Genomic DNA, 113,537 nt, shown 5'->3' with positions numbered 1-113,537 from the left:
GGCGCAGTCCGCTCTGTGATATAAACGCGGCCCCACCCTAATTCGAGAAACACGATGCCGCGTGCATCGATGCTTCCATCCAATCGCACAGGAGCAGCCACCGTGACCGACACCCGACAGACCCATATTCCCATCTATTCGGCTGACAAGCCGCAGTTTCGCTCTTATAACCTGAACAACTTCCGCGACATCCCGCAGATCGCCAGGCTGACCGAACAGCAACAACTGGATATCGAGATCGTCGGCAATGTGCTGCCGTTCAAGGTGAACAACTATGTGGCCGACCAGTTGATCGACTGGGAGCAAGTGCCCAACGATCCCATCTACGCGCTAACCTTCCCGCAGCGCGACATGCTGAGCGCGGAGCATTACGATGAGATGGCCACGCTGCTCGCGCGCGGCGCGGACAAGGCGGAGATCAGGGAAGTCGCCAACCGCATCCGCATGCAGCTCAATCCGCACCCGGCCGGACAGGCCGACCACAACGTGCCCGAGATGGACGGCGAGCGCCTGCACGGCATGCAGCACAAATACCGTCAGACCATCCTGTTCTTCCCCAGCCAGGGGCAGACCTGCCACGCCTATTGCACCTTCTGTTTCCGCTGGCCGCAGTTCGTCGGCATGACCGACATCAAGTTCGCCAGCCGAGAGGTGGAGAAACTGGTGGAGTACGTAAAGCGCAACCCACAGATCACCGACATCCTGTTCACCGGCGGCGATCCGATGATCATGTCGGCGAAGAACCTCGCCGCCTATATCGAACCGCTGCTGTCTGCCGATCTGCCTAATCTGGTCAACATCCGCATCGGCACCAAGGTGCTGGGCTACTGGCCGCACAAGTTCGTAGACGACGAGGACACACCGGAGATGCTGGCGCTGTTCCGCAAGGTAACCGACAGCGGCAAGCAACTGGCCTTGATGGCGCATTTCAACCACCCGCGCGAACTGGAGAACGACACCGTGCGCCATGCCATCCGCAACCTGCGCGAGGCCAACGTGATGATCCGCACCCAGTCGCCAGTGATGCGCCACATCAACGACGATCCGGCGCTGTGGGCACGCATGTGGGAGACGCAAGTCAAGCTTGGCTGCGTACCGTATTACATGTTCCTCGCACGCGACACCGGCGCACAGCATTACTTCTCGGTGCCGCTGGTGCGCGCCTGGCAGATCTTCCGCGAGGCGTATCAGCAGGTGTCGGGGCTGGCGCGCACGGTGCGCGGCCCCAGCATGTCGGCCAACCCGGGCAAGATCCAGATGCTGGGCGTAGCCGAGGCGGGCGGACAAAAAGTGATGGTGATGCGCTTCCTACAAGGGCGCGACCCGGACTGGGTGCAGCGCCCTTTCTTCGCGGAATACAACGAGACTGCCACCTGGATCGACGAACTCAAGCCCGCCTTCGGGGAAGGGAAGTTCTTCTTCGAGGAAGAGCTGGAACAGCTGTTCCACGAGCATAACGACACCAGCACGGCAGACGATTTCGAGTAAGGTTTTCGCCTGTCATCGCGGTAATGCAGCTTATTCCGGCTCGCACTCCTGCTTGAATATCTCCAGATTCGAAGTACGGGGCGCGACCAGCGGCACAGGCACCCAAAAGCGCGCGCCGCAACGAATCGTCTCGATGCAGCGCGTCTTCGGGATCGGATCGTCTTTGACGAAGGGGCGAGTCAGACAGGCTTGATATTGCGCATGGCAAGCCTGCCCTTCCGCCAAACCATACTGCATCAGCACGACATGTTCGATGAATCTGCAACGATCCGTTCTTGCTTGCGACGTATCGGCCAACAACAACCCCAGCATGATGAACACGATCCGCATGCCGCGCGACCAGTTATTCGTCCGGTTGCTGCAGGATGCGCAGCGCGGGCGCCTTGCCCTGCTTGTCCTGACCGGCGTAGAGGGTGAGATGCGGATAGGGAATCTCGATACCGTGCTTGTCGAAGGATTTTTTCAGCCAAACCAGAAAATTGCGCCGCACAGCCCATTGCTCCAGCGCCTCAGTCTTGAATCTGCAGCGCACGACCACGGCGGAATCCGCCCAGTTCTGCACCCCCTGGATCTCAAGATCCTCCAGTATCTTGGGGCCGAACTCGGGATCCTGCCGGAACGCGGCGGCCGTCTCGCGCGTGACCTGATAGACCTCATCCAGATCCTCGCGGTAGGCGACACCGAACTCGATCAGCGCATAGGCATAGCCGCGCGATTTGTTGGTCAGGACGGTGATCTGACCGTTGGGGATGTAATGCACGTTGCCTTCGATGTCGCGCAGCGCCACGAAGCGCAGCGTGATGTCTTCCACGATACCGGTCTTGCCGGAGATCTCGACCGCATCGCCCTGACGGATCTGGTTCTCTAGCAACAGGAATATCCCGTTGAAATAGTCCTGGATCAGGCTCTTCGCCGCAAAACCGACCGCGATACCGACCACACCAGCCGCGCCCAGGATGGGCGCGATGGAGACGCCCAGCTCGCTCAACACCAGCATGCCAGCCACCAGCCAGATGAGCACCGTGAAGCCATAACGGAATACGCGTGCCAGCGTCTCGTACCGGCGGCCATCCTCGGCCGATACGATGTGGGTATGCATATAACCGCGGAACACGCGGATCAACTTGCGACTCAGTATGATCAGGAACCATGCGATGACCAGGATGAGCAACACCCGCAGGATGTCCTTGGGGATGTGCAGGCTGTCGATGATCGATGAGATTTCCATGCCAGGCTCCGGCTCTGTGATGAGTGCTTGATTCTAGCGCATGCCGCACGATTAGCTGTCATGATGGCTCGGGTATAATCACCCCCCATTCAATGCAGGAGCATTCATGTCCACCACCGTACTCGTCATCGGCCTGATGGTGTTCTTTGCGCACTTTTTGTCGCTGCAATTCTCGCGCACCAACATCCCCGACGTGCTGGTGCTGATGCTGATCGGCATATTGCTCGGGCCTGTGCTGGGTATCGTGTCGCCCGACGACTTCGGCAAGATCGGCTCTTTGCTGGCCACCATCGCGCTTGTGGTGATCCTGTTCGAGAGCGGCACCTCGCTCAACCTCGATGTGCTGGGACAGTCCATCGGCACCACCGGCTTCCTGTCCATCGCCTGCTTTGTGCTGACCACGGCAGTGGTCTCGGTGGTCGGTATGTCCATGCTTGACTTGAATCTCATGTCCTCGCTGTTGCTGGGTCTCACCCTGGGCGGCACTTCGTCCGCCGTGGTGATCCCGATGGTGAGCGCGTTGAAACTGTCCGAGAAGCCTTCCACCGTGCTGGTGCTGGAATCCGCGCTGACCGACGTGCTGTGTATCGTGGGCGTGTTCGCCATGCTGCAGATCATGACGCAGGGTGATGTGGCGGCCGGCAAGGTGGTGGGTGGCGTGATGGCGGCGCTGGTGTTCGCCGCCGTGTTCGGCGTGGTGGGCGGCATAGGCTGGCTGCTGGTGCTGGGCAAGGTGCGCGACTTCCCCAACACCATCTCGTCCACCCTGGCCTATGTGTTCATCGTGTACGGCGCGACCGAGGCACTGGGCTTCTCCGGCGCCATCGCCGCGCTGGCACTGGGCATCACACTGACCAACTTCCAGAAGTTCGGCCTGCACCGCATCCCCAATCTGGACAAGAACATCGAGCCTCTGAACGAGGTCGACCTCATCTTTTATCGCGAGGCGGTGTTCCTGTTGAAGACCTACTTCTTCGTGTATCTGGGTATCTCCATCCACTTCGGCGCGATCGGCCCAGCCACGGTCGCCATCGTGATGGTGTTGCTGGTGTATGTGCTGCGCCTGCTGCTCACGCGCGTGGTGTTCCGCGACCCGACCTATACCCTGCGCGACACCGCTGTCACTTCCATGATGGCACCCAAAGGTCTGGCAGCGGCGGTACTGGCCTCACTGCCTTTGCAATACGGCATCGCAGGCGGGGAAACGATACGCGACACCACTTACATGGTGGTGCTGTTCAGCATCTCGCTCACGGCGGTGCTGGTAATGGCCTACCCCGCTCCCGCCGTACGCAATCTTTATTCCCGCCTGTTGGGCAAGCCGCCGGGTGACACCATGAAAGTACCCGCCTTCGTCCCGCCGCCCGAATCCTGAGCAGGCATCGACACCGACCGGCATGCGCCGCACGGCGCTGCCATGAACTTATTTCTGGAAATCACGCATGATCATCACACTCCTGACGATAGCCACGATCCTGTTCCTCGCCCTGCAACTGGAAGAAAAAATGCGCGTGCCGTCGCCGCTGGGTTTGATCCTGCTTTCCTTCGTCGCCCACTATGCGTTCAGCCAGGTGCCGGTTCTGACCGGTGACACCGAACACTTCGCCCTGCTGGTCATCTTCCTGCTGCCGGTGCTGCTGATCTCCGACTCGCTGGAACTCAAGGTCGCCGACTTGAAAGAGCATGCCTGGAGCCTGCTGCATCTGGCGGTGGTCTCCATCATCCTGTCGGTACTGACCGCGCTGGCCATCTCGGACTGGCTGTTTGGCGAATATCAACTGTCAACTGCCGCCGTGATCGTGCTGTTCGCCATGGTGCTGGCGACCGATCCGGTGTCTGTGGTGAGCATCTTCTCCAAGTTCGAACTGCCACATCGCCTGAAGATCCTGGCCGAAGGCGAGAGCCTGCTGAATGACGCGACGGCGCTGATCGCTTTCGTGTTCGTCGGTCTTTATGCACTGGGCGGCAATGAGATCACGGCCGGTTATGTACTGGGCATCAGCGCGGAAGTGATCCTGGGCTCGGTTGCGGTCGGCATGCTGGTCGGTTTCCTCGGCCTGATGCTGATGAAATCCACACACAACCGCTTCGCCGAGATGATGGTGCTGATCCTCGCCGGTTACGGCGCTTTCGAGATCGCCGAACATTTCTATGTGTTCCTCAACCTGCTGGGTGGCCATTCGCATCTGCATCTTTCCGGCATCCTGGCTGTGATCTTCGCCGTGATCACTGTCAACCACGTGATGATGCAGGCGGTCGACGAGGAAGCACGCAGCATCGAGGCTGACGAAGCCACCTTGCAACGCGAAGCCATGAGCCACAACGCCTCCGCCGGTCTGATCGGCAACACGCTGGGCCGCCTGCGCGCCACGCTCGCCGAACGCGACCGCCATCTGCGCACCAAGGAAGACATCCAGCTGCTGGCGCTGGTCGCCAACACCATCCTGTTCATCGCCATGGCGGAGATGATCGACCTGAAGCTGCTATGGCAATACAGGACCGAGATTCTGGTGATGTTCATCGCCACCACGGTGATACGCGGCGCGATGATGGGCCTGTTCGCCGCCATCGCCAACCGCACCGCAAAGATGGTCGACATCAGCCTGCGCTGGTGGAGCGTGCTCACCTTCGCGGGCATCAAGGGTGGCTTGTCCATCGTGATGATCACCATGATCCCAGCCGACTTCCCGCACCTTGAGATGTTCAAGGCGGTGGTCATCGGCGTTATCATGCTGTCCACTTTCCTCTATTCCGGCGCGCTGCTGCTCATCATCGGACGCAACAAGGAAGTCTTCCGTAGCGAGAAGCTAGCCGAGGAAGCCCACCACTAAATCAGAGAGCGACAAGTCCATGATCGAGACCTTCCATGATCTGACCGCGCACCCGATGGCCGGCAAACTGCTGGGGCTGTTGCTGAGTCTGCTGTTCATCCTGCTGCTGGTGCGCTTCGCGCAGATGCTCGCCACCAACAACATCCTCAACAAAGACTTGCGTTACAAGACGCGCAAAGCGCTCAGCCTGTCCGGCTATGTGCTGGGGCTGCTGGCCGCCATCGCCATCTTCAGCAACCAGCTGTCCAACCTGCCGGTGCTGATAGGTCTGCTTGGCGTCGGTATCGGCTTCGCCTTACGCGAACTGATCCAGAGCCTCTTCGGCTGGCTGGTGGTCACCTTCGGCAACCTGTACAAGCCGGGCGACCGCATCAAGCTGGGCGGCATCATGGGCGATGTGATGGACATCGGCCCGCTCACCACCACCGTGATGGAATGCGGCGACTGGGTGAAGTCCGACCTGTACAACGGCCGCGTGGTGTATCTGCCCAACAACATCGTGCTGCGCGAACAGGTGCAGAACTACAGCGTGGATTTCCCTTTCCTTTGGGACGAGATCGTGGTGCCGGTGCGCACCGATTGCGACCACCGGCTCGCGCGCAGCATCCTGCTCAACGTGGGCAAACGCGAGCAGGCCGACACCATGGCGGCCGCCCAGGAATACTGGTCCAACTTCATGCTGCACCATCGCGCCGAGGACGCGCGACTGGACGTGGTCGTGACCATGAGTTTCGATGCCAACTGGATAGAGTTCACGCTGCGCTATCTGGTGGATTACAGCCGCCGCCGCACCACCAAGGACCGCCTGTTCACCGCCATCCTCGACGAGATCGAGAAGAGCGCAGGCCGCGTGAAGATCGCCGCGCCGGTGATGCAACTGACCGAACTGCCCGAAGTCCGTCTGCGCCCCGCGCAGGCGGAATGAAACCCTTCAACACACTGTACCGCCCATGAGATCGTATCTGTTTGTTTGTCTGCCACTGCTACTCACCGTCACCGCCCTGCACGCCGAACCCCTCATCGCCGACCGCCCCGGTTTCAGCACCGGCACCTACACGGTCAGCCCCGGCCACTACAACATCGAACTCGGCTTGCAGGCCGAGTCGGGCAGCCGCAGCTTCCCCCTGAGCAATGTGCGCATCGGCCTGACGCCGGTCGCCGAACTCGACCTGCAATGGGGCGGCTGGAACTTCGCCAACGGCGCCACGACTGTGGGCGACCTGACACTGGGCGGCAAATATCGCCTGCTCGATTCCGATACGCTGGACCTGTCGCTGCTGGGTCTGCTCGCGCTGCCCAGCAGCAACGGAAATCCCGAAGGTAGCCGCGCGGCACCGCTGGCAGCGTTGTTGTGGAGCCATGCAACGACCGGGCTGTTCGGCATGTTCCAGCTCGCCAGTAACAACCCCGGCAGCTTGCAGACCGATTTGCAAACCGCAATCGGCGCGTCGTTCTCACACAGCGAACAACTCGGCAGTTACCTCGAACTGTACGCCGACCATCCGCTGAACCACGCCGGCGAAGACAGCTACATGCTGGATGGCGGCTTCGCCTGGCTGCTCGACGAGCGCACCCAACTCGACCTGCATCTCGGCCTGGATGTGAACAACAATGCCGCCGACTTCATCGGCTTTGGATTCGCGCGCAGCTATTGACCCGATATCTCACCATCACGACGTCGCATGTCGTCTGCGACGTTTTTTTATTTTGAAACTGGAACACACGCATGGACATCAAGGATCTCACCGAAGCCAAGACCAACATACTGAGCGGCCTCACCGTCGCGCTCGCGCTGGTACCCGAAGCCATCGCCTTCGCGTTGGTGGCACAGGTGCATCCGCTGGTCGGCCTGTATGCCGCCTTCATGGTCGGCCTCATCACCTCGCTCATCGGCGGCCGCCCTGGCATGATCTCTGGTGCGACCGGTGCGCTGGCAGTGGTGATGGTGGCGCTGGTGGTCACGCACGGCGTGGAATACCTGTTCGCCACCGTGGTGCTGATGGGCGTGTTACAGATCGGCTTCGGGCTGGGCAAGCTCGGCAAGTTCATCCGCATGGTGCCGCATCCGGTGATGCTGGGCTTCGTCAATGGCTTGGCCATCGTCATCTTCCTGGCGCAGATGAGCCACTTCAAAACGCCCGACGGCGACTGGATGCAAGGCGCGCCGCTGTACACCATGCTGGGTCTGATCGCGCTGACCATGGCCATCATCTATATCCTGCCGCGCTTCACCAAAGTGTTGCCCTCCACACTGGCCGCCATCGTCGCTACCTCGGCGCTGGTGATCTTCGCCGGCATCGACACCAAGACCGTGGGCGACATGGCTTCCATCGCCGGTGGCCTGCCGACATTCCACCTGCCCGAAGTGCCGCTGAACTGGGAGACGCTGCAGATCATCTTCCCCTACAGCGTGATCCTCGCCGCCATCGGCCTGATCGAATCGCTGCTGACGCTGAACCTGATCGACACCATGACCGACACGCGCGGCAAGCCCAACCGCGCCAGCATCGGGCAAGGCGTGGCCAACGTGGTCACCGGCTTCTTCGGCGGCATGGGCGGCTGCGCCATGATCGGCCAAAGCATGATCAACGTCACCAACGGCGCGGTGAAGAACCTGTCCGGCATCACCGCCGCACTGTTCCTGCTGAGCTTCATTTTGTTCGCATCGGAGTGGATCGAGATGATCCCGCTGGCCGCCTTGATCGGCCTGATGTTCGTGGTGTCGGAAAAGACCTTCGAGTGGGGCAGCTTCAACCTGTTCGGCAAAGTGCCGCGCACCGACATCGTGGTCGGCATCACCGTTGCCGTGGTGACCGTGCTGACCGACCTCGCCATCGCGGTCATCGTCGGTATCATCATCTCGGCGCTGGCCTTCGCCTGGGAGCACGCCAAGAGTATGGAGGTGCGCGTCACCACCGAGGAACACGGCTGGAAGGTGTACGACCTGCACGGCTCACTGTTCTTCGCCTCATCGCAGAGCTTCCTCAACCTGTTCACGCCGAAGGACGACCCGGAGGAAGTGGTGATCGATTTCAGGAACGCGCGCGTCAAGGATCATTCCGGTCTGGAAGCCATCGACCAACTAGCCGATCGCTACACCCAGCTCGGCAAGAAGTTGCACCTGCGCCATCTGAGTCCGGACTGTCTGGAGTTGCTCGACAAAGCCAAGGGCATGATCGAAGTGAACGTGCTGGAAGACCCGCACTACCACCCGGCCGACAACCGCCTGGGATGAGCGTCCTGCACAACGCGGCGGCAGGCCAACACAAGGCCGCTGGCGTTGCACGCACTGCCCGATTCCGGCTGTTCCACCCCCGAAGTCCGGTAACATAAACCCATGCATACCGCCTTGCCCGCCCTCGTCGCCCTGGCCTTCTGCGCCGCCCCGCTACCGTTGCTCCTGCAACGCTACGGGCGCGGTTATGCCGCGCTGGCAAGTGCGCTGGTGATGGCGTCCTGTCTGGCCCTGCTGGCCCCGCTGGTGATGCCGGTGATGGGCGGTGCCACCCTGCTGACCAGCTTCGCCTGGCTGCCTGAGTGGGGCCTGACACTATCCTTGCGTCTCGACGGCCTCGGCCTGATGTTCAGCCTGCTGATCCTCGGCATCGGTCTGCTGGTCACGCTGTACGCCTACTACTATCTGGACGGGCACGACAAACTGGGGCGTTTCTACACGCTGCTGCTGCTGTTCATGGCGTCGATGCTGGGCGTGGTGCTGTCGGAGAACCTGCTGTTGCTGGTGGTGTTCTGGGAACTGACCAGCCTCGCTTCCTTCTTGCTCATCTCCTACAAACAAGAGAGCTACGAATCGCGACTGTCCGGGCGCATCGCGCTAGCGGTCACCGGCGGCGGCGGACTGGCGCTGTTCGCTGGCGTGCTGCTGCTGGGACACATCACAGGAAGTTACGAACTGTCGGTGGTGCTGGCGGCGGGCGAACAGATACGCGCGCATGCACTGTACGCACCCATGCTGATCCTCGTGCTGCTCGGCGTGTTCACCAAGTCGGCGCAATTCCCTTTCCATTTCTGGCTGCCGATGGCGATGGCCGCGCCCACACCGGTGTCGGCTTATCTGCATTCGGCCACCATGGTGAAGGCTGGCGTGTTCCTGCTGGCGCGTCTTTATCCGGCACTGGCCGGCAGTGAGCTGTGGTTCTGGCTGGTCAGCGGCACCGGCGCGATCACGCTGCTGTATGCCGCCTACCTCGCTTTCTACCGCTACGACTTCAAGGGCCTGCTGGCCTATTCCACCATCAGCCATCTCGGGCTGATCACGCTGCTGTTCGGCTTGGACACGCCGCTGTCGGTGGTGGCGGCCGTGTTCCACATCATCAACCACGCCATCTTCAAAGCCTCCCTGTTCATGGCGGCCGGCATCGTCGACCACGAGTGCGGCACACGCGACATGCGCCGCGTCAACGGCCTGTTCAAGTTCATGCCCATCACCGCCACGCTGGCCATCGTCGCCGCCGGTTCGATGGCAGGCGTACCGCTGCTCAACGGCTTCCTCAGCAAGGAGATGTTCTTCGCCGAGACCGTCGGCCACCCGGTGTTCGACGAGATGAGCTGGCTGCTGCCCGCCTTCGCTACGCTCGCCGGCATCCTCGCGGTGGCCTATTCGTCGCGCTTCATCCACGACGTGTTCTTCAACGGCGACCCGGTCAACTTGCCGCGCAAGCCGCACGAACCGCCGCGATGGATGCGTGCGCCGGTGGAGGTGCTGGTGGCGATGTGTCTGCTGGTCGGCATCTTCCCGCAGTGGAGCATCGCCCCGATACTCCATGCGTCCGCCGGTGCGGTGCTGCAACAGCCGCTGCCTGAATTCCATCTGGCGGTGTGGCACGGCTTCAACGCGCCGTTCATGATGAGTCTGCTCGCGCTGGCTGGCGGCATCGCGCTGTATGCCATGCGCCATCGGCTGTACGCACTGTATGAACGCCTGCCTTCCATCCACGCCAGCATCATGTTCGAGCGCGGTTACGAGAAGATGGTGGCGGCTGCGCGGTCACTGGTCGCCTGGATGGACAACGGCTCGTTGCAACGTTACCTCGCGCTGTTCATCTCCTTTGTGCTGGCGCTGGGCGGCTGGGCCTGGTGGACCGCGTCCGCCGCCGCGCTGCCTGTCGTCACCCAAGCCCCCGATGCCGCCAGCCTCGTCGCGCTGGGCATGCTGGCCGTGGCAGCGACCGGCGTGGTGCGACTGCACCATCACCGCCTCACGGCCGTAGTATTCACCAGCGTGATCGGCCTGATCGTGGCGCTGACCTTCGTGCGCTTCTCCGCGCCCGATCTGGCCCTCACCCAGCTTTCGGTCGAAGTGGTCACCATCGTGCTGATGCTGCTGGCGCTGTATTACCTGCCGCCCACCACACCCGCCGAGGACAGCATGCCGCGCATCATGCGCGATGCGCTGCTGGCGCTCGGCGCCGGTGTCGGACTGGGCGCGGCGACTTGGGCAATGCTGACTGCACCGTTCGACACCATCTCCGCTTTCTATCTGGCGCAGTCGGTGCCGGGCGGGGGCGGCAGCAATGTCGTGAACGTGATTCTGGTGGACTTCCGCGGCTTCGACACGCTGGGCGAGATCACCGTGCTAGCGATGGTTGGATTGGCCGCGCATGCGCTGCTCGACCAGCTGGTGCTCAAGCAGCCCATTCTCGACGGCGACGGTCGCGCATGGGCGAGCGAACGCCACCCGCTGTTCCTGCAGATGCTGATGCGTCCGCTGTTGCCGCTGGCGCTGATGGTGTCGGTGTACATCTTCCTGCGCGGCCACAACCTGCCGGGCGGCGGCTTCGTGGCGGGACTGGTGACCGGCGTCGCGCTGATCCTGCAATACCTCGCCAGCGGTATCGGTTTCGCCAGCGCGCGCCTGCCGCAGCGGCTGCCCTTGTTCCTCGCGGCCGGCCTTGCGTGCGCTGGCGGCATCGGTGCGGCAGCGTGGGCTTTCGGCTACCCCTTCCTCACCACCACGCACGGCCACATCGCCCTGCCGCTGATCGGCGACATCGAACTGGCCTCGGCCATGGTGTTCGACCTCGGCGTGTATCTGGTGGTGGTCAGCGTGGTGCTGATGGTGCTGGCGGAACTGGGCAAACTGTCCGTGAACCATGAGGTGGCGCGCTGATGGAAGCGATCCTCGCCATCGCCATCGGCCTGCTCACCGCCTGCGGCGTGTTCCTGCTGCTGCGTGCGCGCACCTTCCCGCTCATCCTCGGGCTGACACTGCTGTCCTACGCGGTGAACCTGTTCCTGTTCGCCAGCGGCAGGCTGCGCATGGACGCGCCGCCGCTGATCCGCGACGGTGCGAGTTACACCGACCCATTACCGCAGGCGCTGGTATTGACCGCCATCGTGATCGGCTTCGGCATGACCGCGTATCTGGTGATGCTGGCGCTGCGCGCCTTGAGTGTGTCGGGCGACGACCATGTGGATGCGAAGGAAAAGCGATGACCCAGCATGCCGCCATCCTGCCCATCCTGATACCGTTCCTTGCGGCCTTGCTGCAACTGGCAGTGAAGGGCTACGGCATCGCCGTGCAGCGCACCATCGGCCTCGTCGGCGCAGTGCTCGGTGTAGCGGCCGCGCTGTGGCTGGTATTGCTGGCCGATGATGGCATGGTGCGGGTGTATGCGCTGGGCGACTGGGTCGCGCCGTTCGGCATCGTGCTGGCGGTGGATCGGCTGGCCGCCATCATGGTACTGCTCACCGCCTCGCTGGCAGCCAGCGCGCTGTTGTATGCCAGCGCCGGATTCGACGAACGCGGCCGACATTTCCATCCGCTGTTCCAGTTGCAGGTGTTCGGTCTGCAGGGCGCCTTCCTGACCGGCGACCTGTTCAACCTGTTCGTGTTCTTCGAGGTGATGCTGCTCGCGTCCTATGTGTTGCTGGCGCATGGCGGCGGGCTGGCGCGCACCCGCGCGGGCCTAGCTTACGTGGTGCTGAATCTGGCCGGGTCGGCGCTGTTCCTGATCGCACTGGGCATGTTGTACGGCACGCTGGGCACGCTGAATCTGGCCGATGTTGCTTTGCGTCTACAAGCACCGGGGCTAGACGTCGCGCCGGCGCGACTCGCCTGCATGCTGCTGATCGCTGTGTTCGCACTGAAGGCCGCACTTTTGCCGCTGTCGTTCTGGCTACCGCATGCCTATGCCGCCGCCGGTGCGCCGGTCGCCGCCCTGTTCGTCATCATGACCAAGGTCGGCATCGTGAGCATCCTGCGCGTGCAGGCCATCGCCTTCGCGCCTGCCGCCGCCACGGCCGACCTGCTGGACGGCTGGCTGTTGCCGCTGGCGCTGGCGACGGTGCTGTTCGCAGCCATCGGCGCACTGGCAGCGATGCGCCTGCGCGACCTCACCGCATGGCTGGTGCTGGCTTCCGCCGGCACGCTGCTGGTCGTACCCGTCTTCCCGCAGGCAGATGTCAGCGCCGCCGCGCTGTATTACCTGGTGCAATCCACCTTCGTCGCGGCCGCGCTGTTCCTCATTGCAGAGTTGGTCACCGTGCGGCGCGGAGATGTCGCCGATGCCTTCCAGCCCGGCCCGCGCCTGCACACCCCATGGCTGGGATTGGCCTTCCTGCTGGCTGCTGCCTCGGCGGTCGGTCTGCCGCCGTTCGCGGGTTTCCTTGGCAAGCTGATGTTGCTGAGCGCGCTGCGCGACAGCGGCAGCGCCATAGCGATTTGGTCGGTGTTCTTGTTTGCCGGTCTGCTGCTGATGCTGGCGCTGGCAAAGGGTGGCGGCCGACTGTTCTGGGAACGCAGCCCCAAACATCCGCACGGCAACACACACCCCTTCTGCTGGCGCCGCAGCCTGGCTGTCGCGCTGCTGGTGTCACCCGCACTGCTGCTCGCCTTGTTCGCGCGTCCGGTTTCGGACTATGCCGCACGCGCCGCCGCGCAGTTGCACGACCCGCAGACTTATGTCGCCGGCGTGCTGGGCGGACACGCCATTGAACGGGAGACACGACCATGATGCGCCGCCTGCTCCCGCGCCCGGCGTTGTCACTCACCTTGTTCCTGCTGTGGGCAGCGCTGAGCAATGCCGCCTCGGCCGGTACGCTGTTGCTTGGTGCGCTGCTGGCCCTGCTGCTGCCGCACATCGTGTCGCCTTTCTGGCCGGATGCACCGCGCATCAAACATCCGGGCGTGGCGCTGAGCTTCGCCGCACGTATCGCTTGGGACATGCTGCTCGCCAACTGGGCAGTGGCGCGGCGCGTGGTCGGGCCGGTGACGGCATTGCATCCCGCCTTCGTCGAAGTGCCGCTGGACCTGCGCGACCCGTTCGCCGCCACGGTGCTGGGCAGCATCGTGTCGCTGACGCCGGGCACGGTGTCCATCGACGTGGACCGCGAACGCTGGGTGTTGCAGGTGCATGCGCTGGATGCGCCCGATCCGGCTGCATTGATCCGGCAGATCAAGCAGCACTATGAGAAACCGATCAGGGAGATCTTCGCATGCTGAACTTCGCCATCGAGGCCGGCTTCGTGCTCATCGGTCTGGCCATGCTGCTCAACCTGTGGCGGCTGCTGAAAGGCCCCGACATCACCGACCGCATCCTCGCGCTCGACACGCTCAACATCAACGCCATCGCGCTGCTGGTGCTCTACGGCATTCGCGAGGCGAGCAGTGCCTATTTTGAGGGCGCGCTGCTCTTGGCGGCGATGGGATTCGTCGCCACCGTGGCACTGTGCAAATATCTATTGCGCGGAGACATCATAGAATGAACCCTTACATCGAATTCGTTGTCGCAGCACTGATCCTGCTCGGCGCGCTGTTCGCGCTACTGGGCTCGATAGGCTTGGCGCGGCTGCCGGATTTCTTCACCCGCTTGCACGGACCGACCAAGGCGACCACGCTGGGCGTGGGCGCGATGGTGCTGGCATCCGCCGTGTATTTCACCGCCACCCGTGACGGCGTCAGCCTGCACGAGATCGCGGTGATGGTTTTCCTGTTCATCACCGCGCCGGTGTCGGCGCACCTGCTGGCCAAAGCGGCCCTGCACCGGCAAGCGGCCAAGGACGGCATGGATGTCGATGGAACAGAATAATGAGGAGCTCGGTATGACGCAGCAATCTTGGCATCAACTTCAGGCGGATGAGACGCTGGCTGCCCAGCATTCCACGACTACCGGCCTGAGTGCGGACGAGGCCGCGCGCCGCCTCGCCGAGCATGGCCCCAACCGGCTCACGCCGCCGCAGCGACGCGGTCCGTTCATGCGCTTCCTGCTGCAATTCCACAATGTGCTGATCTATGTGCTGCTGGCTGCCGCGACGGTCACCGCGCTGCTCGCGCACTGGGTGGACACCGCCGTGATCGTCGGCGTGGTGGTGATCAACGCGTTCATCGGCTTCATCCAGGAGGGCAAGGCGGAACAGGCGATGGACGCGATCCGCCGCATGCTGTCACCCGAAGCCACGGTGTTGCGCGGCGGCAGACGCCAGGTCGTGGCCGCCGACACGCTGGTGCCGGGCGACATCGTGCTGCTGCAATCCGGCGACAAGGTACCGGCCGACCTGCGTCTGCTGAACGTGAAGAACCTGCGCATCGAGGAAGCCGCGCTGACCGGCGAGTCGACCGCAGTCGAGAAAGACAGCACAGCGGTGGATGCCCATGCCGCGCTGGGCGACCGCTTCTGCATGGCTTATTCCAGCACGCTGGTGGTGTACGGCCAGGGCACGGGCGTGGTGGTGGCGACCGCCGACGACACCGAGATCGGCCGCATCAGTGCCATGCTGCAGGAAGTGCAGACGCTGACCACGCCGCTGCTCCGGCAGATGGAGACCTTCGGCCGCTGGCTGACCGTCGCCATCATGGCGCTGGCCGCGCTGACCTTCCTGTTCGGCTGGCTGGTCCATCACTACGGCCTCGGCGACATGTTCCTCGCCGCGGTGAGCATGGCGGTGGCGGCGATCCCGGAAGGGCTGCCGGCTGTGTTGACCATCACGCTGGCGCTCGGCGTGCAGCGCATGGCTGGGCGCAATGCCATCGTGCGCCGTCTGCCGGCGGTTGAATCGCTGGGCGCCGTGACCACCATCTGCACCGACAAGACCGGCACGCTGACCCGGAACGAGATGACGGTGCAACGCGTGATCACTGCCACCGAGACGTTCGAGGTGAGCGGCAGCGGCTACGCACCGCACGGCGGTTTTGCGCGCGACGGCCGCGAGGTGGACATGGCCGAATACACACATGTGCAGGACCTGCTGCGTGCAGGCTTGCTGTGCAACGATGCCACGCTGCAAGAAGAAGAAGGACAGTGGCAGATCAGCGGCGACCCGACCGAGGGCGCGCTCATCCCGCTGCTGCTGAAGGCCGGCATGGATGAACATTTCGAGCGGGGTGCGCTGCCCCGCTCCGACCACATCCCGTTCGAATCCGAACATCGTTTCATGGCGACCTTGCACCATGACCACAGTGGTCACGCTTTCATCTTCGTCAAGGGCGCGGTGGAACAGTTACTTGCCATGTGTCACTCGCAACGAGGGTTGGGCGAAGACACGCCACTGGACCTGCCCTACTGGCATGCACAGATGGCGGCGACCGGCGCGCTCGGCCAGCGCGTGCTGGCACTGGCGATGAAGGCGGCGGACAGCGAACAACGCTCGCTGAACTTCTCCGACATGGAGGGCGGCTACACCCTGCTGGGTATGGTCGGCATCAGCGATCCGCCGCGCGAGGAAGCCATCGCCGCGGTGCGCAACTGCAGGGCGGCCGGCATACGCGTCAAGATGATCACCGGCGACCACGCCGACACCGCGCGCGCCATCGCCGCACAGCTGGGCATCGGCAACGGTCAGGCATTGACCGGCATCGAACTCGATGCGATGGACGACGAGGCGCTGCGCCAGGCAGTACGCGAGGTGGATGTATTCGCCCGTTCCAGTCCCGAACACAAGTTGCGTCTGGTGACTGCCATGCAGGCCAACGGCGAGATCGTCGCCATGACAGGCGACGGCGTGAACGACGCACCCGCGCTAAAGCGCGCCGACATCGGTGTGGCGATGGGCATGAAGGGTACCGAGGTCGCCAAGGAAGCGGCGGAGATGGTGCTGGCCGACGACAACTTCGCCACCATCGCGCATGCGGTGCGCGAGGGCCGCACCGTGTACGACAACATCAAGAAGGCCATCGTGTTCATCATGCCGACCAACGGCGGCGAGGCCGGCATCGTGCTGATCGCCATCGTATTCGGTATGGCGCTGCCGCTGACGCCGGTGCAGATCCTGTGGGTGAACATGGTGACCGCGGTCACGCTGGCGCTGGCGCTGTCGTTTGAAAAAGCCGAACCGGACGTGATGCAGCGCGTGCCGCGCGCGGCGGATGCGCCCCTGCTGTCCGGCTTCATGGTCTGGCGCATCAGCTTCGTCTCGATCCTGCTGGCGCTGGGTGTGGTAGCGCTGTTCCTGTGGGAACTCGCGCAAGGCGACAGTCTGGAGACGGCGCGCACCGTGGCGGTCAACGCGCTGGTGGTGGGCGAGATCGCCTACCTGTTCAACTGCCGCTATCTGCTGGGGCCGGTGCGTAGCTGGCAGGACTTCACCGGCAATCCCTATGTGCTGCTCAGCATCGCGGTGCTGGTGGTCATCCAGCTCGCCTTCACCTATGTGCCGTTCATGCAGCAGATGTTCGGCGTGGTCGCGCTGGACGCGGCAGCCTGGGCGCTGATCGCGGGTTTCGGCGCGCTGCTGTTCTTCGCAGTCGAGCTGGAGAAGCTGGCGATCCGCCAGCTGCGCGAGCGCAACAATAAGAAGCTGCCGTGAACGACTGGACCACCTATGGCGGCATGCTGGGCGGCATCGGCCTGTTCCTGCTGGGCATGAGCCTGATGACGGACGGGATGCGGCTGGCAGCCGGTCAGGCGCTGAAGGGCATACTCGCCAACTCCACCAGGACACCGCTGCGCGGGCTGGCATCCGGCGCGCTGATGACGGCGCTGGTGCAGTCGTCCAGCGCGGTGACGGTGGCAGCCATCGGCTTCGTCAATGCCGGCCTGCTCACGCTGGGCCAGTCACTGTGGGTGCTGTTCGGCTCCAACGTCGGCACCACCATGACCGGCTGGCTGGTGGCGCTGGTCGGGCTCAAGTTCAAGATCGACGTGCTGGCGCTGCCACTGATCGGGGTCGGCATGATGCTCAAGCTCGCCGGCGGTAACGGCAAGCGCGGCGCGCTGGGCATGGCACTGGCCGGTTTCGGCGTACTGTTCCTTGGCATCGACATGCTGCGCGTGTCGTTCTCTGGCGTGGGAACCGACTTCTCGCTTGCGGAGTTCGGCGGCATGACCGGCATCGCACTGATGGTGCTGACCGGCATCCTGATGACGGTGGTGATGCAGGCTTCCGCCGCCTCGCTGGTGATGGCCTTCACTGCCGCCGAGAGCGGCATGATCGGCATCGAGGCGGCGGCTGCCATCGTGATCGGCGCCAACGTCGGCACCACGGTGACCGCGCTGATCGCCGCCATCGGCGCTACGCCGAACGCGAAACGCGCCGCCGGGGCGCATGTGCTGTTCAACGTGATCACCGGCATCGTCGCCCTGCTGTTGCTGCCGGGCCTGTTGTGGCTGATAGCCCTGCTGCGCGACCTGCTGGAAATGGATGCCGCGCCCGCCGCCACGCTGGCCATGTTCCACACCGTGTTCAACCTGCTCGGCGTGGCACTGATGTGGCCGCTGGTGGGGCGACTGACGCATTTTCTGGAGCAGCGCTTCCGCACGGCGGAAGAGGACGAGGCACGGCCGCAATATCTGGACGCCAACGTGGCGGAAGTGCCCGCATTGGCGCTGGATGCGCTCCTGCAGGAAGTGCGGCGCATGGGCACCATCGCCCTGCGCGCGCTGCGTGTGGCGATCAACGGCAGCGCCGCTGAGCACTCCGCGCGCGACCAGCAGATCGTCGCCAGCCTCAACCTGGCTATCGCCGATTTCATCACGCGCCTGAACCGCAACGGCATGTCGCCGGAAGGTGCCCTGCGCTTGCCGGCCATCCTGCGCACCGCGCGCTATTACGAAACGCTGGCCGAACTCGCGCTGGAGGTCGCCTCTGCTTCGCTACAGCCGCTGCAGCACGCCTCCCTGGAATCCGGCCGGTTCATCGCACAGGCCGAAGCGCTGCTGGATGCCGTCGATCCGGCAACAGACATGCAGGATGGTGCCACCGTGAGCCTCGCCCTGCAGACGCTGGAAGAACATTACCAGTCGCTCAAATCGCGCCTGCTCGAAGCCGGCGCACAGGGCCAGTTGCCGGTAGCCGAGATGGATGCGCGCCTGCGCATCGCCGGTGCAACCCGCCGTGCCGCGCAACAGGCGGTCAAGGCGGCGCTCATGCTCAACGCGGAAACCACGGCCATCACGCCGGACGGGATGAGGGAAGCGCAGTCATGAGACAGCGTCTGAAACGCCTGCTGCCGAACGCCGAGAGCGTGCGTCACAACCGCTGGCTGCGCTGGATCGGCCCGGCGCTGCATCATCCGCAGTTGTGGCACATCACGCGGCGCGGCGTGGCGCTGGGTGTGGCGCTGGGCATCTTCTTCGGCCTGCTGGTGCCGATCGCGCAGATCCCGTTGTCCGCCGCTGCGGCGGTGGTTCTGCGTGCAAACATCCCCACCGCGATCGCCAGCACGCTGGTCACCAATCCCGTCACCTTCGCGCCTATCTATTATGCCGCCTATCATCTCGGCGCCATGCTGATCGGCGATGACGGCAGTCTGAAGGATCTGGAGAGCGTACAGACGGAGAGTGTGGACAGCAGCTGGATAGAACGCATCGCTGCACTGGGGAAACCGCTGTTGCTGGGACTGCTGATCCTGGCCAGCTCGATGGGCGCCCTAGCCTACCTGCTGGTCAGCGGATTGTGGCGGCTGAAGATAGCGCTCGCATGGCGGCGACGCCGTCAGCGGCAGTCGCGTTGAACCTTTATTTCTTCTCTTTGGCGGCCACTTCCATATCCGCCCAAGCGCATCACAAACCTGTCAGACATCTGCTATGGCAATAGCCGATCATTGATGGAATCGACAATGTGGACGGGAAGCTGGAAGCCGCATTTTCGAATGAAGCTATAAGCGGCATCCAGATCCGCCCACAGGCGTTGAGAGCCTTCGGCATTGAGTTCGACCACATTGACAACATCGGCTGACAACGCCGTCCCATACGCGGACACGGACCATGCGGCAGTAGGCAAGGGCCTTCTGATGATAATCTTCTCGATATCGCCATTCTCTATCAGGGCTACAAGGTCTTTGGGGAGCATTCTTCAGTCAACTTTGCTGTGGATTGGCATTCTTGGGAGGGGAGCAAGATCTGCCGCATGGATGCGCGCACTGGCTAGACCGCGCTGGCCTTCTTGAGCAATTCGTATATTTCATCTTTCAGGAGCAATTTCTTCTTTTTCAGGCTCTCGATATCTTCATGACTGGCCGGCTCGATATGAGCCTCCATGTTCTTGACCCGCTGATCCAGTTCGTTGTGCTTGCTGAACAGGTGGCGAAAGTTGGCATCATTCACCTTGAGTTGGGAAATTAGCTCGCGATATTCGGGAAACATGGCACTCCTCCTTGGGGTTCACTAAAACAGCTATGGCAAGCAACGATTACAGAAAAATCCGCCTCGGTTTCATCCTTCGAACGTCGCCAGAACGAACAAGGTGTGACGACCTCTGACGCCGCCGATGCGGCGGATCTTCCCATTTCGCTCCAGGTCTCCGACTACCATCCTGAGCATGGCATTCGCGGCATCGACACCCAGCTCCACGGCCAACTTGCGCAGGTCAATGCAGGCGAAACGGTGGAACACTCTCAATACCGACTCGCTGGAGATCGGGTTTGCGTCATTTCTCATATGGTCTCCTGACTGAAATGACATCAGCCGCTGCGTAAATGGAACCGCAGGTGCGCTCAGTGATTGAGCCTGCCCTCGGCCAGCAAACGGTCTATTTCGATTTCCGCCTGGGCCCAGTCATCATCGCAAGATCCTGTGTCGAAGCCCCGCCGTTCGGCGATGTAGTAGGCGGCAACCTCGACATAGTGATGGCGCTGTTCCGGCGTGACCGGATGGGGCAGGCCGGCGCCCCCTTCTGCGAGGCCGGGCGCTGCCTTGGCGGACGTTGCGGTTTTCTTGGACTTGGTCATCGGACTCTCCTTCTGCGGTTGCGTGCTACAGGGTTCTGGCTGTCTCCAGCGCCGTGTCGATGGACTGGGGCTGGAAGAGCACACGCTCGACCCTCAGGCGATGCACCTCGCCGTTCGGAAATTCCCAGTCTATCGATTGGCCGGCGCTGAGCCCCAGCAGGGCGGAGCCGACCGGGGCCAGCACCGAGACCTTGCCCGCCATGGGGTCCGCCTCGTCGGGGTAAACCAGTTCGACCTCGCGGGTTGCGCCGGTACGTTCATCCAGGTAGATGAGGCGGGAGTGCATGGTGACGATATTCTTCGGAATACGATCCGACGGAACGACAATAGCCCGATCCAGTTCTTCGGCCAGAGGATGATCGCCGACCAGCTTTTGCAGGCGGACGAAATCGTCCTGCGATACGAACAAATCCTCCTGTCCGGGCAAGAACGAACGATGGCCGAGATCGGCATGTGCATATTGGTGTTTCATGGTGGCATGGTAGCCACCTGCCCGGCGCTTGATTAGTCGTCATACCGGAACCAGAATGTATCCAATGAGGATACAATTGGCCGCGAAACCCTCTTGCCTATGAACCCCGCATGCTCGACTTGAACCTGTTGGCCGTATTCGCCCGCGTCGCCGAATCCGGCAGCTTTGCCGAAGCGGCACGCCGCTTGGGCAGTTCCCGCTCCGCCGTCAGCAAGGCGGTCGCGAAGCTGGAGGTCGCCCTGGGGGCTCGCCTGCTCAATCGCACGACGCGGCATCTGAGCTTGACCGAGATCGGCGCCGCCGTCGCCGAGCATGGCAGCCGGGTTCTCGAAGAGGCGGCGGATGCCGAGAACCTCGTCGCCAGCCTCACCTCCGAACCGCGCGGCACGCTGCGCATCAGCGCCTCGGTCGCCTTCGGCACACTGCATGTCGCCCCAGCGCTCGCCGAATTTCTCCCCCTTTATCCCAAAATCAAGGTGGATCTGACGATCACCGACCGATGGGTCGATCTTGCCGAAGAAGGCTACGATCTAATCATCCAGGTTACTGGCCAGCCGCAGGAACATCTGGTCGCCCGCAAGCTGGCCCCCGTCCGGCGCCAACTGTGCGCAACGCCGGAATATTTCCATCGGCGCGGCATACCCAGAACGCCCATGGATCTGGTAGCTCACAACTGCCTGGATTACACCCGCTCCGGAGAGCAGGGACGCTGGCGATTTACCGGGCCGGAGGGGGATATTTCGGTGCCGGTGAACGGGCCGCTGCATGTGGACGATGACGAGGCGCTATCGCAGGCCGTCCTTGGCGGCTTGGGGGTGGCGCTCCTGCCGACGTTCATCATCGGCAAGGATCTGCAGGCGGGAAACCTGCAAGCGGTGTTGTCGGAATACATCCCGGTCGAACGCCACGTCTATGCCATGTATCTGCCGACCCGGCACTTGCCCGCCAAGGCGCGTGTTTTCATCGATTTCCTGATCGAGCGCATCGGCACCGATCCCTATTGGGACCGCGACAATAGCCACTATGCACGCCAGCCATCGAACGGTTGATCCAAATCATGCGCGGCTACTTGCGCGGCTCTTCCACCACCGGCTTGTAGTCCCAGTCCCTGACGCCCTGCATGATCAGGTCGATGTCCGCGGTCGGCACGCGCAGAATCTGCAATGCGGTCGCACCCAGACGCAGGCTGGCCTCGATCGCTTCCGGATACGCATGGGTCGCACCCGCCGCTATCAGTTGTGAACTGGCTTCCAGATCGCGCGCTCTTGCAATGACCGGCACCTGCGGACAGGCTTTGCGCAAGTGGGAGACCATCCGCAACGCCTTGCTGGCGTGATCGATCGTGATCACCACCAGCGCGGCACGCTCTACCCGGATGGCTGTCAGCAGTTCCGGATCGGAGATATCGCCGTAGAGCACGGGGTGTCCATCCGATTGCCCTTGCGCCACGCGCTTTGCATCGGTATCGAATACCACAAAAGGCACACCGCTCGACCGTAACAGCACCGCGATGATATGCCCGACCCGCCCGTAGCCGCCGATGACGACCTGGGCTGCCGGCGTGTCGGGCAATTCGACAGGCACGCCGCGTTCTTCGTGGCGTCTATCACCTGCGAGCGTTCTTCCGATGGCATGGTTGAAGCGGATCAGTACGGCCCCTGCGATCATGGAGAGCAGCACCGAGGTCATCGCGACCTGTCCCAGCTCAACGCTGATCACTTCTGAGTCGAGCGCGATAGCGATCAGGGCAAGCCCGAACTCACCGCCTACGGCCAGCAACAATCCGGTACGCCAAGCCACCAGCGCTTCTATCCCGCTCCTGCGCATCAACAGGGCGACGATCAATGTCTTGCTCAGCAGTATCAGCAGGGCGCCCAGCAGCGCCCAGTGCCATATCGGTGGCAGCACGCCCGGATCGAAGCGCATGCCGATGCCGATAAAGAACAGGCCCAGCAACACGTCACGGAACGGCCGGATACTCAATTCCACCTGATGGCGAAACTCGGTTTCGCCCAGCATCATTCCGGCAAGGAAGGCACCAAAAGCCAGCGACAACCCGAAGTTGCTGGTCGTCCATGCTGCCAGCAAAGCGACCAGCAGAACGGCCAAGGTAAATATCTCGGAAGATTGCCTCTCGGCAATAAAGTGAAACAGTGGCCGCAACAGCCAGCGTCCCGCAAAGAAGACCAGCGCGAACGCGAACACCGCTTTGACCAGCGCCCATCCCAAGGCACCGGCCAGCGCACTCGCACCGATCGCCACCCCCAGCACCGGGATGACCACCAGAAACGGCACCGCTGTGACGTCCTGAAAAACCGACATGGCGAGACCGAGGCGACCGTGATGTGAGTTCTCCTCGCCCTGCTCGGCCAGTTGGCTACCGATGATGGACGTGGACGATTGCGCGAACACGGCACCGATCACGAACGCGGCGGCCGCAGAAAGTCCGGCCAGCCAAACGGTGACGCCCACCACCACGGTGGTCAGCACGACTTGTCCCGTGCCCAGCCCCAATACCTGATGCCGTAACGCATGCAATTGCGGTAGAGAAAAATTCAGCCCGATGGTGAACAGCAGGAACACGACACCGAACTCGGCAAGCGCGGCAAATTCCGGCACATAGACCGTAGGCCCGGCGGTATGCGGACCGAGGATCACACCGACCAGCAGATAACCCAGGCTGGTCGGTACATGCAGCCGCTGGCACAACACCACGATAGTCACGGCGACGCCCAACAGCAGGATGATTTGCGCAAGATTCTCCATGTTGTTGCGGGTCAGGCGCTCAACAACACATCACAGCCGGCGTGGTACAGGATGTTCTGCGTCACACTGCCGAGCAGGCGCTCGTCGAGCGGACTGCCGCCATGCTTGCCGATGACGATCAGGTCGCTGCCGCGCGCCTCGGCCTGGTCGAAGATGACGCTGGCCGGCGAGCCCTGCAGCGCCAGCATCTGCAGATGATCTTCCGTGGCCCCCAGCTTGTGCAGGAGCGATGCCAGTCCCGCTTCCGCCTGCGCGAACTCCCTTGCGCGGAAATGTTCGATGTCTTCCTCGCGCGCGCCGCCCAGCCGCATGCTGGCCTCCAGCGGCACCAGCCAGGCGTGGATCAGCACCTTTTGTGCTTCGGGGAACACTTCCAGCGCGAAGCGGGCGGCGCGTTCCGAGTTGTCGGAGAAGTCGGCCGCGATGAGGATGTCCCGGTACAGCGCGGGATCCTGGCGTCGCACCAGCAGCACCGGCACGCGCGCGGCCTCGATCACCTTGAGCGCGGTGCCGCCCAGCACGACATCGTTCACCCAGTTCTCGCCATGCTCGCCCACCACCAGCAGATCGGCATTGCGCGCCGCGACGATCTGGCCGATCTGTTGCGAGGCGCGTCCGGTGAGCACCTCGGTATCGACCGACAACGCAAACTCCTGCGCGATCTCTGCCGCCAGTTTGTTCAGCCGCGCACGCTGACTGACCAGCGGCTTCACATCGTTCCAGCCGGGCAGGTCATACACCGCCCTGAGACTGGCCCAAACGCTGTCGTTGAACGCATGCACCAGGATGAGTTTCGCATCCCATGCTTGCGCCAGAAGCGCGGCCTGACGCACCGCGCGCGTGGCGCTTGCGGAGAAATCGGTTGCGGCGATGAGGGTGCGCGGTGTGGCCATGGCGTGCTCCGGTAGGGGTCGTGGGTTCGATTGTAACGGCTTCTGCCATTCCGCGAACGCGGCGTGCCGCGCTGTTATAATCCGCGCATCGTTCAACCACCTACGCCCACGAAATGAAGACTCTGATTTGCGGTTCCATGGCTTTCGATACCATCATGGTGTTCAAGGACCACTTCAAGAAACACATCCTGCCCGAGCAGATCCACATCCTGAACGTCGCTTTCCTGGTGCCCGAGATGCGCCGCGAATACGGCGGCTGTGCCGGCAACATCGCCTACAACCTGCAGATGCTGGGCGGCGATCCGCTGATCATGTCGACTGTGGGCGACGACTTCGGCCCCTATGCGACCCGCCTGACGAACCTGGGCTTGCCGCAGACGCACATCAAACACGTGCCGGGTAACTTCACCGGTCAGGCTTTCATCACCACCGACCTCGACGACAACCAGATCACCGCCTTCCACCCCGGCGCGATGAGCATGTCGCACCTGAACCATGTGAAAGATGCCAAGGAAGTCACGCTGGCCATCGTGTCGCCGGACGGCCGCGACGGCATGCTGCAGCATTCGCGCGAACTGAACGAGGCGGGCATACCCTTCCTGTTCGATCCCGGTCAGGGCATGCCGATGTTCTCAGGCGAAGAACTGCTGGAGATGGTCGAGCTTGCCAACTACGTCACGCTCAACGATTACGAAGCCAAGATGCTGCAGGACAAGACCGGCAAATCGCTGGCCGACATCGCGCTGCGCGTCTCCGCGCTCATCGTCACGCTGGGTGGCGACGGTTCGCTGATCTATGCCGACGGCAAGCAGATCGCCATCCCCACACCGAAGCCAAAAGCCATCGTTGATCCGACCGGTTGCGGCGATGCCTATCGCGCCGGCCTGATGTACGGCATCCAGTCCGGCTGGGACTGGGAGACCACCGGCCGTCTGGCCTCGCTGATGGGTTCGCTCAAGATCGCCAGCCGTGGCGGACAGAACCACAAGCATTCTCGCACCGAGATCATGGAACTGTTCGAGAAGAGCTTCGGCTTCACAATCAAGCTGTAAAGCATGAAGATCCCGGGCGCTGTCGCATCGGCCATTGGCGATGCCACACAGCGCCCGTTTCTTTTGCAGCACGCCACACCGGTCGGTGGCGGCAACATCAATCAAGCTTTCCGACTGGAAGGCACTGACGGTTCCCGCTATTTCCTCAAGCTCAATGAAGCGCGATGCCACGCATCATTCATCGCGGAAGCGGCAGGACTGCAAGCCATCGCCGCAACGCAGACACTACGCGTGCCGCAAGTCATTGCGCATGGCGCGTCAGAGGGGATGAGCTTTCTGGTGCTGGAGCACCTGCAACTTGGCGGACGGAGCGATGCGCGGCGACCGGGCGAACAACTCGCAGCGCTGCATCGCAACACAGCGGATCGGTTCGGCTTCCCGCACGACAACTTCATCGGCAGCACACCACAGCCCAATGACTGGACCGATGACTGGCTGGACTTCTGGCGTGAACAACGCCTGGGACACCAGTTGCGCCTTGCCGCGCAGAACGGCTATGGCGGCGAGCTGCAAAGGCTGGGAGTGAAGTTGATGGACGCGCTGCCTGAGCTCATTGCCGGCTATTCACCGCAACCTTCCCTGCTGCACGGCGACCTGTGGGGCGGCAATCACGGTTTCCTTGCGGACGGCACGCCGACGGTGTTCGATCCGGCATGTTATTACGGCGACCGCGAATGCGACCTTGCGATGACTGAACTGTTCGGTGGTTATCCGGCGGATTTCTATGCAGCCTATCAGGCTGAATACCCGCTGGATGCCGGCTATGCAAGGCGGCGCGAACTATACAACTTGTATCACATCCTCAACCACGCCAACCTGTTCGGCGGCGGCTACGCCGGACAGGCGGGAAACATGATCTCCGCGTTATTGGCACCCTGAGCGTTAGCCATTGCATATTCTTATTGCCAATAACAACAATACCGTGCATAGTGCGCCCCGCGATTCAAGTCTGTCGTTGTTGTTTGGTTCTGTACCCGCTTTCCTGCGGTATTTCTCCTTCATCTGTGTGCCGTCTTGAAGTTCGCTCCCAACAGGGCGTATGCCCTAAATTTATCAGGAGATTCATCATGGCAACAGGTACAGTTAAGTGGTTCAACGATTCCAAAGGCTTCGGCTTCATCACGCCTTCTAACGGCGGCGATGATCTGTTCGCACACTTTTCCGCAATTCAAAGCTCGGGTTTCAAGACTCTGACCGAAGGTCAGACCGTTGAATTCGACATCGTCGCCGGCCCCAAAGGTCAGCAGGCGTCCAACATCCGCGCTGCTTAATTTATGGCAAAGGAAGAACTGCTCGAAATGAATGGGGTGGTGGACGAGGTCCTTCCGGACTCTCGCTATCGCGTCACACTGGAGAACGGTCACCAGCTCATCGCTTACAGCGCCGGCAAGATGAAGAAGAATCACATCCGAATCATCGCCGGTGACAAGGTGTCGCTGGAAATGTCGCCCTACGATCTGAGCAAGGGACGCATCACGTTCCGCCATATCGAAGGACGCAGTGCTTTCGTGCCACCAAAGCGCAGATACTGATCAGTATATTTGCTGAGAAAGCCGGTGGTGCCTCGCGCACCGCCGGCTTTTTTTTCACCAGTGTTTGGCCACCGGCTCGTTGCAGCCCACCTGGTACAGACGACGATCTTCCAGCCGGATAGCCGTCATCGGCCCGCCCCACAGACAGCCGGTATCCAGCGCGATGATGTTGGGCTCGACTTTCAATCCCAGTGCGGACCAGTGACCGAAGATGACCGTGGCATCGGCGCTGCGACGTCCCTTCACCTCGAACCACGGCAGATAGCCCTCGGGGATATTCTCCACCTCGCCCTTGAATTTGAAATCCATCTCGCCCTGCGGGGTGCAGATACGTAGCCGCGTGAACGCATTGACGATGACGCGCAGGCGCTTGTAACCCTGCAGATCGTCTTCCCATCCGAGCGGGTTGTTACCGTACATCTTCTCCAGGAACACCGCGTAGTCGTCGCTGCGCAACGCACTTTCAACTTCGTGCGCCAATGCCAGCGCCTGCTTCACCGACCATTGCGGCAACAAGCCCGCATGCACCAGCACATGCTCGCCGGCCACATGCATCAGACGCTGATGGCGCAGCCAATGCAAAAGCTCCTCGCGATCCGGCGCATTCAGGATGCCGTCCAGCGTATCGCTACTATGCAGCTTGCCTATGCCTTCGGCAACGGCCAGCAGATGCAGATCATGATTGCCCAGCACCGTGATCGCACTGTCGCCCAGTGACCTCACCAGACGCAGCACCTCCAGCGAGCCGGGACCGCGATTGACCAGATCACCGACGAACCAGAGCTGATCCTGTGCCGGGTCGAAGGCGATCTGCTCCAGCAGCCGCTGGAGCTCGTTGTAACAACCTTGTATGTCGCCTATAGCGTAGATGGACATCCGTAATCCCCTTGAATCTCTGTAAAATAGGGTAACAGAAAATAACGGCTACTCTATGCACGCGCCTCGACTCACCGCCGCCTGACCGATGCTCTTCAATTCCTACAGCTTCATCTTCCTGTATCTGCCGATCGTATTCCTTGGCTTTTTTCAGCTTGGGCGTATTCACCACACGTATGCAGCGGCATGGCTGGCGCTGGCCTCGCTCGTCTTCTACGGTTACTGGAATCCGGCCTACGTCGGCCTACTCCTTGGCTCCATCGTCTTCAACTACGCACTGGGCATGTGGATCGCCAAGGCCGGCATGAAGCAGGAAGCACGGCGCAAGACGCAGCTGCTGACATTCGCCATCACCGCCAACATCCTGCTGCTGGCTTACTACAAATACGCCAACTTCTTCCTGTCCAGCGTGAACGACCTTGCTGGAACGGGGCTGACCATGGGCGAGATCATCCTACCGCTCGGCATCTCGTTCTTCACATTCACGCAGATCGCCTTTCTGGTCGACACCTGGCAAGGCAAGGTGAAGGAATACAACTTCATCCACTACGTGCTGTTCGTCACCTACTTCCCCCATCTGATCGCCGGCCCCGTACTGCACCACAAAGACATGATGCCGCAGTTCGCGCATGCCTCGACCTACCGCATCGATTGGGACAACGTCGCAACGGGATTGCTGCTGTTCACGCTGGGACTGTGCAAGAAAGTATTGCTGGCCGACTCGCTCGCCCCCTACGCCACCGCCATCTTCGACGGCGCCCAGCACGGCTTGGTCACCGGCATATTGCCGACCATCTACGAGGCGTGGTCCGGCGCGCTGGCCTATACCCTGCAGATCTATTTCGATTTCTCCGGCTATACCGACATGGCGCTCGGCATCGCACTGATGTTCAACATACGCCTGCCGATCAACTTCAACTCTCCCTACAAGGCCACCAGCATCATCGACTTCTGGCGGCGCTGGCACATCACGCTGTCCACCTTCCTGCGCGATTATCTTTACATCCCGCTGGGCGGCAATCGAAAAAGCAAACTGCGCCGTTACGGCAACCTGCTGGCTACCATGCTGCTGGGCGGGCTGTGGCACGGCGCGGGCTGGACGTTCGTGGTCTGGGGTGCCCTGCACGGCATCTACCTCACGATCAACCATCTGTGGCGGGAGCTTGTTTCTGAACGATACCTGCGCTGGGTACCGGGGTGGCTGGGCACTCTGGCCGGTGGCAGCCTCACCTTTATCGCTGTAGTGGCGGCCTGGGTGGTATTTCGGGCTGATGACATGCCGCAGGCGATGGTCATGCTCAACTCGATGTTTGGAATAGCTTATCGCCCCATTTCATTCGATGCGGTGATACACGGAAACTTATTGTTGTTTACTGACATGTCGGGTAGCCACCTGATGCGTCTAATGACGCTAGGGCTACTCTGGATCTGGATGTTACCGAATTCGACCCGAATCCGCTTCATCACAGGCAGCAACGCACTGATGCTGGCACAAACCGCTTTCGTACTTTACATGCTGTATGTGGCGATAGACCAGTTCGGCAGTTACAGTCCTTTCCTCTACTTCCAGTTCTGACATGAAACAGGCCAAGATATTCTCTGTTGTGGTGATGCTGGCAGTGCTCTGTTACGGCGCGGTCGGTTTCTATTTCCTGCCCAGAGCGACTTTTGAAGGCGAGCTGACACGCATGGCGCTGCTGCCCGAAACACTGTTTGGCTGGACCAAGGTGCAGCCCTCAATAGATATGCGATTGATGCAACAAGCCTCCATGCAGCAGGCCGATGTTCTGGTTATCGGCGACAGTTTTTCCGATGGCCGTGTCTGGCAAACCAAACTCACCGATCAAGGATACAAGGTCCGAACTGAAATGTGGAACAGCATGCGGGGGATATGTGCCGACTTCATGCCCTGGCTGCGCGGCCAAGGCTTTCAAGGTCGATTCATCGTACTGGAATCCATCGAACGCAATCTGGTGAACGACCTCAGCAAATCCGTGGCTTGCGAAAAGATGCAATATCACCCGAATGCCCGCACCGATGCGCCGCGCCATCCGCCCGCAACCTCCTTCGATGTACATGGCGGCAACTATGCCGGGAAGTTATCCACCGGCTTCCGCACCCTGTTGCACACCGTCGATTACGAACACCGCAGCAGGTCGGAGGATTTCAGCACATGGACCTTGCCCAATGACGTGACCATGGCGCGCGTAAAGAACGGTTGCGAATTGTTCAGCCATGCCAGCTGCAACGATGCCTTGTTTTTGTCTTATGACTTGCCGGGTGAGATCGACCGTAGCGCGCTGGATAACATCGCACTACTCAATGCCCGAATGGAAGGCGTCACCCCGATATGGATGTTCGTACCGAACAAAAGCACTGTCTATCGATACACGGATAAGCAATTCTGGAACATAGCTGAACAACGCTATGGCGTGCCGAACCTGATGCGCATGATGCAGCACGCGCTGGAAGAAAAGACCGTCGACCTGTTTCCCGCCAATGGCACGCATGTATCAACGACTGGCTATCTGCTACTGGGGGATGAGATGCTCAAGGCGCTGCACAAGGCTGAGGCCAGACTAAAGCCCCATTAGTCACCCTCGGAGAAAGTGGTTTTTCCGGCCACCGGATCCCACGCCTCGATCCCGTCCAGCGGATAGTTGTAGCGCAGGGCATAGCGCACCCGGCGCAATTTCCCCAGCCAGGTCGGTCGCGCGAAATTGTGCGGGTTGTCGGGGGTATTGCCGCCATCCGGCCTGCGCAACGAGGGCAGGTAATAGCGGTAAAACTCCAATTGCGTGATACCCCATTTCATCACAAACATGCGCCCCCCCTGATTGTGCGAGATGCGCCCCGTACTCATGCTGCCGAAATGGTAGAAACGGCTGGCCCCGACCATACGAAAGTTGCGGCAGCCGGCCACCCAGAACTTCATGAGCAGATCGTCATCACTGCTCATACCGGGCGAAAACTCCAGACTGTAACCGCCGACCATGTGCCACCATTTCTTGTGAAATAACGTCGGTTGCGATGCGGCCCCCTCACGGTCACCGCGCGGATCTTCAAAACAGCCCTGGATGAAGGACGCCTCATCGAAGCTCTCCGGTGTGCGACCGTAGTCGTGCTTGATGATGATCTCGTTGCCACCGTCCTCGGGCTGGATCAGCGTGCCAAAGAACAATGCCAGATCCGTATCAACAGATTCTATCGCTTCCAGAAAAGCCTTGTCCCAACCCGGTGCCGCGACCATATCGTCGTTCATGTACAGCACCCAGTCGTGTTTCGCTTGTGCAGCAAGATGATTCACCGAAAGACAGACGCCGATGTTCTTGTCCGAGTGGGTATAGCGCAACCCCTTCGACTTCACCCACGCCAATGAGCCGTCGCTGCCGTCATTCAGATGCACGATGATCTCGTGGGGATGAGCCGAATATTTCAGCAGGCTTTCTACACACAGCTTGAGTTGGGCCAGATTATTCCAGCTTGGGATAATGATACTGATCACTTCACCGCCTCAAGTTCCCAAACCATATGGTGCAGCCCTTTGCCGGAAATACGGCGGCCAATATCCCGAACAAAGCTTTCTATTGGATTTGGCGGCATCTTTCGGAAGTTGGTAGGCTCGGAACGCTTGGCAATCAAGGGGCGAAATTTCCCGTGAAAACCATAGATGCTAGCTACCGGACTCTCGCCACAGAAATAATGGTGTGTTCCTTCTGCAATATAGTTTACGTGCGTAGGGTCTGCAAAAGCTAGTGGCGATGGAAATGCAGGCGTAACTGCCAATAAGCGACCACCAGGTTCCAGCACTCGCCAAATTTCATTCATAAGACTTATGAATGGATAAACAACCTCATTCGAATTTCCGAGACATATCTGCCTAGGAATGTGCTCCAAAAAATCCACAGCTGAAATACTGGAAAAGAAGTTATCCTCAAACGGAAGTCTTTCGAATATAAGATTGGCCTTGCGCATCACGATGCCTTTTTCAGCCAACATCTGCTGAACATCGTCTCTGACATCAATACCAAATAGATTGGGCCTATTGTATGGGTTTTGTGGCGTAGTACCACATCCCAAATCTAAGTGATTAGGCATGACGGCCTTTCATTGGCGCCCCAGAAAATTGGGCATTTTAGTTTCGTAGTGCACGTTATAGCAGACCGCCAACAGTACGGCGACAGTGAAACTGTAAAAAGCCGTAGCCATCGTTAAATTCAATACATTTGCAGTCAATCCAAATATAAAAAAGCCTACTACAAATGTCATCCCGATATACCCCGTTTGCTTAATCACACTGACGGAGCTTTTTGTAGCTCTATTAAATAACATTATTGGAACAAAATATATCGCCGAGGCAGCAATCAACCCCAATATCCCCATTTTTGCAGATGCTGCCAACAGTTCGTTATGTACTTCTCCTCGCCCGACATCCGCTGCCAACTGTGATATCTCACCTAATTCATGAAGCTCCCTTAGTCTATTGGAGTAACCGTCCAAACCCGCCCCAAATATTGGGTATTTCAGAAAAGTCTCTGCCGATGCCTTATACAGCTGCCAACGAACTCCAGCCGACGAATTAACACTTCCCTCTTCATAACTCACCACGTCTGTTAGCAGCGCATTTAGTCTCGGGCCCACATTTGAGGTCGAAAGAAGTATTGCCGCTCCAGCTATCACCACTCCGGCAATTATCATTGCTGATTTAGCTCTTGAATATGCACTTTTACTAAAGATCATCCACATTAAGACGAATACTGGCAAGGCCAACCACCCACCACGGGTGCCCGTACTTATTGAAGCAGTGATTCCTGCAATGAATCCCAAAATCTTGAAGACTTGCAAAGCAAGTCTGTCACGTTCGAACCAGTGCAACGACATTATCGACATCACGCCGAGGATTAGCTCGAAGTCACCAAAGTGGATCATGTCAATCGTATCGATCCCATATCTGAATATGGTTATTTCGTATGAAAGTAAGTACCCGATGATTGCGGCCGCTGGAAATGCAATTTGAATTATGGAAAGGGATTGTGGACGCAATCTTGCTAGAAGCAAAAAAACTGGAATGCCCAACCAGTATCTTGCAGGGGCATCATATTCGGGAGCAGAAAAATTTTGGTGATAGAGCTGATTTATTACGATAGCCAGCCAAAATGACGCCATGGCCCAAGCGTATATAGACCATTCACTTTTCCATTCCATGTGGCTTAAACCTACTGGAGGCTTTACCCATACCATAAAGCACAGAATCAGCATGAGTATAAAGCAGCCATTCATTCCCCCCATTATTGCTAGCATCAAGGTGGGGTACATAAGAAGAATTAATACCACAGCTCGTTCAACGAAGTTTAGATATGAGATGCGCGTCAATTATCGCCCCACTCTTCTTTGAATTTCCACATAACATGCCACCAATTCAAAGGCCACCTCTTTCCAATCACGCACAAATTCCGGCACATCTTGGATTCGCCTTAATTGTTCCTCTACTGCTTTTGCCCAAGCTTCTATTGAGCTATTCAGTGGAAGTACGGCACCAGCACAACACCCGACTTGGTCTGCAGCACCACAGACATCAGACACAACTACTGGCACACGCGCAGCCATTGCTTCACTGATGACCATGCCATACGGCTCTGCTTTTGCGGGATGCAACAAGACGTCCAACTGTTCGAAGTGCGCATTATCGGTCCGCCATCCGAGCAACCGATATCCCCCCCGCCAAGCCTTAAACAAATGCGAAATCTCTTTTTCGTCTGGGCCAACCACCCATAACTCCAACTCGGGACGAGTTTTACGAAGTTGCGCCGCTATCTCGACCGCAAGCGGCAGCCCCTTGCGTTGCCACTCGCGGCCGACGAAACCGATGACTCCGCCACCATGCAGCACAACACGCGGGAGCCGCACCACTCCCGGCACCACCCCGGGCACGATGGGGGCGGTGAGCTTGTGTGCATATTCAGGATAGTAATGCGTGAGCTGCCGCGCGATGATCTGCGAATTTGGCACGACGGCCTTGGCAACGCGAAGTTCGCGCCGCTCCATCCAGAGCTGCATGGCTACGCGGATGGATATCTTCTTCCACCAAGGCTTGTCGCGCACCGAGGCGAAAGGTGGCCCGTGAATGGTAGTAACATCGTGGACACCGACCCGTTCATTGCTGTGGATAAGCCAGCCAGGTTGCGGATTAGCCTTTAACCAAGCATCAATGCGTCGACTAAAACGCCAGTAGTAGAGCCAGCGGGGGCGATATAGCATCTTGCCTAGTTCGTGCATGACAATACCAGTCGCGGCTTCGCCCAAACATATCTCGCATATGACTTGGACTTCATGCCCCAATTTCGCTAGTTCATGGGTCGTCTCCCAGACATATCGCTCCATGCCCCCCACCGGGCCGTAGCGTCTGACAATATGGATAATTTTCATGCTTCCTCTGAAATGATGAGGTGTCGTTATAGAATGCGCACGTGACCCATTCAACCGACTCAATGTGAACAGTATAGCAAGCGAACCCCGCCTTACATGCGACCTGTGTGGCTCCGCAGGGGAGGTTGCGCAATCGGGCATCCGCGATCCGGATGGCAATCTCGAAGGCAGCTGGCACTTCCGGCGCTGTGCCGATGCGGCGTGCGGCACCTATTGGCTGGACCCCGCACCACCGCCGCACGAGTTGTGGAAGGCGTATGCGACCTATCACACGCACACCCGCAAATCTTCCGGGCGCTTGGGCAAGGCGATGCTCAGTCTGGCACACCGTTTCATCAAGCTGGGACTGCTTCCGCTTTGGCTCGCCAATGGCATGAAACGCGAGGCCGACTATCTGCGCTTCATGACGCTGCACGATGAACCGACCGGCAAGTTGCTGGATGTCGGTTGCGGCGGCGGGCGCTTGCTCAACCGCATGAAAAAACGCGGCTGGCAGGTAGAAGGCACAGATTTCGACGAGCAGGCCGCGCAACGCGTCGCTTCCCGCTACGGTATCAAGACACATGTCGGCGACTTGCCGCAATGCGGGCTGCCCGGCGACAGTTTTGATGCGATCGTCATGAGTCAGGCCATCGAGCATCTGTATGCCCCCAAGGACACCTTGCGCGAATGCCTGCGCATCCTCAAGCCGGGCGGCCTGCTGGTGATGACCACTCCCAATGCACACAGCATCGGCGCCACCGAGTTCGGTGCCAGTTGGCGCGGCTGGGAAGCGCCACGGCATCTGCATCTGTTCACCGTCGAGGCTTTGCGCAATCTGACTCAGCAGGCTGGTTTCGAGATCGCAGAAGCTACCACTTACTCTGCAGGCTCCGCCGTGGTGTATCGCGTCAGCCGCGAGATACAACTGGACCGCGTTGCATCCTGGTTGGATCAGCTTGCAACGCTGATCTGGAGCTATCGCAAGGAGCTGCATGAGTTCCGCGCACAAGCGCACGAACCTCAGACCGGACAGAATGTGCTGATCCGTGCCCGCAAACCGACCCACTGACAGGACCCACCATGTTCTCCATCCTCATCCCTACTTGGAACAATCTGGCCCTGCTGCAACTGTGCGTGCGCAGCATCCGCGACAATTCGGCCTTCCCGCACCAGATCATCGTGCACGTGAACGACGGCAGCGACGGCACGCTGGACTGGGTGCGCGAACAGGGTCTGACATATACCGCATCACCGGACAACATCGGTATCTGCCTGGCGGTGAACGAAGCGGCGATGCATGCCACGCAGGACTACATCCTGTATCTGAACGACGATATGTATTGCTGCCCCGGCTGGGATACGGCACTGGTGGACAAGCTCAAGCAGCTGGATACCGACCTGTTCATGCTGTCCGGCACGATGATCGAGCCGCGCGAGACGAACAACCCCTGTGTGGTGGTGGGCGACTACGGCACCGAGGCGCACACGTTCGACGAGGCGCGCCTGCTGGCCGACCTGCCGAACCTGCGCAAGGCGGACTGGCTGGGCGCGACCTGGCCGCCCACGCTGGTGTCGCGGCGCTGGTGGTTCAAGGTGGGCGGTTACAGCAGCGAGTTCTCGCCCGGCATGAGCAGCGACAACGACTTCTCCATGAAGCTGTGGCATGCGGGTTGCCGCGTGTTCTACGGCGTGGGCGATTCCTTCGTGTATCACTTCCAGTGCAAATCCACCGGCAAGGTAAAGAAGAACGACGGCGGGCGGCAGTTCCTGATGAAGTGGGGCATGCGCCAATCGGTGTTCGACCGTTATTACCTGCGGCGCGGCAGGGTGGCGCAGGGGTTGAAACTGGAAGCGCCGGAAGACACGCGTGAACTGCGCTGGCAATTGCTGCGCAGCAGGTTGAAACGGGCGCTGGGTTAATCCTTGGCTGCGTTCAGCGCGGCCAGCTTGCGGTATTTGAGCCAGGTGGTGCGCGCATTCATCATGGCGATGCCCCAACCCGCGCGCCCATCCAGCATCCCCAGCCGGACCACCCAGGTGCGCACGAACGCCCAGCCAGCACTGAGCGCGGCACGCAGCAAGCTGGTGCGTTTGCCTGCGGCATGCATCTGCTGCGCGGCGGCATCCGAGTAGTGCGCCACTTTGCGCTCCACATCCGCACGATCCAGATAGCTGTAGTGCAACAACGGTGAGCGCAGCTTCGCGCAGCGCCCCTGCAGTTGCACGCTCTCGTGCACCAGACTGTCGGAGAACCGGCCCTTGCCGCGCTTGAACAGACGCAGCACATAGTCCGGATACCAGCCGCTGTGATGGATGAAGCTGCCGCAGAATTGCGACAGGCGCGGGCAGTAGTAACCCTCCGCACCGCTCTCGCGCATGGCGTGTTCTAATTCCGCGCGCAGTTCCGGTGTGACGCGCTCATCTGCATCGATGGAGAACACCCAGTCACCAGTGGCATAGCCGAGCGCGCGATTCTTCTGCGGGCCGAAGCCGGGCCAGTCGTGTTCATACACCTGTGCGCCCATGCTGCGTGCGATGGTGACCGTGTCATCGCTGCTGCCGGAGTCGACCACGATGCGCTCGTCCGCCCAAGCCACGGATTCCAGACAGGCGCGAATGTTGGCGGCTTCGTTCTTGGTGATGAGGATGACGGAGAGTGCACCCACTCAATGCCCGTTGGCTGTGGCAGCATATTCAGGCACCCATTGCCGCAATTTCTGCCGCACTTCTTCGTCGGAGACCTGCACATCGGAAAATACCCAGGCTTTCAATTGCGCCAATGCCTCCGCGTCAGCCGAGCGTACTCGCGCGATACGCAACTTTGGGTGTGGTGTCGGCAAGGTCTGCTCATTGTCGGCCAGAACTTCTTCATAAAGTTTTTCACCAGGACGCAATCCGGTGAATTCAATGCGGATGTCGTCCTCATTCAAACCGGACAGTCGAATCAGCTCCTTGGCCAGATCGACGATCTTGACCGGCTCGCCCATATCCAGCACGAATATCTCCCCGCCCTGACCCATGCAACCCGCCTGCATCACCAACTGCGCAGCCTCGGGGATAGACATGAAGAAACGATTGATCTCAGGATGAGTGACCGTGATTGGACCGCCTTTGGCGATCTGCTCACGGAATTTCGGGATCACGCTGCCGTTACTGCCCAGCACATTGCCAAAACGAACGATGACAAAGCGCATGCCTTCCTGCTTGGCTAATCCCTGACACACAATCTCGGCCATGCGCTTGGTCGCGCCCATTACATTCGTCGGGTTCACCGCCTTATCTGTCGAGATCAGTACAAACTTGTCCGCGCCATGCTTTTGGGCACATGTCGCCACCTGCCAAGTCCCGAGCACGTTATTGCGCACGGCCTGCCATGCATTGTTTTTTTCCATCAACGGCACATGCTTATAGGCCGCCGCATGGAACACTACGCTCGGCTTGCATTGTGCAAATACATGATCAACCCGCAGCACATCGCGAACATCCCCGGCAAGATACTCAATATCCAAATACGGAAATTTGCATTGCAGTTCCTGTTCAATGTTGTAAAGCGCGAATTCGCTAGACTCGAACAGCACCAACTTACCAGGAGCAAAACGTGCTACTTGGCGGCACAACTCTGAACCAATGGAACCGCCCGCGCCAGTGATTAACACCACTTTTCCATTAAGCTGCTGATGCAAGCCAGCATCATCCAGTTGCACGGGATCGCGCCCAAGCAAATCATCCAGCTCGATTTCACGCAACTGGGAAACTGAAACACGACCGCTGAGCAGATCATCGAAAGCAGGCACGGTCAGTGCCTTGACACCAATTTGGTTGGCCAAGTCAATCACGTGTTTGCGCTGCTGGTGCGAAGCGGACGGCATTGCCACGATGATCTGGCAGACCTGCAGCTTCTTCGCCCAACGCTCCAGATCGTCCACCCCGCCCAAAACCTTGATGCCGTTCAATGTCTTGCCATGTTTGGATTTATCATCATCCAGAAAGCCCACCGGATGCCAGTCCCGGCTGCTCTCCAACTCTCTGACCAAGCCCACGCCTGCCCTGCCTGCACCCATGATCAATACCGGCTCACCGCGCAAATGGAAATTCCCGTAAAGCAGATTCTCTTTCCACAAGCGATACAGCAGACGGTCTCCACCCATGATCACCAGCAACAGGAGCGGATAGATGATCAGGATCGAGCGCGGGATCACCACGTCGATACGGAAAAGGCTATGCACCAGCGGAATCAATGCCGAGGCAACAAGTATCGCCAGCAGGATGCGGCGAAGATCCGCGATGCTGGCATAACGCCATATGCCGCGATACAAGCTGAAGCCCCAAAATACAGCCACCTGTAGTGGAATCACCCAAATCAAGGTACGCCATATCTCATCGCTGAGCGACTGCGGCATCTCGAAATTGAAGCGCAGCAGGTATGCAAACCACCAAGAAAACGTAGCCGCGGCCAAGTCATGGGATACAGCAATTACAGTATTGAAACGTGAGCGAATCATACCTGCTTCCGATTAATGAATTGCCACCAGCTACGATCCAGCGCAGCCATGATTCCGGCATATACACCCGCCCAAATCAACAGCAATAACTGTGAAAAATTCTGCTCAAGACACAGCAACGCCGACGCACCCGCTGCAGCCATCAGAGCATACTCGACCAATGCCAGCTTGCGGTGCCCCCACCCCATCTGGATTGCCCGCTGGTAATAATGCTCACGATGCGCCTCGGTTATCTTTGCACCGCGCAAGGCGCGCTTAAGCAGCGTAACGCTCGCATCCACGATAAACGGTGAAAACACCAGCAACGGAAACCACATGGGCCAGCATTCTTGCTGCCAGCCCCACAAACCCATAGTGGCAACTAAGAACCCAAGAGGAATAGAACCTGCATCGCCCATAAATACGCGGGCAGGAGGGAAATTGTAGTAAAGAAATCCTATCGTTGCAGCAGCAATTGTGAAATTTAGCATTGCCAATGTTTCGTTGTGGGCAAGAAAAGCGGCTACGCCATAAACAGAAAAGCCAAATAATGCCATGCCACCAGCAAGCCCATCTGACCCATCCATAAAGTTATATAAATTAGTCATCCATACTGTTAAGAACAGGACGATTATCGCAATGAGCCACCCTTGATTGTTCAACAGCCCAGAACCCACTACCAACAATGCTGCCGCGCCCAATTGCGACAGGAATCGACTCTTGACCGGTAAATTTTTTGCATCATCTAGCAGTGACACCGCGATTAAACCAACCATTGGCAATACCAACCACCATACCAATGAAGACAACATCAAACCCCAGCCGACAAGCAACCCCATCGTAAGCCCGATGCCTCCGATACGAGGAATGGGAATCGAATGAAGTGAACGTTCATTGGGAATATCTTGAAATTTATTACGCAGCTGCCCAGACAAGATGAGCTTAATCACCAGCATCGTGATCAAAGCGGAGGCAATTGGCGGGAAGTAGCTCATTAGAGTAGATGGAATTGCAGCATCAGGGCTTCGACTGCCCCAGTATTATTATAATTTGATGGTTGCCTCACTCAACTACTGTTTAGTGGTTGAGACAATCGCATTGTGTACTAGCGCAAACACAATTGCCCCAAACAACCCCAATAGTACCGCTATCGAAATTATCAGAATCTTGTTCGGTGAAACAGCACCTTCTGAAATATATACTTCACCGATCACCCGAGTGGTATATGTGCGAGAGGGTGCTAACTGCTCCTCTAAGTTTAGTTTTCTTTGAACCAAATTTCTCAAATCCACGGTTTTGTTATTCAACAAGGTTGCAGCTAAAGTTGCATCAAATGTGTTCCAGTTGTGCGCAGCAAGCAACTTCTTTTTTAGCAATTCGACCTCAAGGCTTGCACTGGCAATATTCTCAACTAGCTGTTGGAGTTCTTTTTTATTCTTTTCTACCGAACTCGTCATCATTTCAGCATGGGTTTGTTGCAAGCTGCCAATCACACTTAGGATTATATCCTCAGCCTTCTCGGCAGAAGGCCCCCTAAGTTTAATTTCAATTAACTCAGAACCTTTAATCTGAGTTGCTTTGATTGTCTTGTAAAATTCCTTCAGGGCATAAAGTTCGTCAGCCTTGGCTCCAGCACGCTTAATAACGCCCCGTACAAAAGACGGGCTTAGTATCCGCGTCACTACAGTCGAAGGAGGCTCGACCAACAAGGGAGGCGTTTGGGCAGCCTGCCCTATCTTGCCCACTTCCAAAACTGCAGATGCTTCCCAAGTGGGATGCAAAATAGCAAACGAGAATAATGATGCTACAACCGCTCCTAAAACAGGCAGTCCCACTATAAGTTTTTTATAGCGCACTAATATCTTATAAATATCTGCCAAACTTGTTTCACCATCGCGATTATTTTCGCTCATCACTACTCCAGTTTATTTTTGACTTAGTCGCAAAGGACTCCCTAGTTTTCCTCAACCCCTCTTGCAGGGTATAGGGGGAATGCCAATTTAGCTCGCTGCGAATTTTACCACTATCAATACGCAACGACCCTAACAGTCGCTCGACCTGCTCCCCCTTTCCAATCACCCCCCCCGCCATTTTTAGCAACGCTAAAGGGCAAGCAAACAGGTACTTTGCACCTAATTGGCGCAGCAGGTCTGGCGTTGAAATATCTGCGCCATCGCTTAAAAGGTAGGTTTGACCAACCGCATCCTGATGAGTCGCGCAAAGAATTAAAGCATCCGCTAGATTTTCCACATAAATTAGGCTGCGTAAATTTCTAACCGAAGCAAGTGGCAAGGGGATATTCTTTGCCACAACTTTTACCATGTGCGCAAAATTTCCGGGGGCATTCGGGCCATATACCAAGGGGGGACGCACAATAACCGCTTCCAAGCCAGACGTCGCAGAAAGACGCATTAAACTCTGCTCAGCCTCCCATTTGGAAATAGCATAAGCATTATGCGGGCAAGGTTTGTCAATTTCGGAAAAGACTTGATCGACTGCCGTACTCAAGCCATTCACGCCTATCGAACTAACATAGACAATGCGTTTCACCCCGCTTGCAGCTGCTGCAAGGGCCAATCTTTCGGTGCCCGCAACGTTAACGCGGTGAAATTCAGCCTGCGGATCGGCCACATCATCATGCATAACATGTACGCGAGCGGCGAGATGGATAACCGTAGTGACCCCGTCAAGCGCAGCACTCCAATCCGTATCAGCATCTATACTTTGAATGTGACAGGGCTCGCAATTAGGAATATCGAAGTTCGCCAAGTGTCGGACGGCTGCACGAACAGTATATCCAGCCTTAAGTAAACTGGCACAAACTGAACGACCAACAAATCCATTTGCACCAGTTACCAACACTGTCTGCGACTTCAAATCGGCTTGGACCATACCGTTCGATTCACATAATCGACATAGCTCATCACAACGCGCAACAATTGCTTGGAAACCGGACCGCCTTCATAGTCCTCCACCCGTCTCATCACCCGCTTTGACTTGTCGTGCTGGGCCACGATTACGCGCACAGCATCCAACACCCGGTCTTTTCTCAGGCCGCTCATGATGAGCGTACCGACATCCATGCCCTCCGGACGCTCATGCGCATTACGGATGGTGATGGCAGGCAGGTTGAGCAAAGAGCCTTCCTCCGTGATCGTGCCGCTGTCGGATACCACGCACAGCGCTTCCATCTGTAGCTTGATGTAATCGCAGAAACCAAACGGCTTGAGGAACTGGATGTGCGGATTGAGCTTGCCGAGCTCCATAGAATCCAAACGTTTCTTGGTCCGCGGATGGGTTGAAACGATGACTGGGCAGTCATAGGCTTCTGCCAGCGCATTGAGCGTGTCCACCATATTCGACATGTTCTCTGGACTGTCGATGTTCTCTTCTCGGTGGGCACTGACGATGAAGAACTTGTTCGCAGTCAGCCCCATGCGCTTCAACACATCCGACTGTTCGATCTTTGGCATGTAATAGTCGAGTACTTCGCGCATGTGCGAGCCAGTCTTGATAATGGTCTCGGGACGAATACCTTCGGCGATCAGATACCGGCGCGCATGTTCAGTCAGAACAAGATTGATGTCGCTCAAGTGATCGAGTACCTTGCGATTCAATTCTTCCGGCACGCGCTGATCGAAGCAACGGTTACCCGCTTCCATGTGAAACACCGGTATCTTGCGTCGCTTGGCAGAGATGACTGCCAGGCAAGAGTTGGTATCGCCATACAACATCACCGCATCCGGCATTTCATTTTCCATCACCGCATCGGATTTCTCGATCACGCGAGCAATGGTCTGCGCGGCGGTCTCGCCCACGGCTTCCAGGAAATGATCCGGCTTGCGGATGCCCAAGTCTTCAAAGAACAACTGGTTCAGTTCGTAATCGTAGTTCTGCCCGGTGTGGACCAGGATATGGTTGGTGTGCTGGTCGAATTCCGCGATCACCCGACTCATCTTGATCAGCTCGGGGCGCGTTCCAACAATGGTCATAACTTTAAGCATTTAGTTCGGCCTTGATGTAATCCAGCTGCATCAGCAGTTGCTTCACTTGCTCGACGCTCAGTCTATGGGTGTTGTGCGAAGTGTAATCGTCCAGACGGGATATCTTCTCCTCACCCTCGCTGAAGAACTTCGCGTAGTTCAGGTCGCGGTTGTCAGCGGGGATCCGGTAATAGCCGCCCATGTCCTGCGCGTGCGCCATTTCTTCGCGCGAGATCAGGGATTCATACAGTTTCTCGCCGTGGCGGGTGCCGATGATGCGCACTGCGCTGTCGCTATTAAAAAGCTCTTTCAATGCCTGCGCCAGATCTGCCACCGTCGAGGCGGGCGCTTTCTGCACGAAGATGTCACCCTGCTTACCGTGCTCGTAGGCATATAAAACCAGATCGACCGAATCTTCCAGCGACATCAGGAAACGCGTCATGTTCGGATCAGTCACGGTGAGCGGCTTGCCCTCCTTGAGCTGCGACACGAACAACGGGATGACAGATCCGCGCGATGCCATGACATTGCCATAACGCGTCGAGCAGAACACTGTATCGGTCTCACTCTGCAGCCGTGATTTAGCGACCACCAGCTTCTCCGCCATTGCCTTCGAGATCCCCATGGCATTGATCGGGTAGACCGCTTTGTCGGTACTCAGCACCACCACACGCTTCACGCCGTTGGCAGTGGCTGCATTCAACACGTTCTCGGTACCGATGACATTGGTACGCACCGCCTCCATCGGATAGAACTCGCACGAAGGAACCTGCTTCAGTGCGGCCGCATGGAACACATAGTCCACGCCGCGCATCGCCTGATAGATGCTGTCATAGTCGCGCACATCACCGATATAGAATTTCAACTTGCTATTATTTAATGCGATGCGCATATCTTCCTGTTTCTTCTCGTCGCGGCTGAAAATGCGTATTTCGCGCACATCGGTCGAAAGGAAGCGCTTAAGTACGGTGTTGCCGAAGGACCCCGTGCCGCCGGTGATCATTAGTACTTTCTCTTTGAACATATATATCCGAACTGGTTAATTGTAGGTATGCATGGTTTCGATCAAATTCGGCCACTCCGGTGCAACATAACCCGTTGCAACGCGAAATCGCTCCGCATTAAGTGATCGGTCGACAACCAGCTGCTCGCTGGGATCAATCACTATATTTTTGCCATAAACCTTTGCGATCAACTTGAGCAGATCGTACTTGGATATGGGCTTTGCAGCGACATGATACACGCCGGATAGCGCATTATGCGGGATGACAACGTCGCGTACGATCTGCGCCAACACGGCGGTGGGCAGACCAGAGAAAATTGCTTTGGTATAGCCCTTGCAGCTCTTCTGCTGCGCAAGAAACCAGCCGACTAGGCCGTGCGCGCTCTGCAACTCATGTCCAATGATTGAGGTGCGCAAGGTGATAGCATGCGGGTAGGCGACCTCACCGAGGTATTTGGATCGCCCATACAAGTCCTTCGCATCTGCCGGATCGGACTCAAGGTAATTGCCCTTATCGCCGGCAAAAACGCAATCGGTACTCATATGCACTAGGCGCGCACCTGCCAGTTCGCACAACCGCGCCAGTTGGTGCGGCAACAAGGCGTTAATAGGGATGGCCTGCAGCGGGTCACCTGCATCGGCCAATTGCTTGATCAGCCCCACGCAATTTATCACGACCACGGGGCGGACTTGAATGAAGGCTTTTAGCAAAGAATCGTGCTGTTCGACTTCTACGCCGGAGATCAGACGTGCCGCAATGCTGCGCTCGAATAGCTTCTTGGCACTTTCTGAACGGACTGTGCCATAAACCTGCCAGTCTGTCTTTTCGCTCAGCACCCGCATCATCGCATTGCCGAGCATACCACTTGCCCCGATAACTAGCACCTTCATCGCATACTCCCTTTCCTTTGCACAACCTCGCGCAACTCGTCGATCAACTGATCGACGAGGCGTTCATGATCATAATGTTCGAAAAAATAGGCGCGCCCGTTGCGCCCCATCTCATCCCGTTCGGACTCCGACATCCGATAGAGGCTCAAGACCGCTTCCGCCAATGCCTTGCCATCTTCAGCACGGACACCCACACCCGCCTTGGCATCCACCACAAGCCTAGCCCCCTCGCCCGGCAAGCAAGCGATGATCGGACGCCCCGCGGCAAGGTAGGCCTGCACCTTGTTCGGCACGGTCGCCGCAAAGATCTCCCGATCCGCCAGCGTCACCAGCAAAGCCGACGCCTTCTGCATAAATCCTGGCATAGTTGCCATTGGAAAACGTCCTGGCAAATGTACATTTGCCAAACCGCGCTGCCGCACTTCATTTTGCATCCACTCACGGGCACTCCCATCACCCAGCACGACAAAATGGATATCTACTTGATCCCGCAACAATGTAGCAGCCTCGACAATCACCTCAACGGCTTGGGCCGCGCCGATATTCCCCGCGAACATCACACTGAACCCGTCACCCAGCCCCTCCACAGCAGGCGGCTCATCGAGCGCCGGCTTTGCAAAAGCGTCATCCACGGAATTCGGGTAGTAAACAATTGGAGTCTTTCCGGCCAGTGCCGCCACCGGCGCGACAAACGCCTGTGATTGAACCAGCAGCAAGTCGGCGTGCTCGTATATGAAGCGCACTATCCGTCGCACCAACCGGATCACAAGCCCATTCCGGACATAACCTGTCGCCGACAAACTTTCCGGCCAAAGATCTTGCACCCAGATGATCACCGGAATACGCTTAATCCAACCCAAAAACAGTGCAGGAATGGCTTGAAGGATTGGCGACATTCCATGCACGAGAATTGCATCGTAGCGACGCCCCCGTAAGAGCCAAGGCCCGCAAAGCAAGCCGAAGAATATGAATGAGAGGTAATTTGCCGCCAGCTGGAAACTGCTTTTCTTACCCCTCGGAATCAGCGGAATACGATGCAGCGGGGCCGCATCGAACTGCTCCCGCTGACACCCCCACATATGATATCCCGAGTAAATCCGGCCTTCCGGATAGTTCGGTTTACCAGTAAGCACTTCAAGTTGAACGCCCTTTTCTTGAAGCGTCTTGGAAACTTCATTAATGCGAAAATTCTCAGGCCAGAAATATTGGGAAACGACAAGAATACGCACGGTATTACACTCTCTCAAGAATACATTTCATAAAACCTGCTGCATCTGCAATCGGCAGCGGTTGCTCATCTTTTCCGATAAACCGTTTGACGGCTCTCGCAATTGAAACTTCCGAATTGGCATCAAAAACCTGCTCAGGATCCAATATATCGCGCACATAATCCAACTCCGGTGCTAACACCTTCAAACCTGCTTGACGCGCCTCAATCAGCGGCAAACCAAAAGATTCGAAAGTCGACGGGTAGATCAACGCCCCTACGTTTCCATACAATTTCATAATCTGATCGTAAGTTTGCGTCCCTAGATTAATTACATTTAATTGATACTGTTTGGCCTTCTGCTCCACCCAGATGCACAGCTCAGGAAACTGCGCACGATCCAGTGTCAATTTCAAGGCGGGAAATTCTTTTTCTTCTGCCAACAAGCACCAGGCCTCGATTAACTTCCGATGATTTTTATGCGGCTCGCCAGACGCCACGTACAAGAAATCCGAAGTTGCTTCCATGTCGGTATGTGTTGGCTGTGAAGCTCGCATATAGCCACGCGGCTGAGCCATAAATGGAAACACGCGGACAGGAACCCTCCCCATGGTTTTGTTCTCAAGCAGCTTTTTCATTGATGGCGTCTGCACGATGTATTCGCGAGCGTTCAATAGCTTGGACTTTAGCCACAAGCGCTCAACCGCCAAGCGCAGCCGAGACCTTAAGGCAAATGCATTCAGAGGAACATCATCAATCAAATATCTGTTCTGCAAAAAAACAACCGTGCATCCCCGAACCTTAAATAAGGGAGGGAGATTCCCAAAGCAAAGAACAATATCTTCACTCGTAGCACTTCGAGCAAGCCATCTCTCAGCACTTAAGCGTTGAAATATTGACGGCTTTACCCGTTTAACGCGTACATCATTAAGCAAATCAGGAGGAAGCGGCATGCGCTCATCCAGCGTCAAAGAAAATTCGGTTTTTTTGTCCAATACATTCAACAAGGGTTCCAGCAAGGAACGCCCGCCACCTTGATGTATATTAGTCGCGTGAATATATAGTTTTTGGGCCATCACATTTGTCAAACGGTCATGCCAAATTGCGGAAAAGCTTAAGCCTGAACAAAGTCAATAAGCTCGACCATCGCCCCTTGGATATAAAGCAAATCACACCCGCCCAAATTTCTCCGGTCCTCACTTTCATCAGCGCATAGTACGAATAGTGAAATTCCACTCCTCTTGCCGCAGAAGGAGCTGGCAGGTATCGACTTACAATTTCCAGGTTTTCCTGAAATCCTTTTTCAAGCTTGAGAATTGAAGTGTTGGATTGATGTATCCGGTATAGCCCTATTACACTTTGTACGGCCCTGGCTTTTTTCAACGCGGCGATCTTTACGAAAAGGTCATAATCCTCAGCCATCTCAAAATGATCGGATACCCCGCCCACATCCCGATACAGTTCAGTTCTTACAATCGCGGTAACGAGCGGAATGAAATCCAGCAACAGGAGTTGGTCGAAAATACGCCCTTCCGGCAAAGTCTTCAATAGTGTCTTTCGTGCGTATTTACTCATTCGTCCCGACCATTGAGAGGCCAAATCGGAACGGTTGTCCAATACCAGCATCTGGCCATAAACCAGCCCAAGGTCTTCGCTCTCCTCAGCAATGATAGCGACCTGCTTTTCCAGCTTCTTCGGCAGCCAAATATCATCACAATCGAGGAAGCCAACCCATTCACCTCGCGCTTGCATTACAGCCTGATTTCGTGCCTCCCCGAGCCTCGCGTGAACAGGGGCATAATAATATTTCAGCCTTGGATCCGAATAGCTATTAAATATCTCCGCGCTCTCATCAGTGGACTGGTTATCCCAGAAAACAATCTCCCAATGCGGGTAGGTTTGCGCCAGTACGCTATCGATAGACTCGCGCAAATATTGGGCACTGTTATAGCAATTCATAATCACGCTGATCAGCGGATGATTTTCCATTGCGCCATGTTTGATTACAACATCCGTCATCAAAAATCCCCAGATACGCCTTTATTTATAGGCCGCTTGGTAAAGCAAATTAACTCGCCGTAGCTTTAGGCTGCATCGCACGAGCACCCAGAATGCGACGCACGAAAGGCAATTTCAGAATCATATAAATGATTCCGATCTCAATCGCTAAACGGAACAGCGTCGAGAAGGCCCCGCCAATCAGCACTTCATTGAAAAAAAACATTTTGAAAGCTATATCCAAGTAGTAATTTCCACCCTTAAACGCTATAAACGGGAGCAACAAGCACAGTAGAAACAGCAACAAGCCAAATCCATACTCGACCGAAATGAACCGAGACAAACCAAACATCGAGTCGGTATGTCTCAGCCCTTCCAGGTGTGCGGAGAAGTCATAGTCCCGAAAAATATATGCGGTGCGCATCTCTGACGGAATAAAGTCAGCAGGGATAGGTATCTTGATCCCGAAAATGAAATTATTAATCGCGGTAACAAGCTCGTATCCCATATCTTGAATACTATATGACGCCTCGCGCAAGCCATATACTAAACTGGTATCAAGACCTCCGAAGCGCCCCCCCACTCTATTTGCCAGCGCATTTAAGGAATCAAAAAAACTTTCTCGCCCGCTGAAGTTAAACGCCAGATCCAGGTTTATTTCGTTAGTAGAGCGATAGGCGAGCATGACATCGAACATCATGATCGATATCACAAGCAGGACTGAGAAGATCGCCATCACCAAGTAATTGAATCTTACATTCGCAATGACCGCGTAATACAAGTATAAAAGTGCCAACGTATAGATGAATGCCTTGGAACCAAAAATAATCAATGAAGCCGAGAGCAGTGCCAAATAGAACAAAATAACCAGGACGCTCGGAGAGAAAAAGATGAAAACCTGAAAGTACTGCAAGAACAAACTTGCGCGCACCACAAGTCGACCAACCACACTCTCAATTTCCCGTCCGATCGAATAGACTCCAGACATGACCGGGGCGGCGAATAGAATAATCGAGAGCCTTCCAAGATTTGCATACCCCCTAAGCCCTCTCAGCTCGGATTTTGCCAACGAATCCGTTCGGTAGCGTCCGGATGAGTAATGTACTGAAATGGCCAGCAGGCTGTAGAAAACAGACGAAATGAGCAGGAACATGCCCAAGTAGGACTTGGTCTCACCGGTCACATCATACAAATAGTCGTGCTCCAAACCCTGAAGAAAGAAGTAGCGAATCGTATAGTGGAGACTAAATACAAAAGACAAGTAATAGAGTGACGGGCAGCGCCTGAGAGGATGCACAACCATCAACAGCATGCACGCTAGCAAAGCCCAAATGTCGACCGCATAGATTGCAGTTAGCGTGCATAGAAGTATGGCGATAAGGCTAAACGCATCTAGTAGTCTACGCATGTGCAGCGCCCATGAGAGGCAGACACACTGAAGCGCCCGAAAGAATCAAATTTCGCCAAGCAGTATAGATAAAGATCATTCACTCAATTTCCGCATACTCCAGCCATCAGATTGCAACGCACACCTTCATCGACATTCCATTAGGCCGATGAGGGGTTTAGCGGGAGCCGTGATCAATCCCGAGCCGGGTTAATTTTCCAGGAACCCGTGGTTACTGTTTGGTGTTTTCCATATTCGCAATGTTTTTTTCATTGTAAGCGAAACACGATCCCCATGAAACAAACCCAGCCTCCGCATTTCGCCAATCGTTGCGGTCGTGCCATCGGCATGGCTCAGGAACGATTGAGTAACCGCCTCGGGAGAATAATGCTGCAGCCAATAGTTGTAGCAGGATTGCCGAATAGCGCTGTTATTGGTTCGAATTTCAAGCAACTTGCTCCAAAATGTTGAAATTTGCTCCATATGGCGCTCTTCTTGAATCAGCTCGGCCAATGAATAATCCGCCGCCTCAAAAATATATTTAAATCTGTACAAACCCTTGATCGGGTAATACGAGTAGTCCAATAGAATAGTCGGCACGGATCTGCTTGCTCCTTCCAGCGCGCTAGTGCCCATTCCGAATAGAACGTCGACATGCTTGCCAATAAAATCATCCAACTGATCAGGAGGAACATTGGGCACAAAAGTCAGTTTAATATTTTCATACACCACCGCCTCAGCCTTCAAATGCTCAAGGCTTTCTCCATCGCCAACCACGGTCATATGTATCGGACCAGCGATTGAAGTAGCCTCATCCAGCCGCCCAATCAGATGCAGCAGAATATGCAATTTAAAGTCAACGATGCGCCCGATCCAGCAGCACTGCAATTCTCGTCCAAGCTCTTTGTTCGACTGCTTGCCTGCTGGTGACAAAATCGGCAACAGCCGCTTATGGATAATGCTGCCGGGGAAAAAGGCTGAAGTCCTCTCGTAATTCTCCCCGTCCATGAACACGAGAGCATTCCGAGCGGATAAATATTGTACGATTCTCGCAAGCTTGCGACGTCGGAATATCGAAAGCGGCATTAGCAGTTTTGCTACCAGTGCTTTCCATCGATTGGCCGAGTGTAAAGAAAAAATATAAGGGTAGAAATTTAGTGGATGAAGATTCCAAAACAATACGCGAGTATCGTCGTCGAACTTGTCTGCATCACGAATATTCCACGGCGAAAGGGACTGAACAACAAGAACTGCATCAGAAGGATAATGTGTTACGGTATCAAAATTGACAAGCTCCACGCCTTTCGGCGTGGATTTCGCCATAAATCCATCATGAAAATCAACAAGAAATACTTTCCGCAATCCGACCAGATAACCTGACAAGCGCTGAAATAGCAGAGAAACCCCACCGACCCCCCGATAGGGAAAATACAGAATTATTCTACGCATTACACTCTGCAGCGATGCGGGAAAAATCGTTTTGGTAAGAGGCCAATTCCTCGCGTTTCCACAGATCCAGATTACTCCTGGATTTCTCCGGATCGAAATACAATTTTTTGTGGATCTGTTGCGTCGTCGCCAATCCAGTGAATTCGCAAATTTTACGCAGCGACTCATCGTAATTTAATACAAGATCCCGGAAATCCAATCTAAGCACGCGGCTCTCATCCGATTCAGTATTTTGGCGATAGGTTAAATATCGTTTTATGTACACGTCCAAATCATGCGCTCCCGCAATGCGGCGATACAACTGGAGATTGTCGTTAAAACCCACTTGGCTGGTTATTGCAGTCGCATAAATATCTCTTGGATCCCTATCAACAACGATGCATTTAGCATCGGCCCCCAGAAGATCAAGATTTCTTCCCGGCAAAAAAGGCTCCAGCGCATTGTGTGTAACTAATATGCCCCGAACGTCTTTGCCAACGCCATCCATTAGCAAACTTTGGATGAATTTTTGAGCGGCAGGCAGAAAACTATCCTTATCCACCAGAAAATATTTCCTTGATTTGCTTATGGACAGCTTGCTGTAAATTTTACGCACAAACGTATCAACTGGACCATCGTCAATATCCGCGTATGGCCATGGCGTATCCCACTGAACGGCCATAATTGAACGCAAAAATTCTTCTTTCAGACGCACGATATTCGGGTAGTGCTGGGTATACCCAAAGCCGGTCTTAAATAGCTTCGCCGGAAAGCGTGGTGAAAGTGCCAGCGTGTTCACCAACTGATCGAACCGGCATACTGCTGCATAAGTTCTAACCGGCGACCAATCCATCACGGCATTTTTCAGGTCAATCAATCCCCCCGGCATCCTCAGCAAATCAAATTCGACCCGATAATTTGGAACGTATACGCCATCAAACTCGCGCAAAAGATCGCTAACCGCTGCTTTTCCGGAAAACATAAAACCGCTTAGATCGATGATTTTCATTGAAACACCTACGTTAGGCCTAGCTCCGCCGTAATGAGCAAGCCGATTTATTGCAATCTTCCAAGAGATACAACGCGCTTTAGCTACTGCGCATCCTTATAGCTGACTGTCGGTCAAGAATCCTAAAACTTCTGCAATCACCCTATCCTGATCTGCCGTTGACAGTTCCGCATGCAGCGGCAGGCTCAACAGTTCCCCACCCAACTTCTCAGCTATTGGCAACGAATGATCTGTCGCAAAATAATCCAGCAAATGGTTTGGCATGTAGTGAATTCCACACTCTATTTTGTTGGCCCGCAACTTCTCCATCAATGCATCGCGCCGTCCATCAACAATGCGCACAACAAAGATGTGAGAGACAATATTCGCGTAGTCCAGCTCCAGGAACACCAGCCCCTTGGCCCCCTTCAATCCCTCGCGATAGCGAGCCACGCAAGCCTTGCGATGCTCGCCAAATCTTCCAATTTTTTTCAGTTGTTCGCGACCTATCGCAGCCATGAGATTGCTCATGTGGTAACGAAAACCCTGATGGTGGACGTCGAACGTCCAACTGCGCGAGCCCTTGTAGCGCATTTCTGTATCGTGTTCCACGCCCAATAGACGCGCATCCTTGATCCTTTTGGACAACTCGGCATCACCGGTCAGCACAGCCCCCCCTTCACCGGAGGTTATGTTTTTTATTCCATCGAAACTAAAGCAAATCACATCCCCCTCGATGCCGATACGCTTACCCCCGCGCATACAGCCGAATCCATGCGCCGCATCCTCTATCACTCGCAAACCAAATTCATGCGCAAAGACATATACCTCATCCATGCCCTGGCTGTCGCTGGCGTAATGCACAGGCATGATGGCCTTAGTGCGGGGTGTGATACGGCGTTTAGCATCAGCCAAATCGATAAACACCCTATCAGGAGTCACGTCGCAGGCTACCGCACGTGCCCCGGCAGCAGAGATCGCCTGGAATGAAGCAACGTAGGTGATCGAAGGTACAAGCACCTCATCCCCCGGCCCGATATCGAGTCCGCTCAATGCTAAATGAAGGGCTGCCGTGCCTGTGTTTACGCATATCACTTCAAGCGGCGTCTCCAGATATGCACGCAATTCATCTTCGAACGCCTGCACATCCTTGCCCATGCCGAGATAACCCGCTTCGATTACTTTTGCCAGTGCTGTTGACTCTTCCTGCCCGACGCAGGATTTGGATAGTCGGATAACGTTTTGCATATTATGTGCTTGCGCTGATCGTAGGAGGAAGTTAAAAAATGGCGGCGATTCTTGACTGCCAGGCGAGCGGGCGTGATCCGCCAAAGGAATTGGCTCTCATGAGTTCCAGTCGAAAGGAATGTCCGATAGAGGAACATTGTTCGCCTCGGCCGGATCATGCTCTTCATTGGAAAGATTGATCAGCATGTTGCCTTGCTCTCCAATTCCTCGAAATGCGACCCACAAACCGGGCGGTATGGTCAGGCGGGCATGATTCTCTCCACCCAGCAGAAAATCATTAAACCGACCAAAACTAATGCTCGACGGCCGGTCGTCATACACCACGAAACGTACCAGCCCCATTGGCACGACCAAATTCAATGTAGCCCGTTGATGGCGCTTCCAGCCTTTGGTCTCTCCCGTAGCCACTGTCGAAAAATAGGCTTCGCCGAAGCCCACAAATCCCGGACTTGAGCTTTTCATAGCATGCAGGACATCCCCCTTGGGATGGGCGATGCGTTTCTCCGGGGTAAGCAGCAAGCCCGATATCAGTTCTTGATCCATACCCTGTCCCGCTCTCCGGCGAATGCTTCATACGAAGCGATCTGCTCCAACGTAAGACTGTACATGTCGGCTTTCTCCCGGTAGTAGCCGGAATACCATTCGCCAATCAGACGGATAGTTTCACCATAGCTCAGTGTCGCTTCCCATTTAAGATGGAACAGTGCCTTATCACAACTCAGCTTGAGGAGGCCCGCCTCATGGAAGGGGATGTTGTCGGTGACACGGCAAGCTTCTTCCGGGCTTGCAAAACCCCAGTGCTTGCCCAACTCGGTAAGCAAATCCACCACGGTACGGTTCTGCTCTGCGCGCGGGCCAAAATTGAATGCTTCGCCGTGCAGTTGACGATCGGCCGCAAGCGCAGCGCCCAATGCAAGGTAGCCGCTCAAAGGCTCAAGCACATGCTGCCAAGGTCGCGTAGCTTGCGGGCTGCGGATCTCGACCGCACGCCCTTCGTTCCAGGCACGCATGCAATCCACCACAATGCGATCCTTTGCCCAATCCCCGCCGCCAATGACATTCCCGGCCCGGCCGATGCCGATGCGCACCGGATGGTCGCCTTTCATGAAGAACGAGTTCACGTATGACTTGATCACCAACTCGGCAGCGCCCTTTGAGCCGCTGTATACGTCTTTGCCTCCCATCGCGTCGGTCTCGCGATAACCCCACACCCACTCGACGTTGTCATAGCATTTATCACTGGTGATAAGCACCGCGACGCATGGATGTTCAACCTCACGCAAGGCTTCCAGCACATTCATTGTGCCGACCACATTGGAGGTCATGGTTTCAACCGGATCAGAGTATGAAACCGATACGATCGCCTGCGCGGCCAGATGAAACAAGAAATCCGGCTGCTCGTCGTGAATGATCTTTTTCATTTCAGCGAGATTGCGAATATCTGCCACATGATGGCTAATGCGTCCGGCCAAATGCAACTCTTCAAACATCGAAGGCTCGGTGGGAATATCTTTCGAGATTCCGACGACTTTAGCGCCAAGTTTAAGGAGCCAAGTGGAGAGCCAACTTCCCTTGAATCCTGTGTGGCCCGTGATGAGCACTTTCTTGCCTGAGTAAATATTGTTAAACATGTTTTGTCTTAAGGTTTGTGATGTTTCCAAGTTCGGGCTATGGATTACCAGTTAACGAATTTATCTCTGACAAGATAATCCTTCACATGCCAAGTGATGCCTTCATGGTCATCAAAAAAATGACAGTCGCCATCAGGGTTGGAGACTGTCTTGATGATTTTCAATTTTAGCTGATTCTCAATGAATTCTTTGGCATTTTCCATTCTCAGACAGGGGTTGCAGAATCCTGCCGCAGCTGGCCGGCCCGTCACTTTCTTCTGTTTGATTTCAAAATGGATACCGTCATTGCTGGCAAACATCGAGGTACCTGTTTCACTGATCACTTTATATCGTCCGCCTTGAAACAAGCTCACCAGAAACTCGCAGTATTGCGGGATGTTCTCCACATGCGCTTCGATGTGGTCAAAAAATACTGGTTTGCTCATGCATGCTCTCCTGTTCGGTTAGTTGTCTGCAATGCAAGTCGCATTACTTCTGCAACATGCAACGTTTGTCGTTGTGTACCCTGCTCAATCTGTTCTCGGCAACTGTAGCCGCTAGCAACAATCAATGTTTGTGCTTCCGCGCTGCGCACTGCAGGCAGTAATGCTCGCTCGCCAAGTTTCACCGAAAGATCGTAGTGATCGGGCTTAAATCCGAATGAGCCGGACATCCCGCAGCACCCTGTTTCTGGCGTTTCGACTGTCAGCCCTAGTTTTCTGAGCAGCTCTGCCTCTGAGCGCGCATCAAGTACTGATTTGTGATGGCAATGCACTTGCAAGATTGCTTTTCGGCGTTCAAGTTGGGGCAAGTTTAGTTCGCTGCGCGACATCATGAATTCACTAAATGCATATACTTGGCGACTCAGGATTTTGGCTCGCGAATCTTCAGGGAACAGATCTGGCAATTCGTCCCGGAATACCGAGACTGTCGACGGCTCAAGACCGATGATAGGAATGCCTGCCTCGATCTCGGCGTTCAGCTCATCCATGATAATGCGCAGGTTTTCTTTTGCCTGCTCCACCATTCCGAAGTCATACAGCGGCCTGCCGCATTCAAGTGCACGGCGTGGAATGGTCACTTGGAAGCCGAAATGCTCCAGTACTTCCACTGCCGCCATCGCAGTTTCAGGTCGAAAAAAGTCATTGAATGTGTCTGGCCACAGGATCACTTGCTGGCGCGAATCGGCAGTGGCCATCTGCCGCGCAGCAATTCTCTTCCTGAAGCTGCTCAGGGCGAAGCGCGGCATCACTCTGCTTTGCGCGATGCCAGTTAGGCTTTTTACTGCTGCGCGAACGAATGGCGTCTGAGTGAAGAAGTTGGCGATACGCGGCAGTTGCGCAACTGTCGGTGCCCAATGCTGGATCATACCCATGCTGTAGGCTTGGATCGGTCGGTGCCGTTTGGCATAGTAATGGGACAGGAACTCGGCCTTGAATGTGGCCATGTCGACATGCGTAGGGCAGTCGCTCTTGCAGCCCTTGCAGGCCAGGCAAAGCTCCAGAGCCTCCAGAATCTCCTTGCTATCCCACGCTTCCGTTATTACCTCGCCGCGCAACATCTCGAAGAACAACCGCGCGCGACCGCGTGTTGAATAACGCTCTTCCCCTGTGGCCCGGTAACTAGGACACATGGTTCCTGCATCCTTCGCCCGACACTTGCCCGTGCCGATGCAATGCTCCACGGCGCGAGTAAAATCACCGCCCGTTTGGGCATAAGAAAAAACGGTTTGTAGTCGTATCGGTTCGTAGTCCGGCCCCATCCGCAGGTTTTCGTCTGCGCGGTAGGCATTCACCAGCTTGTGAGGGTTCATGCGGTTTAGCGGATCCCAGATCGCTTTGAATTCGTTGAACGCCCGCATCAGTTCTTCGCCATACATAATGGGCAAGAATTCAGCCTTAGCCTGCCCGTCGCCGTGCTCACCGGATAGCGAGCCGCCGAATTTGACGACCAGATGCGCAGCTTCCTTCAGGAAGTTTCTCCATATTCGTACTCCTTCTGAGCTGCGCAGATCGAACGTGATTCGTGCATGGATACAGCCATCGCCGAAATGTCCGTATAGCGAGGTATCGTATCCATAGCGATCTACCAGGGCTTGGAATTCGCGCAGGTAGTCTCCTAAATGAAGCGGGTCTACTGCCGCGTCTTCCCAGCCAACTACCGGATCAGGTCGCGAAGGATCCAGGCTCATCGCTGTTGCCGAAGCACCTGTCTCTCGAATACCCCAAATGCGGTGCTGCAACGGCGATTCATCTACCAGAGAAAAACTTGGCGCTCCAGGCAGTCCTGAAAGATGTGCTCGCAACGCGTTCGCTTTGGCAACCGCTTTCTCATGAGTCTCCGCGCCGAACTCGACCATCAGCCAAGCCTGTCCCGGGGGCAACAATCCAATGTCTGCTTGCTTCAGGCCACGCTCTTGCAGGCCACCGATAATCCGATAATCCAAGCCTTCCATCGCAATAGGCTGGAAGGGCAATATCTCCGGAACGGCATCCCCTGCACAATAGATGTCGGGGTAGCCCAACACCAGCAGCACGCGCTTCTGCGGGCTGTGCACAAGCTTCGTTCTGGCTTGCAAAATCAGGGCACAGGTACCCTCACTGCCCACCAGCGCCCGTGCCACGTTGAAGCCATTCTCCGGCAGCAGTTGATCTAGGTTGTAGCCGGAAACGCGGCGCTTGATCTTGGGAAAACGTGCGCGGATCAATTCTGCATAACGGTCACGCAGATCGCGCAACTTGGCGTAGATCTCGCCACGCCGACCACCTGAAGCGATGATGGAGGCCAGCTCATCTTCCGAAGTCGGCCCTGCCCAGAAGCGCGCTCCATCATAGGTCAACAACTCAAGCGCTTCGATATTCTCCACGGTCTTGCCCGCCATCATCGAATGAGCACCGCATGAGTTGTTTCCTATCATCCCGCCCAGCGTACAGCGGCTGTGTGTCGCAGGATCCGGGCCGAAAGTGAGGTGATGCTTTTCTGCTTCGTCGCGCAGTGTGTCGCAAACCACACCCGGTTCTACCAAGGCGATTTCGGCGGCTTCATCGAGCGACAGAACGCGGTTCAGATACTTCGAGGTATCGATCACCACCGCGACATTGACGCACTGTCCGTTTTGCGAAGTACCGCCGCCGCGAGGCAGAATCGGCACATCGAATTCTCGGCAGATCTTCACCGTTCCTATGATGCCTTCCAAGCTGCGCGGCATGACAACGCCAATCGGGATCTGGCGATAATTCGATGCGTCCGATGCATAGACGGCACGGCTGCCTGCATCGAAGCATACTTCTCCATCTACGCACGCCTTCAGGGCGGCTTCAAGTGCGGCCAAATTGTGTTGCGGCATGGCGTCTTTGCGTTCAGTCTTTTCGCTCACCAAGTCTTCCACTTGGCCTGACCGCTTTGCCACATCTGGTTCAAATCACTCTTATCGCGCATCGTATCCATGCATTTCCAGAATCCTTCGTGGCGGTAGGTAAACAGCTCTCCCGCTTCCGCAAGCCCTTGGAGCGGTGCTTGCTCGAAAACCGTGGCATCACCCTGCTGGATGCTATCAAACACTTGCGGTTCACAAACGAAGAAGCCGCCATTGATCCACGATCCGTCGCCTTTCGGCTTTTCCAGGAACTGCGTCACTTTGCCGGATTCATCCGAAGCAAATGTACCGAACCTGCCGTCCGGCTGCACGGATGTCATGGTCAGTGCTTTGCCATGCTTACGGTGACTCGCCAGCAATTCATCCATGTTCACATCACTGACGCCATCTCCGTAAGTCAACATGAAGGTTTCGTTGCCCACGTAGGGCTGTGCGCGTTTTATACGCCCCCCGGTCATGGTTTCCGCCCCTGTATCAAGCAGGGTGATACGCCAAGGCTCGCTCTTGTTGTTATGAACTTCCAACTTATTGGTAGAGAGATCGATGGTCACGTCACTCTGATGCAAGAAGTAGTTCGCGAAATATTCCTTGATGTAATAACCCTTGTAGCCAAGCAGTACGATGAAATCGTTATGGCCATACTGCGAGTACATTTTCATGATGTGCCACAGGATCGGCCTACCGCCGATCTCCACCATCGGCTTGGGTCGGATGTCCGTCTCTTCGCTCAGGCGCGTTCCCAATCCGCCTGCCAATAGCAGTACTTTCATGATCTCTCAGTTCCTTTCCTTAACAATGCAATATTCTTGTAGCGCACACCACCCCACCACTCTTGCTTCAGCAAGCGCCCGGAAGGCACAGGCAGCTGCTTCGATAAATTGCATCCAAGCGCATTACGGCAGCCGAGGACTGCTTCATTTGAACATTCTCGCGCGCGCGTTGCCGGCGCACCGTTATCTTTCAACGCGGTTTGAATGCACTCTGCCAAAGAATCGTTGCCTGATTGAATATGCTCCATACCCAGCATAGCTGGCCAAAATGAGCCGCTATGTTCATGCAGCGGCCGAATGCAATAGCTTTGCGGTACGAGGCATAAGCGACACCTAGCAACAAAACTTTCCAAGCTTTTTGTTTGCGCAAGCCACATCGATGCAGCATCTTTCTCACTAATCACGTGCCTGCACCGACATGCTAGCTGCCGAGCCAGCAGATAATTTCTAATTCAAAGCTGTATCCGGAACGTAAATGCCTTCGATTTCGTACCGCAGATTCACCACCGCACTAATGCCGGGGCTTCCAACGTCGGAGGCGGCTATAAACTGGAGTTGTTCCAACTTCAGCCTTATTTCTAAGCGCCAGACGCAGACAAGGTACGCACGACTTTGGCTGGAACGCCGGCTACGAAAGTTTGCGGTGGCACATCCCTTGTAACGACTGCCCCCGCACCGATTACGGAATGATTGCCGATCATTACTGGCCCAACAATGATTGCGCCACTTCCGATGTAGCATCCTTCCTCAATTATGATATCTCTTCTTCCTTCTGGAACATGGTGGAGGCTTACTCCTGCCACATTTGCTTCCTCAATATTCATATGTTTTCCGGTAAGCACCTTTACATCTTCTCCAAAAATCACATTCTTCCCCACTGAAATTCTCCCGCTACGAGTATTGAAGTAGACAGACTTTGGAATATGATGCCGAGCCATTTCTGGCCCATCTGCAACGTCGAGGGGATATTGGCCGGATGGATGGCAATGCCGCTCTACTTTAATGTCATATGCTTCGGCTAAACGCCACACGTAAGGCTTGGTAACTCTAATAATCCATTTAACAATTGATTTCATAGCGTAAGCAATCCTAGGGAATCGCATTCTCTTCCAATCCACGTATCGCAGAGCGTCCCATCTCAATGATCGCCTCTTCTGCGCTGCCACCTATATGCGGCGTCACAATGAAATTTGGCAAATGAAGCAGTTCGGTATCCTGCGGTGGCTCAACCGCAAAGACGTCGAACGCCGCCGCTGCAAGCTCCTTTGCGGCAAGCATCTTTTTAAGTTCAATTTCATCTACCAAGCCTCCGCGCGCCGCATTGATCAGAAGTGCGCTAGGCTTCATCTTTCTTAACTTTTCGGCGGAAAGAAGGTTATGGGTCGTTGCGTCAAGTGGGACGTGTAACGTGACGATATCCGATTGCGCCAGAAGTTCGTCCAGGCTTACTGCGGTCACATTGTTCTTTGCATAGAATTCGGGGAAGTCCAGAATGTCATTCGACAATAACTTGCAGCCCCACGGCTGAAGCAGTTCCGCTAAATCTTTGCCGATGTGGCCGCAGCCTATGATTCCGACCGTACGTCCCGACAGCAATCCGCCGACATGTTGACGCCATGTACCACCCAGAACTTCGCGTTGCGCTTCAGGTACATGTCTTAGTAGCGATATGGCAAATGCAATAACCAATTCAGATACCGAGCGGCGATTCACGCCGCCTGACCAGCCCAGTCGCTTGCCGAACTTTCTCATCGCATCCATATCGATCATATCCAGTCCGACACCATACTTGCCGATTGCCTGCAGGTCCGGCAGCTGCGAAAGTACAGACTCATTGATCTTTTCCAGAGCCGTAATAGCTTTATCGTGCCCGTGCAGGAAAGCCACTAACTCTTCCCCTTCCATCTGACGTCCCGAGTCGTTGAATGTGACGTGTTCGTATTTTGACTGTAGCTCGGACCTAAGTACCGGATTTCGAGAGAATGACCTCGAACAAACCGCAATCTTGTCTGTTCGCTTCACGCTTGCATCTCCTCTATGAATTGTTCGCATTGGCGACGGAAAGTGTCGTCTGATGGGACATGTACGCGTTGTATCTCGGCGTTTTCACCAACCGGGAAAATCAGGACCAAGTTCGTGGCCGTGTTCTTTTTATCCTTCATCAACGCCCCAAGCATTTCGTCCATGGGGATGGTCACTCGCGCAAAAGCTTCGTAGTTCTGCCGCAAAACACCATGCATGCGCTGGTATTCGCTGTCCGGTAATATGCCGCGAAGTACAGCTATTCGATTTGCCATGTCCGCACCCATCGCAACCGCAACTCCGTGAGGGATCGCGAACTTGGTCGCCGATTCGATCGCGTGCCCGAAGCTGTGTCCGTAGTTGAAAATATTACGGATGCCGCGGTCAAATTCGTCTTGTTCGATGTAGCCTTTTTTGATCAACAGCGCAGCCTTGATGTAGGTCAGCAAGACTTGGGTATCACTAGTCAATTTGCTGAAATCTGCACGCAATCGGTCGAAAGCCTCTTTGCCTGCGATTGCATGGACTTTTAGCATCTCGCCGATGCCGGAATGGATATCCTTGGCTTCAAGAGTATCGAGAAAAGCCGGGCATATCCATATCTGCTTCGGGGGGTTGAAGGTGCCCAGAATGTTCTTAACTGGCCCAAGGTTGATCGAGCTTTTGGATCCGATACATGAATCAGCTTGGGCCAAAAGGGTGGTTGGCACAAAGCGCCATTCGATTCCGCGCAGCAGAGTGCTGGCGATAAAGCAAGTGATGTCCTGGATCACCCCTCCGCCTATAGCTACCAATACGTGATCTCGCCGGATTTTGTTGTTCACCATCCGTTCAATTACAGGGATGACTCGCTCAATTGATTTGTTATCTTCATTTGCTTCGATGATGATGGTATTGGGGTCAGCCAGTACTGGAGCCAGCTGAACTGCGTACAAGCGTGCGACGTTGGCATCCACCAGAAAATGTGGGGAGCCTTCCTGGATACAGTTGATATCTTTAAGAAGATCCGGGACGAAGTTGACGTTATATGGGCCGCTGTGCGACTGTATCTGCATTGGTTCAAACACGGGTGAATCCTCCATCAATTGCAATATTCTGACCAGTTATGTAGCTATTGCCCACTCCGCCGAGCCATACCACAAATCTCGCTATCTCTTCAGTTGAGGCCATGCGACGTGATGGCACCATGGCGGTCAAATGCTGTATCCCTTCGTCACCGAGCACGCGCCGGGTAAGTTCGGTATCAGTGAAGCCCGGGGCAACGCAGTTAGCCAAGATCCCATCCCGAGAATGTTCAGCCGCCAAGGCAAGTGTCATGCCGTCCAGAGCAAACTTCGATGTCGAGTATGGCGCACGATATTCCTTGCCGATCTTGCCCCATATCGAAGAGATGTTGACGATGCGCCCCCACTGCCTACGCTTCATCGCCGGAATAGCTGCCTGGCAAAGCAGGAAGGGAGCGAATACGTTTACTTGCTGTATGAGCAGAAAGTCATCTGGGTCGATCTCAGCGAAAGGTCCGATCTTGTTGATGCCTGCATTATTGATAAGGATATCCGGCTCGTGCTTCTGCACGGCTTCAGCGCAGGCGTGAATCTGCTCCTTATCGGAAAAGTCCGCCGCAATCCACTCCGAACATTCGCCAATTTCCTCTGTCGCACTTGTTCGGGTACCGATCACATGCGCGCCGAGTGCGCCAAATTCACGCGCAATGGCCAGCCCTATACCCCGGCTTGCACCAGTAACAACCACTTTTTTTCCCTGCAGTGGCAGTGACACTTAGCCGCCCCGTTTGACCAGCTGTATCAAATAGGCGCCAACAAGGTGATCAAGCACCATATGCGCATCTTCGGCGGGCCCGTACTCTTTCATGCCTGTCGGAACATGGATACATTCGTCAGCTATCAGCTTCATTTTTCCACCGTCGAATGCGGTAAGTGCCACCGACTTAATCTTGAGCTCTTTCGCGGCATCGAAAGCTTTTAGTAAATTCGCTGAATTGCCGGAGGCTGAAATTCCGACAACAACGTCACCGGCCTGCCCCAGCACACGGAGTTGGCGCTCGAATACATCTTCCATCCCATAGTCATTCGCAATTGCAGTTACAACTGCTTGATTGTCGGTAATGGACAGTACGCGAAATGGCTTATGGTATGAATTTGTTCCAATAGCAAGGTCATTGGCAAAGTGACTCGCTGTTGCGGCGCTGCCTCCGTTCCCCATGAAAAATACTGTCGCACCGCGCTCCCTCGCATCAAGCAAAGTCGCGATGAAGCGAGCGACTTCTTGCGGATTAATCTTTCCCAGAACTTCAGACAGATAGCTAATGTATGACTGCGCAAATATTGCCGGATCCTGATCGAATATTTTTTCTATGTTGTTCATGCCGTTCTTTCAAATGGTGATGTCATCTGGGTTGGAAATGTTATATGTCTTTCTCCATGCAGGATCAGCATGATAGATTTTGTACACCAGTTTCATGGTATTGAAGGCGTCTTCAGCCGAACCACTTCCTATCGGCGTATCGTCAATAATGGCTGTCGCGAAGGCAGTGATCTCCTCATCCCAGGAGGGATCGCGGTTATATCGCGTCAGTTGTTCTTTAGGATCACCGTTATCGTTGTCAGGATCAGCGGTCACGACGCTTAGGGTTTCCGCACCATAGCTCTTTGAGCCGGAGAGGATGCCTCCCAGGATGATGCTGCCGTAGTCCAGATTGATATCAAGATGGAAGCGATGGCGCCACTGTGTTGCAGATGAGTTCATCATGCCAACGACCCCGCTTTCAGTTCGCATGATGGCATAGGCATTATCTTCGACGTCATAGCCCCAATGGCTGTTTGAGATGAAGCTCTGAACCTCGACGAATTCCCCGGCAAACAGACGCATGAGGTCAACCATATGGATACCCTGATCTAGCAGAACGCCTCCACCGGCTATCTCGCGCTTGGTTCTCCATGCGGGCTGGTTGAATGTGACTAATTTGGATTTTCCATATACACCTCGCATGTTGATGATGCGCCCAAGCTGCCCTGAACGGATCAGCTTTAGCGCATCTTGCACAGATTCATGGTATCGGTGATTAAAGCCGTACATAAGCTTTAAGCTTGGATGCTTACGCGCAACTACAATGACACGTGCGATATCTTCGACATTGCGTCCGGGCGGCTTTTCACAAAATACATGCATGCCCTTTTCCAGACCGGCAATCGTCACGTCTGGAGCAATCTCATTTGTCAGACAGACTATCAATACGTCCAAGTCTTCCTTCAATAGGCTTTCGTAGTCAGGGTAGTAGCGGGTCCCGTCTTCTAATGTGCCGGAATCTGCAAAAAAGCGATCGCAGACCGCAACGACACGCATGTGCGGATTGCGATCGATACATGATTTGCGTCTCTTACCTACCACCCCGTAACCAGCAATACCAACTTTCAACTCAGACATTCGAGCTCCTTCTCACGATTTTCTTGCAAGCACCCAAGTGTGGGAGCTCAGGCAGTTATTGGCCAGGAATTCCTGGAATGCGGCAGCATTCTGTTCATCAGATAGCAAATGTTGAATAAACCTCTGCTTTTCAAGAAGGGCCGGGTTACGACGCCAAGCATTGCGCACGATATCCACATCAAGCACTCCCGGTGTAGTGATGCTAATGATCTCCAAGCCGGCGCGCTCAAACAAGCTGCGAAATCCCCGGACGGACAGGAAATTAATGTGGTGAGGCGGGAAGATACTGTTTGAATCTTGCCACAAGGTCTGGATATCAAAACCATCCACACCCAGCGTACTAACAAACACGCATCCGCCAGGACGCGTCAGCCCAGCTAGCGTTTTGATGAACGACAGTGGGTCAAATACATGCTCAAGCACTTCGAAGCAAACAGTCAGGTCGGCATGCGCGCGATGGCTAGTGACGTTCTCGGCGATATCTTCTACTACGTCAAAGCCCTTGGCGCGGCACTCGGCAGCCAATACTTCAGAAGGCTCAATGGCCAGCAATGCTGTTTCCGGCCGCAGCTTTCGCCATTCGTCGAGCAGGATGCCGTACCCTGCGCCCACATCTATCAATTTTTCTACGCTGACACCATTGGCATCGCACATCTTGGCCAGCCGCTCGGCACGCGGTTTTAATATTCGCTCTCTGCGCGCTTCAGCTACAGCCGGGAAGAACTGCTCAGCCCAGTAGCGGCTGGATTCAGAGTCACGGTAGAAAGCCTCAAATGCGGCTAACGGAGGCCGGGGAGCCTGGAAAAGGGTGCCACAGCCCTTACAAGTGGCATAACCGAATCCATTTTTCTCGAATTCCGGCTGAAGGTCTGATGAACCGCAAGCAACGCAATCCAATGCTTCTCGGCCCACTCCAGAAAAGCATCGCTCTGCATCCCCGGCACTCAATTCAAGATACCGGTTTAACAGCGCTTCAGGCCGTATATCTTTTTCTTTCATCATTTCGAATAACTAGCAAACAATGGATCGTTTTCCAGTATGCGCCCCACCTCATCCGCCTCTTGCGGCGTATCGACACCAATGGTCGTCGCCTCGGTCAGGACCATACGTATCTTTCCGCCGGCTTCAATCACGCGGTTCATATCAACCGACTCGATTATTTCGAGAGTTGATTCCGGCATGCTATTAAAGCGAATCAGTACATCGCGGCGGAAGGCAATCACGCCGACCTGCATGTACATGGGGTGCTGATCAATCCCCTTCCACGGCGAGGGGATGGGTTCACGAGAGAAGTACATCGCATCACCGTTCTGATTCACTACGACCTTGACATTGTTCTTGTCTTCAAACTGTTCGCGTGTTTTCAGTCGCGACATAATGTTGACGATTTCCACACTTGGGTCCGCAAAATGATTCAGCGTCTCGGCAATGGTCTCCGGCAAGATGAGTGGTTCGTCCCCCTGCACCATGATTACGACATCAACGTGTTCCCCGGTTTCTTGTTCGATTTTCAGCATCGCTTCAGCGGTACGGTCTGAAGCGCGATTGTGCTTAGTCGAAGTCATGACGGCCGTTCCGCCTATGCTTGTTACATAATCTGCAATCTCCTGATCACATGTCGCCACATAGGTCGCCGCAAGGCCGGGGACCAACTTGGTTCTGAAGTAACAATGCCCAATCAGCGGAATGCCGTTGATCGGATGTAATGGCTTGCCAGGGAATCGAGTCGCTCCCATGCGGGCCGGTAGGATTGCTATGGCTTTCATTTGATCAAGTCCTTGATGTGATTGATTCCCTGACGTGCACTGACATCCAGCAAGCGAATGTCTACGCTGTATGCGATGAACCGATAACCTTGGCGAATTGATTGTGCCAGCCGCTCACTATCGGGTTCGACGATGTGTAAGCCGGCCGGGATGCCAAGTCTGGCGCCAGTTGCCAATATTTGATCCATCGCAGCAACGAACTCTGGATGTTCAAACTGTCCCGGCAGCCCCATAGAGCATGACAAGTCGTATGGCCCAATGATGAATCCGTCGACACCATGCACGGTTAGTATCTCGTCAAGATGTGCCAGCGCATCCTTGTGTTCGATTTGAACTATGACCGTGACTCCGTCCTTTTGCCATTCAAGATATTCCTTGAACTCAACGCCATAACCTTGTGCACGCGCCAACCCCACACCTCTCGTTCCCTCAGGGGCATATCTGACCGCACTAACCGCTCGCTCGGCGTCTGCGACGGTATTCACCATCGGAACCACTATGCCGTGAGCACCGGCATCCATGACTCGTTTGATCTGGTCCGGATTATTCGATGTTAGACGGACCAGCGGTGCTACACCACACAGATCGATGACTCGAATCAAGTCAGCGGCAACATCGATCGTGATCACGCTGTGCTCAAGATCTACCACCAACCAATCATAACCAGCTCGCGCCAGAATTTCGGCGATGCCAGGATGACCAAGAGTGATCCAAGACCCGACAGTTGCCTCGCCTCGTTTAAGTTTGGATTTAAGTTGTTTGCTTTTCACCGACCACCTCTTCATAACTTCCTGATTCCACGACCTTACCTTCGCGCATTCTAAATATCACGTCGCATTCCTGCACTGTGGCCAACCTGTGTGCGATGACAATCAACGTCTTTTCGCCATGCAGCCTATTGATCACCTCTATCACTTGTCGCTCGGTTTCCATATCCAATGCAGAAGTTGCCTCATCCAGGATGAACACGTTGCGGTTATGGTAGAAAGCTCGCGCCAATGCAATACGTTGCCGCTCGCCACCCGAAAGCCTTATGCCACGATCACCCAGCATGGTGGATAGCCCCTCAGGAAGCCTGAGCAGCAACGCATCAAGTTGTGCCGCACGTAGCGCCTCTTCAAGACGGGGTCTTTCGATGAGCGCATCCGGAATTCCGAAGGCAACGTTCTTTTCCAACGTGTCATCGGCCAGGAACGGCGATTGTGGGATATAGGCGATTTGATCCAGCCATTGTGGCCACCCGAACTCTTGGACATCTTTCCCGTTTATTCGCAACGACCCCGCATCAAAAGGATGTAAGCCGAGCAGTATATCAACTAACGTGGTTTTTCCTGCCCCAGACTCACCAATCAAACCGATGGACTGTCCCTTGGTGACTCGCAATGATATGCCGTTGATGGCGCTTCGGCTTGCGCCTGGATATGAGTAAGACAGATCTTGTATCTCAAGTTTTTCGAATTCTGCGGCCACCGGCGACTCTTGCATGCCAGGCAAAATGGCATCGGTTGATTTTGCATCAGCTACGGAATGAAGGTCTTCGTAAAGGCTATTCAGCGCATGTGCCGAGTAGTTCATGCTCGCCATAGCGGAACTTGCGGAGATTGCGGAAGGCAACACCCGAATACTGGCTACGCCGAAAGTTGCAAGGACGGGTATCAAACTGGCTCCGGCCTGCCCCATGCTGATTGCAATGATGGAAAAGAACACTACGAACAGGATCAGCACAACTTCCATCAGACTGCGCGGAGCTTGAAGCATGGTGTAGAAATATGTTTGTGCAGCCGCAGTGCTATGCGCCGCTTCCGCTACTGCATCCGTCATCTTGCCTTCTACCCGCAAGACCTTAATTTCCTTGATGCCGCTAATACCTTCGTTAACACCGCGAATGACCCTCTCGTTCGCCTTAGCCACCATTTGCCCTGCCCGCTTGACCCTTGGTCGCACGAACCTCACATACACCAGCGCCGCCAGCCCCAGCATCAGCCCCAACGACGCAACAGCAGAAAGGCTGATCCAGCACAGGAAACCAAATAGCAACAGCAATGTGATCAGATCGGACATCAGCCGCAACGAAGGAAGGACAAGGTCGTCTACGGTAATCTTTGTGTGATCAATGATCGCCTGAATCACTGCGGCACTGTTTCGCTCAAGAAAGAACTGATAGGGCATGTTTAGATATGCACGCATCAATCTCTCGACCAACTCTGCTCGGAAATGAAATCCAAAACGATAAACTCTATGCTGCATGGTCACGGCAAGTATGCCCTTTGAAATGAACAGCAACACCAAAGCACCTCCGATGAGAGTGATGGCGTTGAGCGATCCCGCTTCCATATCCAAGGCTGAAAATAGCCATTTGATTGCACCAATCCGCTCGACAAGCTCCGGATTGGCCACAACTGCAACAAACGGTCCGACTAGGGCAATGCCCAATATATCCAGCGATGCCATCAAGAAATATAGCGCTACGATTGTAATGAGATGGCGCTCCTGGCCACGCATCACATACCTGTACTTTTCGAGAAATTCAGTTTTTTCCATCATTTTCTTCTTCCTCTAGCAGCCAGTGGGCTGTGGCTGCGAGCCGTACAGGCATGACGTCTATATCCAGAGGCGCAACCATGGCACGCTCCAGAACATTGCTCTTTCCTAATGCAAGGATGAATACCTGCCTAGCGGAAACGACCACGTCCGGGGTAATCGTCATGCGTGCGGCAGGCGGCTTTGGTGAGTTATTGATTGCCACAACCTTACGACGATGCTCTCCTAATACTCCATCATGAGGAAATAGTGACGCTATATGACCATCTTCACCAACCCCAAGAATTAGCACGTCCACATTGTTCGGGAGTTTTGTTTCATAGCGCGCTGTCGCAGCTTCAATATCGTCAGCGTCTGCCTCCATGCGAAATATTTGGCAGTCATGAGGGACTCCTCGAGCAAACAAGGAATTCATGGCCATGCCGTAGTTGCTTTCGCTATTCTCGGGCTCGACACATCTTTCATCACCGAAACAGAATGCCACATTCCGCAATCTTTGAAAGCTCGGAATCCCCGACCATTCAGCATACATTTTTGCTGCACTTCGCCCCCCTGTCAGCACAACGCAACATTCCGGCTTTTCATGAAGAACACTCAAGACTGCCAACTGGATAAGCTCAGCAGAAGATGCCGCCCAATCTTGGGCAGGAAATCGATGAATGTGGAGTGACATTGTTTGTTTTAGTGGCAGCCGACTTCGTTCATTCACCGGACTTGAGCTGTTCGCATGCACTACGCACAGCACTGATGACTTCGTCGGCAAGTTCGGAAGAGAGATGCGGTCCGATAGGAAGGCTCAACACCTCGTCTGCAATTCTGGAAGCCAGCGGAAAAGCCTCAGCCGCCATTCCAATATCTGCATAGGCACGCTGTTTATGCGGGGGGATCGGATAGTGGATCAGTGTCCCGATCCCAGCTTCTGTCAGGATTTTTTGCAGGGCATCACGCCGGGGATGACGTACAACGAACAAGTGCCATGCCGAATCCGACCATTCCGGAGAATGCTGTAAAGTAAGCCCCGTGCCCTCAAAGCCAGCCCTGTATCGGCCTGCGATTGCCTTTCGGCGATCATTCCATTCATCCAGATACCGCAACTTCACGCGCAAAGCGGCAGCCTGCAAAGGATCCAGCCGGCTATTGAAGCCTTTTACATCGTTTACATATTTCACTCTGGAGCCATAGTTACGCAACACGCGGATACGGTCAGCAAACTCTGCATTATTCGTGGTTATTGCACCACCATCACCAAATGCACCAAGATTCTTGCCGGGGTAAAAGCTCCATGCCACGACATCACCGTGAGCCCCGATTCGTTTGCCTTTATATCTTGCCCCATGAGCTTGCGCGCCATCTTCCAGCACTCTCAGTCCATGTTTTTTTGCAATATCTAGTATGGCGTCCATGTCTGCAGCTTGTCCGTACAGATGAACAGGCAAAATTACCTTCGTACGCGGGGTTATCGCGCGCTCAATATCCATGGGATTGATGTTGTATGTCCCAATATCCGGCTCCACTGGAACTGGTGTTGCCCCACACTGGCTGACCGCCAACCACGTTGCAATATATGTATTGCTTGGCACGATAACTTCATCCCCAGGGCCTACGCCCATCGCCAGCAATGCCAGATGCAGCGCATCCAGTCCATTTGCAACGCTGACACAGTGGCGCACTCCGCAGTAACTTGCGAATTCCGCTTCAAAGTCATCCACCTCGCCACCAAGAACATACCATCCCGATTCAAGAGTACGGCTCATCGCCAAGTCGATCTCCGCACGGAGCTCTAAATATGTTGATTTCAAATCTAGGAAAGGGACGTTCATTTTGTAGGCCGTCGTTTGATTTCATTTAGGAATTCTGAATAATTCCTGATGTAGTCTCCCGCATCGTAGTGATGCGAGGCAAATACCAGCAAAACAGCATCGGCTGAATATTTGTACTGCACACCCCATATCATCGGCGGCAGATACACCCCTTTATCCGGAGCATCCAGCAATATTTCTGCGCGGTTGCAACCATCATCCGCAAGGACTGCGCAACTTCCGCGCACGCAAATCAGGAACTGATGGCATTCATGGTGCGCATGTTCACCTCGCACCTCCTTGCTAGGCACATCAAAGACCATGAAATATCGCTTGGGCACAAACGGGATGTGTTGCTCGAACTCCCCAACTGTTAAATTGCCTCGCATATCAGCAATGAGCGGAAAGCGATGCACAGCAACACCATTTACCCGTGTTACATCACTATAAGGGGCAGAGCGATTTGGAATATCTTCCTCTTCAGGAAGCTCAGCTTTTGTTGCCGTGTCCGTGTCCGTGTAGCCGATTATGCGCGCCGGATTCCCAACAACAATGGCATTGGGTGGGACAGTTCTTGTCACTACTGCGCCAGCGCCGACCATCGCCCCTTCTCCTACAGTTACGCCCGGCATGATGGTGGCGTTAGCGCCGATGGAGGCACCTTTTTTTATTTCTGTTTGCAAGAATTTTTTGGGGTAAACCTTGGAGCGTGGAAAACGATCATTAGTAAAGGTGGCATTGGGGCCGATAAATACGTCGTCCTCCACCCTTATGCCATCCCACAACTGAACTCCGCTCTTTACCGTGACGTTATTGCCGACTATGACATCGTTCTCAATCAGGACATGAGCGCATATATTAGAACCACTCCCAATTTCTGCGCCGGCCAATACCACGCAAAATTGCCAGATTCTCGATCCCTGCCCAATTTTTTCTGTTTGCACATCCGCTAGGGGATGGATTTCACAGCTCAATTCGATCTCCGCTCTTTGAGTCTTTCTGTTCATTTTTCAAGCTCTATCTTCACCAGTCGTCTGCCCACTCACCTTCATTGATTCAAGTCGCAACTCTTCAATTTCAGCCTTCAATAGCTCATATTCAAGAATCTTTCGCCTAAGAAAGTGAGTCGTTGTTTTTGCCCGTGCTTCGAGCCCTTGAGGCGTAAGAATATAGGCATAAGCCAACTTGTTGTCACTCTTGCGAAAGTTGTTGATCTTCACACTGCCCTTTTCAACTAGCGCATTCAGACAATAGTTTACCTTGCCAAGACTGATGCCCAGCTTCTTCGCCAGATCGCGCTGGGACAGACCGGGGTTCTCTTCCAGTGCCTTAAGCAACGTGTAGTGTGTGTTTTCGTCGAGCATTCGCCTGTGTTCAATCGTTGAACGGGCGGCATTACAACAGGCCAGAACGAACCGTGTCAAGCCAAGGAACGGGGGATTTGGCTACAATGCTGCCTTGACTCCTCAGAATATGGCACGTGACCGCTCTGCTCCCTACTTCGCCGCACATTGCCATCGTCCGTTTTTCCGCATTGGGCGATGTGGTTTTAGCCGCAGCTGCAGTGCGTGCACTGCAACAGGCGCTGCCGGATGCCAGACTTACCTGCATCACCAGTCCGCTCGGCTTCGCCATGCTGGAAGGCATGAAGGGCGTGGACTTTTTAGTGACGGACAAGCCACACAGCCTGTCCGACTTTCGCGCCTTTTATCGCCTGCTCGGCGAACATCGTTTCGATGCGGTGCTGGCGATGCAGGCCAACCTGCGTATCAACCTGCTCTATCCGGCCTTGCACGCTCCGCTCAAGATCGGCTTTGACCGCACCCGTGCCCGCGAGCTGCAATGGCTGTTTTGCAACCGCAGCATCCCGTTCAAGAATGACCATCTCGTCGACAGCTTCCTCGCGTTCGTGACCGAGCTGACTGGCACGCAGGCTCAAGCAGAATGGGCGCTACCGCTCACTCAGGCCGAACAGGCATGGGCTCGGGAGAAGACCGCCACATTGCCGCGCCCGCTGCTCGCCCTGCACCCCGTCTCCAGCAAGGCCGAGCGCAACTGGCTGACGCCGCGTTATGCCAAAGTGATCGAACTGGCGGTCAAATACTTCGATTGCGGCATCGTCATCACCGGCGGGAACTCGGCCGACGAGCGCACGATATGTGAACGACTGGCCCAGGTCGCCCCCACGCACACGCTGAACCTGTGTGGCCAGACCACCCCGAAACAGCTGGCCGCCGTGCTCGCCGAGGCGGATGTCCTGATCGCCCCGGACACCGCCGCCGTGCATCTCGCGCGTGCCGTCGATACGCCGGTCGTCGGCCTCTATGCCGTCGCGCCCGCACGACTCACCGGCCCCTACCAGCGCACGACCTATTGCGTGGATCGTTATGACGAGGCTGTGCGCGAGTACCTCGGCAAGGACCCCGCACGATTGCCTTGGAACACACGCGTGCACCATTCCGGCGCGATGGCGCTGATCGAGGTCGAGGACGTGATGCAGCAATTGTCACGCGCACTGGGTGACTTGATATGAGGCTGCTCGACAACCGCCACGCCTACACCCTGCTGCTGTGGTTGCTGCTGCCCTATGCCCTGCTGCATCTGCTGTGGCGCGCGCGCAAGCAACCGGAGTATTTGCAGCACATCGGCGAACGCTTCGGTCGTTACCGCGTCCGCAGCGACAAACCCGTGATCTGGCTGCACACCGTCTCGGTCGGCGAGACGCGCGCCGCCGCCACACTGGTGCAAGAACTGCGCGCACGCTACCCGCAACATCAAATCCTGCTCACCCACACCACCCCCACCGGGCGAGCCACCAGCGAGCATCTGTATGGCGACGATGTGCTGCGCGTCTACCTGCCTTACGATTACTCCTTTGCCGTGCGCCGCTTCCTGCAGCATTTCCGGCCGCAGGTCGGTGTATTGCTGGAAACCGAAGTGTGGTTCAACCTGATCCACGCATGCCAGCGCACCAAGACACCGCTGTTGTTGCTCAACGCAAGATTGTCCGAACGCTCAGCGAGCAAATATGCACGCTACCCGCAGCTGACCCATGACGGCTTGCATGCACTCACACTCATCGCCGCACAGACCGAAGACGACGCGCTGCGTCTGTCTTCGCTGAGCGGCCATTCCGCGACAGTGATGGGAAACCTTAAGTTCGACATCGCCCCGCCGGCCGCACAACTCGAACTCGGCCGTCACCTGCGCGAGCGCTTCGGTGAGACGCGCCCGGTATTCCTCGCCGCGAGCACACGGGAGGGTGAAGAAATATTGCTGCTGGAAGCGCTGAAGGAAGCTACCGTAAATGATTTGCTGACGGTCATCGTACCGCGCCATCCGCAACGCTTCGACGAAGTAGCCGCCCTGATCGAGCAGCACGGATTCCGCCTGCAGCGCCGCAGCCGCAATGAGCCCATCGCTGCCGATACGCAGATGGTATTGGGTGACAGCATGGGCGAGATGTTCGCCTACTATGCCGCCTGTGATGTCGCCTTTATCGGTGGTAGCCTGCTACCTTTTGGAGGACAAAATCTGATAGAGGCCTGTGCTGTCGGCAAGCCTGTACTGATCGGCCCCCATACCTTCAACTTCGCACAAGCGACTGCTCTCGCCATAAGTGGCGGGGCAGCCATAAGGGTGCAGGATGCCCTTCAGCTCATGCATCAGGTGAAAATTCTGCTGCAGGATCCGCCGTACATGCGAGAGATGGGACGCTGCGGCGAGCATTTCGTCAACAGTAATCAGGGTGCAACTGAGCGTGCGGTAAACTTTGTCGGTGACGCACTGCTGCATATCTCTTAAGCGATCATTTTGTTTCCTGTAAAATCCAATTCATGAAAAAAATACTCATCACCGGCGGTGCCGGATTCATCGGCTCTGCTGTCGTGCGGCAGTTCATCAACGATGCCGATTGCCATGTCGTCATCATCGACAAGCTGACCTATGCCGGCAACCTGCAGTCGCTGGCCTCTGTGTCGGACAACCCTCGCTACGCTTTCGAAAAAGTGGACATCTGCGATGCCGCCGAAGTGGCGCGCGTGTTCCGCGATCACCAGCCGGACGCGGTGATGCATCTGGCCGCCGAATCGCATGTGGATCGTTCCATCTCCGGCCCGGCCGAGTTCATCCAGACCAACATCTTCGGCACCTATACCCTGCTGGAGGCGGCACGCAACCACTGGAACAACCTTGAAGGTGATAAAAAAGCCGGCTTCCGCTTCCACCATATCTCCACCGATGAAGTGTATGGCAGTTTGGGCGACGAAGGCTTTTTCACGGAAGTAACGGCTTATGAACCGAACTCACCTTATTCCGCGAGCAAGGCTTCCAGCGACCATCTGGTTCGAGCATGGCATCACACTTATGGCTTGCCTGTCGTGACGACCAACTGCTCCAACAACTACGGCCCCTATCACTTTCCCGAGAAACTCATCCCGCTGGTTATCCTGAATGCCGTCAACGGCAAGCCTTTGCCGATCTACGGTAAGGGCGACAACATCCGCGACTGGCTATATGTGGATGACCATGCGCGGGCATTACGGATCGTGCTAGAGAAGGGGAAGCTGGGCGAAACCTATAACATCGGCGGCTGGAACGAGAAGACTAATCTGGAGGTGGTACAGACTATCTGTAGCATTCTGGATGAACTGCATCCCCAAGGTGCGCCACATAACCAGCTCATTACCTATGTTGCTGACCGACCTGGGCACGATATGCGATACGCGATAGATGCCAGCAAGATTGCCAAGGACTTGGGCTGGAAACCTCTGGAGACTTTCGAGACCGGCCTGCGCAAGACCGTTCAGTGGTATCTCTCGAATACCGATTGGGTGCAGGGTGTCACCAGTGGTGATTACCAAAATTGGGTGCAGCAGAACTACACAAACAGGAGCGCGACATGAAAGGCATCATCCTCGCCGGCGGTTCCGGCACCCGCCTGTATCCGGTGACGCTGCCTGTCTCCAAGCAGCTGCTGCCGATTTACGACAAGCCGATGATCTACTACCCGCTGACCACGCTGATGCTGGCCGGGATCAAAGACATCCTCATCATCTCCACTCCGCAGGACACACCGCGCTTCGAGCAACTGTTGGGTGACGGTCACCAGTGGGGCATCAACCTTTCCTACGCCATTCAACCATCTCCGGATGGTTTAGCGCAGGCGTTTATCATTGGTGAAGATTTCATTGGCAGCGACAGTTGCGCGCTCGTACTTGGCGACAACATCTTCTACGGCCACGGCTTCGAACAATTGCTTTCTGCCGCCTCCAGCAAGCAGGAGGGGGGGACCGTTTTCGCTTATCGCGTAACCGATCCGGAGCGTTACGGCGTGGTTGATTTTGATATCAATGGTCAGGCTCTTAGCATCGAAGAGAAGCCGCTGGTTCCGAAGTCAAACTATGCGGTTACCGGACTTTATTTCTACGACAACGAAGTCGTTAACATCGCAAAGTCCATCATTCCTTCTGCCCGCGGTGAACTTGAGATCACAACTGTCAACCAGATCTATCTGCAGCGCGGCAGGTTGGATGTGAAGGTTTTCGGGCGGGGCAGCGCTTGGCTGGACACCGGTACGCATGACTCGTTGATGGATGCCTCGCTGTTCATTCAAACACTGCAAAAGAGACAAGGGCTGGTGATTGCCTGCCCCGAGGAGATCGCTTATCGACGCGGCTATATTTCTCGCGCAGACCTGGAGGCGCTGGCGCAACCGCTCGCCAAGAACGGCTATGGCCAATATCTGCTCTCCATCTTAAAGGAAAAGTTCTGACATGAAAGCGCTCGCCACCGCCATTCCCGAGGTGCTGATCATCGACCCAGATGTGTATGGTGACGCACGCGGTTTTTTCTACGAGAGTTATAACGAGCACAAGTTTGAGCAGCTTGTCGGGCATCCTATTCAGTTCGTACAGGACAATCACTCGCGCTCAGCAAAAGGCGTATTGCGCGGCTTGCACTACCAGTTGCTGCAGACACAGGGGAAACTTGTACGCGTAACCGCCGGAGAAGTATTCGATGTCTCTGTCGATATTCGCAAGAACTCCCCCACCTTCGGCCAAGCAGTCTGCGTCAACCTCAGTGCCGAGAACAAACGCATGCTGTGGATACCCGAGGGTTTTGCGCATGGCTTCCTAGTGCTCTCCGAGTATGCCGAGTTCCTGTACAAAACCACTGACTACTGGGCACCGGAACACGAGCGCTGCATCCTGTGGAACGATCCGGAATTGAATATCGAATGGCCGCTCACCGGAGATCCATTGCTGTCGACCAAGGACGCACTGGGCAAGCCCCTACGCGAAGCGGAAGTTTTCGCTTGAAGACCATCCTGCTCACCGGTGCCAACGGTCAGGTCGGCGGGGAGTTGCAGCGCGCACTGGCACCGCTGGGCAAGATCGTCGCCCTGACGCGCCAACAACTCGACTTGGGCAGCCCCGACGCGATCCGCACCGCACTGCGGCAACACCGCCCCGACATCATCGTCAATCCGGCCGCCTATACAGCGGTTGACAAGGCCGAGAGCGAGCCCGATCTGGCGCAGGCCGTGAACGGCACCGCACCCGGCATCCTGGCTGAACAGGCGAAGTTATCTGATACCTTGCTGGTCCACTATTCGACTGACTACGTATTCGACGGCACCAAGGCTGCACCGTACACCGAGCACGACACACCGAATCCGCAGAGCGTCTACGGCAAGACCAAGCTGGCCGGCGAAAAGGCGATACAGGCGGTCGGCGGTCGGCATCTCATACTGCGCACCAGCTGGGTGTATGGCGTGCACGGCGGGAATTTCGTGAAGACGGTGCTGCGGCTGGCGCGGGAGCGCGATGCACTGCGCATCGTGAACGATCAGTTCGGCGCGCCGACTTGGGCAAGGTTACTGGCGCAATGCACTTCTAGCATGCTGCAGCAGCTCATGGTGCGGCCGGATGACTCCAAGCTAGGGCTTTACCATCTCACTGCAGCTGGAAGTACCAACTGGTATGACTATGCGCAAGAGATCGTGCGGCTTGCTTGCTTGCATGACCGCGCGCTACGCGACAAACCCCTGGCCATCCAAGGCATCCCCACCCGTGAATATCCGCTACCGGCTGTACGGCCGGCGAATTCGGTGCTGGCGACCGAGAAGATACGTTCTGATTTCAGATTGTCTCTGCCTCAGTGGGAAGAGGATCTGGCAGAGTGCCTGCAGCTGTTACTCGCGACCCCGCCAGTTGACGCTGCTCAGCGCAGCGCCTGATTCACCCGCTCCAGATCCGCTTCCTGAAGATTCCCCGTTGCCGCTTTCAAACGCAGGTTGCTGACCAGATAGTTGTATTGCGCCTGATACAGGTCGCGCCGTGTCGAGTACATCTGCTGTTGCGCATTGAGCACATCCAGACTGGTACGCACGCCGACTTCCTGACCCAGCTTGCTGGCGGCCAGCAGACTCTCGCTTGATTTCAACGCCTGCTGCAGCGCCTGCACCTGTGCGATTCCGGTCGCCACGCCCAGATAGGCTTGACGCGTCTGCACTGCCACATTGCGACGGGCATTCTCCAGATCCTGTTTGGCCTTCTCGCGGTTGGCATCCGCCTCGCGCCACTTGGACTGGGTCGCACCGCCCTGGAACAGTGGCATGTTCAGCTGCAGACCGACCGATGTGCTACGCGTTTCGCCGCAAGTGGTGAAGGCGCAGCCGGTGTTCTTGGAATAGCTACCGACCAGATCCAACGTCGGCAGGTGGCCGCCGCGATTACGCGCGACCTCTTCATCCGCCAGTTCGTAGGCCGCCTCGGCGATCTTGACTTGCACGTTGTTGAGCTTGGCATCCTCAATCCACTTCTGTGCATCGGCGGGCTCCGGGGCAACTGGATTGAATCCTGCACCCAGTACATTCAACACCGGCACATCCGCATTGATGAGCTGCTGCAGATTATGACGCTTCACTTCCAGGTCGCTGGCAGCGGCCAATTCCTGAGCCAGGGTCAGATCGAAACGGGCTTGTGCTTCGTGGGTGTCGGTGATGGTGGCGGTGCCCACTTCGAAATTGCGCTTTGCCTGTTCCAGCTGTTGCGAGATGGCCGACTTCTGCGCCACGATCAGTTGCACTGTGTCCTGCGCGATCAGTACGTCGAAATAGGCTTGCGCGCTGCGCAGGATGACGTCCTGCTGGGCGGCCTTGAACTGTGCCTCGGAGATGACGACCTGCAACTCGGACTGGTTGTATGCGGCCCAGTTCTGCTCGCGGAACAGCGGCTGCGTGACCGTCACGCCATAGCCGTGGCTGTTGTATTTGTTGGCGCCGTAGGGTGCCTTCACGTCGTTGTACGCTGTGTTGGCGTTCAGGTTGACGCTGGGCATCAGCAGTGCACGGCCCTGGCTCAGCTTTTCCTGCCCGGCCTGCTGCGCCGCGCGCGCGGCGGCGTACACCGCGTCCTGCGTCTGGGCGGCGCGGTAGATATCGATCAAATCGGCCGCCGAAGCCGGCGCGACGAACATTGCCGCCAGTAGCGCGCTCAAGATGGTTCTGGACGGTTTCATAGTGTGCTCCATTAGAATATTAGAATTGGCTAATATTATATGCTTGCCCCGATCGAGGCAAGCTTAAGTGATCAGTCGAACTTCAGAATACGAAGCGTTGCGGCTGCGTTGCGTTGCGCAGCGGCGCGACTGCGGTCTCAAACAACGTCTTGGTCTCGAAGCTATCGGCACCGGTACGGGTGATCAGTTGCGCATGCATCGCGGGCGCGTCGCCGACGATGGCGAACAGACGGCCGCCGACCTTCAGTTGCTGCTTGTAGGCTTCCGGCACCATCGGCACCGAAGCCGTCAGCACGATGGCGTCGTATTCGGCTTCGCCCCAGCTCTGCGCGGCATCACCCACCTGCAGCGTGACATTGTCGATATTGTGCGTCGCCAGATTGCGCGTGGCGATGCTGCTCAGTTCCGGCTCGATCTCCACGCTGGTCACCTGTGCGGACAGACGCGCCAGCAAGGCGGTCAGATGTCCGCTGCCGGTGCCGATCTCCAGCACGCTATCGGTCGGCTGCAAGGCCAGCGCCTGCACCGCGCGCGCTTCGATCTTCGGCTGCCACATGCTCGCGCCATGACCCAGCGGGATCTCTCCATCGACGAAAGTCAGACCTTTGCTGTCTGCCGGCACGAACTGTTCGCGGCGCACCACCTTCAGAAGTTCCAGAACTTTGGGATCGAGCACGTCCCACGGGCGGATCTGTTGCTCGATCATGTTGAAGCGTGCTTGTTCCAGATTCATTACTCTCTCCTTGTTCGTATCGCCATCCGATGGGCTTTATCTCGCGGGAGTATAGCAACACCCCCTATCGCCCTCAACCTGCCTTGACCTCGCTCGCGGCCGGTGTATGCCTGCGCAGCCTGTTCACCATCCCGAGCATCCACTGGATAGCGTCATCCACATAGGTGAATACCACCGGAATGACCAGCAGGCTGAGGAAGGTGGAGGTGATCAGACCGCCGATCACCACGATCGCCATCGGTGCACGGAAGCTGGGGTCGACACCGATGCCCAGCGCCACCGGCAGCATGCCCGCGCCCATCGCCAGCGTGGTCATCACGATCGGCCGCGCGCGTTTCTTGCACGCGTCGAGCAGGGCCTCGGCACGGTTCATGCCGCGTTCGCGTCGCGACACGATGGCATATTCCACCAGCAGGATGGAGTTCTTGGTGGCGATGCCCATCAGCATGATGAGGCCGATCATGGACGGCATGGACAGCGCGGTCTGGGTGATGAACAGCGCCAGGAACGCACCCGGCACCGACAGCACCAGCGCCGCCAGGATGGTGGTCGGCTGCATGAAGTCCTTGAACAGCAACACCAGCACGATATAGATACACAGCACGCCGGTCAGCATGGCCAGACTGAAGCTCTGGAACAGTTCGCCCATCGCCTCCGCGTCGCCCACCGTCGCCACGCTCACGCCTTGCGGCAGTTCTGTCAGGCTGGGCAGGGCCAGCGCTCTGGCCTCCACTTCACCCAGCGGTTGCTGGTTCAGCTCGATCTCGAAATTGATGTTGCGCATACGGTCATAGCGATCGATCTCGGATGGCCCGCTCTCGATGCTGAGGTCAGCCACGTTGCCCAGCATCACCGAGCCTCGTGCGCCCGGCACCACCAGTCGGGACAGCAGTTCGAGGTCCTGCCGCGCGTCGGGGCGCAGCTTCACCACTACCGGGATCTGCCGGTCGGACAGGTTGAGCTTGGCCAGCGCTTGGTCGTAATCGCCCGCCGTGGCGATGCGCAAGGTGTCGGCGATGGCCGCCGATGTCACGCCCAGATCGGCCGCACGCGCAAAATCAGGCCGCACCACCAGCTCGGGACGCACCAGACTGGAAGTCGAGGTGACATTGCCTATACCCGGGATAGTGCGCAGGTCGCGCATCACTTTCTGCGCATGCGCACTCAGCAGCTGACCGTCCTCGCCCGCCAACACCAAAATGTATTTGTCGTTGGAACCGCCCAGACCGACTTTGACGCGCACGCCCGGCAGCGCCTGCAAAGCCTCGCGCAACTGCCCCTCGATGTCCTGCTTCTTAATGTCGCGCTGCTGGCGCGGCGTGAAGTTCAGCGTCAGCACGGCCTTGCGCACATTGGCCGCGCCCTGCGGCGCGAACGGATCGCCGCCCGCGCTACCGCCGCCGATGGCGGTATAGATCAGCTTCACATGCGGGTTCTGCGCCACGATGTCGCGCGTCCGCTCGGCCATGCGATAGGTCTGCTCGAAGGTGCTGCCGGGCGGCAGGGTGATGGTCACTTGCGATTGCGACAGGTCGTCCGGCGGAATGAATCCTGTCGGCAGCAAGGGCACCAGCGCGAACGATCCGAAGAAGAACACCGCCGCGCCGACCAAAGTCAGCACACGGTGCTTGAGGCAGAACGTGGCCCACTTCAGATACAGCGTGATCCAGCCGGGCAGCGCGTGCGACACGCGTGGGCGCAGGATGTAGGCCGACATCATCGGCGTCAGCATGCGCGCCACTACCAGTGAGAACAGCACCGCGATGGCCGCGGTCCAGCCGAACTGCACGAAGAACTTGCCCGGCACACCGCTCATGAACGCGGTCGGCAGGAACACGGCGATCAGCGTGAAGGTGGTGGCGATCACCGCCAGTCCGATCTCGTCGGCCGCCTCCATTGCCGCCTGATACGGCGTCTTGCCCATCTCCAGATGGCGCATGATGTTCTCTATCTCGACGATGGCATCGTCCACCAGCACGCCGACCACCAGCGACAGCGACAGCAGCGTCACCACGTTGATCGAGAAGCCCATGAAATACATGACGGCGAAAGTGGGGATCACCGCCAGCGGCAAGGCCGTCGCCGCCACGATGGTGGCGCGTATGTTGCGCAGGAAGGCCAGCACCACCAGCACCGCCAATATCGCGCCCTCGTACAGCAGGTTCATCGAGCCGATGTAGTTCTCTTCCACCGGGTCTACGAAGTTGAAGGCTTCCGTGATCTCGATGTCGGGATGTTCGCTGCGCAGCTTGTCCAGCACCCGCAACACACCTTCCGCAACCTCCACTTCGCCGTAGCCGCGCGAGCGGCTGATCTCGAAGCCCACCACATCGCGGCCGTCGAGCAGAGCCGCGCTGCGCCGCTCGGCGATGGTGTCGCTGACCGTCGCCACTTGGTCCAGCCGGATATGGCGTCCGTCCGCCAGCACGACTTCGATCTTCGCCATCTCCTGCGCGGTCTGCACCGTGGCGATGGTGCGCACCGATTGTTCCATGCCGCCGATATCGGCGCGGCCGCCGGATGCTTCCTGCTGGATCAAGCGCAGTTGCTGCGAGACATCGGAGGCCGTCGCGTTCAGCGCCAGCAGTTTTGCCGGATCGAGCTCCACACTGACCTGGCGCGTCACGCCGCCCACGCGCGCTACCGCGCCCACGCCGCGCACCGACAGCAGCGACTTGGTGATGTTGTTGTCCACGAACCAGGACAGTTCTTCTTCGCTCATGCTGGGCGAAGCGATGGTGTAAGTCAGGATAGGCAACCCGGCCAGTTCCACCTTGGCCACGGTCGGATCGCGCAAGTCGCGCGGCAGATCGGCACGCACTCGGGTCACCGCCGCGCGCACGTCGTCCACCGCTTCCTGCGTGCCCTTCTCCAGACGGAACTCGGCGGTGATGATCACCGTGCCGTCCTGCACCTTGGTGTACAGATGTTTCAAGCCCTGCGTGTTGGCGAGCGAGTTCTCCAGCTTGCGCGCCACCTCGGTCTCCATCTGCGCCGGCGATGCACCGGGCAAGGAGGCCGTCACAGTCACCGTCGGCAGGTCGATGTCGGGGAACTGCTGGATCTTCATGGCCTTGAAGCCCATGATCCCCATCAGGGTGAGCATGATGAAGGCGAGGATCGCCGGCGTGGGGTTGCGTATAGACCAGGATGAAACGTTCATGGATACCTCATTAAATTCGTTTTGCGGGCGAATCGCTGTGTTGCGTGCTCGCTCACTCCTCACCTACCATCTCGGTATGTCTCGTCATTCGCTGCGCGGCGCCTTGCGCTTCACTCCGCAAAAACGAATTTTCTGAGGCATCCATCGCTTATTCCTTCACCACACGCACCAGATCACCTTCGGTCAGGAACGCACCGCCGCTTTCCACCACCGGCACGTTAGCCTGCAAGCCTTTGCTTATCTCGATGCGTGCTTCCTTGCGCTGGCCGATCTCGACCGCGCGCTCGTGCACGCGACCTTCCACATCGACCTCGAGCACATGGCTCTGGCTGCCGCGTTGCAACACGGCACTGGCCGGCAGCCAGCGCACTTTGCGCGCGCCGCTTACATCGAATGTGCCGCGCGCGAAGGCGCCTGCAATCACGCCGTTGCTGTCGTCCAGCGACACCAGCGCATAGCCATAGCGCGTTTTCGGATCGACCGACGGCGAGATGGCGCGCACGTTGCCGTTCAGGGTGCGCCCGCCGACCAGCATCACGCGCGCCTTCATACCGCGACGTAAGCGCATCAGCTCATCCGCCGTCAGTTCCGCGCGCCATTCCAGGCGCCCCTTGCGGATCAGACGGAACAGTTCAGAACCGGCCTGCGGCATGGAGCCCACATTGGCACTGGCGGATGAGATCACACCGTCATCCGGGGCGAGGATCTTGCCCTGCGGCGAGCCGTCGTCACCTTGTCGTATTGCGTTATCCAGCGTCGCCAGCACTTCACCGCGACGCACCCGGTCGCCGATGCTGACCTTCACCTCGGCGATGCGCACGCCCTGCAGTTGCGAACCGATGATGGCTTCCTGCCAAGGCAAGATACTGCCGTTGGCCGACAAGGTCTCCGACCATTTGTCTTCCTGCAATACAGCAGTGCGCACCGTCAATGCAGGTCTACCGGTCGCGGCAGACGCCGTCGCCGCCTCTTCCGCCACGCTGCTGCCCGCCAGCCAGATCGCGCCGCCGCCCAGCACCAGTGCTGCCAGCATCAGTTTGACCACCAGCGGTTTGTTGTCGAGGATATATGTCTTCATCATGTGTTTTCCTTTTGCGATGCCATGCGTCTGTTCTTCTCGCTGGCGATCAATGCCAGCGCGTGTTCCACCAATCGTTCCACCATCGTTTCGCGTGCCGGCACGCCCTTCAGCAGTTGCGGTGCAAATGCTTCGACCGCGCTGCGGCCGCCATGCATATAGACCGTCGCCAAGCCGACCAGACTAAATGCCAGCCGCTGCACGTCATCATCCGCCGCGCTCAAGTGCAATTCGCGGCACAGCAAGGCAAGCAACTTCTCGTGATTGGGGCGGAAAGCTTGCACCATGGCATCGCCCAACACACCGCTCGGGTCGCCTTCCTCGCGCGCATGCAGGCGCATGAACTGCTGCAGCATGGGGTCTGCTTCTGCCTGCGGGGGGAACATCCAGATGTACAGCGCACGCAAGGCTTCAGCCAGCGGCACCGCCTTCACATCCAGCGAGGCGAAGGTATTACATTCGTTCAGGAAAGGCAGGCGGAACACTTCGCGGTAGAGCGCGGCCTTGTCGCCGAAGTGGTAATGGATGGAAGCCAGATTGACCTCGGCGCGGCGCGCGATCTCGCGCGTGGTCGCCGCCTTGAAACCGAGCTCGGCGAACACCTCTGTGCCCGCCTGCAGCAGTCGCCAGCGCGTCTCTTCCTGTGAACTGGGGGCATGGCCCAGCAGGCGCTGCGCCATATTCATCAGGGGACAACATGATTTGGGGGATGGACTCAACTTCGCTCCGACTGCGTGGACAGGGAGCGCAAGATATTTCAGTCAAGCGATTAAGTCAAGCGACTGAATCGTGTGCTCAGGTGCTGGGTGTAGTGCCGTACACCTCATGCAGCAGCTCGACGAAACGCCGCGCCTGCGGCGACAGGAACTTGCCCTTGCGCAACACCAGGCCGTAGCCCCTTTGCGGGAAATATTGCTTGAGCGAGATGCACTTGAGCTTTTCGTCGCCGGTCAGGCAGATCGCCGTGACGATGGAGATGCCCATACCGAGTTCGACGTATTTCTTGATCACTTCCCAGCCGCCCGCCTCCAGCGTCACCTTGAACGTCAGGTTGTGCTGCTGGAACACATATTTCACGATATTCCAGGTGGAGAGATGGCGCGGCGGCAGGATCATCCCGTACTGACTCACCGCCTCCAGCGAGACTTCGTCGAAGGCGGCCAGCGGATGATCCAGCGGCACGATGAGCACCGGATCGAACAAGGCCACCGGTTCATAGATGATGTCGTCCGGCACTTCCAGCATGGAGCCGACCGCGAAGTCGATCTCGTCGGCGCGCAGCATCTTCAGGCCGTCGCGGCCGGTGACGTTGTGCAGCTTGGTGTGGATGCCGGGATAGCTGGCCACGAAGCGACGCACTGCTTCAGGTAATACATACAGGATGGTGGATTCGCCCGCGCCGATGTTGAGCTCGCCTGATTCCAGCCGCCCGTGCAACGCGGCGAAGTTCTCCTGCAGGCCGTCCACGCCTTTAACCAACGGCTCGGCCAGCGCATAGAGTGACTCGCCGTCCGGTGTGAGCTTGAGCACCGGGCCACGCCGCTCGAACAAAGTGACGTTCAATTCGCGTTCCAGCGCCTGGATCTGCAAGGTGACGGAAGGCTGGCTGATGAACAGTTTCTGCGCTGCCTGGGTCACGCTACCGCTGCGCACCACTTCGCAGAATGCACGCATCTGCTTGATTCGGCTGTCTTTGTAGTACGCCTGACCATCCTTTGCCATAGCAATCCTCTCAACTAATACTTATTCGCCTAATAATTAAAATTGAAATTATTGATTCTGTAAATGATTGTAACTTTATTACCCTTACTCCCACTACGAAAAAGCGCAGACTGCACGACGAGGCAGGCGCATACGGGGGGTCATCATGCAAACACTGCAATCGATCTTATTTGCTTCTGCCTTCATGGCCGCTTTGGGCGGCGTGCTCGCGCTGTTCCTCGCGCTGGCCAGCAAGCGCCTGTATGTGTTCGAAGACCCGCGCATCGAACAGGTCGAAGAGATGCTGCCCCACTCCAACTGCGGCGCATGCGGCACCGCCGGTTGCCGCAACTTCGCCGAACAAGTGGTCGCCGGTTCCATCGAACCCGCCCGCTGCACCGTCAATCCCCCGCAACAAAATAAAAGCATCGCCTCCCTGCTCGGCATCGACCTCGGCAACGTGGAGAAACGCATCGCGCGTCTGGCCTGCTCCGGCGGTAACAACGTCGCCAAGAGCAGCGCCAACTATGTCGGCCATTCCACCTGCCGTTCTGCGGCGGTGATCAGCGGCGGCGGACGCTCCTGCGTATGGGGCTGCCTCGGTCTGGGTGATTGTTCCCATGTGTGCGATTTCGGCGCCATCTTCATGAACCGTCAGGGCCTGCCCGAAGTCGATCCGGCAAAGTGCACCGCCTGCGGCGACTGCGTGGACATCTGCCCCAAGCAGCTGTTTTCCCTTGAGCCGGTGTCGCGCCAACTGTGGGTAGCCTGCAAGAACCAGGCTGACCCGAGCGCTTCCGAAAATTCCTGCGAAGTTTCCTGCACCGCCTGCGGCCGCTGTGTGATGGACGCCGCGCCCGGCCTGATCAAACTCGAACGCAATCTGGCCGTCATCGATTACAGCAAGAACGCGATGGCCGACCGCCGTGCCATCGAACGTTGCCCCACCGGTGCCATCGTCTGGCTGGACGGCCAGCGTGCCGACAAGGGCCGCGCCGCCCGCAAGATCATCCGTATCCAACCCCTGCCCGCCACGGCAGAAGCTTGAGGAGTCCGACCATGTTGAACAAGATCAAACAATTCAAGTTGCTAGACGCCATCACCGGTGCCGAGCAGAAGGCCGAATTCAAATATCCCGGTGTGCGCGACGCCATCGACGGCAACACTGCCGTCATCATGGTGGAGCGCGAATCCACCGACGGTGCGGGCGCTTATCCGATCACCCCGTCCACACAGATGGGCGAATACTGGGCCGAAGCGGTCGCCGCCGGCCACCTCAACACGGCCGGTCGCCCGCTGATATTCATCGAGCCGGAATCCGAACACGCCGCCGCCGGTGTCACCGCCGGTCTGGCCATGACCGGCCAGCGCGCGGTCAATTTCACCTCCTCGCAGGGCATGGCCTTCATGCACGAATCGCTGTACGGCGCGGTCGGCAAACGCCTGCCCTATGTACTGAACGTGGGCTGCCGCGCCATCACCAAGAACTCGCTCAATGTGCATTGCGCGCATGACGACTACCATTGCGCCGACGACACCGGTTTCATCCAGGTGATGGCCAAGAACGCGCAGGAAGCCGCCGACCTCAACATGATCGCGCGCAAGACCGCCGAACTGTCGCTGACCCCGGCCATGGTGGCGATGGACGGCTTCCTCACCACCCACCTGATCGAGCCGGTGCTGGTGCCGGAGCGCGCGCTGGTGGACGAATACCTCGGCTACTCGGACGACATCATCGACACACCCACGCCCGGCCAGCGCCTGATCTACGGCGACACGCGTCGCCGCGTGCCCTTGCTGTGGGACGTGGACAATCCTGTCTCCTCCGGCGGCGTGACCAACCAGGACGCCTACATGCAGGCCGTGGCCGCGCAGCGCCCGTACTTCTTCGAGCACATCCCGCAACTGGCCGAGCAGTGCATGGACGAGTATTACAAGCTGACCGGCCGCCGCTATAAACGCGTGGACGAATACCGCTGCGAGGATGCCGACTACCTCATCCTCGGCCAAGGCAGCATGACGGTGCAGGCCGCCGCCGTGGCCGACTGGCTGCGTGAGAATCGCAAGATCAAAGTGGGCGTGGTTAACCTCACCATGTTCCGCCCCTTCCCCGGCGACCTACTGGGCAAGGTATTGAAAGGCAAGAAAGGCGTGGCCGTGCTGGAACGCACCGACCAGCCGCTGGCGGAAGACCTGCCACTGATGCGCGAAGTGCGCGCTACGGTTTCCAAGTGTCTGGAGAATGGACGCGAGAACAACCACGCCGGATACGCCGTATACGACAGCCTGAAAGACATGCCTTCCCTGTATTCCGGTTGCTACGGTCTGGGTTCGCGTGACCTGCAACCGGAAGGTCTGATTGCGGCCATCGAGAACATGCTGCCCGGCGCTGCCCACCGCAAGTTCTACTATCTGTCCGTAGATTTCGTGCGCGACGAATCCGCCACGCCGAAACAAGAAGTGCGCCAGCAGGCGCTGCTGGAAGCCTATCCCAACATCAAGGACATGGCGTTGCGCGGTTCCGAAAATCCCAACCTGCTGCCCAAGGGCGCCATCGCGGTGCGTATGCATTCCATCGGCGGCTGGGGCGCGGTGACCACCGGCAAGAATCTGGCGATGACCCTGTTCGAACTGCTGGGCTGGGACATCAAAGCCAATCCGAAATATGGTTCCGAGAAGAAGGGCCAGCCGACGACTTACTATCTGTCTGCCGCACCGGAGCCGATCCGCATCAACTGCGAATACACCGCCATCGATGTGGCATTGTCACCCGACCCACAAGTGTTCCTGCACACCAACGCAGTGGCCGGCCTGAAGAAAGGCGGCGCGTTCATCATCCAGAGCAACCTCGCCACGGCTGAAGAAGTGTGGGCCACCTTCCCCGCCCACACGCAGAAATACATCGTGGACAACGACATCCGCGTGTTCTATCTGGATGCGTTCAAGATCGCCCGCGAGGAATCTTCCAACGTCGACCTGCAACTGCGCATGCAGGGCAACGCCTTCCAGGGCGCGTTCTTCCACGCTTCCGATGTGAAGGAACGCGCGGGTCTGACTGAGGAGAACCTGTTCCAGGCCATCGAGAACCAACTGGAAGCCAAGTTCGGCAAGAAGGGCAAGCGCATCGTCGAAGACAACCTGCGCGTGGTACGCCGCGGTTACGAGGAGATCTATGAGATCCCCGCATCCGCCAAGCAGGTCGGCGCACGCCAGCAGGCCGTTGCCAAGCTCGCCCCCGCGCTGCCGATGATGCTCAAACACTTGCCGGAAGGCGACGGCGGCGCGACCGACATCCACCGTTTCTGGGAACAGACCGGCAGCTTCTATATGAAGGGCCAGGGTTCGGACAATCTGGTCGATCCGTTCATGGGTCTGGCGCTGATCCCCGCCGCCACCGGCGTGTACCGCGACATGACGCAAATCCGCTTCGAACATCCGGAATGGATCGCCGAGAACTGCACCGCCTGCGGCGAGTGCTACACACAGTGCCCGGACAACGCCATCCCCGGTCTGGTCTCGACCAGTAGCGACATCCTCAACACCGCCATTCAGATGATAGAGATCGGCGGTCGCCCGACGCGCTTCCTGCGCAAGTTCAGCCGCGCCATCGACAAGAAACTGCGCGGCATGCTGGAGCGCGACGGCCTCGACGTGCGCGCCCTGATCGGCAACGCCATCACGGAAGCATTCACTGAAGACCCCACACAGGGCGACGAGCGCGGCCGGCTGGAAGTGGAGCTGAATCTGCTGCGCGAGAAATTGGGCGACTTCAAGTTCGCCACCACCAAACCGTACTGGACACAAAAAGAGAAGAAGGAGAAAGGTGCGGGCGGCCTGTTCTCCATCACCGTCAATCCCTACACCTGCAAAGGCTGTGCGGTGTGCGTGGAAGTGTGCGATGACAACGCACTGAAGATGGTGACGCAGACCCCCGACAGCATCGAGACACTGCGCAAGGAATGGGACTTCTGGATGGAACTGCCAACCACACCGGCGCAGTTCAGCCGCATCGACGATCTGGACGAGAAGGTCGGCGCGCTGGAGACGTTGCTGCTGGACAAGCACAACTACAACTCCATGGTCAGCGGCGACGGCGCCTGTCTGGGTTGCGGCGAGAAGACCGCCATCCATCTGTTCACCAGCACTGTCACCGCGCTGATGCAGCCACGCGTGAAGAAGTTCGTCGCCAAGCTGGACACGCTGATCGGCCAGCTGGAAAACCACCTGCGTATGAAGCTGTCGTCCACGGTGAACCTGACCGACACCCATGCCCTGCTGCAGGCCGTGCAAGCCAATCAGGGCCGCGACCTGACCCTGTCCGCGCTGGCCCAAGGCGGCGAGCCTATCGACCAGGACTGGCTGCGCTGGGTGAGCCAGTTGCTGGAGAAACTGGTCGACCTGCGCGATGCCTACACCGGCGCGCGCAGCCGCGCCCACATGGGCGTGATCAACTCCACCGGCTGCACCTCGGTATGGGCATCGACCTTCCCGTTCAGTCCTTATCCCTTCCCGTTCACCTCGCACCTGTTCCAGGATTCACCGTCGGTGGCGATGGGCGTGTTCGAGGGCCACATGGCCAAGATGATCGACGGCTTCAAGGCTGTGCGCATGGCCGAGATCGAGCTGGAGCGCGGCTATGCCGCCGCGGACGATGCCGCGTTCTTCTCCCACTTCAACTGGCAGCAACTGTCGGATGAAGAATGGCATCTGTGCCCGCCGGTGGTCGCCATGGGCGGCGACGGGGCGATGTACGACATCGGCTTCCAGAACCTGTCGCGCATGCTGATGTCCGGCATGCCGGTGAAGGTGATGGTGGTGGATACGCAGGTGTATTCCAACACCGGCGGACAGGCGTGCACCTCGGGCTTCATCAGCCAGGTGGCCGACATGTCGCCGTACGGCAAGAAGGGCCACGGCAAGACCGAGATCCGCAAAGAGATCAGCCTGATCGGCATGACCCATCGCACCTCCTATGTGTTGCAGGGCAGCGTGTCTAACCCGACCCATCTGATCGAAAGTTACATCGACGGCCTCAACAGCCGCCGCCCGGCACTGTTCAACGTGTATGCCGTGTGTCCGCCCGAGCACGGCGTGGGCGACGACACGCTGACCCAGCAGAGCAAACTGGCGGTGGAGTCGCGCGCCTATCCGCTGTTCCGCTACGACCCGGATGCGGGCGTCACCTTCTCCGAGTGCGTGAGTCTGGAAGGCAACCCGTCCCTCGACAAGGACTGGATCGAATACAGCCTGGATTACCTCGACGAGAACGGCCAGCCGCAGAAGATGAACTTGCCGCTGACCTTCGCCGATTTCGCGCTGAGCGAAGGCCGCTTCGCCAAACAGTTCAAGAAGGCACCACCCGACACCTGGAACGACGACATGGTGTTGCTGGCCGACTTCCTCAAACTGGATACGGACGAACGCGACGGCAAGTTCCCCTTCATCTGGGCCGTGGACAAGAAGCAGCGTCTGATGCGCGCACTGGTGTCGCAGGAACTGGTCAATTCCTGCGAAGAGCGCCAGCAGTTCTGGCAGCAGTTGAAGGATGTGGCCAACGTCGGCCGCGCCGTTGGCGACGAGACAGTCATCGCGGACCGCGTGCGCCGCGAACTGATCCAGCAACTGTCTTCCGGCCTCAGCGGCGGCGCACCTGCCCCGCAAGTGTCGAGCACGGCGGCAGGTGGCGCATCCGCCCCGGCCGCCAACGCGGAGAACTATGAAGCCGTGTGGATCGACACGCCTGAATGCACGGCCTGCGACGAATGCATGAATATCAACCCCAAGGTGTTTGCCTACGATGAAGCAAAGAAAGCAGTCGTTATCGACCCGAAAGCGGGCACTTATCTGGAGATCGTCAAGGCGGCGGAAAAGTGCACCGCCGGCGTGATCCATCCGGGCACACCCTGGAACAGCAACGAGCCCAATCTGGACAAACTCGTTGCCCGGGCAGCCAAGTTCAACTGATCCATCACACAAAAAATGGATCGACCGGTTTACAGTGAAGCAGGTTCGGCAAAGGGGCTCTCTCTCCTCCCTGCGCCCCCCGCGCATCTCCCCTTGGTGGAAGGACAACATCCTTCCCACGGGCTTGCTTCACTTTTTTCTTCCTGGCGTCGCGGCACGTTTCAGCGCGGCGTCCATCCTGCGCCGCACAAGGGCACGCTCGATCAGCCGATCAAGCGCATGCCCTTCCCGCGCAAGCTGGTGCTGCCGCTGGCGCAGCACATCGGCAAACCCTCGCTGCCGCTGGTCGCGGTCGGCGAGGAAGTAGCGCGCGGCCAGCTCATCGCGCGTTGCGACGGGGCTGTGTCCGCGCCCATCCACGCCCCGGCCGACGGCGTGATCGAAGCCATCACGCCGCGCCCCAACACACGCGGCGCGTGGACCGATGCCATCGTGCTGCGCGTGTATGAAGCTTCCACGCAGGAAGTGCGCTGCAGTCTGCCGCAAGATGTGGACAGCATGGATCAGGCGCAATTGATCACCGCCATCCAGCAGATCGGCATGGTCGGTCTGGGCGGCGCGGCCTTCCCCAGCCATGCCAAGTTGAACGTGCCCGCCGACAAACAGGTGCATACGCTGATCGTGAACGGTTGCGAATGCGAGCCTTACCTCACCTGCGACTACAAGCTGATGCGCGAATGGCCGGTCGAGTTGCTGGCCGGTATCCGCATCGCACTGCGCGCCAGCGGTGCCACGCGCGCCATCATCGGCGTGGAAGACAACAAGCTGGATGCGATGGCTGCCATCCGCCCGCATCTGCCTGCGGACGGCAGCATCACGCTGCAGGCGGTCGCCACCAAATACCCGCAGGGCGCGGAGAAGATGCTGATCAAATCGCTGCTCGGCCTCGATGTGCCGAACGGCGACCTGCCCAGCCAGCTCGGACTGGTGGTGCACAACGTCGGCACGCTGGCGCTGCTCGGCCGTCTGCTGCCGCTAGGTCAGGGCCTGATCGAACGCGTAGTGACACTGGCCGGCCCCGGCATCAAAAAACCCGGCGATTACTGGATCCCATTCGGAACCACACTGCGCAGCATCCTCGACTGGGCGGGCGACCCGGAGTGCAAGGAACGCGAGGTCATCCTCGGCGGGCCGATGATGGGACAGGCCGCCAGCACGCTGGACATCCCGGTGAGCAAGGGCACCTCCGGCATCCTGGTGTTCGACAAGCGCATGCTGGAACCCATCACCAAACAGAGCTGGGCGTGCATCCACTGTTCCGAATGCGTGAACGCCTGCCCGATGGGTTTGAATCCGTCACAACTGGGCATGCTGTCGGCTAAACTGGAGTTCGACGAGATGGCCGAGCACTATCATCTCGGCGACTGTTTCGAATGCGGCTGTTGCAGCTATGTGTGCCCGTCGCACATCCCGCTGGTGCAACAGTTCCGCGCGGCCAAGGCTTTCTTGCGCGAAAGGAAACCGACTTGAGCATGCAACTGCGCGCCTCGCCGCACCTGCACAGCGGGCGCGACGTCCCCACCATCATGCGCCATGTGGTGTATGCGCTACTGCCGGTATGCGCCTTCTCCATCTGGCAATACGGCCTGTCCTCGCTGGCACTGATCGTCACCGTCACGCTGTCCTGCCTGGCCGCCGAGCGCATCTCCAACAAGATGTCCGGCACGGTCAACACCCTGTCCGACTGGAGCGCCACCATCACCGGCGTGCTGCTGGCGCTGACGCTGCCGCCCGCCTTTCCGCTGTGGATGGGCGCGGTGGCAGGTTTCGCGGCAGTCTGGCTGGGCAAGTCGCTGTTCGGCGGTCTGGGCCACAACCCGTTCAACCCGGCACTGGTCGGCCGTGCCTTCGTGCAAGCCGCCTTCCCCACCGCCATCACCACCTGGGCACCCGCCTTCACGCCGCAACGCTTCGTTGAGTTCATCCCTTCCTCGCTGACGCTGCCGCTGATGCAGCCGAACGACATCACCACTTGGGTGAGCGCCAACATGGTGGACGGTTTCACCGGTGCCACGCCGCTGGCGCGCTGGAAGTTCGAACACTTCGTCTATCCGGTGCAGGACATGATCACCGGCGCGGCCTCCGCCTCCACCGGCGAGACCTCGGCCCTGCTATTGCTGGTGTGCGGCCTGTACTTGATCGCGCGCAAATTCATGGACTGGCGCATCCCGGTGGCGGTGGTCGGCAGCGCGCTGCTGCTGGCACTGGCCTTCCGCCTGTTCGGCGGCGACGAATATCCGCCCGCGCATCTGGTGCTGCTGTCCGGCGGCCTGATGCTGGGCGCGCTGTTCATGGCCACCGACATGGCGACCTCGCCGGTCAGCCCCCGCGCGATCTGGGCCTACGGCGCAATCATCGGCACAGTGACGATATTGATCCGCTATTTCGGCGGTCTCACCGAGGGCGTGATGTACGCCATCCTGTTCGGCAACGCGCTCGCGCCGCTGCTGGATAAATATCTGCAACCCAAGGTGTTCGGAGCGCGCACAAAATGAGCGGCCAGCAACCCATCCACGTCGTGCCGCCGGTGAACAGCCTGCGCATGGTGCGCACGCTGATGCTGGTGACCTCGCTGTGCGGCGGCCTCATCGTGGCGGTGTGGCAATGGACGCAACCCGCCATCGCCGCCAACAAGAAGGTGGTGTTGGAGCGCAGCGTGCGCGCGCTGATCCCGGATGCGGTGCGCATCGTGGAATATGATGCCCACGACAAGGGCGTGACGCCCGCCAAAGGCGATCCGGCTGCGGGCGCGGTGCGTTTCTATGCCGCCTACGACAAAGACGGCAAGCTGGATGCCATCGCGGCCGAAGGCGCCGCGCGCGGATATTCCGACACGGTGCGCGTGCTGTACGGCTATCGTCAGGCATGCGAATGCATCTTCGGCATCCGCGTCACACATATGCGCGAGACGCCCGGCATCGGCGACAAGATCATCACCGACCCGGTGTTCCTGCAGAGCTTCGAACATCTGGACGTGAGCCTGACGCCCGATCTGAAATCGCTGTTCAATACTGTTAAGACGGTGAAACACGGCAGCAAGCAGTTCGGCTGGGAGATCGATGCCATCGCGGGTGCGACCATCACTTCCAAGGCGGTGGGGCGCGGCATCAACGACAGCGCGCAACGCCTGTTGCCTTTGCTGGTGCCGCATCTGGAAGCCGTGAAACAGAAAGGAGGCGTGCAGTGAGCAGCCAACCCTTGCAGGCGAGCAACATGGAGCAATTGCTGGAAGGCATCTGGAAACAGAACCCGGTGTTCGTGATGGCGCTCGGCATGTGCCCCGCGCTGGCAGTGACGGTGTCGGCGTTCAACGCGCTGGGCATGGGACTGGCCACCACCTTCGTGCTGATCTGTTCCTGCACGCTGATCTCCATGCTGCGCCGCTTCATCCCCAGGGAAGTGCGCATCGCCACCTACATCGTGATCATCGCCACCTTCGTCACGCTGGTCGATTACATCATCCAGGCGGTGAGCCTCGCACTGTATGAAGCGCTGGGTGCCTTCATCCAGCTCATCGTGGTGAACTGCATCATCCTCGGCCGCGCTGAGGCGCACGCCGCCAAGAACCCGCCGTTCTCCGCGATGGTGAACGCGCTGGGTATGGGCATCGGTTTCACCATCGGCCTGTTCGCGCTGGGCAGCGTGCGCGAGATACTCGGCGCGGGCAAGCTGTTCGGCATCTCGCTGTTCGGCGACCAGTTCCAGCCCTGGGTGGTGATGGTGTTGCCGCCGGGCGGCTTCTTCGTGCTCGGTCTGTGGCTGCTGTTCTTCGCCTGGCTGGCCAAACGCAAGGAGGCTCAACATGGAGCATGAGACACTCGGCCAGATCTTCATCATCACCGTACTCTCCAGCAACTTCGTGCTGGCGATGTTCCTCGGTCTGTGTCCTTTCCTCGGTGTGTCCGGCAAGCTGGAGACCGCCGTGCCGATGGGCATCGCCACCAGTTTCGTGATGCTGGTCGCCTCGCTGTGCAGCTATGCGCTGAACCAACTGCTGACCCATTTCGATCTGGAGTTCCTGCGCCTGATCGCCTATATCGCGGTGATCGCCTCCGCCGTGCAACTGGTGGAGATGGTGATGAAGAAGTTCTCGCCCGCGCTGTTCCGCGCGCTGGGCATCTTCCTGCCGCTGATCACCACCAACTGCGCGGTGCTGGGCGTGGCGCTGTTCCAGACCGCGCGCGACTATGACTTGGCCCAGTCAGTGGCTTTCAGTCTGGGCGGCGGCGTAGGTTTCTCTCTGGCGCTGATCTTGATGGCCGGTGTGCGCGAGCGACTGAACCTGTCCAACCTGCCCAGCGTGATGCACGGCACGGCGCTGTCGCTGATGCTGGCCGGACTGTTGTCACTGGCGTTCATGGGCTTCGGCGGCATCGGGGTGGCGCGATGAAATATCTCGTCGCCATCGCCGTCATGCTCGGTCTGGTATTCATCTGGCTTGCGGTGCAAACTGCGGCCAGACGGTTCGCGGCACGCCATCCGGAATTCGGCCCGGCGCGTGAAGAGGGAGAAGAAAGTTGTGGCGGTTGCAGCAGCAGTTGCGCCGGCCATTGTGTGAGCAGCACTCATCACCACTAAAAGATCTTTAACGAGGGAGAACAATATGCAACCGTATGTCATTCCATTCGAATCGCTGGGCATCGCTGACATCCCCGAGGTAGGCGGCAAGAACGCTTCCCTTGGCGAGATGATCTCCAGTCTCAGCTCTTCAGGTGTTCAGGTTCCGGGAGGCTTCGCCACCACGGCGGATGCATATCGTGACTTCCTCGCCAACGATGGTCTGGACAAGCGCATCGAGGAAAGACTTTCCAAGCTGGACATCGAGGATGTCTCTGCGCTGGCCGAGGCGGGCCGCACCATCCGCAACTGGATCGTCGAAGCGCCGCTGCCCAAGCGCCTGGAAGATGACATCCGCAGCCATTACGACAAGCTGGTGGCGGGCGGCGAAGGCAGCTTCGCCGTGCGCTCTTCGGCCACGGCGGAAGACCTGCCGGACGCTTCCTTCGCCGGACAGCAGGAGAGCTTCCTCAACATCCACGGCATCGAGAACATCCTGCATGCGATCCGCGAAGTATTCGCCTCGCTGTACAACGACCGCGCCATCTCCTACCGCGTGCACAAGGGTTTCACCCACGCCGAAGTGGCACTGTCCGCCGGGGTGCAGCGCATGGTGCGCTCCGACGTGGGCGCATCGGGCGTGATGTTCACACTGGATACCGAATCCGGTTTCAAGGATGCGGTGTTCATCACCTCCTCCTACGGTCTGGGCGAGATGGTGGTGCAGGGCGCGGTGAACCCGGACGAGTTCTATGTGCACAAGCAGCAACTGGCTGCCGGCTTCCCCGCCGTGATCCGCCGCACACTGGGTTCCAAACTGCAGCGCATGGTGTTCGACGAGCAACGCTCCGCCGGACGTTCCTGCCGCGTCGAGGCGGTGGAGCCCGCCGCGCAGAACAGCTTCTCGATCAACGACGAGGACGTGCTGCAACTGGCGCGCTACGCCGTCGCCATCGAACAGCATTACGGCCGCCCGATGGACATCGAGTGGGGCAAGGACGGTAACGACGGCAAGCTGTACATCCTGCAGGCGCGCCCGGAGACGGTGAAGTCGAACGTGAACCACGGTGGCGGCAGCGAGAAATACCGCCTGAAGCAGCGCGGCGACGTACTGACCGAAGGCCGCGCCATCGGCCAGAAGATCGGCCAGGGCAAAGTACGCATCGTGTCCGGCCCGGAAGAGATGGACAAGGTGCAGGCCGGCGACATCCTGGTCACCGACATGACCGACCCGAACTGGGAACCGGTGATGAAGAAGGCCGCCGCCATCGTCACCAACCGCGGCGGCCGCACTTGCCACGCGGCCATCATCGCGCGTGAACTGGGCATCCCCGCCATCGTCGGTTGCGGCCACGCCACCACGGCATTACAGGATGGTGAGATGGTCACCGTGTCCTGCGCGGAAGGCGATACCGGCTTCGTCTATCACGGCATGCTGCCGTTCGAGGTGATCGTGCACAGCGAACAGGCGCTGCCGCCCATCCCGGTGAAGCTGATGCTGAACGTGGGCAATCCCACGCTGGCGTTCGAGTTCTCGCAACTGCCCTCCGCCGGTATCGGTCTGGCGCGTCTGGAGTTCGTCATCAACAACATGATCGGCGTGCACCCCAAAGCCGTGCTGGAATATGCCCGCCTGCCGGGCAAGCTGCGCGAGGCGGTGTTGAAACGTTCTGCCGGTTATGCCGATCCGGTCGAGTTCTACGTGGAGAAGATCACTGAGGGGGTGGCGACTTTGGCCGCCGCGTTCTGGCCGAAGAAAGTCATCGTGCGCATGTCCGACTTCAAGTCGAACGAATACCGCAAGCTGTTGGGCGGCGAGATCTACGAGCCGATGGAAGAGAACCCGATGATCGGCTTCCGCGGTGCGGGCCGTTATGTGGCGGCCAACTTCAGCGATTGCTTCGAACTGGAATGCCGCGCCATGAAGCGTGTGCGCGAGAAGCTGGGCTACACCAACGTGGAGATCATGATCCCCTTCGTGCGCACGGTCGGCGAAGCGAAAGAAGTGGTGGAGACGCTGGCCAAGAACGGCCTCAAGCGCGGCGAGAACGGCCTGCGTCTGATCATGATGTGCGAGATTCCGTCCAACGCGCTGCTGGCCGAAGAGTTCCTGCAATACTTCGACGGCTTCTCCATCGGATCCAACGACCTGACGCAACTCACGCTGGGTCTGGACCGCGATTCCAGTCTGGTGGCCGACCGCTTCGACGAACGCGACGGCGCGGTGAAAGCACTGCTCTCCATGGCGATCAGCACCTGCAACCGTCTGGATAAATATGTCGGCATCTGCGGCCAGGGCCCGTCGGACCATTTCGACTTCGCCCAGTGGCTGATGGAGCAAGGCATCCAGACCATGTCGCTCAACCCGGACACCCTGCTGGAGACCTGGCGCAAGCTGGGCCAAGCCAAGTAGGTCGTCCAACCCGTTTGCCCGCCCTCCCGCTTCTCTCTCCCTCTCTCCTCGGCGGGGGGCGCCGGGCCCTTATTCCACAGGGTCGCCAGCGCTGGCGACCCTTTTTCATGCGCTTTGACGCGCGTATGATCATGCACACCCCAAACGAATCGGCGTAGACATCATGCAAGCCCGCTCCCCCACAGCAGTCAAAAAAGGCCGGCTTTCTTTATCCATAGACCAAGGGCTATTGGATCGTCTTGAGCCGTACAAGCAACAAGTCGATTTTTCTGCCCATGCAGAACAACTGCTCGTTCGACTGCTGGATCAACTTGAGAATCGCACTTGGGCGGAACGTAATGCCGATGCTCTGGAAGCACACGGGAAGAACATCGCAGAAACAGGTTTGGCTGGCGCTGAATTCGATCGAATCTGAGACCGTGGCTCAATTCGATATCTGGTTTCTGTGCAGAGCGCATCTTTGGCGGCCTAATCCATTAGGTCGTCATACCGGCGAAGGCCGGTATCCAGCAATAGTAATAGGCCGCAAAGCGGACAAAACCATGATGTTGTCCCACTTGCGTGGGAAATTTGTTGATTAGCTGGATTCCGGCCTTCGCCGGAATGACGTAGTTGTGCTATTGGCTGCTCCGGGTTTAGGCCATAGCACCTCTTCCAATGGGGTCAAAGCTTGTATTTCGCCCCTGTTTCCAGTACCTTGCGCCCCTCGCTAGGGGTCTGCCGGATGGCAGTGAGACACACCCTTTGAACCTGTACGGGTCATGCCGTCGTAGGGAAGCATCCTTCCGGTGCTTCTTGCAATTTCAGGAGTACCACAATGAACGCACCCGAATTCCTTTCCTCCACCGCCCACGTTGACGCAGCCGCCATCAAGCCGCTGCCGAACTCGCGCAAGATCTACGTGCAAGGTTCGCGCCCCGACATCCGCGTGCCGATGCGCGAGATCACGCTGAGCGACACGCACCTGAACAACGGCGTGGAGAAGAACCCGCCGATCTACGTCTACGACTGCTCCGGCCCCTATACCGACCCGGAAGTGAAGATCGACATCCGCTCCGGTCTGGAAGAACTGCGCGCACCATGGATTGCCGAGCGCGGCGACACTGAAGAATTGCCGCGCCTGAGTTCCGACTACGGCCAGCAACGTCTGGGCGACCCGGCATTGGCCGACATGCGCTTCAACCTCAAGCACACACCGCGCCGCGCCAAGCCGGGCAAGAACGTGACGCAGATGCACTACGCGCGTCAGGGCATCATCACGCCGGAGATGGAATACATCGCCATCCGCGAGAATCAGAAACGCGACGGCCTTTCCGAGATGATGTTGCAACAGCATCCCGGCGAGAACTTCGGCAAGGCCATGCCGAAAGAGATCACGCCCGAATTCGTACGTAGCGAAGTCGCCGCAGGACGTGCCGTGATCACCACCAACATCAACCACCCCGAGTGCGAACCGATGATCATCGGCCGCAACTTCCTGGTGAAGATCAACGCCAACATCGGCAACTCCGCGCTGGGTTCCAGCATCCAGGAAGAAGTCGAGAAGATGACCTGGGCCATCCGCTGGGGCGGCGACACCGTGATGGATCTGTCCACCGGCAAGAACATCCACGAGACGCGCGAATGGATCATCCGCAACTCGCCTGTGCCCATCGGCACCGTGCCGATCTATCAGGCGCTGGAGAAGGTGAACGGCAAGGCCGAAGACCTGACCTGGGAGATCTTCAAGGACACGCTGATCGAGCAGGCCGAACAAGGCGTGGACTACTTCACCATCCACGCCGGCGTGCTGCTGCGCTACATCCCCATGACCGCCAAGCGCATGACCGGCATCGTCTCGCGCGGCGGCTCCATCATGGCGAAGTGGTGCCTTGCGCACCACCAGGAAAACTTCCTCTACACGCACTTCGAAGAGATCTGCGAAATCATGAAGGCGTATGACGTGACCTTCTCGCTCGGCGACGGCCTGCGCCCCGGCTCGGTGTATGACGCCAACGACGAAGCGCAACTCGGCGAACTGAAGACGCTGGGCGAACTCACCCAGATCGCGTGGAAGCACGACGTGCAAGTGATGATCGAAGGCCCCGGCCATGTGCCCATGCATATGATCAAAGAGAACATGGAGCTGCAACTGAAGTGGTGCCACGAAGCGCCCTTCTACACGCTCGGCCCCCTGACGCAAGACATCGCCCCCGGCTACGACCACATCACCAGCGCCATCGGCGCGGCGCTGATCGGCTGGTTCGGCACCGCCATGCTCTGCTACGTCACACCCAAGGAGCACCTCGGCCTGCCCAACAAAGCCGACGTGAAGGAAGGCATCATCACCTACAAGATCGCCGCCCACGCCGCCGACCTCGCCAAGGGTCACCCCGGCGCGCAGATCCGCGACAACGCCATGAGCAAAGCGCGCTTCGAATTCCGCTGGGAAGACCAGTTCAACATCGGCCTCGACCCCGACCGCGCGCGCGAATTCCACGACGAAACCCTGCCCAAGGAATCCGCCAAGGTCGCCCACTTCTGCTCCATGTGCGGCCCGCAGTTCTGCTCGATGAAGATCAGCCAGGACGTGCGCGACTTCGCCGCTGCGCAGGGCATCGCCGAGGCTGAGGCCCTAGCGAAAGGGATGGAAGTGAAGTCGGTGGAGTTTGTGAAACAGGGGGCCGAGGTTTATCACAAGGCTTGAGTCGTTCTGCACTCAGTCAAACAAACGGGCCGCATTGCGGCCCGTTTCCTTTAATTCAACCTATTACAATGCTCAACATGAACTGCCGCCCCTCCTGCGCCGCATGCTGCATCGCGCCTTCCATCACCTCCCCGCTACCCGGCATGCCGCATGGCAAGCCTGCCGGTATGCCATGCGTGCAACTTGATGATGCGATGCGTTGCAAGGTATTCGGCTCGCCTAATCGCCCTGCTTTCTGTGGCGGGCTGCAACCTTCGGCCGAGATGTGCGGTGATTCGCGTGAGCATGCGCTGGCATGGTTATCGCAGCTGGAACGGGCGACGCAGCCGGTATAATCGGGCCATGCAACAACCCTCCCCTGTTCCCGACGAAGTCACCGCCGAGTCTCCTTGTATCGGTCATTGCACCACGGTGCTGGGCGATGATGTGTGCCGCAGTTGCTTGCGCACTTTCGATGAAGTCTGCCGCTGGCTGGAGATGAACGAGGAGGAGCGGCGGGCGGTGAACTGGCGCATCGCCAAGCTAACCAACGGGAGGCTCTACCCTTCGCGTGACTGACATGGTTCATCCTTCACCTCTCAGGACGAACATATTTTTAGAAACTACTGGATTCCCGCGTGCGCGGGAATGACGAGACTTTATGGATATTGCTCTGCTTTTGAAGGCCGCCATCCTCGGTGTGGTGGAGGGTTTGACCGAGTTCTTGCCGATCTCTTCGACCGGGCACTTGATCATCCTCGGCGATCTGCTCGGTTACAACGACGAGACGAGCAAGGTGTTCAAGATCGTGATTCAGCTGGCAGCGATTTTGGCGGTGTGCTGGGATTATCGCGAGCGTTTGATGCGCACGATGCACGGCGTCAAGACAGATCCTGTCGAACAGCGTTTTGTGGGGTTGTTGTTCGTGGCTTTTCTGCCGGCGGCGGTGTTGGGCTTGATGTTCCATTCGACCATCAAAGCGCTGTTGTTCAACCCGATCACGGTGGCGACGGCGCTGATTGTGGGCGGCTTTGTCATTCTGTATGTGGAGAAGCGCAATTATCATCCGCGCCTGAATTCGGTGGATGAGATGCGCTGGCCGGATGCGCTGAAGGTGGGCTTTGCGCAGGCGCTGGCGATGATTCCCGGCACGTCGCGTTCGGGGGCGACCATCATGGGCGGTTTGATCTTCGGTCTGTCGCGCAAGACGGCGGCGGAATTCTCCTTCTTCCTCGCGATTCCGACCATGTTCGCGGCGACGGCTTATGACTTGTACAAGAACTGGACGCTGCTGCATGCGGCCGACATTCCGGTGTTCGCGATCGGCTTCGTGTGTTCGTTCATTGCTGCGATGTGGGCGGTGCGCGGTTTCATCAAGTTCATCTCGAATCACACCTTTGTGGTGTTCGCCTGGTATCGAATCGTGTTCGGACTGGTGGTGCTGTTGACGGCGTATACCGGCGCGGTGAGCTGGTCGCATCCGTAAAAAAGCCCGCTTGCGCGGGCTATCTTGCTTTCCGTTCATGCTTCGATCCTTCGGCAAGCTCAGGACAGGCTGAGCTCGGCACGAATGGTTTTCTTCAGCTTTGTTCCCAAGGCAGTCCGGCGGCGCGCCAGCCGTTCTTGGCATTGCGCTGGTTGCTGCCGTTCTTGTCGCCTTCGAAGCCTTCTAGAATGTTGTAGCAATCGGCATAGCCGTTCTGCGTGGCGAGTGCGGCTGCTGCGTGTGAGCGCTGGGCGGTGCGGCACAGGAAGAGCACCAGCGATTCCTTGTCCACTTGCTGTTCCAGCGAGGCCATGAAGTTGGGGTTGGGTTTCATGCCGGGATAGCTCATCCATTCGATCTCGACTGCGCCCGGCACTTTGCCGACCCAATCGATCTCGGCGCGGGTGCGCACGTCCACCAGCTTGGCGCCGGGGGCGCTCTGCCAGATGGTGTTGGCTTCGTCAGGTGTCAGTGCACCCTCGTACGGCAGGCCCAGATCCTTTGCGCGGTTCTGTGCTGTCGTCAATATTTCTGTGATCTTTCCCATATACCCTTGCTTCTGTGTTGTTTAAGGTTCGGTGCGCGAAATGTTATCCTGCGCACTCGCCTGCATACTATCCCAACAGCAATGAAAAATCACACGCACGCACATGGACACGACAAGTCGGCCGCTTTCGAGCCCGCTCATCCCGAGCGCTTCGCTGCGGCACGCAAGAGCACTTGGGTCAGTATCGTAGTCAATCTGTTCCTGACGCTGGCACAGTTGATCGGCGGCTTCTTCGGCAAGTCGCAATCGCTGATGGCGGACGGCCTGCATTCGCTCTCGGACCTGCTGGCGGACATCATGGTGCTGTTCGCGAACCGCCACGGCAACAAACACGCCGACGCGAACCATCCCTACGGCCATGCGCGCATCGAGACGGCCGCTTCGCTGATCCTCGGCGTCAGTCTGGTGGTGGTGGGCGGTGCGCTGCTGATCTCGGCCGGCATGCGCTTGCAACATCCCGAGGAGCTGCATCGCGTGGAGGCGTATACCTTCTGGGTGGCGCTGTTCACGCTGGCCGCGAAGGAGACGCTGTTCCGCTACATGCTGGCTGTCGCGAAGCGCGTGCGTTCGCAGATGCTGGTGGCGAACGCATGGCACGCGCGTTCGGATGCGGCTTCGTCGCTGGTGGTGCTGATCGGCATCTCGGGCAACCTGCTGGGTTATACCTTCCTCGATCTGGTGGCCGCCGCAGTGGTGAGTGTGATGATCGCGTGGATGGGCATCCAGTTCGCGCGCGATGCGATGCTGGAACTGGTGGACACCGGCTTGGAAGCAGAGGAAGTGCGCGCGATCCGCAATACGCTCAAGTCGGTTCCCGGCGTGCTGGGGCTGCACGAGTTGCGCACGCGCAAGATGGCGGACAATGCTTTGGTCGACGCGCACATCATGGTCGATCCCTACGTCAGCGTGTCGGAAGGGCATTACATCGCCGAGGCGGCCCGTGCGGCCGTGCTCAGAAGCCATCATGTGATGGATGTGATGGTGCATATCGACCCTGAGGATGACGTCCAGTCGAAACCGAACGCGCATACGCCGCAGCGCCATCTCTTGCTGGTGCATCTGCATAAACGCCTGGCTCAGGATCTGCCAGCAGACACACGCATCGTGTTGCATTACCTCAATGGCAAGATTGAAGCCGAGTTGCTGCTGCCGGCTACGGCTACCGCGGGCGACCTGCAGGCCAAGTGCGACGCTATCGTCACGGATGACCCGTATTTCAAGCGTATCGATGTCTATCAGGACGCCGCACCAAAATAGTGCGCAGCGGTGTCGGTTTGCCCTGTTTTTGGGCGCGCACGATGCCCGCCATTTCCTTTGAGATATGGCACAATGCTCGCCTGACTGGATATCCGGGGATGGCACAGTTTCTGCTCTTTTCGACCCGTACCAATCAAACGGTTCGCTTTACTGACTTTTGTTTTTAATTTCCTGGGAGATTCAAGTATGTCCAAAACAGCCGCCGACGTTCTGAAGCTGATCAAAGAACAAGGCATCAAATTCGTCGACCTTCGTTTCACCGATACACGCGGTAAAGAACAGCACGTTGGCGTGCCGGTCAGTGCCGTGGACGAGAGCAAGTTCGAAGACGGTCACGCCTTCGACGGTTCTTCCATCGCCGGTTGGAAGGGTATTCAAGCTTCCGACATGCTGTTGATGCTGGATCCAGCTTCCGCTTATGTTGATCCGTTCTTCGACGAGCCGACCCTGGTCATCACTTGTGACGTAATCGAGCCGACAGACGGCAAGGGCTATGACCGCGACCCGCGTTCCATCGCCAAACGCGCTGAAGCCTACCTGAAGTCCACCGGCATCGGCGACACAGCATTCTTCGGTCCGGAACCGGAATTCTTCATCTTCGACTCCGTCGAGTGGAGCGTAAGCATGTCCGGCTGCTCCCTGAAGATCAACTCTGAAGAAGCTGCTTGGTCTACAGGCGAGAAGTTCGAAGGCGGCAACACTGGCCACCGTCCAATGGTCAAGGGTGGCTACTTCCCGGTTCCTCCCGTTGACAGCCTGAACGACATCCGCGCACAAATGTGTCTGTTGCTGGAAGAAGTCGGTATTCCTGTCGAAGTGCATCACCACGAAGTGGCGACTGCCGGCCAGTGCGAGATCGGTACCAAGTTCGACACATTGGTGAAGCGCGCTGACCAGACTCAGACTCTGAAGTACATCGTGCACAACGTTGCGCACCAGTACGGCAAGACTGCGACCTTCATGCCCAAGCCCATCGTTGGCGACAACGGTTCCGGTATGCACGTGCACCAGTCGATCTGGAAAGACGGCAAGAACACCTTCGCGGGTAACGGCTATGCCGGTCTGTCCGAGACAGCGCTTTACTACATCGGCGGCATCATCAAGCACGCCAAGGCACTGAACGCGATCTGCAACCCCGGCACCAACAGCTACAAGCGTCTGGTTCCTCACTACGAAGCACCGGTGAAGATGGCTTACTCCGCCAAGAACCGTTCCGCTTCCATCCGCATCCCGCACGTCGCCAGCGACAAGGCTCGCCGCATCGAGACCCGTTTCCCGGACCCGACAGCGAACCCGTACCTGTGCTTCTCCGCGCTGATGATGGCTGGTCTGGACGGCATCCAGAACAAGATCCACCCTGGCGATCCAGCTGACAAGAACCTGTACGACCTGCCGCCGGAAGAAGATGCAAAGATCCCGACCGTGGCAGCTGGTCTGGACGAGGCATTGGCAGCACTGGACAAGGACCGCGAGTTCCTGACCCGTGGCGGCGTGTTCTCCAGCGACTTCATTGACGCATTCATCGCGTTGAAGATGGACGAAGTGAACAAGATCCGCATGACCACTCATCCGGTCGAGTTCGACATGTACTACAGCATCTAAGTCGCTCCGCGACTTGCTGCAAATAAACGGAGCCCTTGCGGCTCCGTTTGTTTTTGGAGGGCGGTTTGTCTCACCACTATCCTTACCCTATACTCCCCCCATCGAATTTCGAGGACACACCATGAAGCCAACCCGCATGCTGTTGTTGTGCGTCGTGTTCACTGCCAGCACCGCCGCCCACGCGGAGATCTACAAACGCGTCGACAAGGAAGGCCGCGTCACTTATTCCAGCGAGCCGCTCAAGGGCGCACAGAAGCTGAAGCTGGAGCCTTTGCCGACCATGCCCCCGCCCAGAGCGGCTGCCAAAGAACGCAATCGCGAAGTTGGCAGCGAGGAGTCTGCTTTCCCGCGCGTGGACAATGCGACGCAAAAGCGTCGTGACGATAAGCGCCTGCGCATCCTCGAGGACGAGATGGCCAGCGAACGTCAGGCACTGGAAGATGCCCGCACGCAATTGAAAGTGGCCGAAGATACACCGCAGATCTACACCGGCGCAGACGGCAAGACCTACCGCAACATGGCGAAGTACGAAGAGAGCGTGCAAGCCGCGCAGGAGAACGTCCGGATGCATGAGAACAACCTCCGGGCGATACAGACCGAGATCGATAATCTCAAGTGATCTGACGCTGGCATGTTTTCTGCTCTTTGTTTGACATGACCAGCGCCCCGCTCCCCACACTGGACTTTCTGTCGACCGCCGTGATGCTGCTCGACGATCAGTCGCGCATCGCGTATCTGAATCCGGCGGCGGAGCATCTGTTCGCGGTGAGCCACAGCAACCTCGTCGGCCATCCGCTGCAATTCGCATTCACCCACACCGAGCAATTGTTCAGCGCGATCCAATCCGCGCTGGCCAACCGCTCGGCGCACATCGAACATGACCTGCTGCTGGGCACGCATACACATTCGCAGAAACTGCATCTGAGCTGCACTGTCACCACATTGCAGCTGCCGCAATATGCACTGTTGCTCGAATTCCACACCATCGAAAGACCGCTCAAGTTGGCGCGCGAGGAGCAGATGCTCGACCAGACGCAGGCCAATCGCATGCTGTTGCGCAATCTGGCGCACGAGATCAAGAACCCGCTGGGCGGCATCCGCGGTGCGGCGCAATTGCTGGAGCAGGAGCTGGAAAAACCGGCGCTGCGCGAATACACGCAGGTGGTGATCCAGGAGGCGGACCGTTTGCGTTCGCTGATGGAGAATCTGCTCACGCCGCAGCACACGCCCCATTTCAGTGCATTGAATATCCATGAAGTGCTGGAGCGCGTGCGCAGTGTGGTGATGGCCGAGCTGCCCGAGAGTCTGCACATCCAGCGCGACTACGACTTGAGTCTGCCCGATCTCGACGGCGACAAGGCGCTGTTGATCCAGGTGATATTGAACATCGTGCGCAATGCCGCACAGGCGATGCAGGGACAGGGAACGATCATCCTGCGCACGCGCATCTCGCGTCAGGTCACGCTGATGAAGAAGCGCCACCGGCTGGCCATTTCGGTACAGATCATCGATGACGGCCCCGGCATCCCGCATCACCTGCAGGACAAGATCTTCTATCCGCTCGTCTCGGGACGGGCAGACGGACACGGCCTCGGCCTGACGCTGGCGCAGGACTTCGTCAGCCAGCATCAGGGCAGTATCGAATTCGACAGCGAACCGGGGCGGACCTGCTTCACGGTCATGCTGCCGCTCACTTCCATGGAAAAACAATAATGAGCAAACCTGTCTGGATCATCGACGACGACCGTTCCATCCGCTGGGTGCTGGAAAAAGCCCTTGCCCGCGAGGAGATCGAATACAAGAGTTTCGCCTCGGCCGACGAAGCACTGGCCGAGTTGCCGAACAGTCAGCCGCAGATGGTGATCAGCGACATCCGCATGCCGGGCAGTTCCGGCCTGGATCTGTTGCAGACCTTGCGCAACGACTATCCCGCGCTGCCGGTCATCATCATGACCGCGTATTCCGATCTGGAAAGCGCGGTGTCCTCGTTCCAGGGCGGTGCGTTCGAGTATCTGCCCAAGCCATTCGATGTGAACCATGCGGTCGAATTGATCCGCCGCGCGCTGGCACAGAGTCAGCGCAAACAAAGCAACGGCGTCGAGAGTACCGATGCGCCTGACATCCTCGGCCATGCGCCGGCGATGCAGGAAGTGTTCCGCGCCATCGGCCGTCTCGCCCAATCCAATGCCACCGTGCTCATCACCGGCGAATCAGGCACCGGCAAGGAATTGGTGGCACAGGCACTGCATCGGCACAGCCTGCGTGCCGACATGCCTTTCGTCGCGATCAACACCGCCGCCATCCCCAAGGACCTGCTGGAGTCGGAGCTGTTCGGTCACGAGAAAGGCGCGTTCACCGGCGCCAACACCACGCGCCATGGCCGCTTCGAGCAGGCCGAAGGCGGCACGCTGTTCCTCGACGAGATCGGCGACATGCCTGCCGAGTTGCAGACGCGTCTACTGCGCGTGCTGTCGGACGGCAACTACTACCGCGTCGGCGGCCACCAGCCGATCAAAGCCAACGTGCGCATCATCGCGGCCACCCACCAGAATCTGAACGAGCGCGTGAAGCAGGGTCTGTTCCGAGAAGACTTGTTCCACCGTTTGAACGTGATCCGTCTGCGCCTGCCGCCGTTGCGCGAACGCCGCGAGGACATCCCGCTGCTGGCGAAATATTTCCTGCAAAAGAGCGCTAAAGAGTTGGGCGGGGAACAGAAGGTATTGAGCGAAGCCGCGCTGACGTTCCTCTCCGCGCAAGACATCCCCGGCAACGTGCGCCAACTGGAGAACCTGTGTCACTGGCTCACGGTGATGACACCGACCCAGCAAGTGGAGATCGCCGACCTGCCCGCGGAATGGCGTGAGGCATCACCGGCTGCTTCAGCTGGCGGTGATTGGCACACCTTGCTGGCGCAGCAGGCCGCACAGATGCTGCAACGCGGTGAACCCAACATCCTCGATACGCTCACCAAGGAATTCGAACGCACCCTGATCACTCAGGCACTGCAACACACCGGCGGTCGCCGTATCGAAGCATCCACGCTGCTCGGCATGGGCCGCAACACGCTGACGCGCAAGATTCAGGAATTAGGGCTGGATGGTGACGAAGGTAAGGACTAACGCCAAACCTTGCTGATCGGTTCCGCGCGAACGCTCTCGTTCATGCCGGGCAGTCCGTACATCTGCTGGATGGTACGCAACACGTTGTAGTGATCGATACGCTGCGCATATTTCCCCGGCTTGACCATGGGGCCGACGAACAGCGTAACGATGCGATTCCCTTCCGACCCATCGTCCTCGTCGAATGTGACGATGAGCAGGCTGTTGTTGTCCATCGCCCACTGCGCATACCCCTCGATGTTCTGTTTCAACCATGCATCGCCTTGCGCGATGCTGCCGTTGTGCATGTCGTGGCGCTGGTCCGGTATCACCCAGGACACTTCGGGCAATTTCGAGAGATCCTGCGGAAAGGCGGTCAGCGGTTGATTCACTGCTGCGAGTTCCTTCCAGTTCGCCGCAGGGTTATGTTTGCGCATATACGAACCATAACGGCACCCCGGGTAGCCGGCCCTCGGCATCGATTCCGAATAGCTGATGAAGCCCAGCCCTTTTGCCAGCAGCGCACTGGCGAGATTGTCACCGGACAGGTCGAGCGGGCAGGTATTGCTGCCGATGCCGCGTGTGCTGCCGGTGAACAAGGCCAGATAGTTGGGTTGACTGGGATGGGTGATGCCGTACGAATTGGTGAACAGCGCACCGCGTTGCGCCAGCGCGTTGATGTATGGCGCGTCGGGATTGCCGATGATCTTTGACCAGGATTTGTTTTCCTCGATCACGATGACGATATGGTCCGGCCTTGGCAAAGCGGTGGCCTGCACCTGCGCTGCCCCACAAAGCAGGAACAAGCCGGACACGAACCTCATCATCACTTCTGGCCGCCCGATGCAGGCTTCGGCGTTTCGTCCTGCACCTTTTTGCGTGTGCGGTTCTTGCTCGGATCGGCGAAACGGAAACGCCCCGCCAGCACACAACCTTTCATGCCGATGTCGCACGGCTGGTTCAGCACCTTCTGGCACTTGCCGTCTGCCTCGTGAGGGCAACCCCAGCCGCTCATGTCTGGACCCTCTTTAGACCTTCTTCACGAACTCGGTCTTCAACTGCATCGCGCCGATGCCGTCGATCTTGCAGTCGATATCGTGGTCGCCATCTACCAGACGGATGTTCTTCACCTTGGTACCGACCTTCACCACCGAGGACGAACCCTTGATCTTCAGGTCTTTAATCACTGTGATCGTGTCGCCGTCGTTCAACACCGTACCGAAAGCGTCCTTGAACACCTTCACTTCTTCAGTTGCCTCGGCCACAGCCTTGGGCCATTCGTGCGCGCACTCGGGGCAGACGTAGTTGTCACCGTCTTCGTAGGTGTATTCGGAGTTGCATAGGGGGCACTTCGGCAGATCTGACATATCGATTCCAATATTGTTTGAAGAAATACTACTGCTATTACAACTTATAACCGCGGTGCACCGCGACCACGCCGCCGGTCATGTTGAAATATTCGACGCGCTCCAAGCCGGCGTCGACCATCATCTGCTTCAGTTCTTCCTGACCCGGATGCATGCGTATGGATTCGGCGAGGTAGCGGTAGCTGTCGGCGTCGTTGGCGATGAGCTCACCCATCTTGGGCAGCAGCTTGAAGGAATACAGGTCGTACATCTTCTCCAGCGGTTTGGCGACCTTGGAGAATTCCAGCACGATGACGCGGCCGCCCGGTTTGAGCACGCGCTTCATCTCGCGCAGAGCGGCGTCCTTGTGGGTGACGTTGCGCAGGCCGAAGGCGATGCTGACGCAGTCGAAATAGTTGTCGGGGAATGGCAGATGCTCGGCGTCGCATTGCGCGGTGGGCGTCGGTGTGCCGTTGTCTATCATGCGGTCGCGCCCGACGCGCAGCATGGCGTTGTTGATGTCGGTGAGGATGACCTGGCCGCTGCGGCCGACCTTCTTCAGGAACAGTTTGGACAGATCGCCTGAGCCACCCGCCACGTCCAGCACGCGCTGGCCTTCATGCACATTCGCCAGACCGACCGCGAAGGGCTTCCACACGCGGTGCAGACCGACCGACATGAGGTCGTTCATGATGTCGTATTTGCTGGCGACGGAGGTGAACACGCCGGCGACTTTCTTCGCCTTCTCGTTCTCGTCGACAGTTTCGAAACCGAAATGTGTCTTGGCCATTTTCCTGCCTCCTATTTCGGGTCGCGCGAGGCGCCCGCTGCCTGCATCTTGTCCAGATATTCCTGCCACAGCGTCTGCTGGTTCTGCCCCAGCGTATAGAGCAGGTCCCAGTCGTACAGGCCGCTATCGTGGCCGTCGTCGAATTCCAGTTTCAGCGCGTAGCTGCCGGCCGGCTCCAGACCCTTGAGCACGACATTGCGCTTGCCGACCTGCAGAGTCTCCTGGCCCGGGCCGTGTCCGCGCACTTCGGCGGAAGGTGACTGCACGCGCAGAAACTCGGCTGGCAGGTTGAAGCGTGCGCCGTCGTCGAAGGCGATCTCCAGCGAGTTGGATTTCTGGTGCAGGACGATCTCTGTAGGTGTGGCGTTCATAGTGAGCGTATCTTCTTGAGCAATGCGGTGGTGGAGCGTTCATGCAGGAAGGGGATGCTGTGCACGCTGCCGCCCCACCCCTGCACTTCTGTTGCGCCGACGATGTTCTCGGGTTTCCAGTCGCCGCCCTTGACCAGTTTGTCGGGCTTGCAGGCGAGTATCAGATTCAGCGGCGTGTCCTCGTCGAACTGCACCACCAGACTCACCGATTCAAGCGCGGCCAGCACGGCCATGCGGTCGGCTTCGTTGTTGATGGGGCGGTCGTCGCCCTTGCCCTGGCGCTTCACCGAAGCGTCGCTGTTGACGCCAACGATGAGCGAACCACCCAGCGCGCGCGCCTGCGCGAGATAAGTGACATGGCCACGATGCAGCACGTCGAAACAGCCGTTGGTAAACACCACCGGATGCGGCAAGGCGGCGACCTTGGCGGTCAGCTCTTCAACCGTGCACAGCTTGGTTTCGAATGCCGGAGTGGGATACATCACTGCATGTACTCGAACACGCGTACTACCTTTTTCACGCCACGCGTGGTGGCCGCGATCTCCGAGGCCGCATCGGCTTCGGAGCGAGTGACGATGCCCAGCAGATAGACCACGCCCGCCTCGGTGTAGACCTTGATGTGTTCGGGGCTGAAGGCTTTGCTTGCCAGGAAGCGGGTGCGCACATCACCGGAAACGCCGGAATCACTGCGGCGCACGCCGGTGTCGGCTGCCCGCGCCACATGCAGCTCGTTGGCGATGCCCTTGATCGGCGCGATGCCGCCCACGATGCGTTCTATGCCCTGCTTGGTCGCATCGTCCGGCACTTGGCCGGTGATCAGCGCAAAACGGTTGAAACAGGTGACGTTCACCTGGATGTTGCTGCGGTACTTGTCGGCGATACGCTGGCGTGAGGTGTATTCGATGTTGCGGTCATCCTGCACGGCGGCGGCGCTACGGCGCTCGATCTGCGGGTCGGTGATGCCCTGCGTCTGTGCACAGCCTTGCAGCAGCGCAAGAGCGAACAGTACGGCCACCAACCAGCGGCTGCGCATCACTCGCCCCCCAGCAACACGTGATCGATCACATCGCACAGACAATGCAGCATGAGCAAGTGCACCTCCTGGATGCGCGCCGTTCTCTCGGTCGGTACACACAGGTGGAAATCGCCTTCCTGCAGCATCGCACCCATCTGCCCGCCGTCGCGGCCGGTGAATGCGACGACGACCATGCCGCGCTCGTGCGCCGCTTCGATCGCTTCCACCACGTTGGGCGAACTACCGCTGGTGGAGATGGCCAGCAGCACATCGCCTTCCATACCGAGCGCGCGCACCTGCTTGGAGAAGATCTGCTTGTAGTCGTAATCGTTGGCGATGGAAGTGAGCACCGAGCTGTCGGTGGTCAGCGCGATAGCCGGCAGACCGGGACGCTCGACCTCGAAGCGGTTGATCAGCTCGGCGGCGAAGTGCTGCGCATCGGCGGCGGACCCGCCGTTGCCGCAGGCCAGTATCTTGCCGTCATGCATCAGGCAGTTGACCATGGCCTGTGCCGCATCGGCGATCGGCTTGGCCAGCACCTTCTTGCTCTGGAGTTTGATCTCGGCGCTATCGTCGAAATGTTTGCTGACGCGTTTAGCGAGTGTCATGTATTGGATTT

The 113,537-nt window shown here is 57.7% G+C and carries 113 protein-coding genes and 1 riboswitch; of the genes, 49 read left to right on the top strand and 64 right to left on the bottom strand.

Annotated features, from left to right (window positions below; all coding sequences use genetic code 11):
- Positions 1-102 precede the first annotated feature (102 nt).
- Positions 103-1,488 (top strand): KamA family radical SAM protein, encoded by a 1,386-nt coding sequence (locus ACYCZ5_RS04985; protein WP_461543679.1) that lies wholly within the window; start codon positions 103-105, stop codon positions 1,486-1,488.
- A gap of 30 nt (positions 1,489-1,518) precedes the next feature.
- On the opposite strand, the gene ACYCZ5_RS04980 is transcribed toward ACYCZ5_RS04985, so the two are convergent.
- Both ACYCZ5_RS04980 and ACYCZ5_RS04975 read right to left on the bottom strand, forming a co-directional pair.
- Positions 1,519-1,818 carry a hypothetical protein gene (locus ACYCZ5_RS04980; protein WP_461543678.1) on the bottom strand — a complete coding sequence of 100 codons (300 nt, stop codon included), beginning with the start codon at positions 1,816-1,818 and terminating at the stop codon, positions 1,519-1,521.
- 13 nt (positions 1,819-1,831) lie between these two features.
- Entirely contained in the window at positions 1,832-2,716 is an 885-nt protein-coding gene (locus tag ACYCZ5_RS04975) for a mechanosensitive ion channel family protein (RefSeq protein ID WP_461543677.1), read from the bottom strand.
- Positions 2,717-2,822: 106 nt separating this feature from the next.
- On the opposite strand from ACYCZ5_RS04975, the gene ACYCZ5_RS04970 reads away from it, so the two are divergent.
- The 14 genes from ACYCZ5_RS04970 (at position 2,823) to ACYCZ5_RS04905 (ending at position 19,453) form a co-directional block, all read left to right on the top strand.
- Positions 2,823-4,091 (top strand): cation:proton antiporter domain-containing protein, encoded by a 1,269-nt coding sequence (locus ACYCZ5_RS04970; protein WP_461543676.1) that lies wholly within the window; start codon positions 2,823-2,825, stop codon positions 4,089-4,091.
- A gap of 67 nt (positions 4,092-4,158) precedes the next feature.
- Positions 4,159-5,547 carry a cation:proton antiporter gene (locus tag ACYCZ5_RS04965; protein ID WP_461543674.1) on the top strand — a complete coding sequence of 463 codons (1,389 nt, stop codon included), beginning with the start codon at positions 4,159-4,161 and terminating at the stop codon, positions 5,545-5,547.
- A 19-nt stretch (positions 5,548-5,566) separates the two neighbouring features.
- Positions 5,567-6,472 (top strand): mechanosensitive ion channel family protein, encoded by a 906-nt coding sequence (locus ACYCZ5_RS04960; RefSeq protein ID WP_461543673.1) that lies wholly within the window; start codon positions 5,567-5,569, stop codon positions 6,470-6,472.
- A 25-nt stretch (positions 6,473-6,497) separates the two neighbouring features.
- Positions 6,498-7,202 (top strand): transporter, encoded by a 705-nt coding sequence (locus tag ACYCZ5_RS04955; protein ID WP_461543671.1) that lies wholly within the window; start codon positions 6,498-6,500, stop codon positions 7,200-7,202.
- A 71-nt stretch (positions 7,203-7,273) separates the two neighbouring features.
- Positions 7,274-8,782 (top strand): SulP family inorganic anion transporter, encoded by a 1,509-nt coding sequence (locus tag ACYCZ5_RS04950; protein ID WP_461543670.1) that lies wholly within the window; start codon positions 7,274-7,276, stop codon positions 8,780-8,782.
- Between the two features lie 102 nt (positions 8,783-8,884).
- Positions 8,885-11,674, top strand: coding sequence for a monovalent cation/H+ antiporter subunit A (locus tag ACYCZ5_RS04945; RefSeq protein ID WP_461543669.1), 2,790 nt, complete (start codon positions 8,885-8,887; stop codon positions 11,672-11,674).
- Positions 11,674-12,000 (top strand): Na+/H+ antiporter subunit C, encoded by a 327-nt coding sequence (locus tag ACYCZ5_RS04940; RefSeq protein WP_461543668.1) that lies wholly within the window; start codon positions 11,674-11,676, stop codon positions 11,998-12,000. Before ACYCZ5_RS04945 ends, ACYCZ5_RS04940 begins: the two co-directional genes overlap by 1 nt.
- The gene (locus ACYCZ5_RS04935; protein WP_461543667.1) at positions 11,997-13,520 is read left to right on the top strand and encodes a monovalent cation/H+ antiporter subunit D; all 1,524 of its coding nucleotides are present in this window, start codon (positions 11,997-11,999) and stop codon (positions 13,518-13,520) included. Before ACYCZ5_RS04940 ends, ACYCZ5_RS04935 begins: the two co-directional genes overlap by 4 nt.
- Positions 13,517-14,008, top strand: a complete 492-nt coding sequence (locus tag ACYCZ5_RS04930) for a Na+/H+ antiporter subunit E (RefSeq protein ID WP_461543666.1) — start codon at positions 13,517-13,519, stop codon at positions 14,006-14,008. The genes ACYCZ5_RS04935 and ACYCZ5_RS04930 overlap by 4 nt, the downstream gene beginning before the upstream one ends.
- Positions 14,002-14,271, top strand: coding sequence for a K+/H+ antiporter subunit F (locus ACYCZ5_RS04925; protein ID WP_461543665.1), 270 nt, complete (start codon positions 14,002-14,004; stop codon positions 14,269-14,271). Before ACYCZ5_RS04930 ends, ACYCZ5_RS04925 begins: the two co-directional genes overlap by 7 nt.
- Positions 14,268-14,594, top strand: a complete 327-nt coding sequence (locus ACYCZ5_RS04920) for a Na+/H+ antiporter subunit G (RefSeq protein ID WP_461543664.1) — start codon at positions 14,268-14,270, stop codon at positions 14,592-14,594. The genes ACYCZ5_RS04925 and ACYCZ5_RS04920 overlap by 4 nt, the downstream gene beginning before the upstream one ends.
- Before the next feature lie 13 nt (positions 14,595-14,607).
- Positions 14,608-17,307: a cation-transporting P-type ATPase gene (locus tag ACYCZ5_RS04915; RefSeq protein WP_461543663.1), complete on the top strand. Its 2,700-nt coding sequence runs from the start codon at positions 14,608-14,610 to the stop codon at positions 17,305-17,307.
- Positions 17,304-18,926, top strand: coding sequence for a Na/Pi cotransporter family protein (locus ACYCZ5_RS04910; protein ID WP_461543662.1), 1,623 nt, complete (start codon positions 17,304-17,306; stop codon positions 18,924-18,926). Before ACYCZ5_RS04915 ends, ACYCZ5_RS04910 begins: the two co-directional genes overlap by 4 nt.
- Entirely contained in the window at positions 18,923-19,453 is a 531-nt protein-coding gene (locus ACYCZ5_RS04905; protein ID WP_461543661.1) for a DUF2062 domain-containing protein, read from the top strand. Before ACYCZ5_RS04910 ends, ACYCZ5_RS04905 begins: the two co-directional genes overlap by 4 nt.
- 71 nt (positions 19,454-19,524) lie before the next feature.
- Here the strand turns inward: ACYCZ5_RS04905 and ACYCZ5_RS04900 are convergent, their stop codons facing one another.
- The 5 genes from ACYCZ5_RS04900 to rnk form a co-directional block, all read right to left on the bottom strand.
- Positions 19,525-19,791, bottom strand: coding sequence for a hypothetical protein (locus tag ACYCZ5_RS04900; protein ID WP_461543660.1), 267 nt, complete (start codon positions 19,789-19,791; stop codon positions 19,525-19,527).
- Between the two features lie 74 nt (positions 19,792-19,865).
- Positions 19,866-20,084 carry a YdcH family protein gene (locus ACYCZ5_RS04895; protein ID WP_461543659.1) on the bottom strand — a complete coding sequence of 73 codons (219 nt, stop codon included), beginning with the start codon at positions 20,082-20,084 and terminating at the stop codon, positions 19,866-19,868.
- A 69-nt stretch (positions 20,085-20,153) separates the two neighbouring features.
- Positions 20,154-20,378, bottom strand: coding sequence for a hypothetical protein (locus ACYCZ5_RS04890; RefSeq protein ID WP_461543658.1), 225 nt, complete (start codon positions 20,376-20,378; stop codon positions 20,154-20,156).
- A 56-nt stretch (positions 20,379-20,434) separates the two neighbouring features.
- Entirely contained in the window at positions 20,435-20,668 is a 234-nt protein-coding gene (locus ACYCZ5_RS04885) for a DUF2934 domain-containing protein (protein WP_461543657.1), read from the bottom strand.
- A 25-nt stretch (positions 20,669-20,693) separates the two neighbouring features.
- Positions 20,694-21,140, bottom strand: coding sequence for a nucleoside diphosphate kinase regulator (gene rnk / locus ACYCZ5_RS04880; RefSeq protein ID WP_461543656.1), 447 nt, complete (start codon positions 21,138-21,140; stop codon positions 20,694-20,696).
- A gap of 110 nt (positions 21,141-21,250) precedes the next feature.
- Here rnk and ACYCZ5_RS04875 point away from each other — a divergent pair, with 110 nt between their 5' ends.
- A complete protein-coding gene (locus tag ACYCZ5_RS04875; RefSeq protein ID WP_461543655.1) occupies positions 21,251-22,189 on the top strand; it encodes a LysR family transcriptional regulator in 939 nt (312 codons plus the stop codon).
- 16 nt (positions 22,190-22,205) lie between these two features.
- On the opposite strand, the gene ACYCZ5_RS04870 is transcribed toward ACYCZ5_RS04875, so the two are convergent.
- Together ACYCZ5_RS04870 and ACYCZ5_RS04865 are read right to left on the bottom strand one after the other, a co-directional pair.
- Positions 22,206-23,906, bottom strand: a complete 1,701-nt coding sequence (locus tag ACYCZ5_RS04870; RefSeq protein WP_461543654.1) for a cation:proton antiporter domain-containing protein — start codon at positions 23,904-23,906, stop codon at positions 22,206-22,208.
- A gap of 11 nt (positions 23,907-23,917) precedes the next feature.
- On the bottom strand, positions 23,918-24,799 hold the full coding sequence (locus tag ACYCZ5_RS04865; protein WP_461543653.1) for a universal stress protein: 882 nt from the start codon (positions 24,797-24,799) through the stop codon (positions 23,918-23,920).
- A gap of 113 nt (positions 24,800-24,912) precedes the next feature.
- Between ACYCZ5_RS04865 and ACYCZ5_RS04860 the strand changes: the two genes are divergently transcribed.
- The 4 genes from ACYCZ5_RS04860 to infA all read left to right on the top strand — a co-directional run bounded on the left by ACYCZ5_RS04860 (position 24,913) and on the right by infA (position 27,383).
- A complete protein-coding gene (locus tag ACYCZ5_RS04860; protein ID WP_461543652.1) occupies positions 24,913-25,851 on the top strand; it encodes a carbohydrate kinase family protein in 939 nt (312 codons plus the stop codon).
- A gap of 3 nt (positions 25,852-25,854) precedes the next feature.
- Positions 25,855-26,730 carry a fructosamine kinase family protein gene (locus tag ACYCZ5_RS04855; protein ID WP_461543651.1) on the top strand — a complete coding sequence of 292 codons (876 nt, stop codon included), beginning with the start codon at positions 25,855-25,857 and terminating at the stop codon, positions 26,728-26,730.
- 188 nt (positions 26,731-26,918) lie between these two features.
- Entirely contained in the window at positions 26,919-27,122 is a 204-nt protein-coding gene (locus tag ACYCZ5_RS04850; protein WP_461543650.1) for a cold-shock protein, read from the top strand.
- Positions 27,123-27,125: 3 nt separating this feature from the next.
- Positions 27,126-27,383 (top strand): translation initiation factor IF-1, encoded by a 258-nt coding sequence (gene infA / locus ACYCZ5_RS04845; protein WP_461543649.1) that lies wholly within the window; start codon positions 27,126-27,128, stop codon positions 27,381-27,383.
- 54 nt (positions 27,384-27,437) lie between these two features.
- Here the strand turns inward: infA and ACYCZ5_RS04840 are convergent, their stop codons facing one another.
- Positions 27,438-28,259 (bottom strand): symmetrical bis(5'-nucleosyl)-tetraphosphatase, encoded by an 822-nt coding sequence (locus ACYCZ5_RS04840; RefSeq protein WP_461543648.1) that lies wholly within the window; start codon positions 28,257-28,259, stop codon positions 27,438-27,440.
- Between the two features lie 88 nt (positions 28,260-28,347).
- On the opposite strand from ACYCZ5_RS04840, the gene ACYCZ5_RS04835 reads away from it, so the two are divergent.
- Together ACYCZ5_RS04835 and ACYCZ5_RS04830 are read left to right on the top strand one after the other, a co-directional pair.
- A complete protein-coding gene (locus tag ACYCZ5_RS04835; RefSeq protein WP_461543647.1) occupies positions 28,348-29,835 on the top strand; it encodes an MBOAT family O-acyltransferase in 1,488 nt (495 codons plus the stop codon).
- A gap of 1 nt (position 29,836) precedes the next feature.
- The gene (locus ACYCZ5_RS04830; RefSeq protein WP_461543646.1) at positions 29,837-30,853 is read left to right on the top strand and encodes a hypothetical protein; all 1,017 of its coding nucleotides are present in this window, start codon (positions 29,837-29,839) and stop codon (positions 30,851-30,853) included.
- On the opposite strand, the gene ACYCZ5_RS04825 is transcribed toward ACYCZ5_RS04830, so the two are convergent.
- From ACYCZ5_RS04825 to ACYCZ5_RS04810, 4 genes are read right to left on the bottom strand one after another with little or no spacing between them, the layout of a single operon-like run.
- A complete protein-coding gene (locus tag ACYCZ5_RS04825) occupies positions 30,850-31,764 on the bottom strand; it encodes a glycosyltransferase family 2 protein (RefSeq protein WP_461543645.1) in 915 nt (304 codons plus the stop codon). The genes ACYCZ5_RS04830 and ACYCZ5_RS04825 overlap by 4 nt on opposite strands.
- Positions 31,761-32,357 (bottom strand): class I SAM-dependent methyltransferase, encoded by a 597-nt coding sequence (locus tag ACYCZ5_RS04820; RefSeq protein WP_461543644.1) that lies wholly within the window; start codon positions 32,355-32,357, stop codon positions 31,761-31,763. The genes ACYCZ5_RS04825 and ACYCZ5_RS04820 overlap by 4 nt, the downstream gene beginning before the upstream one ends.
- Positions 32,358-32,366: 9 nt before the next feature.
- Entirely contained in the window at positions 32,367-33,632 is a 1,266-nt protein-coding gene (locus ACYCZ5_RS04815; RefSeq protein ID WP_461543643.1) for an O-antigen ligase family protein, read from the bottom strand.
- Positions 33,633-34,685 (bottom strand): glycosyltransferase family 4 protein, encoded by a 1,053-nt coding sequence (locus ACYCZ5_RS04810; RefSeq protein WP_461543642.1) that lies wholly within the window; start codon positions 34,683-34,685, stop codon positions 33,633-33,635.
- 64 nt (positions 34,686-34,749) lie between these two features.
- On the opposite strand from ACYCZ5_RS04810, the gene ACYCZ5_RS04805 reads away from it, so the two are divergent.
- Positions 34,750-35,736: a class I SAM-dependent methyltransferase gene (locus ACYCZ5_RS04805; protein ID WP_461543641.1), complete on the top strand. Its 987-nt coding sequence runs from the start codon at positions 34,750-34,752 to the stop codon at positions 35,734-35,736.
- Between the two features lie 11 nt (positions 35,737-35,747).
- Positions 35,748-36,587, top strand: a complete 840-nt coding sequence (locus tag ACYCZ5_RS04800) for a glycosyltransferase family 2 protein (protein WP_461543640.1) — start codon at positions 35,748-35,750, stop codon at positions 36,585-36,587.
- On the opposite strand, the gene ACYCZ5_RS04795 is transcribed toward ACYCZ5_RS04800, so the two are convergent.
- The 35 genes from ACYCZ5_RS04795 to ACYCZ5_RS04625 all read right to left on the bottom strand — a co-directional run bounded on the left by ACYCZ5_RS04795 (position 36,584) and on the right by ACYCZ5_RS04625 (position 71,973).
- Positions 36,584-37,333: a glycosyltransferase family 2 protein gene (locus ACYCZ5_RS04795; protein ID WP_461543639.1), complete on the bottom strand. Its 750-nt coding sequence runs from the start codon at positions 37,331-37,333 to the stop codon at positions 36,584-36,586. The genes ACYCZ5_RS04800 and ACYCZ5_RS04795 overlap by 4 nt on opposite strands.
- Complete coding sequence (locus tag ACYCZ5_RS04790; protein WP_461543638.1) at positions 37,334-39,169, bottom strand: polysaccharide biosynthesis protein; 1,836 nt, start codon at positions 39,167-39,169, stop codon at positions 37,334-37,336.
- Entirely contained in the window at positions 39,166-40,143 is a 978-nt protein-coding gene (locus ACYCZ5_RS04785; protein ID WP_461543637.1) for an MraY family glycosyltransferase, read from the bottom strand. The genes ACYCZ5_RS04790 and ACYCZ5_RS04785 overlap by 4 nt, the downstream gene beginning before the upstream one ends.
- A gap of 75 nt (positions 40,144-40,218) precedes the next feature.
- Positions 40,219-41,061 (bottom strand): Wzz/FepE/Etk N-terminal domain-containing protein, encoded by an 843-nt coding sequence (locus ACYCZ5_RS04780; protein WP_461543636.1) that lies wholly within the window; start codon positions 41,059-41,061, stop codon positions 40,219-40,221.
- Positions 41,048-42,040, bottom strand: coding sequence for an NAD-dependent epimerase/dehydratase family protein (locus ACYCZ5_RS04775; protein WP_461543635.1), 993 nt, complete (start codon positions 42,038-42,040; stop codon positions 41,048-41,050). Before ACYCZ5_RS04775 ends, ACYCZ5_RS04780 begins: the two co-directional genes overlap by 14 nt.
- A complete protein-coding gene (wecB, locus tag ACYCZ5_RS04770; protein WP_461543634.1) occupies positions 42,022-43,152 on the bottom strand; it encodes a non-hydrolyzing UDP-N-acetylglucosamine 2-epimerase in 1,131 nt (376 codons plus the stop codon). Before wecB ends, ACYCZ5_RS04775 begins: the two co-directional genes overlap by 19 nt.
- Positions 43,145-44,155 carry a polysaccharide biosynthesis protein gene (locus ACYCZ5_RS04765; protein ID WP_461543633.1) on the bottom strand — a complete coding sequence of 337 codons (1,011 nt, stop codon included), beginning with the start codon at positions 44,153-44,155 and terminating at the stop codon, positions 43,145-43,147. Before ACYCZ5_RS04765 ends, wecB begins: the two co-directional genes overlap by 8 nt.
- Before the next feature lie 15 nt (positions 44,156-44,170).
- Positions 44,171-45,025: a dTDP-4-dehydrorhamnose reductase family protein gene (locus ACYCZ5_RS04760; protein ID WP_461543632.1), complete on the bottom strand. Its 855-nt coding sequence runs from the start codon at positions 45,023-45,025 to the stop codon at positions 44,171-44,173.
- Positions 45,022-46,254, bottom strand: coding sequence for a glycosyltransferase family 4 protein (locus ACYCZ5_RS04755; protein ID WP_461543631.1), 1,233 nt, complete (start codon positions 46,252-46,254; stop codon positions 45,022-45,024). Before ACYCZ5_RS04755 ends, ACYCZ5_RS04760 begins: the two co-directional genes overlap by 4 nt.
- Positions 46,255-46,258: 4 nt before the next feature.
- On the bottom strand, positions 46,259-47,308 hold the full coding sequence (locus tag ACYCZ5_RS04750; protein ID WP_461543630.1) for a glycosyltransferase family 4 protein: 1,050 nt from the start codon (positions 47,306-47,308) through the stop codon (positions 46,259-46,261).
- 16 nt (positions 47,309-47,324) lie between these two features.
- Positions 47,325-48,251 carry a glycosyltransferase family 2 protein gene (locus ACYCZ5_RS04745; RefSeq protein WP_461543629.1) on the bottom strand — a complete coding sequence of 309 codons (927 nt, stop codon included), beginning with the start codon at positions 48,249-48,251 and terminating at the stop codon, positions 47,325-47,327.
- A gap of 49 nt (positions 48,252-48,300) precedes the next feature.
- The gene (locus ACYCZ5_RS04740; protein ID WP_461543628.1) at positions 48,301-49,542 is read right to left on the bottom strand and encodes a hypothetical protein; all 1,242 of its coding nucleotides are present in this window, start codon (positions 49,540-49,542) and stop codon (positions 48,301-48,303) included.
- A gap of 285 nt (positions 49,543-49,827) precedes the next feature.
- Positions 49,828-51,066, bottom strand: a complete 1,239-nt coding sequence (locus ACYCZ5_RS04735) for a glycosyltransferase family protein (RefSeq protein ID WP_461543627.1) — start codon at positions 51,064-51,066, stop codon at positions 49,828-49,830.
- Complete coding sequence (locus ACYCZ5_RS04730; RefSeq protein ID WP_461543626.1) at positions 51,059-52,054, bottom strand: sulfotransferase; 996 nt, start codon at positions 52,052-52,054, stop codon at positions 51,059-51,061. The genes ACYCZ5_RS04735 and ACYCZ5_RS04730 overlap by 8 nt, the downstream gene beginning before the upstream one ends.
- Positions 52,055-52,150: 96 nt before the next feature.
- The gene (locus ACYCZ5_RS04725; RefSeq protein ID WP_461543625.1) at positions 52,151-53,281 is read right to left on the bottom strand and encodes a DegT/DnrJ/EryC1/StrS family aminotransferase; all 1,131 of its coding nucleotides are present in this window, start codon (positions 53,279-53,281) and stop codon (positions 52,151-52,153) included.
- 96 nt (positions 53,282-53,377) lie between these two features.
- Complete coding sequence (locus ACYCZ5_RS04720; RefSeq protein WP_461543624.1) at positions 53,378-53,824, bottom strand: hypothetical protein; 447 nt, start codon at positions 53,822-53,824, stop codon at positions 53,378-53,380.
- Positions 53,809-54,912: a CDP-glucose 4,6-dehydratase gene (rfbG, locus tag ACYCZ5_RS04715; RefSeq protein ID WP_461543623.1), complete on the bottom strand. Its 1,104-nt coding sequence runs from the start codon at positions 54,910-54,912 to the stop codon at positions 53,809-53,811. The genes ACYCZ5_RS04720 and rfbG overlap by 16 nt, the downstream gene beginning before the upstream one ends.
- Before the next feature lie 44 nt (positions 54,913-54,956).
- Positions 54,957-55,337 (bottom strand): hypothetical protein, encoded by a 381-nt coding sequence (locus ACYCZ5_RS04710; protein ID WP_461543622.1) that lies wholly within the window; start codon positions 55,335-55,337, stop codon positions 54,957-54,959.
- A complete protein-coding gene (locus ACYCZ5_RS04705; RefSeq protein ID WP_461543621.1) occupies positions 55,334-58,267 on the bottom strand; it encodes an FAD-binding and (Fe-S)-binding domain-containing protein in 2,934 nt (977 codons plus the stop codon). The genes ACYCZ5_RS04710 and ACYCZ5_RS04705 overlap by 4 nt, the downstream gene beginning before the upstream one ends.
- Positions 58,264-59,037 (bottom strand): glucose-1-phosphate cytidylyltransferase, encoded by a 774-nt coding sequence (gene rfbF, locus ACYCZ5_RS04700; RefSeq protein ID WP_461543620.1) that lies wholly within the window; start codon positions 59,035-59,037, stop codon positions 58,264-58,266. The genes ACYCZ5_RS04705 and rfbF overlap by 4 nt, the downstream gene beginning before the upstream one ends.
- A complete protein-coding gene (locus tag ACYCZ5_RS04695) occupies positions 59,034-59,441 on the bottom strand; it encodes a hypothetical protein (RefSeq protein WP_461543619.1) in 408 nt (135 codons plus the stop codon). The genes rfbF and ACYCZ5_RS04695 overlap by 4 nt, the downstream gene beginning before the upstream one ends.
- Positions 59,442-59,615: 174 nt before the next feature.
- Positions 59,616-60,113 carry an acyltransferase gene (locus ACYCZ5_RS04690; RefSeq protein WP_461543618.1) on the bottom strand — a complete coding sequence of 166 codons (498 nt, stop codon included), beginning with the start codon at positions 60,111-60,113 and terminating at the stop codon, positions 59,616-59,618.
- A gap of 13 nt (positions 60,114-60,126) precedes the next feature.
- Positions 60,127-61,059 (bottom strand): phosphoglycerate dehydrogenase, encoded by a 933-nt coding sequence (locus tag ACYCZ5_RS04685; protein WP_461543617.1) that lies wholly within the window; start codon positions 61,057-61,059, stop codon positions 60,127-60,129.
- Positions 61,056-62,126, bottom strand: coding sequence for an AroB-related putative sugar phosphate phospholyase (cyclizing) (locus ACYCZ5_RS04680; protein WP_461543616.1), 1,071 nt, complete (start codon positions 62,124-62,126; stop codon positions 61,056-61,058). Before ACYCZ5_RS04680 ends, ACYCZ5_RS04685 begins: the two co-directional genes overlap by 4 nt.
- Positions 62,119-62,838, bottom strand: coding sequence for an SDR family NAD(P)-dependent oxidoreductase (locus tag ACYCZ5_RS04675; RefSeq protein WP_461543615.1), 720 nt, complete (start codon positions 62,836-62,838; stop codon positions 62,119-62,121). Before ACYCZ5_RS04675 ends, ACYCZ5_RS04680 begins: the two co-directional genes overlap by 8 nt.
- Complete coding sequence (locus ACYCZ5_RS04670) at positions 62,839-63,444, bottom strand: D-sedoheptulose-7-phosphate isomerase (protein WP_461543614.1); 606 nt, start codon at positions 63,442-63,444, stop codon at positions 62,839-62,841. It lies immediately after the preceding gene.
- A 9-nt stretch (positions 63,445-63,453) separates the two neighbouring features.
- A complete protein-coding gene (locus ACYCZ5_RS04665) occupies positions 63,454-64,503 on the bottom strand; it encodes a Gfo/Idh/MocA family protein (protein ID WP_461543613.1) in 1,050 nt (349 codons plus the stop codon).
- Between the two features lie 12 nt (positions 64,504-64,515).
- Positions 64,516-65,505: a class I SAM-dependent methyltransferase gene (locus tag ACYCZ5_RS04660; RefSeq protein ID WP_461543612.1), complete on the bottom strand. Its 990-nt coding sequence runs from the start codon at positions 65,503-65,505 to the stop codon at positions 64,516-64,518.
- Positions 65,502-66,269 carry a 3-deoxy-manno-octulosonate cytidylyltransferase gene (locus ACYCZ5_RS04655; RefSeq protein ID WP_461543611.1) on the bottom strand — a complete coding sequence of 256 codons (768 nt, stop codon included), beginning with the start codon at positions 66,267-66,269 and terminating at the stop codon, positions 65,502-65,504. The genes ACYCZ5_RS04660 and ACYCZ5_RS04655 overlap by 4 nt, the downstream gene beginning before the upstream one ends.
- Positions 66,266-67,039: an HpcH/HpaI aldolase family protein gene (locus tag ACYCZ5_RS04650; protein ID WP_461543609.1), complete on the bottom strand. Its 774-nt coding sequence runs from the start codon at positions 67,037-67,039 to the stop codon at positions 66,266-66,268. The genes ACYCZ5_RS04655 and ACYCZ5_RS04650 overlap by 4 nt, the downstream gene beginning before the upstream one ends.
- Entirely contained in the window at positions 67,020-68,813 is a 1,794-nt protein-coding gene (locus tag ACYCZ5_RS04645; RefSeq protein ID WP_461543608.1) for an ABC transporter ATP-binding protein, read from the bottom strand. Before ACYCZ5_RS04645 ends, ACYCZ5_RS04650 begins: the two co-directional genes overlap by 20 nt.
- Positions 68,797-69,483, bottom strand: coding sequence for a 6-phosphogluconolactonase (gene pgl, locus ACYCZ5_RS04640; RefSeq protein WP_461543607.1), 687 nt, complete (start codon positions 69,481-69,483; stop codon positions 68,797-68,799). The genes ACYCZ5_RS04645 and pgl overlap by 17 nt, the downstream gene beginning before the upstream one ends.
- Before the next feature lie 28 nt (positions 69,484-69,511).
- Complete coding sequence (locus ACYCZ5_RS04635; RefSeq protein ID WP_461543606.1) at positions 69,512-70,630, bottom strand: DegT/DnrJ/EryC1/StrS family aminotransferase; 1,119 nt, start codon at positions 70,628-70,630, stop codon at positions 69,512-69,514.
- Positions 70,627-71,616: a WxcM-like domain-containing protein gene (locus tag ACYCZ5_RS04630; RefSeq protein WP_461543605.1), complete on the bottom strand. Its 990-nt coding sequence runs from the start codon at positions 71,614-71,616 to the stop codon at positions 70,627-70,629. Before ACYCZ5_RS04630 ends, ACYCZ5_RS04635 begins: the two co-directional genes overlap by 4 nt.
- A 3-nt stretch (positions 71,617-71,619) precedes the next feature.
- The gene (locus ACYCZ5_RS04625; RefSeq protein WP_461543604.1) at positions 71,620-71,973 is read right to left on the bottom strand and encodes a MarR family EPS-associated transcriptional regulator; all 354 of its coding nucleotides are present in this window, start codon (positions 71,971-71,973) and stop codon (positions 71,620-71,622) included.
- 116 nt (positions 71,974-72,089) lie between these two features.
- Between ACYCZ5_RS04625 and ACYCZ5_RS04620 the strand changes: the two genes are divergently transcribed.
- The 6 genes from ACYCZ5_RS04620 to rfbD are packed head-to-tail and all read left to right on the top strand — an operon-like array spanning position 72,090 to position 77,849.
- Entirely contained in the window at positions 72,090-73,142 is a 1,053-nt protein-coding gene (locus tag ACYCZ5_RS04620; protein WP_461543603.1) for a glycosyltransferase family 9 protein, read from the top strand.
- On the top strand, positions 73,139-74,413 hold the full coding sequence (gene waaA / locus ACYCZ5_RS04615; protein WP_461543602.1) for a lipid IV(A) 3-deoxy-D-manno-octulosonic acid transferase: 1,275 nt from the start codon (positions 73,139-73,141) through the stop codon (positions 74,411-74,413). Before ACYCZ5_RS04620 ends, waaA begins: the two co-directional genes overlap by 4 nt.
- Positions 74,414-74,445: 32 nt before the next feature.
- Positions 74,446-75,513 carry a dTDP-glucose 4,6-dehydratase gene (gene rfbB, locus ACYCZ5_RS04610; RefSeq protein ID WP_461543601.1) on the top strand — a complete coding sequence of 356 codons (1,068 nt, stop codon included), beginning with the start codon at positions 74,446-74,448 and terminating at the stop codon, positions 75,511-75,513.
- Positions 75,510-76,382: a glucose-1-phosphate thymidylyltransferase RfbA gene (rfbA, locus tag ACYCZ5_RS04605; protein ID WP_461543600.1), complete on the top strand. Its 873-nt coding sequence runs from the start codon at positions 75,510-75,512 to the stop codon at positions 76,380-76,382. The genes rfbB and rfbA overlap by 4 nt, the downstream gene beginning before the upstream one ends.
- A 1-nt stretch (position 76,383) precedes the next feature.
- Complete coding sequence (gene rfbC, locus ACYCZ5_RS04600) at positions 76,384-76,929, top strand: dTDP-4-dehydrorhamnose 3,5-epimerase (protein WP_461543599.1); 546 nt, start codon at positions 76,384-76,386, stop codon at positions 76,927-76,929.
- Positions 76,926-77,849: a dTDP-4-dehydrorhamnose reductase gene (gene rfbD, locus ACYCZ5_RS04595; protein ID WP_461543598.1), complete on the top strand. Its 924-nt coding sequence runs from the start codon at positions 76,926-76,928 to the stop codon at positions 77,847-77,849. Before rfbC ends, rfbD begins: the two co-directional genes overlap by 4 nt.
- On the opposite strand, the gene ACYCZ5_RS04590 is transcribed toward rfbD, so the two are convergent.
- From ACYCZ5_RS04590 to ACYCZ5_RS04565, 6 genes are all read right to left on the bottom strand, one after another.
- Entirely contained in the window at positions 77,834-79,132 is a 1,299-nt protein-coding gene (locus tag ACYCZ5_RS04590; RefSeq protein WP_461543597.1) for a TolC family outer membrane protein, read from the bottom strand. The two genes, rfbD and ACYCZ5_RS04590, sit on opposite strands and share 16 nt — an antisense overlap.
- Before the next feature lie 82 nt (positions 79,133-79,214).
- On the bottom strand, positions 79,215-79,865 hold the full coding sequence (locus ACYCZ5_RS04585; RefSeq protein ID WP_461543596.1) for a protein-L-isoaspartate O-methyltransferase family protein: 651 nt from the start codon (positions 79,863-79,865) through the stop codon (positions 79,215-79,217).
- A 73-nt stretch (positions 79,866-79,938) separates the two neighbouring features.
- Complete coding sequence (locus ACYCZ5_RS04580; protein ID WP_461543595.1) at positions 79,939-83,028, bottom strand: efflux RND transporter permease subunit; 3,090 nt, start codon at positions 83,026-83,028, stop codon at positions 79,939-79,941.
- A gap of 148 nt (positions 83,029-83,176) precedes the next feature.
- Positions 83,177-84,109: an efflux RND transporter periplasmic adaptor subunit gene (locus tag ACYCZ5_RS04575; RefSeq protein ID WP_461543594.1), complete on the bottom strand. Its 933-nt coding sequence runs from the start codon at positions 84,107-84,109 to the stop codon at positions 83,177-83,179.
- On the bottom strand, positions 84,106-84,792 hold the full coding sequence (locus ACYCZ5_RS04570) for a TetR/AcrR family transcriptional regulator (protein WP_461543593.1): 687 nt from the start codon (positions 84,790-84,792) through the stop codon (positions 84,106-84,108). The genes ACYCZ5_RS04575 and ACYCZ5_RS04570 overlap by 4 nt, the downstream gene beginning before the upstream one ends.
- A 109-nt stretch (positions 84,793-84,901) precedes the next feature.
- Positions 84,902-85,828: a LysR family transcriptional regulator gene (locus ACYCZ5_RS04565; RefSeq protein WP_461543592.1), complete on the bottom strand. Its 927-nt coding sequence runs from the start codon at positions 85,826-85,828 to the stop codon at positions 84,902-84,904.
- Positions 85,829-85,973: 145 nt separating this feature from the next.
- Here ACYCZ5_RS04565 and ACYCZ5_RS04560 point away from each other — a divergent pair, with 145 nt between their 5' ends.
- The 14 genes from ACYCZ5_RS04560 to ACYCZ5_RS04495 all read left to right on the top strand — a co-directional run bounded on the left by ACYCZ5_RS04560 (position 85,974) and on the right by ACYCZ5_RS04495 (position 102,892).
- Complete coding sequence (locus tag ACYCZ5_RS04560; RefSeq protein WP_461543591.1) at positions 85,974-86,855, top strand: RnfABCDGE type electron transport complex subunit B; 882 nt, start codon at positions 85,974-85,976, stop codon at positions 86,853-86,855.
- An 11-nt stretch (positions 86,856-86,866) separates the two neighbouring features.
- Positions 86,867-91,771 carry a 2-oxoacid:acceptor oxidoreductase family protein gene (locus tag ACYCZ5_RS04555; RefSeq protein WP_461543590.1) on the top strand — a complete coding sequence of 1,635 codons (4,905 nt, stop codon included), beginning with the start codon at positions 86,867-86,869 and terminating at the stop codon, positions 91,769-91,771.
- A 96-nt stretch (positions 91,772-91,867) separates the two neighbouring features.
- A complete protein-coding gene (gene rsxC / locus ACYCZ5_RS04550) occupies positions 91,868-93,241 on the top strand; it encodes an electron transport complex subunit RsxC (RefSeq protein ID WP_461543817.1) in 1,374 nt (457 codons plus the stop codon).
- A 2-nt stretch (positions 93,242-93,243) separates the two neighbouring features.
- Positions 93,244-94,266 (top strand): RnfABCDGE type electron transport complex subunit D, encoded by a 1,023-nt coding sequence (locus tag ACYCZ5_RS04545; protein WP_461543816.1) that lies wholly within the window; start codon positions 93,244-93,246, stop codon positions 94,264-94,266.
- A complete protein-coding gene (locus ACYCZ5_RS04540; protein WP_461543589.1) occupies positions 94,263-94,958 on the top strand; it encodes an FMN-binding protein in 696 nt (231 codons plus the stop codon). The genes ACYCZ5_RS04545 and ACYCZ5_RS04540 overlap by 4 nt, the downstream gene beginning before the upstream one ends.
- On the top strand, positions 94,955-95,584 hold the full coding sequence (gene rsxE, locus ACYCZ5_RS04535; RefSeq protein ID WP_461543588.1) for an electron transport complex subunit RsxE: 630 nt from the start codon (positions 94,955-94,957) through the stop codon (positions 95,582-95,584). The genes ACYCZ5_RS04540 and rsxE overlap by 4 nt, the downstream gene beginning before the upstream one ends.
- On the top strand, positions 95,574-96,161 hold the full coding sequence (locus ACYCZ5_RS04530) for an electron transport complex protein RnfA (protein ID WP_461543587.1): 588 nt from the start codon (positions 95,574-95,576) through the stop codon (positions 96,159-96,161). Before rsxE ends, ACYCZ5_RS04530 begins: the two co-directional genes overlap by 11 nt.
- Positions 96,158-96,349: a chemotaxis protein gene (locus tag ACYCZ5_RS04525; RefSeq protein ID WP_461543586.1), complete on the top strand. Its 192-nt coding sequence runs from the start codon at positions 96,158-96,160 to the stop codon at positions 96,347-96,349. The genes ACYCZ5_RS04530 and ACYCZ5_RS04525 overlap by 4 nt, the downstream gene beginning before the upstream one ends.
- 25 nt (positions 96,350-96,374) lie before the next feature.
- Positions 96,375-98,741, top strand: a complete 2,367-nt coding sequence (gene ppsA, locus ACYCZ5_RS04520) for a phosphoenolpyruvate synthase (RefSeq protein WP_461543585.1) — start codon at positions 96,375-96,377, stop codon at positions 98,739-98,741.
- 163 nt (positions 98,742-98,904) lie between these two features.
- Positions 98,905-99,156, top strand: coding sequence for a type II toxin-antitoxin system CcdA family antitoxin (locus tag ACYCZ5_RS04515; RefSeq protein WP_461543584.1), 252 nt, complete (start codon positions 98,905-98,907; stop codon positions 99,154-99,156).
- A gap of 286 nt (positions 99,157-99,442) precedes the next feature.
- Positions 99,443-99,534, top strand: a riboswitch (TPP riboswitch).
- Between the two features lie 24 nt (positions 99,535-99,558).
- Positions 99,559-101,427: a phosphomethylpyrimidine synthase ThiC gene (thiC, locus tag ACYCZ5_RS04510; RefSeq protein ID WP_461543583.1), complete on the top strand. Its 1,869-nt coding sequence runs from the start codon at positions 99,559-99,561 to the stop codon at positions 101,425-101,427.
- Positions 101,428-101,504: 77 nt separating this feature from the next.
- Complete coding sequence (locus ACYCZ5_RS04505) at positions 101,505-101,762, top strand: YkgJ family cysteine cluster protein (protein ID WP_461543582.1); 258 nt, start codon at positions 101,505-101,507, stop codon at positions 101,760-101,762.
- Between the two features lie 7 nt (positions 101,763-101,769).
- Entirely contained in the window at positions 101,770-101,985 is a 216-nt protein-coding gene (locus ACYCZ5_RS04500; RefSeq protein WP_461543581.1) for a DUF1289 domain-containing protein, read from the top strand.
- Between the two features lie 82 nt (positions 101,986-102,067).
- Positions 102,068-102,892 (top strand): undecaprenyl-diphosphate phosphatase, encoded by an 825-nt coding sequence (locus ACYCZ5_RS04495; RefSeq protein ID WP_461543580.1) that lies wholly within the window; start codon positions 102,068-102,070, stop codon positions 102,890-102,892.
- Positions 102,893-102,986: 94 nt separating this feature from the next.
- Here ACYCZ5_RS04495 and ACYCZ5_RS04490 read toward each other — a convergent pair whose 3' ends face one another.
- Positions 102,987-103,439, bottom strand: coding sequence for a rhodanese-like domain-containing protein (locus ACYCZ5_RS04490; protein ID WP_461543579.1), 453 nt, complete (start codon positions 103,437-103,439; stop codon positions 102,987-102,989).
- 81 nt (positions 103,440-103,520) lie between these two features.
- Between ACYCZ5_RS04490 and ACYCZ5_RS04485 the strand changes: the two genes are divergently transcribed.
- The 5 genes from ACYCZ5_RS04485 to ntrC all read left to right on the top strand — a co-directional run bounded on the left by ACYCZ5_RS04485 (position 103,521) and on the right by ntrC (position 109,417).
- Positions 103,521-104,696 carry a cation diffusion facilitator family transporter gene (locus ACYCZ5_RS04485; RefSeq protein WP_461543578.1) on the top strand — a complete coding sequence of 392 codons (1,176 nt, stop codon included), beginning with the start codon at positions 103,521-103,523 and terminating at the stop codon, positions 104,694-104,696.
- A gap of 186 nt (positions 104,697-104,882) precedes the next feature.
- Positions 104,883-106,298 (top strand): type I glutamate--ammonia ligase, encoded by a 1,416-nt coding sequence (gene glnA / locus ACYCZ5_RS04480; RefSeq protein ID WP_461543577.1) that lies wholly within the window; start codon positions 104,883-104,885, stop codon positions 106,296-106,298.
- A gap of 121 nt (positions 106,299-106,419) precedes the next feature.
- Positions 106,420-106,917 carry a DUF4124 domain-containing protein gene (locus tag ACYCZ5_RS04475; RefSeq protein ID WP_461543576.1) on the top strand — a complete coding sequence of 166 codons (498 nt, stop codon included), beginning with the start codon at positions 106,420-106,422 and terminating at the stop codon, positions 106,915-106,917.
- Between the two features lie 35 nt (positions 106,918-106,952).
- Positions 106,953-108,011, top strand: coding sequence for a nitrogen regulation protein NR(II) (gene glnL / locus ACYCZ5_RS04470; RefSeq protein ID WP_461543815.1), 1,059 nt, complete (start codon positions 106,953-106,955; stop codon positions 108,009-108,011).
- Positions 108,011-109,417 (top strand): nitrogen regulation protein NR(I), encoded by a 1,407-nt coding sequence (ntrC, locus tag ACYCZ5_RS04465; RefSeq protein WP_461543575.1) that lies wholly within the window; start codon positions 108,011-108,013, stop codon positions 109,415-109,417. The genes glnL and ntrC overlap by 1 nt, the downstream gene beginning before the upstream one ends.
- Here the strand turns inward: ntrC and ACYCZ5_RS04460 are convergent.
- The 8 genes from ACYCZ5_RS04460 to ACYCZ5_RS04425 are packed head-to-tail and all read right to left on the bottom strand — an operon-like array spanning position 109,414 to position 113,526.
- On the bottom strand, positions 109,414-110,223 hold the full coding sequence (locus ACYCZ5_RS04460) for an alkaline phosphatase family protein (RefSeq protein WP_461543574.1): 810 nt from the start codon (positions 110,221-110,223) through the stop codon (positions 109,414-109,416). The two genes, ntrC and ACYCZ5_RS04460, sit on opposite strands and share 4 nt — an antisense overlap.
- Positions 110,223-110,411: a hypothetical protein gene (locus tag ACYCZ5_RS04455; RefSeq protein WP_461543573.1), complete on the bottom strand. Its 189-nt coding sequence runs from the start codon at positions 110,409-110,411 to the stop codon at positions 110,223-110,225. Before ACYCZ5_RS04455 ends, ACYCZ5_RS04460 begins: the two co-directional genes overlap by 1 nt.
- Before the next feature lie 13 nt (positions 110,412-110,424).
- On the bottom strand, positions 110,425-110,763 hold the full coding sequence (locus ACYCZ5_RS04450; protein ID WP_461543572.1) for a zinc ribbon domain-containing protein YjdM: 339 nt from the start codon (positions 110,761-110,763) through the stop codon (positions 110,425-110,427).
- A 37-nt stretch (positions 110,764-110,800) separates the two neighbouring features.
- Complete coding sequence (gene ubiE, locus ACYCZ5_RS04445; RefSeq protein ID WP_461543571.1) at positions 110,801-111,532, bottom strand: bifunctional demethylmenaquinone methyltransferase/2-methoxy-6-polyprenyl-1,4-benzoquinol methylase UbiE; 732 nt, start codon at positions 111,530-111,532, stop codon at positions 110,801-110,803.
- Positions 111,533-111,543: 11 nt separating this feature from the next.
- Positions 111,544-111,903, bottom strand: coding sequence for a gamma-butyrobetaine hydroxylase family protein (locus ACYCZ5_RS04440; protein WP_461543570.1), 360 nt, complete (start codon positions 111,901-111,903; stop codon positions 111,544-111,546).
- Complete coding sequence (gene rfaE2 / locus ACYCZ5_RS04435) at positions 111,900-112,385, bottom strand: D-glycero-beta-D-manno-heptose 1-phosphate adenylyltransferase (RefSeq protein ID WP_461543814.1); 486 nt, start codon at positions 112,383-112,385, stop codon at positions 111,900-111,902. The genes ACYCZ5_RS04440 and rfaE2 overlap by 4 nt, the downstream gene beginning before the upstream one ends.
- Positions 112,385-112,936: a BON domain-containing protein gene (locus ACYCZ5_RS04430; protein ID WP_461543569.1), complete on the bottom strand. Its 552-nt coding sequence runs from the start codon at positions 112,934-112,936 to the stop codon at positions 112,385-112,387. The genes rfaE2 and ACYCZ5_RS04430 overlap by 1 nt, the downstream gene beginning before the upstream one ends.
- The gene (locus ACYCZ5_RS04425; protein WP_461543568.1) at positions 112,936-113,526 is read right to left on the bottom strand and encodes a phosphoheptose isomerase; all 591 of its coding nucleotides are present in this window, start codon (positions 113,524-113,526) and stop codon (positions 112,936-112,938) included. Before ACYCZ5_RS04425 ends, ACYCZ5_RS04430 begins: the two co-directional genes overlap by 1 nt.
- Positions 113,527-113,537 lie beyond the last annotated feature (11 nt).

This window comes from Sideroxydans sp. (assembly GCF_054604835.1).
This window is presented reverse-complemented; position numbering and strand designations above follow the sequence as displayed.

Bases quoted from the DNA above. Each gene is read 5' to 3' on its own strand.
- ACYCZ5_RS04980 (WP_461543678.1), bottom strand. From the start codon at position 1,818: ATGCGGATCGTGTTCATCATGCTGGGGTTGTTGTTGGCCGATACGTCG.
- ACYCZ5_RS04975 (WP_461543677.1), bottom strand. From the start codon at position 2,716: ATGGAAATCTCATCGATCATCGACAGCCTGCACATCCCCAAGGACATC.
- ACYCZ5_RS04970 (WP_461543676.1), top strand. From the start codon at position 2,823: ATGTCCACCACCGTACTCGTCATCGGCCTGATGGTGTTCTTTGCGCAC.
- ACYCZ5_RS04965 (WP_461543674.1), top strand. From the start codon at position 4,159: ATGATCATCACACTCCTGACGATAGCCACGATCCTGTTCCTCGCCCTG.
- ACYCZ5_RS04960 (WP_461543673.1), top strand. From the start codon at position 5,567: ATGATCGAGACCTTCCATGATCTGACCGCGCACCCGATGGCCGGCAAA.
- ACYCZ5_RS04955 (WP_461543671.1), top strand. From the start codon at position 6,498: ATGAGATCGTATCTGTTTGTTTGTCTGCCACTGCTACTCACCGTCACC.
- ACYCZ5_RS04950 (WP_461543670.1), top strand. From the start codon at position 7,274: ATGGACATCAAGGATCTCACCGAAGCCAAGACCAACATACTGAGCGGC.
- ACYCZ5_RS04945 (WP_461543669.1), top strand. From the start codon at position 8,885: ATGCATACCGCCTTGCCCGCCCTCGTCGCCCTGGCCTTCTGCGCCGCC.
- ACYCZ5_RS04940 (WP_461543668.1), top strand. From the start codon at position 11,674: ATGGAAGCGATCCTCGCCATCGCCATCGGCCTGCTCACCGCCTGCGGC.
- ACYCZ5_RS04935 (WP_461543667.1), top strand. From the start codon at position 11,997: ATGACCCAGCATGCCGCCATCCTGCCCATCCTGATACCGTTCCTTGCG.
- ACYCZ5_RS04930 (WP_461543666.1), top strand. From the start codon at position 13,517: ATGATGCGCCGCCTGCTCCCGCGCCCGGCGTTGTCACTCACCTTGTTC.
- ACYCZ5_RS04925 (WP_461543665.1), top strand. From the start codon at position 14,002: ATGCTGAACTTCGCCATCGAGGCCGGCTTCGTGCTCATCGGTCTGGCC.
- ACYCZ5_RS04920 (WP_461543664.1), top strand. From the start codon at position 14,268: ATGAACCCTTACATCGAATTCGTTGTCGCAGCACTGATCCTGCTCGGC.
- ACYCZ5_RS04915 (WP_461543663.1), top strand. From the start codon at position 14,608: ATGACGCAGCAATCTTGGCATCAACTTCAGGCGGATGAGACGCTGGCT.
- ACYCZ5_RS04905 (WP_461543661.1), top strand. From the start codon at position 18,923: ATGAGACAGCGTCTGAAACGCCTGCTGCCGAACGCCGAGAGCGTGCGT.
- ACYCZ5_RS04900 (WP_461543660.1), bottom strand. From the start codon at position 19,791: ATGCTCCCCAAAGACCTTGTAGCCCTGATAGAGAATGGCGATATCGAG.
- ACYCZ5_RS04895 (WP_461543659.1), bottom strand. From the start codon at position 20,084: ATGTTTCCCGAATATCGCGAGCTAATTTCCCAACTCAAGGTGAATGAT.
- ACYCZ5_RS04890 (WP_461543658.1), bottom strand. From the start codon at position 20,378: ATGAGAAATGACGCAAACCCGATCTCCAGCGAGTCGGTATTGAGAGTG.
- ACYCZ5_RS04885 (WP_461543657.1), bottom strand. From the start codon at position 20,668: ATGACCAAGTCCAAGAAAACCGCAACGTCCGCCAAGGCAGCGCCCGGC.
- rnk (WP_461543656.1), bottom strand. From the start codon at position 21,140: ATGAAACACCAATATGCACATGCCGATCTCGGCCATCGTTCGTTCTTG.
- ACYCZ5_RS04875 (WP_461543655.1), top strand. From the start codon at position 21,251: ATGCTCGACTTGAACCTGTTGGCCGTATTCGCCCGCGTCGCCGAATCC.
- ACYCZ5_RS04870 (WP_461543654.1), bottom strand. From the start codon at position 23,906: ATGGAGAATCTTGCGCAAATCATCCTGCTGTTGGGCGTCGCCGTGACT.
- ACYCZ5_RS04865 (WP_461543653.1), bottom strand. From the start codon at position 24,799: ATGGCCACACCGCGCACCCTCATCGCCGCAACCGATTTCTCCGCAAGC.
- ACYCZ5_RS04860 (WP_461543652.1), top strand. From the start codon at position 24,913: ATGAAGACTCTGATTTGCGGTTCCATGGCTTTCGATACCATCATGGTG.
- ACYCZ5_RS04855 (WP_461543651.1), top strand. From the start codon at position 25,855: ATGAAGATCCCGGGCGCTGTCGCATCGGCCATTGGCGATGCCACACAG.
- ACYCZ5_RS04850 (WP_461543650.1), top strand. From the start codon at position 26,919: ATGGCAACAGGTACAGTTAAGTGGTTCAACGATTCCAAAGGCTTCGGC.
- infA (WP_461543649.1), top strand. From the start codon at position 27,126: ATGGCAAAGGAAGAACTGCTCGAAATGAATGGGGTGGTGGACGAGGTC.
- ACYCZ5_RS04840 (WP_461543648.1), bottom strand. From the start codon at position 28,259: ATGTCCATCTACGCTATAGGCGACATACAAGGTTGTTACAACGAGCTC.
- ACYCZ5_RS04835 (WP_461543647.1), top strand. From the start codon at position 28,348: ATGCTCTTCAATTCCTACAGCTTCATCTTCCTGTATCTGCCGATCGTA.
- ACYCZ5_RS04830 (WP_461543646.1), top strand. From the start codon at position 29,837: ATGAAACAGGCCAAGATATTCTCTGTTGTGGTGATGCTGGCAGTGCTC.
- ACYCZ5_RS04820 (WP_461543644.1), bottom strand. From the start codon at position 32,357: ATGCCTAATCACTTAGATTTGGGATGTGGTACTACGCCACAAAACCCA.
- ACYCZ5_RS04810 (WP_461543642.1), bottom strand. From the start codon at position 34,685: ATGAAAATTATCCATATTGTCAGACGCTACGGCCCGGTGGGGGGCATG.
- ACYCZ5_RS04800 (WP_461543640.1), top strand. From the start codon at position 35,748: ATGTTCTCCATCCTCATCCCTACTTGGAACAATCTGGCCCTGCTGCAA.
- ACYCZ5_RS04790 (WP_461543638.1), bottom strand. From the start codon at position 39,169: ATGATTCGCTCACGTTTCAATACTGTAATTGCTGTATCCCATGACTTG.
- ACYCZ5_RS04785 (WP_461543637.1), bottom strand. From the start codon at position 40,143: ATGAGCTACTTCCCGCCAATTGCCTCCGCTTTGATCACGATGCTGGTG.
- ACYCZ5_RS04780 (WP_461543636.1), bottom strand. From the start codon at position 41,061: ATGAGCGAAAATAATCGCGATGGTGAAACAAGTTTGGCAGATATTTAT.
- ACYCZ5_RS04775 (WP_461543635.1), bottom strand. From the start codon at position 42,040: ATGGTCCAAGCCGATTTGAAGTCGCAGACAGTGTTGGTAACTGGTGCA.
- wecB (WP_461543634.1), bottom strand. From the start codon at position 43,152: ATGCTTAAAGTTATGACCATTGTTGGAACGCGCCCCGAGCTGATCAAG.
- ACYCZ5_RS04765 (WP_461543633.1), bottom strand. From the start codon at position 44,155: ATGTTCAAAGAGAAAGTACTAATGATCACCGGCGGCACGGGGTCCTTC.
- ACYCZ5_RS04760 (WP_461543632.1), bottom strand. From the start codon at position 45,025: ATGAAGGTGCTAGTTATCGGGGCAAGTGGTATGCTCGGCAATGCGATG.
- ACYCZ5_RS04750 (WP_461543630.1), bottom strand. From the start codon at position 47,308: ATGGCCCAAAAACTATATATTCACGCGACTAATATACATCAAGGTGGC.
- ACYCZ5_RS04745 (WP_461543629.1), bottom strand. From the start codon at position 48,251: ATGACGGATGTTGTAATCAAACATGGCGCAATGGAAAATCATCCGCTG.
- ACYCZ5_RS04740 (WP_461543628.1), bottom strand. From the start codon at position 49,542: ATGCTGTTGATGGTTGTGCATCCTCTCAGGCGCTGCCCGTCACTCTAT.
- ACYCZ5_RS04735 (WP_461543627.1), bottom strand. From the start codon at position 51,066: ATGCGTAGAATAATTCTGTATTTTCCCTATCGGGGGGTCGGTGGGGTT.
- ACYCZ5_RS04730 (WP_461543626.1), bottom strand. From the start codon at position 52,054: ATGAAAATCATCGATCTAAGCGGTTTTATGTTTTCCGGAAAAGCAGCG.
- ACYCZ5_RS04725 (WP_461543625.1), bottom strand. From the start codon at position 53,281: ATGCAAAACGTTATCCGACTATCCAAATCCTGCGTCGGGCAGGAAGAG.
- ACYCZ5_RS04720 (WP_461543624.1), bottom strand. From the start codon at position 53,824: ATGGATCAAGAACTGATATCGGGCTTGCTGCTTACCCCGGAGAAACGC.
- rfbG (WP_461543623.1), bottom strand. From the start codon at position 54,912: ATGTTTAACAATATTTACTCAGGCAAGAAAGTGCTCATCACGGGCCAC.
- ACYCZ5_RS04710 (WP_461543622.1), bottom strand. From the start codon at position 55,337: ATGAGCAAACCAGTATTTTTTGACCACATCGAAGCGCATGTGGAGAAC.
- rfbF (WP_461543620.1), bottom strand. From the start codon at position 59,037: ATGAAAGTACTGCTATTGGCAGGCGGATTGGGAACGCGCCTGAGCGAA.
- ACYCZ5_RS04690 (WP_461543618.1), bottom strand. From the start codon at position 60,113: ATGAAATCAATTGTTAAATGGATTATTAGAGTTACCAAGCCTTACGTG.
- ACYCZ5_RS04670 (WP_461543614.1), bottom strand. From the start codon at position 63,444: ATGAACAACATAGAAAAAATATTCGATCAGGATCCGGCAATATTTGCG.
- ACYCZ5_RS04665 (WP_461543613.1), bottom strand. From the start codon at position 64,503: ATGTCTGAGTTGAAAGTTGGTATTGCTGGTTACGGGGTGGTAGGTAAG.
- ACYCZ5_RS04660 (WP_461543612.1), bottom strand. From the start codon at position 65,505: ATGATGAAAGAAAAAGATATACGGCCTGAAGCGCTGTTAAACCGGTAT.
- ACYCZ5_RS04655 (WP_461543611.1), bottom strand. From the start codon at position 66,269: ATGAAAGCCATAGCAATCCTACCGGCCCGCATGGGAGCGACTCGATTC.
- ACYCZ5_RS04645 (WP_461543608.1), bottom strand. From the start codon at position 68,813: ATGATGGAAAAAACTGAATTTCTCGAAAAGTACAGGTATGTGATGCGT.
- pgl (WP_461543607.1), bottom strand. From the start codon at position 69,483: ATGTCACTCCACATTCATCGATTTCCTGCCCAAGATTGGGCGGCATCT.
- ACYCZ5_RS04635 (WP_461543606.1), bottom strand. From the start codon at position 70,630: ATGAACGTCCCTTTCCTAGATTTGAAATCAACATATTTAGAGCTCCGT.
- ACYCZ5_RS04630 (WP_461543605.1), bottom strand. From the start codon at position 71,616: ATGAACAGAAAGACTCAAAGAGCGGAGATCGAATTGAGCTGTGAAATC.
- ACYCZ5_RS04625 (WP_461543604.1), bottom strand. From the start codon at position 71,973: ATGCTCGACGAAAACACACACTACACGTTGCTTAAGGCACTGGAAGAG.
- waaA (WP_461543602.1), top strand. From the start codon at position 73,139: ATGAGGCTGCTCGACAACCGCCACGCCTACACCCTGCTGCTGTGGTTG.
- rfbB (WP_461543601.1), top strand. From the start codon at position 74,446: ATGAAAAAAATACTCATCACCGGCGGTGCCGGATTCATCGGCTCTGCT.
- rfbA (WP_461543600.1), top strand. From the start codon at position 75,510: ATGAAAGGCATCATCCTCGCCGGCGGTTCCGGCACCCGCCTGTATCCG.
- rfbC (WP_461543599.1), top strand. From the start codon at position 76,384: ATGAAAGCGCTCGCCACCGCCATTCCCGAGGTGCTGATCATCGACCCA.
- ACYCZ5_RS04590 (WP_461543597.1), bottom strand. From the start codon at position 79,132: ATGAAACCGTCCAGAACCATCTTGAGCGCGCTACTGGCGGCAATGTTC.
- ACYCZ5_RS04585 (WP_461543596.1), bottom strand. From the start codon at position 79,865: ATGAATCTGGAACAAGCACGCTTCAACATGATCGAGCAACAGATCCGC.
- ACYCZ5_RS04580 (WP_461543595.1), bottom strand. From the start codon at position 83,028: ATGAACGTTTCATCCTGGTCTATACGCAACCCCACGCCGGCGATCCTC.
- ACYCZ5_RS04575 (WP_461543594.1), bottom strand. From the start codon at position 84,109: ATGATGAAGACATATATCCTCGACAACAAACCGCTGGTGGTCAAACTG.
- ACYCZ5_RS04570 (WP_461543593.1), bottom strand. From the start codon at position 84,792: ATGAATATGGCGCAGCGCCTGCTGGGCCATGCCCCCAGTTCACAGGAA.
- ACYCZ5_RS04565 (WP_461543592.1), bottom strand. From the start codon at position 85,828: ATGGCAAAGGATGGTCAGGCGTACTACAAAGACAGCCGAATCAAGCAG.
- ACYCZ5_RS04560 (WP_461543591.1), top strand. From the start codon at position 85,974: ATGCAAACACTGCAATCGATCTTATTTGCTTCTGCCTTCATGGCCGCT.
- ACYCZ5_RS04555 (WP_461543590.1), top strand. From the start codon at position 86,867: ATGTTGAACAAGATCAAACAATTCAAGTTGCTAGACGCCATCACCGGT.
- ACYCZ5_RS04545 (WP_461543816.1), top strand. From the start codon at position 93,244: ATGCAACTGCGCGCCTCGCCGCACCTGCACAGCGGGCGCGACGTCCCC.
- ACYCZ5_RS04540 (WP_461543589.1), top strand. From the start codon at position 94,263: ATGAGCGGCCAGCAACCCATCCACGTCGTGCCGCCGGTGAACAGCCTG.
- ACYCZ5_RS04530 (WP_461543587.1), top strand. From the start codon at position 95,574: ATGGAGCATGAGACACTCGGCCAGATCTTCATCATCACCGTACTCTCC.
- ACYCZ5_RS04525 (WP_461543586.1), top strand. From the start codon at position 96,158: ATGAAATATCTCGTCGCCATCGCCGTCATGCTCGGTCTGGTATTCATC.
- ppsA (WP_461543585.1), top strand. From the start codon at position 96,375: ATGCAACCGTATGTCATTCCATTCGAATCGCTGGGCATCGCTGACATC.
- ACYCZ5_RS04515 (WP_461543584.1), top strand. From the start codon at position 98,905: ATGCAAGCCCGCTCCCCCACAGCAGTCAAAAAAGGCCGGCTTTCTTTA.
- thiC (WP_461543583.1), top strand. From the start codon at position 99,559: ATGAACGCACCCGAATTCCTTTCCTCCACCGCCCACGTTGACGCAGCC.
- ACYCZ5_RS04505 (WP_461543582.1), top strand. From the start codon at position 101,505: ATGAACTGCCGCCCCTCCTGCGCCGCATGCTGCATCGCGCCTTCCATC.
- ACYCZ5_RS04500 (WP_461543581.1), top strand. From the start codon at position 101,770: ATGCAACAACCCTCCCCTGTTCCCGACGAAGTCACCGCCGAGTCTCCT.
- ACYCZ5_RS04495 (WP_461543580.1), top strand. From the start codon at position 102,068: ATGGATATTGCTCTGCTTTTGAAGGCCGCCATCCTCGGTGTGGTGGAG.
- ACYCZ5_RS04490 (WP_461543579.1), bottom strand. From the start codon at position 103,439: ATGGGAAAGATCACAGAAATATTGACGACAGCACAGAACCGCGCAAAG.
- ACYCZ5_RS04485 (WP_461543578.1), top strand. From the start codon at position 103,521: ATGAAAAATCACACGCACGCACATGGACACGACAAGTCGGCCGCTTTC.
- glnA (WP_461543577.1), top strand. From the start codon at position 104,883: ATGTCCAAAACAGCCGCCGACGTTCTGAAGCTGATCAAAGAACAAGGC.
- ACYCZ5_RS04475 (WP_461543576.1), top strand. From the start codon at position 106,420: ATGAAGCCAACCCGCATGCTGTTGTTGTGCGTCGTGTTCACTGCCAGC.
- glnL (WP_461543815.1), top strand. From the start codon at position 106,953: ATGACCAGCGCCCCGCTCCCCACACTGGACTTTCTGTCGACCGCCGTG.
- ntrC (WP_461543575.1), top strand. From the start codon at position 108,011: ATGAGCAAACCTGTCTGGATCATCGACGACGACCGTTCCATCCGCTGG.
- ACYCZ5_RS04460 (WP_461543574.1), bottom strand. From the start codon at position 110,223: ATGATGAGGTTCGTGTCCGGCTTGTTCCTGCTTTGTGGGGCAGCGCAG.
- ACYCZ5_RS04455 (WP_461543573.1), bottom strand. From the start codon at position 110,411: ATGAGCGGCTGGGGTTGCCCTCACGAGGCAGACGGCAAGTGCCAGAAG.
- ACYCZ5_RS04450 (WP_461543572.1), bottom strand. From the start codon at position 110,763: ATGTCAGATCTGCCGAAGTGCCCCCTATGCAACTCCGAATACACCTAC.
- ubiE (WP_461543571.1), bottom strand. From the start codon at position 111,532: ATGGCCAAGACACATTTCGGTTTCGAAACTGTCGACGAGAACGAGAAG.
- ACYCZ5_RS04440 (WP_461543570.1), bottom strand. From the start codon at position 111,903: ATGAACGCCACACCTACAGAGATCGTCCTGCACCAGAAATCCAACTCG.
- rfaE2 (WP_461543814.1), bottom strand. From the start codon at position 112,385: ATGTATCCCACTCCGGCATTCGAAACCAAGCTGTGCACGGTTGAAGAG.
- ACYCZ5_RS04430 (WP_461543569.1), bottom strand. From the start codon at position 112,936: ATGCGCAGCCGCTGGTTGGTGGCCGTACTGTTCGCTCTTGCGCTGCTG.
- ACYCZ5_RS04425 (WP_461543568.1), bottom strand. From the start codon at position 113,526: ATGACACTCGCTAAACGCGTCAGCAAACATTTCGACGATAGCGCCGAG.